Source organism: Paenibacillus lautus NBRC 15380, from assembly GCF_004000945.1.
GTDB lineage: Bacteria > Bacillota > Bacilli > Paenibacillales > Paenibacillaceae > Paenibacillus_AQ > Paenibacillus_AQ lautus.
In genome coordinates, this window is the sequence record NZ_BIMF01000023.1 from 1 (window position 1) to 95744 (window position 95744).

The 95744-nt window shown below is 50.0% G+C and carries 88 protein-coding genes; 23 read left to right on the forward strand and 65 right to left on the reverse strand.

What is annotated here, in order from left to right; all coding sequences use genetic code 11:
- Positions 1-40: 40 nt before the first annotated feature.
- Positions 41-1231: an enoyl-ACP reductase FabV gene (gene fabV, locus PLA01S_RS26885; protein ID WP_100538866.1), complete on the reverse strand. Its 1191-nt coding sequence runs from the start codon at positions 1229-1231 to the stop codon at positions 41-43.
- 224 nt (positions 1232-1455) lie between these two features.
- Positions 1456-2205, reverse strand: coding sequence for an SDR family NAD(P)-dependent oxidoreductase (locus PLA01S_RS26890; RefSeq protein WP_127594838.1), 750 nt, complete (start codon positions 2203-2205; stop codon positions 1456-1458).
- 144 nt (positions 2206-2349) lie between these two features.
- Between PLA01S_RS26890 and PLA01S_RS26895 the strand changes: the two genes are divergently transcribed.
- A complete protein-coding gene (locus tag PLA01S_RS26895) occupies positions 2350-3249 on the forward strand; it encodes a LysR family transcriptional regulator (RefSeq protein WP_127594840.1) in 900 nt (299 codons plus the stop codon).
- Positions 3250-3347: 98 nt separating this feature from the next.
- Here the strand turns inward: PLA01S_RS26895 and PLA01S_RS26900 are convergent, their stop codons facing one another.
- Positions 3348-4112, reverse strand: coding sequence for an exodeoxyribonuclease III (locus PLA01S_RS26900; RefSeq protein WP_127594842.1), 765 nt, complete (start codon positions 4110-4112; stop codon positions 3348-3350).
- Positions 4113-4364: 252 nt separating this feature from the next.
- Between PLA01S_RS26900 and PLA01S_RS32155 the strand changes: the two genes are divergently transcribed.
- Positions 4365-4508, forward strand: a complete 144-nt coding sequence (locus PLA01S_RS32155; RefSeq protein WP_009595787.1) for a hypothetical protein — start codon at positions 4365-4367, stop codon at positions 4506-4508.
- Between the two features lie 149 nt (positions 4509-4657).
- Here PLA01S_RS32155 and PLA01S_RS26905 read toward each other — a convergent pair whose 3' ends face one another.
- The 3 genes from PLA01S_RS26905 to PLA01S_RS26915 all read right to left on the reverse strand — a co-directional run bounded on the left by PLA01S_RS26905 (position 4658) and on the right by PLA01S_RS26915 (position 6524).
- Positions 4658-5032 (reverse strand): VOC family protein, encoded by a 375-nt coding sequence (locus tag PLA01S_RS26905; RefSeq protein ID WP_127594844.1) that lies wholly within the window; start codon positions 5030-5032, stop codon positions 4658-4660.
- Positions 5033-5095: 63 nt separating this feature from the next.
- Positions 5096-5359 (reverse strand): RNA polymerase sigma factor, encoded by a 264-nt coding sequence (locus PLA01S_RS26910; protein ID WP_246059873.1) that lies wholly within the window; start codon positions 5357-5359, stop codon positions 5096-5098.
- A gap of 148 nt (positions 5360-5507) precedes the next feature.
- Positions 5508-6524: an iron-hydroxamate ABC transporter substrate-binding protein gene (locus PLA01S_RS26915; RefSeq protein ID WP_127594847.1), complete on the reverse strand. Its 1017-nt coding sequence runs from the start codon at positions 6522-6524 to the stop codon at positions 5508-5510.
- A gap of 151 nt (positions 6525-6675) precedes the next feature.
- Between PLA01S_RS26915 and PLA01S_RS26920 the strand changes: the two genes are divergently transcribed.
- Positions 6676-7716: a FecCD family ABC transporter permease gene (locus PLA01S_RS26920; RefSeq protein WP_127594967.1), complete on the forward strand. Its 1041-nt coding sequence runs from the start codon at positions 6676-6678 to the stop codon at positions 7714-7716.
- A 2-nt stretch (positions 7717-7718) separates the two neighbouring features.
- Positions 7719-8723, forward strand: coding sequence for a FecCD family ABC transporter permease (locus PLA01S_RS26925; protein ID WP_127594849.1), 1005 nt, complete (start codon positions 7719-7721; stop codon positions 8721-8723).
- A 217-nt stretch (positions 8724-8940) separates the two neighbouring features.
- Here the strand turns inward: PLA01S_RS26925 and PLA01S_RS26930 are convergent, their stop codons facing one another.
- Positions 8941-9990: a 2,3-butanediol dehydrogenase gene (locus PLA01S_RS26930; protein WP_127594851.1), complete on the reverse strand. Its 1050-nt coding sequence runs from the start codon at positions 9988-9990 to the stop codon at positions 8941-8943.
- 326 nt (positions 9991-10316) lie between these two features.
- Between PLA01S_RS26930 and PLA01S_RS26935 the strand changes: the two genes are divergently transcribed.
- Positions 10317-11345, forward strand: coding sequence for a LacI family DNA-binding transcriptional regulator (locus PLA01S_RS26935; RefSeq protein ID WP_127594853.1), 1029 nt, complete (start codon positions 10317-10319; stop codon positions 11343-11345).
- A gap of 154 nt (positions 11346-11499) precedes the next feature.
- Here PLA01S_RS26935 and PLA01S_RS26940 read toward each other — a convergent pair whose 3' ends face one another.
- The 18 genes from PLA01S_RS26940 to PLA01S_RS27025 all read right to left on the reverse strand — a co-directional run bounded on the left by PLA01S_RS26940 (position 11500) and on the right by PLA01S_RS27025 (position 29904).
- Positions 11500-12813, reverse strand: a complete 1314-nt coding sequence (locus tag PLA01S_RS26940) for a 6-phospho-beta-glucosidase (protein ID WP_127594855.1) — start codon at positions 12811-12813, stop codon at positions 11500-11502.
- Entirely contained in the window at positions 12798-13790 is a 993-nt protein-coding gene (locus PLA01S_RS26945; RefSeq protein WP_127594857.1) for an N-acetylglucosamine kinase, read from the reverse strand. The genes PLA01S_RS26940 and PLA01S_RS26945 overlap by 16 nt, the downstream gene beginning before the upstream one ends.
- Before the next feature lie 105 nt (positions 13791-13895).
- Positions 13896-15563 carry an extracellular solute-binding protein gene (locus PLA01S_RS26950; protein WP_127594859.1) on the reverse strand — a complete coding sequence of 556 codons (1668 nt, stop codon included), beginning with the start codon at positions 15561-15563 and terminating at the stop codon, positions 13896-13898.
- Positions 15564-15636: 73 nt separating this feature from the next.
- Positions 15637-16530 (reverse strand): carbohydrate ABC transporter permease, encoded by an 894-nt coding sequence (locus tag PLA01S_RS26955; protein ID WP_127594861.1) that lies wholly within the window; start codon positions 16528-16530, stop codon positions 15637-15639.
- Positions 16531-16552: 22 nt separating this feature from the next.
- Positions 16553-17467: an ABC transporter permease gene (locus PLA01S_RS26960; protein ID WP_371860462.1), complete on the reverse strand. Its 915-nt coding sequence runs from the start codon at positions 17465-17467 to the stop codon at positions 16553-16555.
- A 172-nt stretch (positions 17468-17639) separates the two neighbouring features.
- Entirely contained in the window at positions 17640-18518 is an 879-nt protein-coding gene (locus tag PLA01S_RS26965; protein WP_127594865.1) for an AraC family transcriptional regulator, read from the reverse strand.
- Positions 18519-18743: 225 nt separating this feature from the next.
- On the reverse strand, positions 18744-19514 hold the full coding sequence (gene bglS / locus PLA01S_RS26970) for a beta-glucanase (protein ID WP_127594867.1): 771 nt from the start codon (positions 19512-19514) through the stop codon (positions 18744-18746).
- Positions 19515-19804: 290 nt separating this feature from the next.
- A complete protein-coding gene (locus tag PLA01S_RS26975; RefSeq protein ID WP_127594869.1) occupies positions 19805-20662 on the reverse strand; it encodes an AraC family transcriptional regulator in 858 nt (285 codons plus the stop codon).
- Positions 20663-20857: 195 nt separating this feature from the next.
- Positions 20858-21703 (reverse strand): sulfurtransferase, encoded by an 846-nt coding sequence (locus tag PLA01S_RS26980; protein ID WP_127594871.1) that lies wholly within the window; start codon positions 21701-21703, stop codon positions 20858-20860.
- A 34-nt stretch (positions 21704-21737) separates the two neighbouring features.
- Positions 21738-22511, reverse strand: coding sequence for an ABC transporter ATP-binding protein (locus PLA01S_RS26985; RefSeq protein ID WP_127594873.1), 774 nt, complete (start codon positions 22509-22511; stop codon positions 21738-21740).
- Between the two features lie 21 nt (positions 22512-22532).
- Positions 22533-23549: an ABC transporter substrate-binding protein gene (locus tag PLA01S_RS26990; RefSeq protein WP_127594875.1), complete on the reverse strand. Its 1017-nt coding sequence runs from the start codon at positions 23547-23549 to the stop codon at positions 22533-22535.
- Positions 23550-23589: 40 nt separating this feature from the next.
- Complete coding sequence (locus PLA01S_RS26995) at positions 23590-24366, reverse strand: ABC transporter permease (protein ID WP_127594877.1); 777 nt, start codon at positions 24364-24366, stop codon at positions 23590-23592.
- A 5-nt stretch (positions 24367-24371) separates the two neighbouring features.
- Positions 24372-25712, reverse strand: coding sequence for an LLM class flavin-dependent oxidoreductase (locus PLA01S_RS27000; RefSeq protein WP_127594879.1), 1341 nt, complete (start codon positions 25710-25712; stop codon positions 24372-24374).
- 76 nt (positions 25713-25788) lie between these two features.
- A complete protein-coding gene (locus PLA01S_RS27005; RefSeq protein ID WP_127594882.1) occupies positions 25789-26769 on the reverse strand; it encodes an aldo/keto reductase in 981 nt (326 codons plus the stop codon).
- A 170-nt stretch (positions 26770-26939) separates the two neighbouring features.
- Positions 26940-28256 (reverse strand): LLM class flavin-dependent oxidoreductase, encoded by a 1317-nt coding sequence (locus PLA01S_RS27010; protein WP_127594884.1) that lies wholly within the window; start codon positions 28254-28256, stop codon positions 26940-26942.
- 45 nt (positions 28257-28301) lie between these two features.
- A complete protein-coding gene (locus PLA01S_RS27015; protein WP_127594886.1) occupies positions 28302-28874 on the reverse strand; it encodes a DUF4825 domain-containing protein in 573 nt (190 codons plus the stop codon).
- On the reverse strand, positions 28871-29551 hold the full coding sequence (locus tag PLA01S_RS27020) for a permease prefix domain 1-containing protein (RefSeq protein WP_100538893.1): 681 nt from the start codon (positions 29549-29551) through the stop codon (positions 28871-28873). Before PLA01S_RS27020 ends, PLA01S_RS27015 begins: the two co-directional genes overlap by 4 nt.
- Positions 29548-29904, reverse strand: coding sequence for a PadR family transcriptional regulator (locus PLA01S_RS27025; protein WP_100538894.1), 357 nt, complete (start codon positions 29902-29904; stop codon positions 29548-29550). Before PLA01S_RS27025 ends, PLA01S_RS27020 begins: the two co-directional genes overlap by 4 nt.
- 227 nt (positions 29905-30131) lie before the next feature.
- On the opposite strand from PLA01S_RS27025, the gene PLA01S_RS27030 reads away from it, so the two are divergent.
- The 6 genes from PLA01S_RS27030 to PLA01S_RS33100 all read left to right on the forward strand — a co-directional run bounded on the left by PLA01S_RS27030 (position 30132) and on the right by PLA01S_RS33100 (position 35271).
- Complete coding sequence (locus PLA01S_RS27030) at positions 30132-30659, forward strand: DUF2062 domain-containing protein (RefSeq protein WP_127594888.1); 528 nt, start codon at positions 30132-30134, stop codon at positions 30657-30659.
- Between the two features lie 210 nt (positions 30660-30869).
- Entirely contained in the window at positions 30870-32330 is a 1461-nt protein-coding gene (locus tag PLA01S_RS27035; protein WP_127594890.1) for a spore germination protein, read from the forward strand.
- Entirely contained in the window at positions 32330-33505 is a 1176-nt protein-coding gene (locus PLA01S_RS27040; RefSeq protein ID WP_127594892.1) for a Ger(x)C family spore germination protein, read from the forward strand. The genes PLA01S_RS27035 and PLA01S_RS27040 overlap by 1 nt, the downstream gene beginning before the upstream one ends.
- A gap of 13 nt (positions 33506-33518) precedes the next feature.
- Positions 33519-33722 (forward strand): hypothetical protein, encoded by a 204-nt coding sequence (locus tag PLA01S_RS27045; RefSeq protein ID WP_127594894.1) that lies wholly within the window; start codon positions 33519-33521, stop codon positions 33720-33722.
- Positions 33723-33791: 69 nt separating this feature from the next.
- Positions 33792-34907, forward strand: coding sequence for a GerAB/ArcD/ProY family transporter (locus PLA01S_RS27050; RefSeq protein ID WP_127594896.1), 1116 nt, complete (start codon positions 33792-33794; stop codon positions 34905-34907).
- 280 nt (positions 34908-35187) lie between these two features.
- Complete coding sequence (locus PLA01S_RS33100) at positions 35188-35271, forward strand: putative holin-like toxin (protein ID WP_223260591.1); 84 nt, start codon at positions 35188-35190, stop codon at positions 35269-35271.
- A 169-nt stretch (positions 35272-35440) separates the two neighbouring features.
- On the opposite strand, the gene PLA01S_RS27055 is transcribed toward PLA01S_RS33100, so the two are convergent.
- Complete coding sequence (locus tag PLA01S_RS27055; protein WP_127594898.1) at positions 35441-36301, reverse strand: DUF421 domain-containing protein; 861 nt, start codon at positions 36299-36301, stop codon at positions 35441-35443.
- Between the two features lie 153 nt (positions 36302-36454).
- On the opposite strand from PLA01S_RS27055, the gene PLA01S_RS27060 reads away from it, so the two are divergent.
- From PLA01S_RS27060 to PLA01S_RS27070, 3 genes are all read left to right on the forward strand, one after another.
- On the forward strand, positions 36455-36661 hold the full coding sequence (locus PLA01S_RS27060; protein WP_053491912.1) for a DUF1657 domain-containing protein: 207 nt from the start codon (positions 36455-36457) through the stop codon (positions 36659-36661).
- A gap of 160 nt (positions 36662-36821) precedes the next feature.
- Positions 36822-37784 (forward strand): sugar kinase, encoded by a 963-nt coding sequence (locus PLA01S_RS27065; protein ID WP_127594900.1) that lies wholly within the window; start codon positions 36822-36824, stop codon positions 37782-37784.
- A 67-nt stretch (positions 37785-37851) separates the two neighbouring features.
- Positions 37852-38520, forward strand: coding sequence for a bifunctional 2-keto-4-hydroxyglutarate aldolase/2-keto-3-deoxy-6-phosphogluconate aldolase (locus tag PLA01S_RS27070; RefSeq protein WP_127594902.1), 669 nt, complete (start codon positions 37852-37854; stop codon positions 38518-38520).
- A gap of 94 nt (positions 38521-38614) precedes the next feature.
- Here the strand turns inward: PLA01S_RS27070 and PLA01S_RS27075 are convergent, their stop codons facing one another.
- The 5 genes from PLA01S_RS27075 to PLA01S_RS27095 form a co-directional block, all read right to left on the reverse strand.
- Positions 38615-39220: a YitT family protein gene (locus PLA01S_RS27075; protein WP_127594904.1), complete on the reverse strand. Its 606-nt coding sequence runs from the start codon at positions 39218-39220 to the stop codon at positions 38615-38617.
- A gap of 123 nt (positions 39221-39343) precedes the next feature.
- Positions 39344-40195 carry an MBL fold metallo-hydrolase gene (locus PLA01S_RS27080; RefSeq protein WP_127594906.1) on the reverse strand — a complete coding sequence of 284 codons (852 nt, stop codon included), beginning with the start codon at positions 40193-40195 and terminating at the stop codon, positions 39344-39346.
- 147 nt (positions 40196-40342) lie between these two features.
- Positions 40343-42313 carry a PTS fructose transporter subunit IIABC gene (locus tag PLA01S_RS27085; RefSeq protein ID WP_127594908.1) on the reverse strand — a complete coding sequence of 657 codons (1971 nt, stop codon included), beginning with the start codon at positions 42311-42313 and terminating at the stop codon, positions 40343-40345.
- 82 nt (positions 42314-42395) lie between these two features.
- Positions 42396-43307: a 1-phosphofructokinase gene (gene pfkB / locus PLA01S_RS27090; protein WP_127594969.1), complete on the reverse strand. Its 912-nt coding sequence runs from the start codon at positions 43305-43307 to the stop codon at positions 42396-42398.
- Positions 43307-44056, reverse strand: a complete 750-nt coding sequence (locus PLA01S_RS27095) for a DeoR/GlpR family DNA-binding transcription regulator (RefSeq protein WP_076324436.1) — start codon at positions 44054-44056, stop codon at positions 43307-43309. Before PLA01S_RS27095 ends, pfkB begins: the two co-directional genes overlap by 1 nt.
- Before the next feature lie 269 nt (positions 44057-44325).
- On the opposite strand from PLA01S_RS27095, the gene PLA01S_RS27100 reads away from it, so the two are divergent.
- On the forward strand, positions 44326-45237 hold the full coding sequence (locus tag PLA01S_RS27100) for a J domain-containing protein (protein WP_127594910.1): 912 nt from the start codon (positions 44326-44328) through the stop codon (positions 45235-45237).
- Positions 45238-45324: 87 nt separating this feature from the next.
- On the opposite strand, the gene PLA01S_RS27105 is transcribed toward PLA01S_RS27100, so the two are convergent.
- Positions 45325-46215, reverse strand: coding sequence for a DUF8580 domain-containing lipoprotein (locus tag PLA01S_RS27105; RefSeq protein ID WP_127594912.1), 891 nt, complete (start codon positions 46213-46215; stop codon positions 45325-45327).
- A 173-nt stretch (positions 46216-46388) separates the two neighbouring features.
- Between PLA01S_RS27105 and PLA01S_RS27110 the strand changes: the two genes are divergently transcribed.
- Together PLA01S_RS27110 and PLA01S_RS27115 are read left to right on the forward strand one after the other, a co-directional pair.
- On the forward strand, positions 46389-47246 hold the full coding sequence (locus PLA01S_RS27110; protein ID WP_127594914.1) for a DegV family protein: 858 nt from the start codon (positions 46389-46391) through the stop codon (positions 47244-47246).
- Between the two features lie 240 nt (positions 47247-47486).
- Positions 47487-47990: a hypothetical protein gene (locus PLA01S_RS27115; protein WP_076324440.1), complete on the forward strand. Its 504-nt coding sequence runs from the start codon at positions 47487-47489 to the stop codon at positions 47988-47990.
- 97 nt (positions 47991-48087) lie between these two features.
- Here PLA01S_RS27115 and glpX read toward each other — a convergent pair whose 3' ends face one another.
- From glpX to PLA01S_RS27135, 4 genes are all read right to left on the reverse strand, one after another.
- A complete protein-coding gene (gene glpX, locus PLA01S_RS27120) occupies positions 48088-49065 on the reverse strand; it encodes a class II fructose-bisphosphatase (protein ID WP_127594916.1) in 978 nt (325 codons plus the stop codon).
- A gap of 41 nt (positions 49066-49106) precedes the next feature.
- Positions 49107-49913 carry a pyruvate, water dikinase regulatory protein gene (locus PLA01S_RS27125; RefSeq protein ID WP_100538911.1) on the reverse strand — a complete coding sequence of 269 codons (807 nt, stop codon included), beginning with the start codon at positions 49911-49913 and terminating at the stop codon, positions 49107-49109.
- Positions 49914-49926: 13 nt separating this feature from the next.
- Entirely contained in the window at positions 49927-50589 is a 663-nt protein-coding gene (locus tag PLA01S_RS27130) for a helix-turn-helix transcriptional regulator (RefSeq protein WP_100538912.1), read from the reverse strand.
- A gap of 208 nt (positions 50590-50797) precedes the next feature.
- Positions 50798-50971, reverse strand: a complete 174-nt coding sequence (locus tag PLA01S_RS27135) for a GapA-binding peptide SR1P (RefSeq protein WP_100538913.1) — start codon at positions 50969-50971, stop codon at positions 50798-50800.
- Positions 50972-51305: 334 nt separating this feature from the next.
- Here PLA01S_RS27135 and PLA01S_RS27140 point away from each other — a divergent pair, with 334 nt between their 5' ends.
- Positions 51306-52280 (forward strand): cation diffusion facilitator family transporter, encoded by a 975-nt coding sequence (locus PLA01S_RS27140; RefSeq protein ID WP_127594918.1) that lies wholly within the window; start codon positions 51306-51308, stop codon positions 52278-52280.
- A 65-nt stretch (positions 52281-52345) separates the two neighbouring features.
- On the opposite strand, the gene PLA01S_RS27145 is transcribed toward PLA01S_RS27140, so the two are convergent.
- The gene (locus PLA01S_RS27145; protein WP_127594919.1) at positions 52346-54142 is read right to left on the reverse strand and encodes a S9 family peptidase; all 1797 of its coding nucleotides are present in this window, start codon (positions 54140-54142) and stop codon (positions 52346-52348) included.
- 273 nt (positions 54143-54415) lie between these two features.
- On the opposite strand from PLA01S_RS27145, the gene PLA01S_RS27150 reads away from it, so the two are divergent.
- A complete protein-coding gene (locus PLA01S_RS27150; protein ID WP_127594921.1) occupies positions 54416-55807 on the forward strand; it encodes a SpoVR family protein in 1392 nt (463 codons plus the stop codon).
- A 126-nt stretch (positions 55808-55933) separates the two neighbouring features.
- On the opposite strand, the gene PLA01S_RS32915 is transcribed toward PLA01S_RS27150, so the two are convergent.
- On the reverse strand, positions 55934-56995 hold the full coding sequence (locus PLA01S_RS32915; protein WP_127594923.1) for a globin-coupled sensor protein: 1062 nt from the start codon (positions 56993-56995) through the stop codon (positions 55934-55936).
- Positions 56996-57259: 264 nt separating this feature from the next.
- On the reverse strand, positions 57260-59155 hold the full coding sequence (locus PLA01S_RS27160; RefSeq protein WP_100538918.1) for a PrkA family serine protein kinase: 1896 nt from the start codon (positions 59153-59155) through the stop codon (positions 57260-57262).
- A 265-nt stretch (positions 59156-59420) separates the two neighbouring features.
- Here PLA01S_RS27160 and PLA01S_RS27165 point away from each other — a divergent pair, with 265 nt between their 5' ends.
- A complete protein-coding gene (locus PLA01S_RS27165; RefSeq protein WP_127594925.1) occupies positions 59421-60197 on the forward strand; it encodes a DUF2161 family putative PD-(D/E)XK-type phosphodiesterase in 777 nt (258 codons plus the stop codon).
- A gap of 138 nt (positions 60198-60335) precedes the next feature.
- Here PLA01S_RS27165 and PLA01S_RS27170 read toward each other — a convergent pair whose 3' ends face one another.
- Together PLA01S_RS27170 and PLA01S_RS27175 are read right to left on the reverse strand one after the other, a co-directional pair.
- A complete protein-coding gene (locus PLA01S_RS27170) occupies positions 60336-61550 on the reverse strand; it encodes an aminotransferase-like domain-containing protein (protein ID WP_127594927.1) in 1215 nt (404 codons plus the stop codon).
- Positions 61551-61659: 109 nt separating this feature from the next.
- The gene (locus PLA01S_RS27175) at positions 61660-62316 is read right to left on the reverse strand and encodes a DNA-binding response regulator (RefSeq protein WP_127594929.1); all 657 of its coding nucleotides are present in this window, start codon (positions 62314-62316) and stop codon (positions 61660-61662) included.
- A gap of 381 nt (positions 62317-62697) precedes the next feature.
- On the opposite strand from PLA01S_RS27175, the gene PLA01S_RS27180 reads away from it, so the two are divergent.
- Positions 62698-63105 (forward strand): hypothetical protein, encoded by a 408-nt coding sequence (locus tag PLA01S_RS27180; protein WP_127594971.1) that lies wholly within the window; start codon positions 62698-62700, stop codon positions 63103-63105.
- Entirely contained in the window at positions 63102-64187 is a 1086-nt protein-coding gene (locus PLA01S_RS27185) for a phosphodiester glycosidase family protein (RefSeq protein WP_127594931.1), read from the forward strand. Before PLA01S_RS27180 ends, PLA01S_RS27185 begins: the two co-directional genes overlap by 4 nt.
- A 281-nt stretch (positions 64188-64468) precedes the next feature.
- Here PLA01S_RS27185 and PLA01S_RS27190 read toward each other — a convergent pair whose 3' ends face one another.
- The 8 genes from PLA01S_RS27190 to PLA01S_RS27225 all read right to left on the reverse strand — a co-directional run bounded on the left by PLA01S_RS27190 (position 64469) and on the right by PLA01S_RS27225 (position 73595).
- A complete protein-coding gene (locus tag PLA01S_RS27190; protein ID WP_009595823.1) occupies positions 64469-64723 on the reverse strand; it encodes an AbrB/MazE/SpoVT family DNA-binding domain-containing protein in 255 nt (84 codons plus the stop codon).
- A 195-nt stretch (positions 64724-64918) separates the two neighbouring features.
- Positions 64919-65383, reverse strand: a complete 465-nt coding sequence (trmL, locus tag PLA01S_RS27195) for a tRNA (uridine(34)/cytosine(34)/5-carboxymethylaminomethyluridine(34)-2'-O)-methyltransferase TrmL (RefSeq protein ID WP_100538923.1) — start codon at positions 65381-65383, stop codon at positions 64919-64921.
- A 129-nt stretch (positions 65384-65512) separates the two neighbouring features.
- A complete protein-coding gene (gene serC / locus PLA01S_RS27200; protein WP_127594933.1) occupies positions 65513-66601 on the reverse strand; it encodes a 3-phosphoserine/phosphohydroxythreonine transaminase in 1089 nt (362 codons plus the stop codon).
- A gap of 101 nt (positions 66602-66702) precedes the next feature.
- The gene (locus PLA01S_RS27205) at positions 66703-67587 is read right to left on the reverse strand and encodes a hypothetical protein (RefSeq protein WP_127594935.1); all 885 of its coding nucleotides are present in this window, start codon (positions 67585-67587) and stop codon (positions 66703-66705) included.
- Positions 67588-67665: 78 nt separating this feature from the next.
- Positions 67666-70392 (reverse strand): GH36-type glycosyl hydrolase domain-containing protein, encoded by a 2727-nt coding sequence (locus tag PLA01S_RS27210; protein WP_127594937.1) that lies wholly within the window; start codon positions 70390-70392, stop codon positions 67666-67668.
- Between the two features lie 25 nt (positions 70393-70417).
- On the reverse strand, positions 70418-71254 hold the full coding sequence (locus PLA01S_RS27215; protein WP_127594939.1) for a carbohydrate ABC transporter permease: 837 nt from the start codon (positions 71252-71254) through the stop codon (positions 70418-70420).
- Positions 71254-72147: a carbohydrate ABC transporter permease gene (locus PLA01S_RS27220; RefSeq protein ID WP_127594941.1), complete on the reverse strand. Its 894-nt coding sequence runs from the start codon at positions 72145-72147 to the stop codon at positions 71254-71256. Before PLA01S_RS27220 ends, PLA01S_RS27215 begins: the two co-directional genes overlap by 1 nt.
- Positions 72148-72254: 107 nt before the next feature.
- Positions 72255-73595: an ABC transporter substrate-binding protein gene (locus tag PLA01S_RS27225; RefSeq protein ID WP_127594943.1), complete on the reverse strand. Its 1341-nt coding sequence runs from the start codon at positions 73593-73595 to the stop codon at positions 72255-72257.
- Between the two features lie 575 nt (positions 73596-74170).
- Between PLA01S_RS27225 and PLA01S_RS27230 the strand changes: the two genes are divergently transcribed.
- Positions 74171-75208, forward strand: a complete 1038-nt coding sequence (locus tag PLA01S_RS27230) for a LacI family DNA-binding transcriptional regulator (RefSeq protein ID WP_127594945.1) — start codon at positions 74171-74173, stop codon at positions 75206-75208.
- A 151-nt stretch (positions 75209-75359) separates the two neighbouring features.
- Here the strand turns inward: PLA01S_RS27230 and glnA are convergent, their stop codons facing one another.
- The 16 genes from glnA to PLA01S_RS27310 form a co-directional block, all read right to left on the reverse strand.
- Positions 75360-76784, reverse strand: coding sequence for a type I glutamate--ammonia ligase (glnA, locus tag PLA01S_RS27235; RefSeq protein WP_113057606.1), 1425 nt, complete (start codon positions 76782-76784; stop codon positions 75360-75362).
- Between the two features lie 404 nt (positions 76785-77188).
- Positions 77189-78244, reverse strand: a complete 1056-nt coding sequence (gene aroF, locus PLA01S_RS27240) for a 3-deoxy-7-phosphoheptulonate synthase (RefSeq protein ID WP_127594947.1) — start codon at positions 78242-78244, stop codon at positions 77189-77191.
- A 172-nt stretch (positions 78245-78416) separates the two neighbouring features.
- Positions 78417-80150: a sensor histidine kinase gene (locus PLA01S_RS27245; protein WP_127594973.1), complete on the reverse strand. Its 1734-nt coding sequence runs from the start codon at positions 80148-80150 to the stop codon at positions 78417-78419.
- Between the two features lie 93 nt (positions 80151-80243).
- The gene (locus tag PLA01S_RS27250) at positions 80244-81818 is read right to left on the reverse strand and encodes a response regulator transcription factor (protein WP_127594949.1); all 1575 of its coding nucleotides are present in this window, start codon (positions 81816-81818) and stop codon (positions 80244-80246) included.
- A 71-nt stretch (positions 81819-81889) separates the two neighbouring features.
- A complete protein-coding gene (locus PLA01S_RS27255; protein ID WP_127594951.1) occupies positions 81890-83557 on the reverse strand; it encodes an extracellular solute-binding protein in 1668 nt (555 codons plus the stop codon).
- An 85-nt stretch (positions 83558-83642) separates the two neighbouring features.
- Entirely contained in the window at positions 83643-84539 is an 897-nt protein-coding gene (locus PLA01S_RS27260) for a carbohydrate ABC transporter permease (protein ID WP_127594953.1), read from the reverse strand.
- A gap of 31 nt (positions 84540-84570) precedes the next feature.
- Positions 84571-85527 carry an ABC transporter permease gene (locus PLA01S_RS27265; protein ID WP_127594955.1) on the reverse strand — a complete coding sequence of 319 codons (957 nt, stop codon included), beginning with the start codon at positions 85525-85527 and terminating at the stop codon, positions 84571-84573.
- Between the two features lie 664 nt (positions 85528-86191).
- The gene (locus PLA01S_RS27270) at positions 86192-87142 is read right to left on the reverse strand and encodes a 4-hydroxy-3-methylbut-2-enyl diphosphate reductase (protein ID WP_127594975.1); all 951 of its coding nucleotides are present in this window, start codon (positions 87140-87142) and stop codon (positions 86192-86194) included.
- 52 nt (positions 87143-87194) lie between these two features.
- A complete protein-coding gene (locus tag PLA01S_RS27275; protein ID WP_127594957.1) occupies positions 87195-88652 on the reverse strand; it encodes a sensor histidine kinase in 1458 nt (485 codons plus the stop codon).
- A gap of 1 nt (position 88653) precedes the next feature.
- Entirely contained in the window at positions 88654-89340 is a 687-nt protein-coding gene (locus PLA01S_RS27280; RefSeq protein WP_100538935.1) for a response regulator transcription factor, read from the reverse strand.
- A 129-nt stretch (positions 89341-89469) separates the two neighbouring features.
- Positions 89470-91104 (reverse strand): S1C family serine protease, encoded by a 1635-nt coding sequence (locus PLA01S_RS27285; protein ID WP_127594959.1) that lies wholly within the window; start codon positions 91102-91104, stop codon positions 89470-89472.
- 159 nt (positions 91105-91263) lie between these two features.
- A complete protein-coding gene (locus PLA01S_RS27290) occupies positions 91264-91917 on the reverse strand; it encodes a response regulator (protein ID WP_127594961.1) in 654 nt (217 codons plus the stop codon).
- An 18-nt stretch (positions 91918-91935) separates the two neighbouring features.
- Positions 91936-93018: a sensor histidine kinase gene (locus tag PLA01S_RS27295; RefSeq protein WP_127594963.1), complete on the reverse strand. Its 1083-nt coding sequence runs from the start codon at positions 93016-93018 to the stop codon at positions 91936-91938.
- Positions 93019-93023: 5 nt separating this feature from the next.
- Entirely contained in the window at positions 93024-94136 is a 1113-nt protein-coding gene (gene liaF / locus PLA01S_RS27300) for a cell wall-active antibiotics response protein LiaF (RefSeq protein WP_127594965.1), read from the reverse strand.
- A gap of 195 nt (positions 94137-94331) precedes the next feature.
- Positions 94332-94625 carry a hypothetical protein gene (locus PLA01S_RS27305; protein WP_174819260.1) on the reverse strand — a complete coding sequence of 98 codons (294 nt, stop codon included), beginning with the start codon at positions 94623-94625 and terminating at the stop codon, positions 94332-94334.
- Positions 94626-94756: 131 nt separating this feature from the next.
- Complete coding sequence (locus tag PLA01S_RS27310) at positions 94757-95503, reverse strand: 3D domain-containing protein (protein ID WP_100538940.1); 747 nt, start codon at positions 95501-95503, stop codon at positions 94757-94759.
- Between the last annotated feature and the right edge of the window lie 241 nt (positions 95504-95744).

The following is a 95744-nucleotide window of genomic DNA, read 5'->3' on the forward strand; positions in this document are numbered from 1 at the left end:
AAAGCGAGCCCCGGTCATGTCCGGGACTCGCTTTTACTCGTTAAATGGCTTTCGGATTATCGACCACAGGATTAACATCCGCATCGTAATCCACGCCGTCGGTTTCAAAGCCGAACAGCTGGAAGAACTCGCGGCGGTAACCGGCTAGGTCCGTCAGTTCTTCAATATTTTCGCTCGTAACCTTGCTCCACAATTCGGCCACCTCGGCTTGCACGTCATCACGAAGTTCCCAATCGTCGATACGGATGCGCCCCTTCTCATCCACCGGCGTTTCTTGCCCTTTATAGAGACGATCGGAGAATAGACGATAGATCTGCTCGATGCAGCCCTCGTGCAGCCCCTTCTCCTTCATGACTTTGTACAGCGCCGACACGTACAGCGGAACGACCGGGATCGCCGAGCTGGATTGGGTCACTAACGCTTTGCTGACCGTCACATAAGCGCGTCCGCCTCCGGCAGCAAGCTTCTCGTTCAATTTCAGCGCGGTTGCCTCCAGGTGATCCTTGGCTTGTCCAATGGATCCATCCCGATAAATGGCTTTGGTAATTTCGGAGCCGATATAGGAGAACGCAATCGTGGTCACATTAGGAGCCAATACGCCGCCTTCCGCCAGCTCATTCATCCATAGTTCCCAATCATCGCCGCCCATCACCTCAACGGTGTTCTTTACTTCCTCTTCCGTGGCCGGCTCTATCGTTACCTCTGTCACTTCACCCGTATGGAAATTTACCGTCTTGTTGGTATAGGCTGGTCCGATCGGCTTCAATACGGAGCTGACCGTCTCGCCCGTGTCTGGCAGCGTACGGCGCGCCGAAGCAACACTGTACACCACGAGATCAACCTGTCCCAGCTCTTTGCGGATAAGCTCCACCGTCTTGGCTTTGGTCTCTTGCGTGAAAGCATCTCCCGTCACGCTGAACGACTTTAAGCCTGCGGCCTCCGCTGCCTTCTCGAAAGCGACCGAATTATACCAGCCTGCCGAAGCGGTCCGCTTCTCGGTTGCCTGGCTGGGACGATACACACCTACAGTATTTGCCCGGGAGCCGAAGGCGGCAGCAATTCTGGCCGACAAGCCGTACCCGGTGGAAGCGCCGATGACCAGCACATTGCGCGGCCCCTCGATTCCAGGCTGTTTTAACACATAATCAATCTGCTCCTGCACCTGGGCTTCGCAGCCTACAGGATGGGACGTGGTGCAAATAAATCCGCGTGTTCTAGGTTTAATGATCATATTTATATACCTCTCTTCCAGTACTCGTCGTCTGACACCATATGTATGGTCTTTTAAATTTCCTTTCTATTTTAACTGTTTTTTGTGGAGAGAGGAAATCTTTTGACAGGAAAACCAAGAAAACCTCCCTTCAGAGTTATGGAGGCTTAAGCCTGGCATTCCTTCCAAAGAGAGGTTCTGTATGTTTAATGCTCTATATACGTTGCCATTAAATACCTAACGGATTATTTGAATGAAGCATAGCCTTGGTCAGCCATGACCACGCTGCCTGTAATCGCAGCAGCTTCATCCAGAGACACGAGATACACGGTATCCGCTACAACTTCAGGCTGTGTTAATTCTCCGCCCATGACTTTGGCTTTCATGGAATCCAGCATTCCTGAATCTTTATAGCCTTGGATAATCGGTGTATCCACTGCTCCGGGAGCAACGGCAACGACACGAATGCCATATGGTGCCAGTTCAAGCGCAGCCGATTTGCTCATCATGATGACGGCGCCTTTTGTAGCGTGGTAAGCAAATGTGCCAGGTGAAGCCAGGAATCCGAATACGGATGCTGTATTGATGATAACGCCTTTAATACCAAGCTCTTTCATCTTTCTGCCTGCCGCAATAATACCGTAAGCAACCCCGTGCTGATTCACGTTAATGGTGCGATGATAGAGATCCATATTTTGCTCGAGAACCGGTCCAGCCCCGCCAATACCCGCATTGTTGTGCATGACATCGATGCGGCCGTAAAGCTCAACCGCTTTATCCACAAGCGATTCGACGCTTTCTTGTTTGGAAACATCGACTTGAACGAAAGTGGCTTCGCCGCCTTCTTTTTTGATCATGTCCACCGTCTCTTGACCGGCAGCCTCATTATAATCGGCAACGACGACACGATCGCCTTTTCTTGCAAATTTAAGGGAGACCTGACGACCGATTCCGCTCGCTCCGCCGGTAATTACCGCTACACGTTGTTCTGACATTATCAATGACCTCCTAGGGTAAATTAGCGTTATTCTTTGAACATTGTGTGTCCATGTCCTTGTGTTCATTGTAACGCTGCGTTATATTTAAGTAAATTTAAACCTAATTAATATTACTTAACTATAGATTAAGGATGAGGTCATATGAATCTTGAACAACTGGAATATATCGTGGAGACTGCCAAGACAGGATCGTTAACCAAAGCAGCCCAGAATTGCAACGTTACCCTTTCCGCCGTCAGCCAAGCGGTGTCCAGCCTGGAAGCCGAGTTCGGTTTCTCCTTGTTCACCCGATCGCGGCTTGGTGCCGTTCCCACAGCCGAGGGCCAGCGAATTCTCCAGAAAGCCTATGCCATTTTGGAACAATTTCAGGAGCTGAAATCAGAGGCCGAAGGATATTCCAACCTGCTGAGCGGATCTTTGCGGATTGCTACCGTTCCGGTACCCTTAACGCTGTCCATCGATGCCATTATTCAATTCAAAAAAGACTTTCCCCAAATCAAACTCGAAATCACGGAAAAAGCGACTCTTGATATTATTGAGGATATCAAACAAAATCATGCGGATATCGGTTTGATTTTTGTCGATGATTCCATCATTCATCAACACCGCGGCCTCCATTTCGGCAAGCTGCTGGAGAGCAAATTCGTGGTCGGAGTCAGCCGTCAATCTCCACTCGCCATGCGGCAATCGATCACGCCGGAAGAACTGCGTAAGTACCCCTTGGTTCTTTACAAGGATGACAGTCTGTTCAAACTGATGGATGTATTCGAGGAGCAGTACGGGGAAATGGATCTGCTCTTCTCAACCAACCAGACGAGGGTCATACAGAAGGTCGTCGAAGAGAACGTAGCGGTCACGGTTGGGGTCGATTTGTCCTTCTCCAGCTTCACTCCCATACCTTCGGGAAACATCGTAACGCTTGAGCTGGAGATGCCCCCCGGCCACGCTGCTTCTTCATTCGGATGGGTACAGCCCGGAACCCACCATCTGTCGAAGCCGGCCTCGATCTTTCTGGACAAGCTGAAGCATCAGATTGGGTGAACGAAAGCTTTTGCTTCCAATATAAAAAGCCAACCGGCGTAGGCGAGGCTGTTATCCAGTCCCCTGCTCTTCGGTTGGCTTTTTTTAAAATCTGTATTTTAACGTAATGACTCGCTGAGCGTCAAACTCACCGGGCAGTGATCGCTTCCCATCACATGGCAATCGATCTCGGCATCCTTCAGTTTCTCGGTTAAACGGGCGGACGTCAGAAAATAATCGATACGCCAGCCGATATTCCGCTCCCTTACCTTGGCCATATATGACCACCAGCTGTATACGTCCGTGCGATCCGGGTAGAAATAACGGAAGGAATCGATAAAGCCGGCTGCCAGCAGGTCGGTCATTTTGCCCCGCTCTTCCAGCGTGAAGCCGGAGTTGCCATGATTGGACTTGGCATTTTTCAGGTCGATTTCCTGATGCGCCACATTCAAGTCGCCGCATGCGATCACAGGTTTGCGTTCGTCAAGCTGAAGCAAGTAAGCACGGAACCGTTCCTCCCACTCCAGCCGATAATCCAGCCTGCTCAGGTCACGCTTCGCATTCGGCGTATATACGTTCACAAGATAAAAGTCCTCAAACTCCAGCGTGATCACTCTGCCCTCCGGCTCGCTATCCTCCTCCAGACCATAGCGAACGGATAGTTGGGCGATTTTCGTAAATATCGCCGTTCCGGAATATCCCTTCTTCTCTGCATAATTCCAATATTGTTGATACTCCGGCCCCAAATCAAGCTCAATTTGCCCGGCTTGCAGCTTCGTCTCCTGCACGCAAAATATATCGGCATCCGCCTGTTGAAAATAATCCATAAAGCCCTTCGTTACACAGGCTCGCAATCCGTTGACGTTCCATGACACTAACTTCATTTACGCAACCTCCGTGGTATCCATATCGTATTAGCGTGTTGAATCTATGAATCTTCTAAATTCTATTATGTTATCATGTCACGGCTAATACGAACAAGCAGCTTCGGGCGCGTTCATCATAACTTCATGAACAGAAAGAAGAGGCTTGCGTGCATAATCCCGCGCCAAATCAGGAACAACATAAACGTTCGCAAAGTACGATCATTCGTACGTTCGCAATCGATGAGAATCCCACATAAGGAGGAATACAGCATGACAGGCAGAAACAGCAAACCTAAGAACGACGGTCCTTCCAGCAGCCCTGAACGTTTGGACCAATACGGTGATAAGCTTGCTTCCGAGAATGAGGAAGAGTTTACTTCGGCGGCCGAGGAGCACTGTCGGGATCAGGAATAACGGATTTGATAAGACTGTCGATGCACATTCAATAATCACCGCAGCAAAAACACCCATCCATGCCAAGGTAATGAATGGGTGTTTTTCCTACTCAATCATCTGGGCAAACACGATGCCCGTCAGTTATAACCATTCTGCTTCTCGATTCGTTACTCCGTCACCCCGCAGCGGTTGCCGTCTGGATCCGTCAGGGAAAAGCCTCTGAACCCGCCAAAATCCTCAATTTCAGTCACGTCGGCTCCATTGGCAACCAATCGTTGATGAATTTCACTTACATTCGTGGTATGCAGGTTGAAATATTGCCCCACGCCATAATCATTCCTGGGAAAAACCGGATGCTTCACCTCATAGGACCGCACGAGGCAGAAGGATACCTTCTCATCGTTCATTCGCATGATCACCGCATTCGGTTCATCCGTGTGGATCACTTCAAACCCGAGCATATCCGTATACCATGCCGTTGAGCGTTTCAAATCACTCACCGGTACAAAAATGCCAACGCCGTACAAAAGGATTTTTTTCAAAAAAACTTCCTCCTCTTTGATTTGATTATATAGCATCTGACACATAAGAAACGAAATTTCAGGCTATAACCAAACAGCGTCAAAATATAATGTTTTGTTCCGTAAGTTTCCACACGTTTCCATCCGGATCTTCCACGCGTTGCTTGCGATGCGATATAAGTAGGCATTGGACAGATGTTTTCCACGATCGGTTTCAACCGCTCGCATCACCTTTATCATGACATCCTGAAGCAGATCCTCCGCTTCCCATGGATCCCCTGAGATTCGCATACAGTATCGGTGCAGCTTCGCCTGCACATTGGATAAGTCCGGCATATACTTCGGCATCATCATTCCCACCTCGCTAACTAGTTCTGTGAGTGCCCACGTTTTCCTGCTGAATGTTTGCGACGTCCTTGTTCCATATACGCATCCATACAAAAAACCGCCTCCCCACTAATGTGGGAAGACGGCTGATTGCTCGAGCTGACCGCGTTTATTTCACCAAGCTCTCCAGCACGTCATCAATGATCTGGCTGTTGGCAATCGTACCGGTATACAGCCAGCTTGTATCTTTTCCATATTCATAGATGTTGCCGTTCTTAACGGCCGGAATATTCGCCCAGAGCGGATCCTGGAGCACTTCGGCCCCTTCGCCGTCGCTGTTAATAAAGAACAGATGATCCGCGTCGAGCTCGGCCAATTTCTCCAGGGAAATGGAGGACCAGTTGCCCGTAGCCGCTGCCGAGATTTCCTTCACCACGTCCGGCACCGTAAGTCCCAAGTCGCCGTACATAACGGCTCCGCTGGACAACGTCTCGCTAACGACGAACAATTTACCGCCGACAAGCCAAATCGCTGCAGCAGATTCACCGCCGATCGATTGCTGGATTTTCTCCTTGGCATCCTTTGCCTTCTGCTCGTATTGATCGAGCGCCGCTTGCGCTTCCTCCTCCATGCCAAAGATTTCCCCCACTTTCTTCAGCTCTTCGCGCCAATCGTTATTGACCTCATTGCCGATGACGTAGGTTGGAGCAATCTTCTCGTATTGGCTGTACTTGTTGCCTTCTACCATGGAAGCCGAGTCCATGATCAATAAATCCGGCTGGAAGCTCGCTACCGCTTCAAAGGGAAGATCATGCTCAATCGTAGGCACATCCTTCAATGAGTCCTGCAGATAATCCTGGACGCTTCCGCCTTTGACCGACCACTGCGCGATCGGGGTAATCCCTAACGCCACCAGGTTATCCTCCAAGTAAGAAGCAATCACCCGTTTCGGCTCGGCTGGAATTTTCACCTCATGGCCCATGGCGTCTGTCAGTGTCCGTTCCGTCTTGGCTTCTGTGCTTCCTTCGTCCGGCTTGGCTTCGGTGCCGTTGTTCTGGTCACTTGGCGCTTGGGCCTCCGTTGGCTCGTTCCCGGCTGCTTCCTTGCTATTTCCACAAGCTGCAAGCAGCGTGAAAGCTGCCAAAACTCCTGCGATTATCCATATTTTTTTCTTGAACCGACTCATTGTTACAGATCCCCTTTATGTATATTTTTTCTGCCTAGATCACTAGCAATCTTAGGATGAAGTGATATAATAATAACCATGATAATGAAATTCATTCTCAATTACAATACGTTATTTAAAATTTTTTATCAACATGAAGGTTTAGGTGACTATGCAAGCAAATCAGCCCATGAACAAAACAACCGCAAAATCCATCTACCGCCCCAAGACGGCCGCGGCCGTCATTCTGCTGGGGCTTGGTCTGCTGGCTGCCGCGATGGCATCCTCCATTATCTATGGCGCTTCGAATATTAAATTGTCCACCATATGGGAGGCGTTTGTTCGATTCGATGCCCATTCCACCTCGCACCAGATTATCCAGAGACTGCGCATGCCGAGGGCCTTGGCAGCTGCGCTGATCGGCGGTTCCCTGGCTGTTTCGGGAGCCATCATGCAGGGGATGACAAGGAACGCGCTTGCTTCCCCTTCCATTATGGGAGTCACCGCAGGTGCCACTTTCATGATGTCGATCGGGTTTGCCTTTATGGAATCGCCGTCCATCACCGCGCTCATGCTGCTGTCTTTTGCAGGTGCAGGCCTTGGGGCCGGACTCGTACTTCTGATCGGCTCGTTATCCAAGCGGGGACTGACGCCTGTTAAGCTCGCTCTGGCCGGATCAGCCGTTACCGCGCTTCTGAGCTCGATTTCCTCAGCCATTGCCATCCGCTATAACGTTGCCAAGGATATCAGCTTCTGGTATGCCGGAGGCGTGTCGGGCGTGCAATGGGTGAACGTGAAGCTTCTCATCCCCGTCGCGATTGTCGGGCTGCTGATTGCGCTGGCGCTCAGCAGATCCATTACCGTCATGAGCCTGGGCGAAGAGGTCGCTACCGGGCTTGGCCAAAAAACGGGTGTCGTGAAGTTCCTGGGCACGCTTGTTGTGCTGCTGCTCACGGGCGCAGCGGTAGCTGTGGGCGGAACGATCGGATTCGTGGGGCTTGTCATCCCGCATATCGTTCGCTTCATCGTAGGTCCTGACTATCGGCTGATCATCCCTTGCTCCGCTGTCATGGGAGCACTTCTGCTGGTGTTTGCCGATGTGGGGGCGCGGATGATCAACCCTCCGTTCGAGACGCCAGTCGGCGCAATTACGGCCATGATCGGCGTTCCTTTCTTCCTCTATCTTGCACGTCGGGAAGGGAGGGGGCTGTAACGATGAATACAACGCGAAAAATCATGTCCGTGTCGATGATCCTGCTGCTGGCCATATTAGCTGTGTTTCTGGTCAGCCTGAATATGGGAACGATGAAAATCCCGCTGGCTGAGGTCATTAAAGCATTCAACGGGACAGGATCTGAGCAAAATTATACCGTTCTGATGCACTTTCGTTTACCACGCATGGTCATTGCCATCCTGATCGGTGCAGGAATCGCCGTCTCCGGCGCTATTCTGCAGAGTGTTTCGCGGAACGCGCTGGCAGACCCGGGCATCCTAGGTATTAATTCCGGAGCTGGACTGGCCGTCGTGCTGTATATCTTTTATTTCCAGGGCAGCTCGTTCAGCTCCGGCATATGGTCCGTCTATATTATGCCTTTTGCTGCCCTATTCGGTGCGTTTCTTGCCGCCTTTCTCATATATTCGCTGGCCTGGAAGCAAGGTGTAACGCCGATCCGGCTGGTGCTTGTGGGGATTGGCATCAACGCGGCCTTCGGCGCGCTTATTATCGTGTTCCAGCTCATGATGGACCCTAACAATTTCATGCAGGCTACCATCTGGCTGTCCGGAAGCATTTGGGGCGCAAGCTGGGAATATGTCGTTGCGATCCTTCCGTGGATCCTTCTGCTGATTCCCTGGGCAGTGTACAAATCGCAACATTTGAATGTGCTCAACCTGGGGGACCACACGGCAGCGGGACTTGGGGTCACGGTAGAACGCGAGCGAAGAACGCTGCTGTTCATCTCCGTTGCCCTGGCTGGCGCCTGCGTGGCCGTAGGCGGCGGCATCGCGTTCCTGGGACTGGTTGCACCGCATCTGGCGCGTAAGCTGGTGGGTCCCCGCCATCAGGGAATGCTGCCGGTCTCCGCGTTACTCGGCTCGCTGGTGCTGCTTGTGGCCGATATGATCGGCAAGAACTTGATGGCCCCTTCCGAGATTCCGGTTGGATTAGTCGTTTCATGTCTCGGAGCACCCTACTTTATTTATTTGTTGATCAAGGATTAATTGAATGAGTTTAAAAAAGACGGCGATCACCTCCCGAATCCATTCGGAGGTAATCGCCGTTCTTTTGTGTCATGCGCTAAAGCTTGATTGGCGTACATGAGCGAGTGCTATGCACTGCTCTGATTCAGCTCGGAGGCAACCTTTTTATTCCGCAAAACAAAAAGACCGCGTCCGCGGTCTTTCATAAGTTATGCAACTGCGAAGCACAGCTGCGATATTAGTGAGCGCTCACCAGGATCTTCACCTGGTTCTTCTCTTTGAGCAAGGCCTCAAAGCCCCGGTCAATAACCTCATCCAGTTTGATCCGCTGGGTGACCAGCTTATCCGCCGGGAAGAATCCTTTTTCCATCAGGCTGATGACAGCCGGGAATACATCGCGATAACCGATGATACCGGTAATATTACGTTCCTTCATCACGATGTCATTGGGCACGATGGGAGCGGAGGTTTCGAAAATGCTGACAATCATAATCTGACCGCCGATCTTCGTAGAATTGATCGCTTGATTCAGTACGGGCGGAACACCCGTCACTTCAAATGCGACATCTACCCCGCTGCCGGTCCGGCGATGGAGTTCCTTTACCACATCGTAAGCCTTCGGATCAATGACGATAGCCCCCAATTCCTCGGCCTTTTGTTTACGCTCAGCAGACAGCTCCACGGCGTAAATCTCGGACGCCCCTGCTGCCTTCAATGCTTCAATGACGAGCAGACCGATCGGCCCCGCACCGAATACGACCGCCCGGTCCCCTGCTTTCAGCTGGCTTTGGCGTACGGCATACAAAGCGACTGCCGAAGGCTCTACCAGCGCCCCTTGTTCATACGAGACGCTGTCCGGAATTTTATGCACCATATGCTCATCCGCAGCTACATATTCGGAGAATCCGCCGCCACCGCCGGCAAGGCCGAGAAAGCCCATTTCGTCGCACAGATTGTACTTTCCTTGTCTGCAAGCCGCGCATTTTCCGCACGCAAATACAGGCTCAACAACCACGCGGTCACCGGCCTTGAATTTCGTAACGCCTTCGCCAACCTCTACCACCTGGCCGGAAAATTCATGGCCCATAACCACCGGAGCCTGTTCTCCGGTAAGGGTGTGAGGCGTATTCTCAGGTATAAATATAGGTCCGGCCACGTATTCGTGGAGATCACTGCCACAAATCCCGCACCATTCAACCTTGATTTTCACTTTTCCACTCGTTGCTTGCGGCTCCGCAATTGTCTCCAAACGCAGATCCCTTACTCCATGCCAGCGCAATGCTTGCATTGTCTTCATCTCCTTATGGGTTCGAAAAAATAAAAACAAAATAGGAAACGTTTCCGAGATCAAATATGTCACAGTTTTGACAATCTGTCAAACACGATGGACTAAAATGTATGAACAGTCATGGACAACCGGTGGTCAGGGTTCATCGACTTTTTTAAGGACTAGCAGCAATTTATACGCCAACGTCCGCCACACCTCTTTTCTTTGCCGAGGTGTTCGATGAATCGAAGGTATTCTTAATGTTATAATATAGATATTACTCCTTTAGGATTTCGAATCAGTTCAATAACAGGAAACGTTTCCGATATAGAGAGGACTTTTTGAATATGGTGAATCCCAAAAAAGTGACGATTGAAGATGTCGCCAAACAAGCGGGCGTTGGCATTGCAACCGTGTCCCGAGCCATCAACGACAGCAAGGGGATCAGTCCGAAAACGAAAGCACGGATCATGCAGGTGATCGAAGAAATCGGATTTAGTCCGGATACATCGGCTCAAAGCCTGAAGGTTCGGCAGACGAATCAAATCGCCTTGGCCGTGCCTGACATCCGAAATGCGATCATCCCGGAAATCGCCTGGTCGGTGGAACAGACCGCCAAGCAGCACGGATATCGGGTCGTTCAGATCAATACGGCCGGGAATGCCCGAAACGAGCTTGAAATCGTGAGAGATATCAAGAAGCTGCACGTAGACGGCTTGATTATCATGCCGCTGGCTTATCCGAAAACGCTGAGCGACCTGATCAACAAATCCAGCCTCCCCGTCTCAATCATTAATTACGGGAAACAGCTTGGAGATGAGTATAAAGCCGATATCGTCGGCCTGGCACGCCAGGAGGGCAGGCTTGTCATGGAGCATCTGCTAAAAATCGGACGGACCCGCATTGCCTATGCCGGTGCGCCCAAAGATAAAATCGAAGAGCGGTATTGGGCATATGAGCAGTCGCTGACGCAAGTCGATCCGTCGCTTGTCTATTTCGGGGAGGACTTCTCGTTTGAAACGGGGGTTCGTGCAGCGGACTATTTCCATGGCCTGAAGCATATGCCTGACGCCATCTATGCAGTAAACGATATGGTTGCCATCGGCATCGTCAACCGTTTTAAAGAGCTGAAGGTCCGGGTTCCCGATGACGTGGCCGTCGTCGGCATCGATAACAATGTATGGACCACCGTCACGACGCCTCAGATCAGTTCGGTGTCCATCATGGGCGATGAAGTAGCCCGGCTGGCTACGGAATTGCTGCTCAAGCGGCTTCGCGAGCAAAAGTCCGGCCAATACGAACGCGTACAATTTGAACCGAGGCTCATCGTCAGGGAATCCAGCGTGACCGTGATACGAAACGCAACAACCGACTAGGAGCATATAAAGAGCCTGGAACGCGAAGTTCCAGGCTCTTTCCTGCCGCTTTTTAATTGGAATATTGGACGCTTAATGACTTAAGGTATACGCGGCTTCCCAGGGTCGCTAGAAAAACAATATGCGTTACAATAACCTGCCAGCATTTTGCTTCCTAAGCTTTGACTCCTTGAAAAAATCGCGGCAAAAACGAACGGTTCCGCTCCAGCATCTCATCCAGCATGGCTTCCGCGGCATTAACGGAATCGGTGAGCGGATGAGCGCCCAGAGCAAGCAGCGCCTTCTCCCTGCTGCCCGTGACCGCCGCCTCGATGGCCAGGCTCTCGTAGGTCTTCACGGCTTGGATCAGGCCGATCGCCGCAGCCGGCACTCGCTCGACCGGTACCGGCACCGCGCCGTTCTTCGACACGACGCAGTTCACTTCGATACTGGCATCCGCCGGCAGGAAATCCAGTGTGTCGCCGTTCATGACGTTTAGCGTTTGAATCTCGCCGCTATCCGTATGAATGGCCTTCATCAAATTGACAGCCGCCTCGGAGTAATAAGCGCCGCCCCGCTGCTCAAGCTGCTTCGGCTTCTCCGCAAGTTCCGGCCGCTTGTAAATCTCAAACAGCTCGTCCTCAAGACGCTGGACCGTTTCGGCCCTTGTCTCGCCTCTGGCCGCGGCAGCCTGCTGCTCCTCCAGCATCTCCCGGTGGAGATAATAATATTTTAAATAATAGGACGGAATCGCGCCCATCGCCCGAATCAACGTATCGTTCCAGGCAAGCTGCGGCACGTTGCGAGCTGAGTAGCTCCCTCCCGTTGCCAGCAGCTCCTCCAGCTTCGACACTCCATCGACCTCGATCCGGCTGATCCAGTGCAGATGATTCAATCCGGCAAACTCACAGTAGATTCGCTCGACCGGCACCTCGTAAAGCCCGGACAACCACTTGTAAGCCGCGATGGGGGAGTTGCACAAGCCGATGGAGCGGATGCCGGAGTGCTTCATGATGGCTTCCGTTACCATCCCGGCGGGATTGGTAAAATTCAGCAGCCAGGCATCCGGACATAATGCCTCCATGTCCTTGCAAATATCCAATAGCACAGGTATCGTCCGCAGAGCCTTCATCATGCCGCCGGCTCCTGTCGTTTCCTGCCCGAGCATCCTGTATTTCAGGGGGATCGTTTCGTCCCAGCCTCTGGCCTCCAGCAGTCCGACTCGCATCTGAGTCGATACATAATGGGCATTCCTCAGTGCTTCCTGGCGGTCCAAGGTCAACGTAATGCGGATCGGCAATCCGCTTCGCTCAATCATCCGCTGGGCCAGACCGCCTACAATTTCGAGCTTGCGGCGGCCTTCCGGGATATCCACGAGGACGATGTCCGTCACCGGAAACGACTCATAATGATGGATGAAACCTTCAATCAGCTCGGGGGTATACGAGGATCCGCCCCCGATAACAGCAACCTTCAATCCAGTGCCCATTCCACATTCCTCTCCTTCACGGCAAGCTCATGCTGCAATTGTTCATACACGGCTGTGCCCGGAACCACGCCGTTCTCATCCATTGCGAGCAGGACGGCACCCGCTGCGGGCTCAAGGGCCAAAATGCGCACCCGGCTATTCGGGGCTGCCGCAAGAACCTGAGACTCAATATACGGAACGACGTAATCCCTTTCTCCCCGGGTCAGGACGCTGCCGGCCAGCACGACATCGAAGGCGTCATTGCCCATGCCGAGCTTACGAATTACCGCGCTGGCGACCTTCCCCAGCTCCATGCCTTGCCTTTCCAATATCTCTCTTGCAGCTTCATCGGCGGGTGCGGCTTGAAACAGCAATTTCGCCAGTGTATGCGGCGCCCTTCTGCCCTCGTCCAAAAATCGGTGAAACATCTCTTCCACGCTGCCGAACCTAAGTGCATCCAGCGTTAGCGGCGTCAATGAAGTCGGCTTCTCGCGGCCTTCCCAGGAACGAACGACCGTCCGAAACACCTCGACGGCCAGGTCGGCGCCTCCGCCGAAATCGCCGAACGCATAACCGAATCCTCCGATCTGAACCTCCTCGCCTGCCGCGTTGACGCCATAACCGTTCGTCCCGCTTCCGCATATAAGGACGACGCCGTCCCTCTGTCTTGTGCCGGCTCTCATGGCAATGACGGTATCGCAGGCGATATGGTGTTTCTTGAAGCCCATGGCGCCGATCATGGGCCGCAAGATGCGGAAGTCCGCCTCGCGGTCGGCTCCCGCCAGCCCGAACGACGCGCAAGCGATGTCTTCTCGCCCGAGTCCCGCCTGTCCAAGCGCCTCTTCAACGGCCTGCCTGATGCTTGCTTCCGCACGCGCTGCGCCAAGCTGATGGTTGCCGCAGCCGCCCATTCCCTTTCCAGCGATTCGTCCTGTCCCGTCCGCCACGACGGCCAGCGTCTTGCTTCCTCCGCCGTCGACTCCCAAGTAGTAATTCAAGTATGATCTCTCCTATGATGCCCGGCTCATGAAGCTGTCCTGCCCAGCGAATGCCAGCGCATATTCCGCAAGCCCCTGAAGGAATGGACGGCTTCGCCGTGACGTTTATTTCGATGCTTCCAGCTTCTGCTTATTCTCCTGCCATTTTGCTGTTTTGTACTGTAATAGCTTGTCGTAACCCGCTTTTTGCGCATCTGCCTCTGCCTTATCCAGAAGCGAGAGCACTTCCTGATCCGAAGAGGCCGAGCTGATCGCCTTGGCTCTGGCCTGCTCATAAATTTCGAACACGCGCTGCGCAATTATGCCCTCCTCGGAATCGCCTGCCGGATCCAGGTTGGCGTACTCCGTCGTGTTCATCTGCGTCTTCCAGGTAATCTCCGATTGCCAATACGTTTCAAAGTTCCGCTTCTCCGGCGGCAGCGTGGATTCGAATTTCATCTTGGAATTGTCGACATACACCGTGTTGCCGTTCCACTGGAAGTTCACCGTGGCGTTCATCAACTCATCGCGCCCCTTCGCATCGCTGGTGAATTTATCGGTGAACAGCGGCATGTCCTCTTCGTCCGTCCCGTCCCAGTACAAGCCTTCAGGTCCCCACATGATCGTCCGCTGGCCCTCGGGACCAGTGAACCAATCCAGGAATGCAAAGATAGCTTCCGGATCTTTCGCCGCTTGCGTGATGACGCTGACATTCCAGCCTAGCTGCTTGTAATCGCCCGGGAAAATCTTGTCGCGATCCAATCCTTCCTTGTGTACCGGCCATATCATTATGTAACCGGCATCAGGGTCCTGCGCCTTCAGCAGATTGTTGCCCTTGGAACCGAACTCGGTCGGGCTGGAGGCTACATAAACCGCCACGTTGCCGCTCAGAATCTTCTGCTCGACTTGCTCCAGCTTCTGCGTGAAGGCATCCTGCGTAATGAGTTTCTCGCGGTACAATCGGCTCATGTATTGAAGCAGCTCCCGATAAACGGGATCCGTGAACAGCGACACAAGTTGATCCCCCTGGGGTACAGCGATCATACTGTTGAACGTATACGGGCGGTTTTCAGCAAAAGCAGACACCATGATGTCCACGCCCGCTGCCGATTGGCCAACCTCCAGAGGAACGACATCCGGATACTTTGCCTTCACTTGCTTCAAATAGGCGTACAGATCATCCGGCGTTTCCAGTTTTGGCGATCCAAGCTCCTCGTATATCTTTTTATTGACGAGATAGCCGGCATTGCCGTTCGGCTGCGTTGTATACCAGTTCGGGAATTGATACAGCTTTCCGTCCGGCGAGCGAAGCAGATCGAGCGTGGATTCCCCGGCCCATTTTTTCAGATTTGGGTATTTATCCAGATAATCGTCGAACGGCACCAGCATGCCCTCGGCACGCAGCTTCTCGACCTCCGCGCCCCGTTCCATCCATATGACATCCGGCAGCTCCCCGGACACGATCATCGTACTGAGCTTGTTCTTGGCAACGCCGCCGGAGCTGACCGGAACCACGTTAACCTTCTTGTTCTCCTGGATCCACTTGGTTGCAAGATCCGCGCCCCAATCCGGCATCGTATACCAGTCATAGTGGCCATAGAACGAGAATTCCAGCGGCTTCTCTCCCAGCACAAAGTTATCCTCTCCGGCTGGTTTCTCATTGTTTTGCGAGCTTGGGCCTTCCTTCTCCGGGCTTGCGGCATTCCCTCCCGAACCCGAACATCCCGTTAAAGCCATGACGATGACAAGCGTGACTGACCATGCAGATAGAAGCCTTTTTCCCCTTTTTTTCATTCCAAGTGCTCCCTTCATGATTCATCTATGGTCAAAGCTGCCGCTTCAAACCCTTGGCAAGATGGCTGGTGAATTACTCCTTCAAAGAACCGATTAATACGCCCTTCACAAAATACTTCTGAACGAACGGGTATACGCACAGGATCGGAACGGTTGCCACCATCATGGTCGCCATGGACAAGGACTTGGTCGTTACGGCCTTCATCGCGCTCATCCGGCCCTGTGCCGCGGCATCCATGTTCTGCATCTGTTCCATCATGATATTGGCATTGAGGATCTGCTGAAGCTTCGTCTGTATCGGCAGCAGATCCGTGTTGGATATGTAAATGCTTGGCGCAAACCAATCATTCCAATGATACACGGCCGTGAACAACGACAGCGTCGCAACGACCGGTCCCGATAGCGGAAGCACGATTCGGAAGAATACGCCCCAGTTCGAGGAACCGTCGATATGGGCCGACTCCTCAAGGCCGGGCGGAATGCCCTTAAAGAACGTCCGGAATATAATCATATTCCACACGCTGATGATGCCTGGTACGACCATAACCCAGAACGAGTTCATCAGGCCCAGCTCCCGAATAAGCAAATAATTCGGAATGAGTCCGCCGCTGAAGTACATCGTCACGATGCAGGTGACCATATAAAAATTCCGGCCCATCAACTCGCGTTTGGATATGCCATAAGCGAATATGGCGGTTGCTGCAATGGAGAGAAAAGTACCTGTCACCGTACGGAGCACCGAGATGACGAACCCGTCAATGAGGCGCTCGTCCTTGAACACTACGCGGTAATCCTCCAGCGTAAATTCGCGCGGCCAGAACGTAATGCCGCCCTGCATCGTATCGGTCCCCGAGTTAAACGAGATGACGGCAGCGTTCCAGAATGGGTACAGCGCGATAAATGCCAGCAACGCCAAAGAGCCGTAGATGAACCCAACGAATACCCGATCTCCGTTTGACAGCCTCATATGCATCTCTCCCCTTTCTGCCCTACCATAGGCTGTTCCCCGACCGTCGGGCCCAGTAGTTGGCTCCGGCCAACAACAATACGCTGATGATCGCCTTGAATAGACCCGCCGCCGTAGCGTAGGAGAATCGGCTGTTCTGAATGCCAATCCGGTAGACGTACGTGTCCAGCACGTCGCTGACATCCCGCAATACCGGATTGCCTGCCAGCAGCAAAATGTCCTCAAAACCGGCATTCAGGAAGTTGCCGATCGCGAGAATCGAGAACACAACGATGATCGGCATAATGGACGGAATAGTGATGGAGATGATCTGCTTCAGACGGCTCGCACCGTCAATTGAAGCCGCTTCATACAGTTGGGGATTAATGCCCGCAATGGCCGCCAAATACACAATGGAGGAAAAACCGATCTCCTTCCACACATTCGTTACCGTCAGGATGCTCCAGAAGTACTTCGGCTCCGATAGAAAATTGATCGGTTCATCGATCAGGCTCAGCTTCTGCAGCAGAATGTTCAGACTGCCGTTGTCCGTGGACAGAATGGAGATCGCAAAGCCCGAGACGATGACCCACGACAAGAAGTGAGGCAGATAGCTGATCGTCTGGACGATTCTTTTGAAGGAATGCCTCCCTACTTCATTCAGCATTAACGCAAGCAGGATCGGGGCAGGAAACCCGATACACAGCTTCAGCAGGCTGATGACCAGAGTGTTCCGCATAATGGTCCAGAACTCCGGCGCCCCAAAAAACATCTCAAAATGCTTGAAGCCGACCCACGGGCTGTTCAGAAAGCCCTTGAACAGACTGTAGTCCTGGAACGCCATGAGTACCCCGTACATGGGAATGTAGCTGAAAACCAGAATGAACATCATGGCCGGAAGCACCATCAGCTGTATATCCCATTGCTTCAGAAAGCAGCGCAAGCGGCCTTTCTTCATATGCGTCTCCGTCCTGCTGTCGATCCCGATTTGCGGCATTGGCATCTCCCCCTTTTTATTTTGTGTTAGGTTTGTTGACATATTCTTGAGATGCTTGCCACTTTATTGTATCGCCTGACCAGGCTCATTTCTCTGCTTAAACAAGCAAAAACCAGCACTATTTCACTGGTTTTTAGGAATGTTGCTTTTGTGAAGCCTTCGGCGTCATGCCGATGTGCTTTTTGAACAGACGATTAAAATTGGTCAGCGTGCGGAAGCCGCATTCCAGGGCGACGTCCATCACTTTCATATGGCCCCCTTCCAGCATCGTGACCGCCTGCTCCAGCCGAATGTGGATCAGGTACAAGAGGGGCGGCATGCCGACCGCACGCTTGAATATTTCGCTGAACCTGGAAGGACTGAGATAGACCAGGGAAGCCAACTCCTCCAGCGTCCAGGGGTGGGCGAAATTTTGCTCCATCACCATGATGACTTGACGCATTTTCTCCAGCTGCCGTTCGCTGATGCTGGGTTCGCTTCCGCCTTCCCCTTCGATCCGGCACTGCCGGTTTACGGTGGCCAGGAATTGGAGCAGAAGCGAGTATACTACCGTAGCGTAAGACCGCTGTTCCCCCACATGCTCCTCCTGCAGCTCAAACAGCAGCGAACGCAGCTTCCCCATGGCCGGATGGTCGCGGGGGATCAGGTTCATGTAATGCTTGCCCATCTCGCGGAACGGGCTGAACAGCTCCGGATCGAACCGGAGGTTATGGATAAACCAAGTCGAATCAAATGAAATGACGGTCATGACAAGATCCTTCGTCTCGTAAGCGCAGTGAAGATCATTCGAGTTGATGAGCAGTACATCCCCTTGCTGGAATTCAAATTTTTGCCCGTTGATGATGTAGTAACCCATACCGGATTTAATGTAATTTATCTCCAGCACGTTGTGCCAATGAAGCTTCTGATAGGGGCCGGTCACGCCAATCGTATCGGCGACAAAAATCGGATAATTCTTGGCTAATATTACTTTTTCCTTCGGTATCGCTTCTTCCCGCATGATCGATGGCATGATAAATCCCTCCATAACCGATATTTTCTTGTAAGCGTTGCATCCATACATTTCTTGTAAAAAACTCTACCATCTATATTCCATAGTTGTAAATAAAAAGCTGCCCCAAATGTCATTTCTGACCTGGGGCAGCATGTTGGTGCGATGATTCCAGAACAATAAGCGGATGCTAATCAAAGAAACTCCAACATACCTGATAAAATCATCGGCTGAATACCCGATAAACTAGTTGGCCGGCGTGAATTTGATCCAGTCATAGTACGCGCGTACCGGCGAACCCGGGTAATTGAATGTTCCGGTCCATATCTCAGCCGGTCCCGATCCTGACCACAGATTAACCATGATATGGCCCGGACTCGTCGGAAGCGCCCCGCGGGAGCCATTCTCCGTATGAACCAGTTGGCCGTCTACGTACCACTTGATGGACGAGGGTGACCATTCGAACGCATAATTATGGAAATCGAGCGACGCATCAAACCCTAAATTGATGATGGTGCTGTGCTGGCCTACGCCATTGGTAAAATAATTCGTTTCCATCTTCGTGGTGTCCTTCCCCAGGATTTCAATATCGATTTCGTCATTGGACGTGCCTGTGGCTTGACCGGAATACGTAAAGAGGCTCGTCACCAAGCCCGTTCCCTTAGCCGCTTTGATACGCGCTTCAACCCGGCCATAGCCGTACTTCAGATGTGTCGCATATTCACCGGAAGCGTAGGATTTGCCCGAGCAGCTCGCAGGGCATCCCGCATTGTCAAGCCGTAAAGCCATAATTCCGTTAGAGAACTCCTGGTTTGCCGCCTTCCAGCCCACCCCGAAATCCGGGCCATTCGCCCATCCATCGGAAGTATAAAACAGATTAGGGTTCGTCCCGTTCAGCGGCTCATTAAATGCAACGTCGGCAGCCGACGCTTGAATCGGTACCAACAATCCGCATAACAAGCTGCCAGCCATAAGCATTGTCGTCATTTTCTTTCTGAACACACTTAGCTTTTTCATGAATAACACCTCTTTCTTGAAATGTAATAAACGGAAAAAAGCTCGAAGATCCCGTGCTGCTCATCCCCCTGACCGCTCAATCCCTCCCTTCATCTCATAGCCGTGTGACCACCAAGAATCGTTGATCCATTCTATCCTACATGCAAATCACTTGGAAATCTTAGCCATTTCAAGGATAAAACGACACTATTTAACGGCCCTTGCTGCCTATCCAAGCGAAAAAGACTGCAACAGGTCTCACGCTTCCCTGTCACAGTCTTGTTATGCATACCCTTTCCTACTCAACTAAACTACATTGGCACCGGCACGCGCTGCTGCCGATACGAGGTAGGCGATATGCGGTAATACTTAGCGAATGCTCTCGAAAACGTGTGGAGGTTGGAATATCCCAGCGAAAAAGCAGCCTCCGTCACGGACACATCGGTTTCGGTCAGCAGCACCGCTGCCCGCTCCATCCGCAGCTTCATTAAATAATGACTCGGACTGATGCCATACGCCCGAATAAATTCACAATACAGATGCGTCCGGTGTACGCCAGCATACTCGACAACATCCGTGACCGTGATCCCCTCCATGTAATGGGAATCCATATAATGAACGCTTTGCTCGAGCCAGTTCGATTTACTCCCTCTTTTGACCGTGGCGGCAGCCAGCAGTTCAAACAGCTGATATAACCATTTCTGTCGTCCAAATTCGTTGCCAATGGTATCGTCATCCACACACCCGAATATTTGATTCAACACCGCCTGCAGCTCCCCCTTCATCACGGCAAACATAAAGGGCTGGCCCGGATGTAACCCGATCCGGCTCAATGCACTGTCAGTTAATTCTCCATCCAGGACGACCCACTGCGTACGCAGCGACGGCTCCGAATGGCGATTCGGTTCCCAGTAACTGAACCTCGTATGAGGAAACAGGCAAAAGACGTCCCCTTCCGACAAAGTGACCTCCTCATCCCCGTAAGCCAGTGAGATCTTTCCGCTTAGAACAAAATGCAGCGAATAGTTTTCGGATACTTTGGGGCCCACGTAATAATGGGGTTTCGCCATGCTGCGGCCTGTACGGAGAATCCAGATTCCTCCCTTTCTTTCCATATCCGACGGTATGCAGTACTTCATTTCGGCATACTCAAAGGCAAACTCCTTCACATGATATCCCTCCCTCACAAAAAAAGAATGTTTCCAGCTACCGTGGAACCCTGGCATGTTACGCCTGCCTTCATCAGGTAAAAAAACAACAAAAAGACACAGCCCCATGACTGTGCCTCCAGTGTTCTGGTCGACAAACCTTCCGTATGTTATCTAGATTGATGTTGCCCTGCGTGAGACGCAGGCTCCTCAGCTTTACACGTTCCCAATCGACACCGGATTGTCCTTATAGCTGATCCAGTCGCTCCAGCTGCCTGCATACAGCTTCACCTTACGGTATCCGGCTTCCTGCAAAGCCAGCACGTTCGGGCACGCGGACAGCCCGGAGCCGCAATACACAATCACTTCATCCTCGGGAGATATTCCGGCAAAACGTTCCCGCTGCCGCTCTGCTCCCTTCCATGTCCCGTCCTCATCCATCCCGTCCTTCCAAAAGGCGTGCACCGCTCCCGGAATATGTCCGGCCACCGGATCCAGCGGCGCCGTTTCTCCCGTGAACTGCTTCCAGTCCCTTGAATCGAGCAGGGTCACGCCGGCTGCGCCAAGCTTTGCCCTCACCTCGTTCACATCAGCCAGCCAATCCTCCTGGACACTTGCCTGGAATACACGCGGAGTTACCTCGCTCTTCTTCGATGTAAGCGGATATCCGGCTGACTTCCAGCTTGCGAATCCTCCATCCAATATATATGCCGACCCATGGCCCAGGTATTTCAAAATCCACCATAACCGCGCCCCTTCCGGGCGAAGGTCATCGTCATAGACAACAACGGGCGTACTCGCATCGATCCCGAACTTGCCGAGTCGCCGGGCCAGCTCCTCCAGATGCGGTAAGGGACTCCGGCCGCCGTGCTCGCCTGGAGGATCCATCAGATCCTTTTTCAAATCAACGAATACGGCACCGGGAACATGCTCACGCTGGTAAGCCTCAAAGCCGTAACCCGGATCGCCCGGGCTGAATCGGACATCCGCAATGACAAGCTGACCCGGATTCGACTGCAGCTGTTCCAGCACCCATTCCTTGCTTACGATATTACTTGACATGAGTTCCACGTCCCTTCTGATTTCAAGCCGCTGATTAAATCCTAAATTCCAAATCCGCTTCCGTCTTTACATCATAAATCGCAGAGTAGATGTCGTTCTGAATCTTCAGGAGGCTGGCATCCTCCCGCTTGCGCGGACGCTCATGAGGAACGTCGAAAATATGGTGAATGCGCCCGGGGCGCGGGGACAGCAGGACGACCCGGTCTGCGAGAAAGACGGCTTCGGATACGTCATGGGTCACAAACACCACCGTCTTCTTCTCCTCCTGCCATATGCGGAGCAGATCCTGCTGAAGCTGAAGCCGGGTAAGATGGTCCACCGCGCCGAACGGCTCGTCCATCAGGAGGATGTTCGGACTGCTCACGAGCGCCCTTGCGATCCCTGCGCGCTGCCGCATGCCTCCCGACAGATGATGGGGATATTTCGAGCCGAATCCCTGCAGACCGACCATATTCAGATATTTGTCTACGAGCGTTTGCCGCTCCGTCTTTTTCATGCCGCCCAGCTCCAGCCCGAGACCCACGTTCTGTGAAATCGTCCGCCATGGGTACAGGGATGCATCCTGAAATACAACCCCCGAGCTCCGGGTGGGTCCCTTAACCTTCGCGCCATCCAGCAAAATCTCGCCTTCCGTCGGGAGCTGCAACCCCGCCAGCAGTTCGAGCAGCGTGCTTTTCCCGCAGCCGCTCGGCCCAAGGATGCACAGGAATTCGCCGTCCCGGACCTGCAAATTTATATGTTGAAGCGTGATCGTAGGAAGATCGCCGTCATAGACCTTCGAGACATTTTCAACCGTAAAGCCGGACATAGGAACGCCTCCTGTCACACTTTATTTTTTCGGAATAAACCTGAGGTCCAGGATGTCCTCCACCTTATAGATCTCATCCTGGAAGCCCAGCTCCTTCTGAATCTGCTGGGTATCATTCAACGCGTTGATGTCCACGTCCGGATTGTTCTCCCACAGCACCTCTTCGCGCTCCAGCGCCAGATCCAGCACCACGGGATCGATCTCGATATTGTTCAGATAGTAAGTCTTAAACTCGTCCGGATGGCTCTTCGCATATTCCTGAGATTTGAAATAAGCCCGCAGCAGCTTCTCGACCAATTCCGGTTTCTCTTCCAGAATACCGTCGCGCGCCGCCAGCACCCCGGTGTGGAAGGTCGGCAGGTAATCCCAGCCTGTAGCGATGATATGGCCTTTTCCCTGTTTCTCCGCGAGAGAAGCGAACGGTTCATGAATGATGGTGGCGTCGACCTGTCCGGTTTCCAGACTCGCGTAAGCCGCCTGATGCGTGCTGTTGGCAATGAAGGTCACATCGTCCGGACTCAATCCGTGCTCCTTCAGGATGACCTGCGTATATACCTCCAGGCCGCTGCCGAACACGGCGATGCCCACCTTCTTGCCCTTCAGGTCTTCCACCTTCTGGATCTCCGGCGAGGCGATCAGGTAGAACGGCCCCTTGGTCCGGAACATGGAGGAGACGATTTTGACGGGAGCGCCCTTGCCCGCAGCCACAATCGCCGTCGTCGTGGCCACGTCGACCACGTCAATGTCCTTGCTGGTCAGACCGGCTATCGGATCCTTGGTGGTGATAAATTCGACGTCGAGTCCTTCCTCCTCAAAGAATCCCTTCTCCGCCCCGAAGGACACCGCCAGTCCACTGACCCCGCTAAGCGGCGCGTACCGGATCTTCTCCAGCTTGGCGCCTGCCGCGCTCTCTCCGTCCCCGGCGGACGGTGCCGCTCCCTTGCCGTTATCTTGACCGCTTGCGCAGCCGGCCGTCATGGCGATCAGCCATATCGCCGCAAGCGCTATAAGGTATGGACGTATTCCTCTTCTGTTCATATGGATCTCTCCCCCTGTAAGTGAAGCTTTTTCTGATGAACTATGATGATTTCCATTTCAAAAACACATTGCGTTCCAACAAATCGATGAATGAAATAATAAGTACGGATACCACGGTAACCAGCGCTACGATAGCAAAGGCCTGCGCGGTATTATACAGCGATGTCGCCTTCACGAGAATATTCCCAAGGCCATCCTTCGACGCCAGCATCTCCCCGAACAGAGCCCCGACCAGTCCGGTTGCAGCCGATAAACGCAGACCCGCAAAAATGGTTGGCGAAGCCGATGGCAAAATCACTTTCATGATGGTCTGGTACCGCGTGGCCTCGAAAACTTGGGCGACCTTCAGATGGTTGTCCGCCGTCTGTTTAATTCCGGTCATCGTATTGACCGTGATCGTAAAGAAACAGAACAGGAACACAATCGATATTTTATGCGTGACCCCGATCCCGAGCCAAAGCGCAAGCAGCGGCACAATCGTGACTTTCGGAATCGCCATCAGCGCCGAGAGATACGGCCGGAAGAACTGCTCCGCCCAAGGGATCAGCACCAGAGCCATGCCGACGGCCAAACCGCCAAGGGCGGCAATGCCGTAGCCCGCAACGAATTCGCCCAGGGTGACATACAGATGCTTCCAGATCTCCCCGTCACCGAACAGTTTGAACAGCTCTAGGAATACCTGGGAAGGTGCGGGCAGGTACAGGCTGCTGACGGTTTCCGTACGAACCAGAAGCTCGCAGATGCCCAGTATAATCAGCAGCAAAACCGCCTGCCCCGCCCAGATGCCGCGGAATTTCTTGGCTTTCCTCGTTCCCATCAGGCTCACCCCTTCGCAATCAGATCATAGCGGTTCCCCGGGCGGCTCAGTCCCAAATGCTCCCGGAAGGTGCTGCCTTCATATTCGGTACGGAACAAGCCCCGACGCTGAAGCTCGGGGACAACCAACTCCAGGAACAAATCCAGTCCACCCGGCATATAAGGCGGGCACACATTGAATCCGTCTGCAGCTTCATCCCGGAACCACTCTTCGATGATATCCGCCACCTGCTGCGTGCTGCCGACCACGAGCAGATGCCCGCGGACCGTGACGGTGAAGAAATAGAACAGGTCCCTGATCGTAATATCTTCTCGTCCGTTGGCCCCTCTGGCCAAGCCGGCCCAGTGCAGCGCGGTTTCCGAAGCGGATAGGTCAGGCAGCGGATCCTCCAGCGAATATCCCCTCAGGTCGATTCCGATCTTATCGGACAGCGGTCCCAGGTCGTAATCCGTAACGACCAGCTCATTCAGCTCCGCATATTTGGCCCGTGCTTCTTCCTCCGTCCGGCCCACGATCGGAACCAGCCCGGGGAGGACCTTCAAATCCGAAGCTTCCCTTCCATACTCCGGCAGGCGGCCTTTCACTTCCTTGTAAAATTTCACGGCGACTTCTTTCACGTTCGTTCCGGTGAAGACCATATCGGAATATTGGGCCGCCAGCATTTGGCTGCGCAGGGAGGTTCCTGCCGTGATCAGCGGAAGCTGCCCCTGTATCGGGCGCAGAATGTTCAGCGGACCGGCGACGGAGAAGTGCTCGCCGACATGGTTCAGGGCGTGCACCTTGCTGCCATCTGCGAACATGCCGCTTGCCTTGTCACGCGGAAGGGAGTCATCCTCCCAGGTGTCCCACAGTCCGCTGACAATTTCGATGAATTCCTCGGCATAGTCGTACCGCTTGGCGTTATCCCAATGCTTCTCCCGGCTGAAATTCAGAGCAGCCCGCGTATCGGAGCCTGTTACGACATTCCATGAAGCCCGGCCCCGGCTGAGATGATCCAGCGATGCCGTGAAGCGTGCGATGTTGTAAGGCTCGGCATAGGTGGTGTTCACCGTGCCGATCAAACCGATTTTATCCGTTGCCGCTGCCAGGTAGGACAGCATGGTGAACGGCTCCAGCCGCGTCATTTGGGAAGGGAATAAATGCTGCATATCCGCGCTCGTGGCCAATCGGTCCCCCAGGAAAAAGAAATCGAACTTGGCCTTCTCAAGCTTCTGGGCGACCTCCTTCAGGAACTGGGGATCGTAAGCCCCGTCCGTCTTGCCTTCGGGCAGTCTCCAGCCCGCTGGATGATAGCCTGTCCCGAATAAAAACAATCCAAGATGCAATTGACGACGTTTTGAACTCATGGTTGTGTCACCTTCCTGATCCATATTAGTTATAGTTGATATCGTGCTGTATGGGTATGTCACCTATATATCCGCTTTATCCGCGGAGTTCCTCCGTTAAGCGGTCGATCTCCTGCAGTTCTTCCTCTGTCAGCCGCTCATCCGAATGCTTCAATGTTTCCGCGATATGCTCGGGCTTGGATGCCCCGACAATGGCTGACGTGATGCCCGGGCGGCTGAGCACCCAGTTCAGGGCGAACTGCGGAAGCGTCCATCCCCGCTGCTCGGCCAGCGGCCGGATCCCTTCCACAATGGAGAGCGCATGCCGCTGGTTCAGCAGCAATTGCAATCGCTGTTCACCTGCAGCCAGGCGCGAGTCCGATGGGGGAGCTTCGCCCGCCCGGTACTTCCCGGACAATATGCCCCGGCCGAGCGGGCTGTACACGATAACCCCAACCTCCTCGGACTGGGCAAAGGGAATTAATTCGCGTTCGATATCCCTCGTAATGAGGCTGTATTCCGGCTGCACGCTCTCGAATCGACGAAGGCCATGCAGCGCACTGATGCCATGAGCTTTAGCCAGCTGCCAAGCCGCGTAGTTCGAGCAGCCGATATAGCGGATTTTGCCCTGACGCACAAGATCCGTAAGTGCCTCAAGCGTCTCGTCCAGCGGGGTAAACTCATCAAACCGGTGCACTTGATAAAGATCGATATAATCCGTCTGGAGCCGAGCAAGGCTGTTCTCCAGCGCGCGATAAATATGATAGCGGCTTTGGCCTTGGTCATTGATGCCGGGTCCGATCCGGTTATGCAGCTTCGTAGCCAAGAGAATATCCTGTCTTCGCCCCTTCAGCAGCCTGCCCAAAATTTCTTCCGATTCCCCTAGCTGGTTTACGTTCCCGTTATCCATGCCCGTACCGTACACGTCAGCTGTATCGATCAGATTGATTCCGGAAGCAAGCGCCTGATCCAATACGGCGGCCGAAGCCCTCTCATCGATCCAGCGCCCGAACGCCATCGTCCCGAGACTCACCTCCGACACTTGAACTCCCGTTCTGCCTAGTGCTCTATACTTCATACATTGCAGCCTCCTCGTAAGATTCATAAAAAACAGCCGAAGACACACCTCGGATCACAAGTTGATCCAAGGATGCATCTCCGGCTGTCCGGTAGAATGTGCATCAATTCTATTATTTCCGATGTGTTAAGTAGGATTATAGCACCGTCTAATTTTGTCGTCAATTATTTTTAATGTTGGGTTTCCGGCCGGATGAGACCGAGATGGTCCCGTAACGTTCTGCCTGTATAGTCCTCGCGAAACAGCCCGCGCTGCTGAAGCAGCGGGACTACGCGCTCCACAAACTGTTCGAGCCCGCTCGGAAGCAAAGGGGCCATAATGTTGAATCCGTCGCAAGCCCCGCTTCGAAACCAATCCTCGATCCGATCGGCAATCTGCTGCGGGGTTCCGATCATCGTCATGTGACCTCTGGAGACCGCGTAATGCCTGCCAAGCTCCAGAATGCTCATGCCCGATTTCGCAGCCATATCCATAATCATGATCGCCCGGCTGCTGTTCCCTTCCCTCGGCAGATCAGGCAGCGGACCGTCTACCGGATATCCGGTCAAATCCGCATTTAGCAATTGAGATACATATTTCACCCCTGCTTCCGGCACGATGAGCTCGCTGAACGTCCGGTGATACGCCAAAGCTTCGGCTTCGCTCTCTCCGAGGAAGATCAGCAGGCCCGGCAGTACCTTCACTTCTTCCCCTTCCCGTCCATACTCCTTGAGCAAGTCCTTAAACTCGCGGTAATACCTTATCGCATCTTCTTTACTCTCACAGGCCGTGAACACAACATCGGCTGTTTGGGCTGCCAGTCTTCTTCCCGCTTCCGAGGTTCCAGCTTCAATGATAACGGGCCTGCCTTGCGGAGATCTGGGCATGTTCAACGGACCCTCCACCCTGAAAAACGCTCCTTCATGATGTACCCGATGAATCCGGGTCGTATCCGCAAAGACAGCTCTCTGCCGATCCAACACAAGGGCATCGTCCTCCCAGCTGTCCCAACAACCCGTCACAGCCTGTAGAAAATCCTCCGCCCGTTCATACCGCTTCCCGTGCTCCATTAATACAGCCGAGCCGAAATTGCGTGCCTCTGCATCCTTCGTAGAGGTCACCACATTCCATGCGGCTCTGCCGCCGCTGATATGATCCAGAGTGGAGAGGCGCCTTGCCAAAGCGTAGGGCTCGTTGAATGTGGTAGATGCCGTGCCGGCTAATCCAACATACTCCGTAACGCCAGCCAGACTGCTGAGCATGGTCAGCGCTTCAGGCTGCAGAAAGCTGACATTCGTCTGCAAATCCTCGATCAACGGAATCGAGTTGTTGTCCGCAAGGAATACCATATCGAATTTCCCGCGTTCGGCTGCTTGAGCGCAGCGCTTATAGAAATCGTGATCCACGGCTCCGACCCCCGCCGAATCGGGATGCCGCCAAGCGGCGATATGATGGCCGTAATTCATTAGAAAAGCACCCAAACTTAATTGGCGTTGCTCCGCTCCCATCTGTATACTCCCCTTCGCTTTAACTCTACTGAACGCTTTTTATCTCTATAGATACTTACGTTCAACCAGGTTCTCTACGTAATCACCGACATACTTCATATCATCAAGACGGGATTGAACTTCCTTCTCCCATGTCCCGGCATCCCGTAATGAAGCAAGCGTAACCTGGCTGCCATACCACGACTCCACCTCGTCCCGCCGGATGGTGAAGGCTTGGTCTTCAAAGACGAAGATCAGCTTCTGCAAATTATCAATCATGGCAAAATTCGCAGTGGAATTATAAACCAGCAGCTGCTTCAGCTTCTCCTCTTGCAGATCACCAGCCCTGGCCTGGAATCGGAGCTCGGCCGTCAATTCCTCCGGGTACAGCTGAAATGTGCGCCCGATGTCACGCATCGGAAGCGAAGCATTCAAATTGATCAGGTTCCCGGCATTCCCCATATACGGGCTGGCGAAGCCTAACGAATTCCGGATATCATGAGTTAACGGATCATTCTGCGCCGCTTCATATTGAACGGCCTGTTCGTTGGCCCTGGGCTTGATGAATCCCTCTAATGCAGCCATACCTGCTATTCCGACAAGCAGGAGTGCAACAATCAGCCAATTTTTTCTGCTCATGGTTCATTCACCTCAAGTCGAAGGGTTAGTTTACAAGCTTTTTGGACAAGCAGCGGAATGATGACCGACGTCATCGGGATGGCATATCGCATGACGGTCACGTAGAACGAATAGGGCCCATCGATCCGCAGCTCTCGCCCAAACCATAGATCACTGCCGTATTGAATTACGAAAGTGTACATGGATACAACTACGATAAATATCGACCACAGCCACCATGCCCCTTTGCTCCATTTGGCCAATTTGCCTGCGTTGATGACAGCTGTCTGCTTCTCATACCGTTTCAGATGCCGTGACATGGAAAGATACACCGCTCCGGTTAAGACAACGACGCACAGCAGGAGGGTGTTCACCCCTATACCGCTTGGCAAAAATCGGGCCGGAATGGTGACGATCCACGCCAACAAGGAATAAATAAGCGCGCTCTGAACAAGGTCATACCGGAAACGGTAGCTGTAAACTTTTTGATTATCGTCAATGAGGGCCTCGATATCTTCGATGTTATCGATCGCCAGACTGATGGCCGATTGATATTCCATGCCGTTCTCCATATAATCCGTAACCCGCGCCTCCAAATTGCTGAGAACCTCATTCTTCAGCTCTACCACTTCCTTGGTTTTGCGTTGATTCGCAAATAGACGGTCCACAAAGATCTCTAAGTCATGCCTGTTGGTCATTGATCCGTCAGCTCCTTTCCGTTCCCGATCAGAACATCGATAATCTCGCGCGCAGCCTTCCATTCCTCCTGATTTTGCAGCAAGCGTCCCTGTCCCTCCTGGCTGAGGTTATAATATTTGCGCCTTCCGCCCTGGGTTTCTTCTCCCCAATAGGAACGGATGAATCCCTGCTTCTCCAACCTTCTCAGACTGGAATATAATGTAGGCTCCTTCAGCTCAAATCGATTCCCGCTTCGTAGCGAGATTTCTTTAATGATCTGATAGCCGTAATTATCCCCGTCCGATAACACGCGCAGAATAAAGGTATCAATATTGCCACGTATCAAATCACTGTTATGTAAGGATTCAATCAAATACCCGGACCTCCTTAACGGAATGGAATGGGTATAATATAACGCATATTACTATGCATGTCAAAGTAATATTCCACACATATATTGATCCTTCATCGATTGACGGTTTACAAGCACTACTATATAATTCTTGAAAGTTCTTCCTATTATAAATAGAATCCCCTACATATGATATGGGGTTCCAATCCCTTCATTATTGTATTTAGTACGTGCAGGAGGAGACGGTTTTGCTTCATAAATACATTCGACGACTGAAATACTATATTCTCCGGACTCTCCGCATGCAAAATAGCGATCATCGAATTGCGCTCGGTTTTGCCGTAGGCTTCTTCCCTTGCTGGTATCCAACCTTCGGCATTGATCTGCTGCTGGCTCCGCTGCTCGCTCGTATGGTTCGCGGGAATATCCCCTCCGCCTTCCTTGCAGCTTCGGCAGGCTCCGTCTTGTGGCCAATCCTGTTCTATTTAAACTATAGAATCGGAGTATTTGTGCATCTGTTCACCACATTTCCCAAATCCTTTGAAATCGAAGATGCCCTCACGGTTCCTGTCCCTGAGACGGATTATATCGTTGAGACGGACCATTTCGGCAGATTAGGCGATATGGGCGTCAACTTTCTTGTCGGTGCCCTCATCAACAGTGTCCTGTCTACATTAATACTCTATATTTTGCTGCGCATCTTGCTTTCCGTTTACCGCAGACCCTTGCTTCATAAAATCAAAGAATCCATTCGAAGAGGAAAATTGAAGTCTTAATTAGTAGTCACACAGAAAAGCGCCAGGAACCCCCTTCCTAGGCGCTTATTCATTTTCAGAACCAAGCTGCATAGTCCCTCCCTGCCTTATCCCAACTCCCTACTTTCTCTGGTCAATTTCTCTGGAAAATTCGGTATAAATTGCTAAAAGTACGGCATTCTAAAGAGGATGAGCCTTTACTACATATCGGCAAAGGAGGGGAGAACGAAAGTGAAATCGAAAGCGCAGCACGTACTGCTTGACCCTGTTAAAGAACGGCTTGCGAATTGCGAGGATGTCATCTATCAATCCTTACGTGTCCATGGATCAACGTGCACCGTCATCTACATTGAATCCATTGTGGATATCAGCACCCTGCACGAACATATCGTTAAACCGCTGATTAAGGAAGCCGCGTTGATTCAGCATAATTTTAACGACTTCATTGACCGTATGGATCGTGGAGATATCCTGTCGGTTCCATTTCATCGCTCTTCCTCGGCGGAGTATATTGCCAATATGATTGTCGAAGGCACAGCGGTAGTGGTTGTGGAGCAGTTGGCAGAGGCTTATTTATTTGACATCGCGTTGTATCAGAAACGGGCGGTTTCGGAATCTCAGAATGAGCTCGTGGTGAACGGGCCGCAAGAAGCTTTTATCGAAGACATTGGCACGAATTTGTCGCTGCTCCGGCACAAAATCAAGCATACGGACCTCAAAACCGTGCGTTATCAGATTGGTGACTATTCCAAGACCTCCGTATATATGGTGTATGTCGACGGCTTATGCAAACCCGAAGTTGTCGCTCAAGTAGACCGGCAGTTGAATAGCATATCCATTGATGGCATCTTCGGGATCAGCACCTTGTCCGAGCAGATGAAGGAAGGTGTGAAATCCCCGTTTCCGCAGTTTCAATACACAGAGCGACCGGATTCCGTAGCCGCTTCTCTGCTTGAAGGCAGGGTCGGCATTATGCAGGATGGAACGCCGTCGGCACTGATCGTGCCAGTCACTCTATTTTCCCTGCTGCAGTCGTCCGAGGATTATTATCACAGCTTCTTCTCCTCCAGCTGGATCCGGATTGTCCGGTTCGTGTTCGCCATTATTTCATTACTGATGCCTTCGCTATATGTGGCGATCACGACATTTCAGCCATCCATCATACCCACCGATCTGCTGATCACCATTGCGGCATCGCGTGAGAATATCCCGTTCTCCGCTTTAACGGAGGCACTGATCATGGAACTGACCTTTGAAGCGCTGCGGGAAGCCGGAACCCGGATCCCGAAGCCCGTCGGGCAGACGATATCCATTATCGGCGCCATCGTCATTGGACAGGCCGCGGTGGAAGCGGGAATCGTATCCAACCCAATGGTCATCGTGGTATCGATAACCGGTATCGCTTCTTACATCATTCCGCACTTTGAGCTCGGGCTTGCGTTCCGCTTGCTGCGCTTCCCCATACTCATACTCGGAGGGACGCTGGGTCTAATCGGCGTGTTTGCTGCCGCCTTCCTTGTGTATGGCCATATGGCTTCCCTAAAGTCATTCAAGACGCCTTATCTGCAGCCGGTTGCTCCGCTTATATTATCGGAATGGAAGGATACCTTCCTGCGGGCGCCGTCCATGCTGATGAAGAATAGGCCTAAAACCTATGCATCATCCAACAATATAAGGAGACGAAAGCCATAATGCCTCTACTCAAATGGTTTAACTTGTTCAAATTGGTGCTTCCCCTGACTCTGTTAACGGGTTGCGGTTTCACGATGACCAAGGTTGAAATCAATGAGCAAACCTTTGTATTTGCCATGTATGTAAATAAAGGTCAGCAAAAAGACACCGTGGAAGTTACGATCAGTGCCCCCCTTCCAAATCGGCTTACATCTGGAAGCCAAGCAGGCGCCCAAGGTGGTGGTGACCCGTATGCCATGGTAACCAAGACCTCCAGTACCGTGCAGGATGCCCTGCACCTGATTCAACGGGATCTTTCCAGACGTTTTGACTTCAGTCACACCAAGGTCGTAATCGTTGGCAAAAGCTTCGCGGAGGCGGGATTAGAAGAGCTTACGGACTGGCTTCAGCGAGAACCGACAACCAACCTGAATATTTATTTAATGGTTGCACCCGGAGACGCCAAAAAAGTCGCGGAGCTGACGCCGGTCTTTGAGCAGATGCCCTCGGAGGTACTCACCCGATTTGCAGACCAGCACAACATGATCGTGACGAACCTGAAGGATTGCCTCTATGCCGAATCGGCCAATCAAGGCTATGCCTTGAACTATTTGTCAGCAGGCTTGAAGCCTATGGTGGCCGACCAAGAGAAACTGGAACCCTGGGCAGGGATTCAGGGCACGGCGCTTTTCCGTCATCATAAACTCGTTGCCACACTCCCGATGAAGGAGTCGCTTGCCGTCAGTTGGGGAGTAAACGAGGTAAAAGGTCCTATGTATACTGTTCATTGGAGTAATGGCGAGAAAGCAAGCGTGTTTGTCATCACATCAAGATCCAATAAGTCCGTACGCATGGTTTCGGGTCATCCGGTGTTCACAGTAAAGCTAAGCGGAACGGGCGATGTCATATACAAACCAAAGCAAAGGCAGTTTGATACCCTTCATGTGAAAGAGCTGATCGAGCGTGAGCTCAATGATCAAATCGCCGGTCATTTAAGAAAAGCTCTTCATACATCGCAGCGAGTAGGAGCAGACATCCTGCAGCTTGGCATGCTGGTGGATTGGAACTATCCGGATCATTGGCACAAGGTTCGTGCCAACTGGCCCGATTATTACAAAAACGAAGTGGAGATCCAGGTTGTTACCGACATTAAGATTCGAAACTTCGGATCCATACTCAAAATGAATCCGAAATAAGGAGGTTTTGCCCATGCTCGCTCTTCTGTTCCTCGTGTACTCCTTGGTGGAATGGTATATCGCGAAGAAAAAGGCAAAAGCACCTCGTGAAAAATGGACGGTTCTCCTGCTGATCCTTGCGTTTACCGTCTGGAATTTATTCGCCTTGTTTTCTCACGAGTGGCTGACCCCCAACCATCTGATTATGCTGCTGTTCGGTTGGCTTGATAACCTATAACAAAAACATCTATCGGCGTACTTTCACAGAGGACTATAATCTATGACGGAAAGGATGTACGAACCCAACATGCGCAATACTCCCTGGCAGCTGTTTCGTTTCGGATTTGTCTATCTTAACGCCATACCTACTGGATTTCTGATCAGTCCCCTATTGTGGAACTCTGCTTACTTAGGATGGGCTGCGATTCTGGGCGGCTATGTGATGAGTTTAATCTTCCTGTGGTTTATGGTAAAGCTCGCGCTGTGGGATCCTCAGAAACCCTGGATCGATTTCGGCAGTAAACTTGTCAGCAAATGGATTCATATCCCGGTCGTCGCTTTGGTATTTTTCTGGTCGATCAATTACATAGGGATGGATATCGAAAGCTTCACTTTATTCTTCGACACCAATTACATGCGTGAATCTCCTCAATGGTTCGTGCTCCTGATCGTGGGTTTGGTCGTTATGATTACCGCCAGATGGGGTATGGAGACGATGATTTATATGTCCGACGGGCTGTTTCTCGTCATTGTCATTGCGATCGTGTCCATGAATTTGTTTTTCTTCAAGGAAGCCCATTTTGATATGATGATCGCGCTGGTCAGGCATCACAATTATGAGTCGGCCGTTAAGGACGCCCTGTTCTGTCTTTCATTCTTCGCGGAATGGCTCGTCTTCCTCTTTCTTGCTCCCTATATCCAATTTGATCGAAAATCCTTTCGAAACCTCGCCGCCTCAGGGATATTGGTGACTATAGGCATATTTCTCCAATGGGCTTCAGCTTTACTAAATTTCGGCCCTTATCTAGGGCGGGAGATGCAATATCCACTCGTTGAATTGATGCGCGCAGCCAGTGGCTTCCTCGGCAACTCCGATCCGCTTATCATTGGATTATGGAGCAGTTCGATGTTCTTCCACAGCGCCTTTCTCATCCACGTAAGTGTAAGATGTCTTGCCAAATTGCTTCACCTGAAGCAAATGGATGGGCCGCTGATCGCCATTATTGGGGGAACTGCTATCGTCATTGCATACCAGTATTCGCAAAATCCGATCCTTTTTCTCCAGGACTTTAATTCTTTCGGGATGGCGATCTTCTTTATTCTTATGGAGTTCATCCCTGTTTTCTATTGGATTGTCTCCTTGTTCCGTAAACGCAAACCCAAGCATAAACAAAAACCTAAAGCGAATCATAAATCCGCTTGAATCTGAAACTGTATCGATATCGAATTGAAAAAACGAATAAGAGAGCGGCATTTGCAGCTCCCTTAGCTTCTGGAACAATCACCTTTTATACTGATATTATAGCCTTCTCCTTCGCGAGGTAAGTATGATAAACCTCTGAAGTTAATACTTTCTTATCTTGTCAAAAAATCAACATTTTATGTAAGCGCTTCCTACAAAAAGGTTCTTTTATTGTAAGCAATTGGCATATTATATAGTACAGTAGACCAGCTGGCAAGGGTGGCAGCAGGAGGTGATAGGCATGGGCGTGAATGAAGCTTTGGCTTTAATGATATCGTTCGCCACTCTGGTCGTTTCGATCCTTGCCTTCCATAATAAGAAATAGACCCGTCCCTTGTACAGATGAATCTATTTCTTACGTCTGGTTGCAAGCAAATATCCACCTTGCAGGTGATGATCTGCTGTGCGAGGAGTCGGCGGCAACCGGCTCCTTTTGTAATACACAAAAATATCCTATTCTGATTTTCGCGGAATTATGACTCGGCGGTGGTGAATTAAGTATTCAGGATTGGCTTTACCTCGGCTATAATTTTCTCGATCTGTTTGGAGCTTTCCTCATACATTTTCTTGGCCTTCTTGCTCTTTGTACTGAGACTGAACAACTCCAAATCCGCCTGACATTTCTTCAAATTCGCATAGAGCAGTTTTCGCTCCTCATTTTGCGGAACCTGAATCTGATCATCATACAAATCGACGGTCAGCTGTCCATAAGTGTCTACCTGGGCAAGATATACATCCTTGATCTTGGCGCCCTGCTTGTCCAGTTCTTCTACCAGCCATCCCTGATTGAAGCCCATAACGCGCAGCGGTTCATCCATGACTTTACCATCCATGACCACAACCTGTGCAACTTTTTCCGGCGCTACCTGGATACCAAGATCTTTAGGGGTTAAAGGCAGATTCTCACGCGTCTGCAGCACATTAATCTCTCCGCTTGACTCCATGATGGCAAATTCCACGTCAGCGACCTGAAACACGTCTTTTTTCCGCAGCTGCTCCATTAACTCATCGGCAGACAGTCTTTCTTTCTTTAAATTGTCTTCTAATATCTTGCCATCTTTAATGAGCACGGTCGCCTTAAAATCGATAAAGTCCCTGACATTCTTGTTCTTGATTTGCAGGAATTCAATAATTAATGAACAGGCTACCCACACGCCCAGAGCTACTAATCCCAAATACCAGTTCGCATCAAGATCCAAGGAGATATAGGCCGCCAAGCTGCCGATCGTAATCCCCGTTAAATATTCAAAAAAAGATAGCTGCGAAACCTGCCGCTTGCCCAGCAGTTTTGTCATCAGAAACAACACGACCACAGCACATAAGGTTCTAAGTACAATTTCCAACCATTGGGCCACAATAAAACCTCCTCATTTAACTTGATAATCACTCTATAGATTATTGTCAAATATCCCTTTAGAAATCACACCATTATTTCCCAATCTATGCTTCATGCATGTTCTTCTGCAAAATGCGTACATTATTACGCATGAAAGGAGTGATAAAAACCAATGACCGTAGCATCCGACGTCAAAACATGTCTCTCATCCTTAAAAAGCGCTCAAGCCAGCCTTGAGCAATTTGCACTGTCCACGCAAGATCAAAATGCCAAGGATTTGTTCACGGCTGCAGCACAACAAACACAGCAAGTCGTGGACCAAGTGGCCCAGCGGGTTCAGCAGCTTGAACAGGAAGAGCCTCAGTATAAAGGTTTCTAACCATTTGTTTTTTGTTTGCTCCATAAACATCTAAGGCCCATGCATACCTCCTATCCCTCCTGATAGGAGGTTGTTTATATTGTGTTATTTATTATTGAGTTATCCTCCCCATCAGGGTAAAGTGTTAATAACGGAGACTGAATATAAGGGGGTAGATTCTATGAAGAATGGTAAGCGTCCTATCGATGTCATCACGTTCGGTGAATCGATGGGATTACTATATCCGGAAGGCACACGGGGCATAGGACAAGGAGGAAGCATGGCACAATCCTTCGGTGGTGCCGAAAGCAATCTCGCCATCGGGCTCTCCAGACTTGGCTGCAGCAGCGGATGGTTCGGTCAACTCGGCAACGATCCGATCGGAACCGGTATTTTGAAAACGCTTCGAGGAGAAGGTGTCGACATTTCCGCCGCCAGACAAACGGATGTTGCACCGACCGGTCTTATGCTGCGACAGAACGTTCGCGGTCAATCCTCCGTCTATTACTACCGCAAAGGCTCTGCTGCCAGTCAAATGACCCCGGACCATGTAGACTCCGAATACATAGCCAATGCCCGTATCCTTCATTTTACAGGCATCACCGCAGCTTTAAGCAGCAGCTGCCTGGAGACGATACGGCATGTCATTTCCGTATGCAAAGCGCATGGCGTCCTGATCAGCTTTGACCCTAACCTCAGGCTCAAGCTATGGAATATCGAAGAGGCTCGTCCTGTATTGCTGGAGCTTGCGGAAGCCTGTGATTATTTTCTTCCAGGTTATGATGAATGCAAGCTGCTGTTCGAAACAGAGGACGAGCAGGTGATCCTGGATCGTCTGCGACAGTTTCCCGCCATGTCCGTTATCAAAAGTTTCAATGGGAGCAATGTCATTGTCCACAAGAACCACACCTATTCCCTTCCTTTTGAGCAGGTGGATCAAGTGGTGGATACCGTAGGCGCAGGCGACGGCTTCTGTGCCGGTTTCCTTGCTGGCATCGCCAAAGGCTGGACACCCGAAGAGGCCCTCTCCTTGGGCGGCTTAACCGGATCTCTGGTGATCCAAGCGCCCGGTGATTGGGAAGCACTTCCGACCTGGGAAGAGGTACAACAGCGGCGCGGGAACGCTGCTCATATCGAACGTTAACTCCTGTTCTTTAAACGAGTCATCTTTTCTTTCGAATCCATTCATAGACGAGAAGGAGTGTGTAAACATGAAAAAGCTAAGACTGATCGAACAAATTCATCATGCAGGCGTCGTCGCTGTCCTTCGCGGGGATTCCCCCGAAGAGGTTGTCGAGATTGCCAAACATGCGATTGAAGGCGGTATCAAGGTTATCGAAGTAACCATGACTGTACCGTTCGCTACCGAAGCCATTACGACGCTGGCCAAAATGTACTCCTCCAAAGATCCGCAAGCGGATAACTATGCCATTATCGGCGCAGGCACGGTTCTGGATGCTGAAACAGCCAGAATCACCATTCTTGCCGGTGCCGAGTTTGTGGTCTCGCCCGGCTTCGACCGCGATACCATTTTGCTCAGCAATCGTTACCGCATCCCGGTTATGCCGGGTGCCGTAACCGTTCATGATATCGTCGCCGCTCTTGAGCTTGGCGTCGATGTCATTAAGCTCTTCCCGGGGAATTTGTACTCTCCATCCGTCATTCCATCCCTGAAGGGTCCGCTCCCGCAGGCCAACATCATGCCAACCGGGGGCGTGAATCTGGATAATCTGCATGAATGGATCAAGGCCGGCGCATTTGCGGTCGGGATCGGATCGGACCTAACCAAGGACGCACTGAAGAGCGGCGACTTCAATCTGATTACAGAAAAGGCACGCGCTTATATTAACGCCTTTAAGGAAGCCCAGGCGCAAAGATAAAAAATATGTACTGTTATGATATATGATTTTCTCTAAATATTTTTTAATAAACAGACAAGCCTATCAAGAGTCAATTCTTGATAGGCTTGTCTGTTTATTTAATCCTTCTTTTTTTGAACCAACGCTTTTGAGTGAACATTCCCGTCGTAAACCCGCCTGCTACGATCGTCAGAACAGAATACATGAAGGTGCTTCCCGATAGCAGGATGCCTCCGAACCCGATGATAAACGCATCCATCAGCAAAATAATGACGCCTACATTTAATGGCAAATATTTAGCCAGGAAATGCGCCAACAGGTCCGTTCCGCCCGTGCTTGCATTGTTTCTTAGCATAAATCCAAGTCCGGCTCCGATCAATGCCCCGCCCAGGGGCGCGCTAAGGATGACATTCGGGGAAAAAAATCGCAAAAAAACCTGCTGCAGCGGTGAAAGCAAATCGATGATAAATGAAGATATCAGCATGCCTGACAGACTATTGTAAAAGATTTCGCGATTTAATATCCAGGCTGCGATAAACATGGGAATGCTGCACAAAATGATGACGAATCCGATATGTAGATCAAATACATAGTTAGCAATCAGAGCAATGCCGATAACTCCACCATCCAAAACTTTATGCGGGACAAGAAAAAAATTGGTCCCCATCGCGATCAGAAAACTGCCGATCACGATAATGACATGTTTTCGAAATGACACCATTTCCCACATCTCCATTTATAAGGGCATGTCTCATTTATATGCTTGTCATTTCGAAAAATTGCGGACTTGCTGTCCCGCATTTAAAAAAAATCCCACCGTGATCGATTTGGATGCCTTGCGCTTTTAATCTTTTACATAAATCAAACGCTCGGTCCGTGCCATCACCTTGGTCTTCATATATGGATAGTTCTCATAACAATAATCCACAAAATAGCCCGGCTTCTCTCCGTTCCAAGGGAAAATATCATAGTGCATGGGAATTGTCAGATCGAATCCCGATGCTGCGGCAAGCTCCGCTGCCTCCCGGAAGCCCATATTTCCAACGATACCGTCTTTCCGGCGGAAGGCATCTCCCCCGTTAATCGGCACCATCCCGATATCAATCGCATGCGCTTGTAACCTTTCAACCAAACCAGGATAAACGACAGTATCTCCCGCATGGTAGATTAACACGCCCTGGATATCCACCAAATATCCGACATATCGGTGCCCAAACTGTTCATGCTCATCCAAGGTTTCATGGGCAGCCGGAATCGCCATCAGTCGGAAGCCCTCAAACTGCTGCCATTCATCGCACATCGCCGCGTACAAACGCTCTGGAGCGACACCAGCCTCTCTCATCGCTTCATGACAGAAAGCCGGTGCGACAAAAACTGTCTCCGGATTCTGTTTGGCTATGACCGCAATCGTCCCCAGATCCATATGATCGTCATGCTCATGGGTGATCAGCACCATGCTCGCATTCGTGATATGCTCCGGCTTCAGCGGTGCAGGAAATGCGCGCTTGAATCCCGCTTTGCGTTCCAGATCATCTGACATATAAGGGTCGATATAGATGACAACCTCCCCACCCTTAAGGACAACGCTCTCCTGTCCCAGAAACCATACCGCCGCCATCCCTTCGGCTGTGGACGTGCGGTTGATTTCTTCGATAAGCTGCTCTGGACTTCGACCCTTGCTGTTCTGTTCCATCATCTCTACTATTCTCCTTTCATTTTCTATCACGACTAGATTATAACATGAGGTCATCTGTAGAAATGACCCAACTGACAATGAAAAAAACGAGTCGGAAGTCAGCAAAAATGCTTACCCCAAACTCGCTTTGTCTTGTCTTACATGAATCTATTTACGCTCAAGCGGCTTCTTCCATAGTCCAAGCAGCATGCCTGATATCACCGCGCCAATGAGAACGGCCAGCAAGAACAGAAGCGCATGATTGGCCAGAGCGGCAACAAAGATCCCCCCGTGGGGCGCAGGCACGTTGATGCTCCACAGCTGCGTCAACCCGCCGGCAACCGCAGAGCCGAGGATACAGGATGTCAGCACGCGCAGCGGATCGGCTGCGGCAAACGGGATCGCGCCCTCCGTTATGAAGGAAAGACCCATCACGTAGTTGGTCACGCCGGATTTGCGTTCCTGCTCCGTGAATTTGTGCTTGAAAAACGTCGTTGCCAGCGCAATGGCGAGCGGAGGAACCATCCCGCCGGCCATGACCGCAGCCATCATGGCCCCGTTCGTGTTGCCGCTGGATGTAAAGACGCCGATCGCAAATGCATAAGCCGCTTTATTGAAGGGACCGCCCATGTCAATCGACATCATCCCGCCCAGAATAAGACCGAGAATCACAGCGTTGCCGGTACCCAGATTGTTCAGAATATCAATCAGACCGAGATTGATCCAGCTGAAGAACGGATCGAACAAGTAGAACATGATCGTCCCAGTGACAAGAAGACCGACAACCGGATACAGCAGAATCGGCTTTAAGCCGTCAAGCGCTCTTGGCAGGCCGGCAAACACTTTGCGCAGCAGGATCACCACATAACCCGCCAAGAAACCTGCCGCAAGCCCGCCAAGGAATCCCGAATTTGAATTGAGGGCCATCAGGCCTCCGACCATGCCGGGCATCAATGCCGGGCGATCGCCTATGCTCAGCGCAATGAATCCCGCCAGAACCGGAATCAGGAAGTGGAAGGCGCCGTCTCCTCCGCCAATCGTCTGCAGCAGCTGGAAGAGGGGATGATTTTCTCCTGCGAGCTGCTCGATCAGGAAGGAGATGGCCAGAAGAATGCCGCCCCCTACGACGAATGGCAGCATATGTGAAATACCATTCATCAGATCCTTGTACACTTTCGTGCCTATGCTGCCCTTCTCCGCGCCTTTCGCCTGCGGCTCACCGCCGCCTTCGCTGCGGTAGATCGGCGCATCGCCGCTCATCGCCTTACGAATCAGCTCCTCTGATTTGCGGATACCGTCGCTGACAGGTCGCTGGAGCACAGGCTTTCCGTTAAAGCGGGCCATCTCCACGTTTTTGTCAGCGGCAATGATGACGCCTGCCGCCCTGCGGATATCCTCTTCCGTTAACACGTTTTGCGCACCTTCCGAGCCATTGGTCTCCACCCGGATTTCGACGCCCATCTCCTGAGCTTTCTTCTTCAGGGCGTCTTCAGCCATAAACGTGTGGGCAATGCCGGTCGGGCACGCCGTGACGGCAACCACAAATGCAGTAGAAGTTCCTGCAGAAACATTCCGTTGGTCAGATTCGGGAGCGCCGCCGGACTCCTGACGGTTGTTCTCGGCTTCTTTTTGTGCAGCTTCCCTTTTTTTAGCCGCTTCCCTCTCAGCTTTGGCGGCTTCTTCTACCGCCTGCTTGGAATCGAATAAAGCCGTTACCTCCTCGGGCGTCTTCGCATCCATCAATTGGTCGATGAATTCTGTATCGATCAACAGCCGCGATAACGCTGCAAGGGTACGAAGATGCGTATTTCCCGCTCCCTCCGGGGCAGCGATCATGAAAAACACATACGCCGACTCTCCGTCCAGCGCTTCGAAATCCACGCCCCCACTGCTCTTGGCAAACACGACGGTCGGTTCATTAACCGCTTTCGTCTTCGCATGCGGCATCGCAATGCCGCCCCCGATCCCCGTACTGGATTCGGCTTCACGCTTCAGAATCATTTCTTTGAACAAGACCGGATCGTTGATCCGCCCGCTTGCAGCCAGGCTTGCGATCAGTTCATCAATAGCTGCCTCCTTCGTGACCGCCTTCAGGTCCATGATCATCGTTTCTTGTATCATTAAATCCGTAATTTTCATGCTGGTTCACACTCCCTTGATATCATCGTGATGACAACCACGCCATAGCCGCACCATAACGCGTGATTCGATGTAAAGCGACTTACCACTCCGTGATCATAACCTGCGGAAGAAGTCGCTCAATCGTCTCCCGCACAGCCAAATCGTCCGAGAACGCCGTCGCGCTTCCCGAGGCGACCCCTGTCCGGAATGCCTCGATCGGGTCCTTGCCCATCGCAAGCGTACCGACGAATCCGGCAATCATCGAATCGCCGGCCCCGACGGAATTACGGACTGTACCTGACGGTACGCTCGCGTGATATACCCGATCGGTCGTGATGAACAGCGCACCTTCGCCGGCCATGGAGATAAGGACATGCTGTGCTCCTTGCTCGAGCAGCTTTCGGCCGTACTCCACAAGCTTCTCGCTTGAGTCGATCACGACGCCGAATAATTCGGCCAGTTCGTGATGATTCGGCTTAACGAGGAGCGGCTTCCAGGCTAAAGCCTTCATCAGCGCCTCTCCGGTGGTGTCCATCACGAATTCGGCGCCGCTCTTCCGGCACGCTTCGATAAGACGGCCATAGAAGTCAGGTCCCAGCGAAGGCGGAACGCTGCCGGACAACACAACGATATCCCCTGCTTGAAGCTGCGACAGTCTATGAAGCAGCTCTTTCGTTTCTTCCTCGCAGATGATAGGACCCAGGCCGTTAATCTCGGTCTCTTCGCCATGCTTAAGTTTGACGTTGATGCGGGTATCGTCCGCGATATTTACGAAATCGGTGCGGATTCCTTCCTTGCCCAGCATCTCGTCTATATAACGACCGGTGAATCCGCCCAGGAAACCGATGGCCGTATTATCAGCTCCAAGCTGGTTCAGCACCCGCGATACATTAATTCCTTTACCGCCCGGAAACTTCATGTCCCGGGTCATTCTGTTCAAACCGCCAAGCTCGATATGCTCAACTTCCACGATGTAATCGATGGAAGGATTCAGTGTAACTGTATATATCATCATGATCCCTCAATTATTTTGGTTTTCTGTGAAATGGCCTTCTTCCATGATTCCGGCAAGGGCTCTGTAATCAGCGTCGCTTCGTTCAGATCCAACAATTTGGCGAAGGAAACCTCACCTATTTTGCTTGAATCCGCAAGGACATAACTGGAGGCGGACAGCTGGTGGGCGCGCCGCTTAATCAAGGCTTCTTCCGGATCGGGCGTGGTGTAACCCATCTCTACATCCACACCGTTCGTGCCCAGAAAGCAGCGGTCAAAGCGGAAGTTGTCCATATTTTGCAGCGCGATGCTGCCGATGACGGCTTTGGTATGAATTTTCATCATGCCGCCCAGTAGATAACTTTTGATTCGCTTGCTGACCAGCGCTTCGATATGGGATAAACCGTTCGTAACAACCGTGACATCCTTCGCGTCGATGAACGGTATCATCGCCAGTGTGGTCGTTCCCGCATCGAGGTAAATGCTTTCTCCATCTTCCACCTGTGCTGCCGCTAAACGGGCAACGACATTTTTTTGTTGAATGTTTTTGAACGTTTTTTCCTCAATTCCAGGTTCCTGTATCTTAGGGCTCGGCAGAGCCGCTCCGCCATGAATGCGCTTTAATAATTGACGTTCTTCAAGGTCGATCAAATCACGCCTAACTGTTGATTCCGAAGCTTCAAGGAGTTCAACCAATTCCTGCAACTTCACGACGCCGCGTTCTTGCAAGCGCTCTAAAATGATTCGGTATCTTTCTTCCGTCAGCATAATCGAATCCCCCCCTCAAAGCATATACTACCATAATCATTCCAAAAAACAATCTAAAACTTTCAAAATCATTCATAATCATTCAGGAAAGCTATGAATCATTTACCATATCGCATCATTTCCATTCGGCATTTTTTGCTTGTTCATGACAGTTTACCCATTATCAAGCCGGCAAGTGTCGAAACATCACATAAACGTTTGTAACCTGCCACCTCTACACTATATACTGGTAAATAGGAAACTCTCACAGTATAGAAGAGGTGACATGAATGGACCAATTGAAAGAAGCCTATGAGCGAATGGGTCTGCCGGAGGATGCAACCAAGGAACAGCTCGACGACCGGTATACGCTGCTCATGCGCCAAACCCGCTCACATCAAAGGCGGGAGCCGGACCGGGTGGAGGAGATCGAAGCCGAGTTTGCCGAAATCACCAAAGCCTATAAATTCATCCTTGAAGAAGAGAACCGTAAAGCTTTGGAAGAGATGAATCAGAAACGGTACGGCAAATATAAAAGGTTTGCCGGGACAGCGGAGAAAACCGATCATTTCTTCCGTTATTATAAATTTCATGTGCTCGGCGGAATTGCTCTAGTCGGCGTACTCATTTATATCGTGATTAGCATTTTCAACCATCAGGCCGAGAAAGAACGGCTGGCCAATCTACCCCCGGTTGATCTGGAAGTCATGTTCCTCGGATCTTATATGAATCAGGATGGAGGACAGGACCTCAAGCCGATCGAAGACGCGATTCTGGCGCAATTCCCCGATTGGAAACGCGTAACCGTTAACATTAACTATGTACCGCCTCTGGATTCCAACAATCCGCAGGATGCAGCCATGCTGCAAAAGGCACTGCTTGTCCTGTCCACCGAGCGACCGGACCTGTACATTATGGATCAGACCGCCTTTGATTGGATTGGCAATCAAGGGATGGTACGTCCGCTCGAAGCGGAGGTTGAAGGCGAGCTGAAGGAACTGCTCACACCGGAGATGCTGGTCAAGGGAAAAAATGAGGAAGACGGTTCGGAGCATGTGTATGCCGTGGATATTATGGGCAGCCCGCTTGGCGAAGAACTGCCTGTCCTTAAGAAAGAAATGTTTGCGGGCATCCGTGAGGGTACGGAACGGGACGCAAATGCATTGCGCTTTATTAAGCAATATTTGGAGACGTCCAAGTAACAATGAATGCGCCCATCGAATATGAATAACAAAACAGCCTCGCTGTCTAGCCATATGGCCAAACAGCGGAGGCTGTTTTTATATGCATTATTGATTAACGATCGAGCTCAAAGATGTAAAGGCATGCGTGGCAAATCCCTCGGAAGGTTCACGGTGAGGGTTATTTACACGGAAAATATAACCCTGTCCGTCAATCTCATCCACAATGTACATCTTGGTCAGGCTCTCGCCTTCGCCTATCATATATACGGACGCATCCTCCATGCCCTTATGCTTCTCATGGTCGTCAGCTTCACGAACTTTACCTGTCTCGGCAAGCTCTTTCTCCGCTTCCAGCTTGAGTTCATCCCCGTTATAATCCGAAGGCAGCTTCGTAATCTCGACATAATAATCTGGATCCACATTCATGGTCAGCTTGTTGGTCTTTGCATCAAAGGAAAAGATATCAAATATATAGAGCGCGTAGCCGTCACCCTGGGCCAGTTTAGCTGTTTTGGTCTCTTTCATGCCCTCCAGCTCAAGTTCAAAATCTTTGGTTGCAGGCAGCTGCGCGTTCTCTGAATCCGTGCCACCGCCTCCCTCTTCCACCGTCAGCTTGGTGAGGATCAGCTGTTTCAATTCTTCTTCGCCCTCAATGGGCTGCTCCCAATACTCATACGAGACGGACTCATCTCCCTGAAGCTTGGATATGACTTGGTCCATACCTTCGCCCAGCCGGAACGCGGTAGGGCCATCTGCTGTTTCAATTTCAACGGAATTGTTATCGATTTGACCTACATAGGTACCGGTTCCCTGCTTGATCTCGACCTTCGGCTCTTCGACGGGTTCAGCCGGTTCCTTGACATCATCCTCTACCGGATTCGGATCAACTGGCGGCTGAGAAGTCGGGTCTTCGCCGCCGCATGCCGTAATTGCCATGAGCAGCATAGCTGCGGCAGCTGCTGCGATGATTTTGCTCAAATGCTTTCGCTTTGCCATAAAACCACCTCCATTATAATTAACGGGAAACCTATGGAATATGTTGCACAATCACCGCCTTTTTGGAGTATGCTCACAGCACTCGCCCCAAAACGACAAGAGCATTCCCTTTTCTCATCAAACAAGGTATTCTAGTAGTACAAGATTCAATTAGTTGATAAAGGGAGATGTTCATGTCTGGTAAAATTAGAATTTTTGCTGACAGTACTTGCGACTTACCACCTTCATGGATAGAAGAATATAATATCGGCATCGTTCCGCTCTACGTCGTATTCGGAGAACAATCCTTTCGCGACGGAGTCGACATTACGCCGGAACAGCTATACGCCAAAGTCGATCAGATCGGCAGCCTTCCCAAAACAGCGGCACCTTCTCCGTCCGACTTCATTGCGGCCTTCACGCCTTCTATTGAGCAAGGCGAGGATATCCTGTTCCTTAGCATTTCGTCAGAGCTTTCTTCCACATACCAAAATGCGTTGATAGCCGCAGGGGAGCTGCCCGAGGGCCGGGTTACCGTGTTTGATTCACGCAATCTTTCCTCTGGTATCGGACTGCTTGTTATGAAGGCTGTTTACGCGGCCAATGAAGGTTCATCCATACCGCAAATTGTGGAGCTATTAAGCCGTACCGTAAATGAAGTGGAATGCGAATTCGTTGTCGATACGCTGGATTACTTGTATAAAGGCGGACGCTGTTCCGGCATGCAAAACATCATTGGCAGCCTGCTGAAAATCCGTCCGGTTATCAAAGTTGTGGACGGCGGTATGATTCCCGCTTACAAGGTACGCGGCAAAAAAGAGAAGGCACTGGAGCAAATGATCCAGAATGCGCTGACTCAAGTGGATAAGATGGACAATGATTTGATCGTTGTTGTACATACCATGGCCGAAGAGGAAGCCCGCTTCCTGCAGAAGGAGCTGCAGGAGAAAACAGGCGCACGGCAGGTTAGCATTTCTACGGCGGGCTGCGTCATTTGCAGCCACTGCGGTCCTCAAACCGTCGGACTCATGTATACCAAGAAGCCTTCATAATATCCTTCTTTCGAAAAAGACAGTCCTGCCATGTAACGTTCTGCCGCAGGACTGTTTTTCTGTACTCAAGCCTGCCCACCGGGCGCTTAGGACCTTATTACACGGGCTGACTATTGGCTAAACATGTCATCCTAGACTAAAGTCTAGGTGAAACATTCCCCGAAGGACCGAGGACATCCCCATCCATTGCATGGTATTCTTGGATTAATCAATCTACAAAAGGAAAGGAACGAAGTTTGTATGACGAAACGTACAATCTTGGCACCGCTGCTCATCCTGCTCGGCGCATACTTGCTCTTAAACCAAGGCGGATCGGTAGGCGCCGGTTCCATCTTCGCCACATTCTGGCCTACCTTGTTCGTGATCCCGTTAGGCCTGTTTTTTCACTGGATGTACTTCTCGCTGGTTGGACGACAGGGCATCGGACTGTTGATACCGGGCGGCATTCTGCTCACAGCCGGTATTGTCAGCCAAATCGCTTCCTTGTTCGACTCATGGGGTTCAATGTGGCCCGGCTTTATCCTGGCCGTTGCAGCAGGGCTGTTCGAGTTTTACTGGTTCGGATCGCGTAACAAGTGGCTGCTCATCCCGATTAACATTCTGACCGTATTGTCGCTGCTGTTCTTCGTGGTATTCTCTATCGGACCCGTGCTGAATTACCTGTCCGTCGTGCAGCCTGTTATTGCCGTGCTGCTTGTGCTTGGCGGAGCTTGGCTGATGCTCGGACGGAAGAGACACGGTTAAGCATCCGCTGCGCCAAACCGTTAACAACGCATAAAGGCACTCCAAAGGTTGGCTAACCTTTGGAGTGCCTTTATGTTATAGATGCCCTGCATATGCATCAAGAAGATGCAGCGGCAGCCAAGGTTTCACTGCTTTGAAACAGATGATGAACGCTGCGGATATAACGGACAGTTCTAGTGCCGGAGTACATCATGACGGAATGCGTTTCGGCCCGCTGACCCGGCATATACTTCACGCCGCGCAGGAAATCGCCAGCCGTCACGCCGGTTGCCACGAATAATACGCCTTCGCGGCCTACCATATCCTCCATCGTCAGCAGCTGCTCGGGATGCTCCAACCCCATGTCCTGGCATCTGATGAAATCCTCCGGTGTCTCCGGTATAAGCCGTCCCTGGATTTCTCCGCCCAGGCATTTCAAAGCGGCGGCGGCGAGAACGCCTTCCGGAGCTCCTCCAGAGCCCACATAGAGATCGACCTCACTGTCCGTGCAGGTCTCGATCGCACCCATGACATCCCCGTGGCTCAGCAGCTTGATCCTTACCCCGGACTCTCGCAAAGCCTTAATCATCGCGCTGTGTCGCTCACGATCGAGAATGGATACCGTCATCTCCGACAGCGGTTTTGATAAGATCTCCGATGCTTTTCGAAGGGTTACTTCAATCGGATCATTCAAACTCAGCTGACCCGCAAGCTCGGGTCCAACCGCGAGCTTATGCATGTAGATATCGGGCGCATGCAGAAGGGTGCCTCGGGGAGCTGCGGCTATTACGGACAACGCGTTGTTCAGCCCGTTTGCCACCGTTTCCGTTCCTTCGAGCGGATCCACCGCCACGTCCATCTTCGGACCTTGGCGGTTCCCAACGCGCTCTCCAATATAGAGCATGGGCGCTTCATCCATCTCGCCTTCCCCTATGACAACGACCCCATCCATCGCTGCGGAATCAAAATGCTTGCGCATGGCAACCGTCGCGGCTTCATCAGCACTGTTCTTGTCACCTCTTCCTGTCCACCGGGCGGATTGCAGCGCCGCTTCCTCCGTCACTCTTACAAGCTCCAATGCTAATGAACTCTCCATGAATGAATCCCTCCTTCTGCTTTTTTCCTTACCGGTGCAGCTTATTTCAGATAATTCATAATCAGTCCTGCGGATTCCTCAATCGCCTTATCCGTGACGTCAATGACCGGACATCCGAGCTCCGCATACAGCGACAGGGCATAATCCAACTCCTCCTGTATCCGCTCAAGGGCTGCATACTGCACCTGATGCGGCAGTCCCATGACCTTTAAGCGCTCGCTGCGGATTTTGAGCAGATGCTCCGGCTCAATCGTAAGTCCGATAATTGTGCCGTTCGTTACTTCTCTAAGCTGCGATGGGGGCGACATCTCCGGCACAATCGGAAAATTGACCGTTTTGTAGCCTTTATGAGCGAGGAACATCGATAGCGGCGTCTTGGAAATTCGGGATACGCCCAGCAATATGATGTCCGCCTTCAAAATGGCGCTAACGTCCTTGCCATCGTCATATTGGACAGCGAATTCCATCGCGTCGACCCTCCGGAAATAGCTGTCGTCCAAGCGGTGCAGCAGTCCCGGCAGTCGTTTGGGATAGTCGTTGAACGTATCGGCAAATGCCTGCATCATCGGCCCCATAATATCCACCGTACGAATGTTGAGCCGCACAGCTTCCTCCCGCATGACCTCGCGAAGCTCCGGCTGCACAAGCGTGTAGGCCACAAAGCCTCCGCGCCGCGCCACCTCCTCCATCAATTCGGTCAATTCATCCTCGTCGCGAACGTTCATATAACGTTTAATCTCTGTATTCGGAAGCTCGAACTGGCGTAATGTAGCTTGCACAACCGCTTCAGCCGTCTCCCCAATGGAGTCCGAACAGATTGCAATGAAATGAGTTAATGCCTGATTCATCCGATTCCTCCCATTATTCCTCGGCTACCATGTCGAGCAGCATTTTGATAATATTCGTTTTTGTAATCCGACCCACAACCTTCCAGTGTTCCCCCGGCTTCCCCGTGGTGGATGGAACAACAACCGGCAGGCTATCGATTTGATGATTGATGATTTTTCGTGCGGCATCCAGTACCGTATCTTCCGGCTGCACCGTTGTCACGTTAGCCCGGCGGGTCATGATCAGGCTTACCGGCATGGAGGATGCCGTCGGGTTCCCAAGCGTTACCTTAAGCAGATCCTTGCGGGACACAATCCCGGCCAGATGGCCGTCGGCATCGGTAACGATTAGATTCCCCACGTTCTCCAGAAACAAGGATACAACGGCTTCATGGATCGTCGTGGTCTCACGCACAATAACCGGAACACCGTGCAGATCGCCAACCTTCATTTTGAGAAGGCGAAACTTCTCCTCCCGGTCGCGCGTACCCCGCTTTCCCAGAAAGTACCCCACCTTGGGCTTGGCATCAATATAATCCAGAACCACCAGTTTGGATAAATCGGTACGAAGGGTGGCTCGGCTGACATTCAGCATCTCCGCAATCTGATCTCCTGTAATGGGTGCATGTTTTTTTACGATATCGACGATATCCTGCTGCCTTGTCGTCAGTTCGATAGTGATCCCTCCTGCGTGCATTTCCTCTACTTGCCGATATAATACGTCATATATAATATATATGCAACATATTTTCGTTCAAAAATGCATAATTAGGTATCAATCATTTTTTTAACCCCTATCAGAAAAGGTTATAAATCCACATAAATCCACTAAAAAAAGCATGCTTCAGGAGGATTCCTCCCGATAAGCATGCTTTGTTTACATTCGATCTAACCATCACCGCCGTTTAATCTTGAGGGTCTGTGCCTTTGCACTCCCCTTTTCCGCAATACCCATAAATGATCTTCACTCCGTCGGTTGGAATCGTATCCACCATTTCATCACATCTGGAGCATATAATCAGGCCCCATTCCTCGTTCGCCTTGCCTTTCGCTGCCTCCGGACTTGTTAACGCTTTCATAACATTTCCTCCTCATGTTTTTTCACTTTGCTGCAAGGCAGTTTACGCTTTGTTATCAAAGGGGGTAACTCGATTCTCCACATCATGCCAAAGACCGCTAACCAACCGTTTCGTTTCCCACATCCCTTTATTTTGCACTATATTCTTAATGTATTGGGTAAGAAATGAAGATATGAGTAAATCATGATTAATGTAACAAAAAACATGTTAAGTAATATGTATGTCATCATGTTTCCTGTGAGGATAAGGGGATGGGGATACCCTTAATTTGGCATGATATGATAATATATACTTCAGATTTATAGAAATCGACATTATAGACGGAGGGTTTGGATTGAAGAACACATGGCAGCTCATTAAGAAAGGAAATACCTCATCCGCCATTGCGGCACTGGGCAACACGGGATTGGCCATAATCAAGGGGATTGCGGCGTCTGTCAGCGGCAGCGGTACGATGTTTGCATCCGCCATGCACTCGGTGGCCGATGCCGTAAACCAGGGGTTTGTATTCGTAGGCAGCGTGCTGGCCGAGCGGAAGCCGACCAAGAAGTTCCCCACCGGATTCGGCAGGGTCATTAATCTGGTCTGCATGGTCGCGGTGATCGTGGTTACCATCATGGCCTACGAAACGATACTGAAAGGCTTCAAGCTGTTAAAACATCCGGAAGAAGCCACGAATTTCTGGCTTAATTTCATTGTGCTGGCCATTGCCGTTATCATTGATGGCTCCATTCTGATGAAAGCCATGAAAGAGATTATGAAGGAAACCCACGTTCAAGCATCCGGCCTTGCCCTGCTGCCAGCGGCTTTCAAAAATGCCGGCCGCGCTGCCCCGCCTACACGGCTTGTGTTCTATGAAGACATCGTCGCTACGCTGGGCGCCCTCTTTGCTCTGGTTGCCATTATATTCGCACATTTCTTCAACTTCCTCATCCTGGATGGAATCGCCACGATCCTCATCGGCTGTCTGATGGTAGGCGTCGCCTTTAAGGTTGGATATGACAATATGGTCGGCTTAATCGGCGTCGCCGCTCCGAATGAAGTGGAAGAGAAGATCTCCCAGATCATTCTCGGCGATCCGGATGTCCGCGATATCAATCGTCTTCGCATCCTGCAGGAAGGACGGAACTATCATGTGGAGGCCTACATTGAGCTGAAGAAAGGGATGACCCTGGCCGAGGCAGGCCATTCCAAAATGAGAATCAATGCCCTGCTGACCCAGGATCCAAACATCTCGGATGTGACCTTGGGCATCCTGGAGGACGATGGAATCAAGCTTTGGAATCCGAGCGAGAATCTGGATAACTAAACGGGAAAGAGGCATGCCTCAGAGTCCGATGGACCTTTAGGTACGCCTCTTTTTTCATACGACTCTTACTGATTGCGCTTCAGGAATTCGACCATCCGCGCATAAGCGATTTTTTCGTTGGCCTTCTTCGTAATGCCATGTCCCTCGTCTTCAAACACGAGATACTCTACGTCACGGCCCTTCGCCCTCAAGGCTTCCACGATTTGGTCAGATTCCTCTTTGACGACACGCGGATCGTTAGCCCCCTGGATGATCAGCATCGGGTTCACCATCTCATCCAGGTATGTAATCGGCGAATCCTTGATAAAGCGATCTTTATCCCGTTCCGGATCGCCTATCCAGCGCTCCATAATCGGCTTCCAGTGCTCCGGTACCGAATTGTAGAAGGTAAACAGGTTGCTGACGCCAACAATATCAATGGCCGCTTTGAAATACTCCGGATTACGCCCTGCCAGCAGCAGGGTCATATAACCGCCGTAACTTCCGCCTATCACGAAAAGCTTCTCACGGCTCGAGATGCCTTGCTCAAACAGCCAATCCATGCCAGCCAAGCAGTCCTTGCGCGGTCCCTCGCCCCAATCCTGCTCCACCAATTTCACGAAGGAGCTGCCGTAACCCGTGCTTCCCCGGAAGTTCGGGCAGAAGATGTGATACCCTTTGGCCAGGATATACTGGAACATGGAGCGGAACTGCTTGCGCTCCGAGGCTTGCGGGCCGCCATGCGGCCAAAATACCGTATAACCGTTCGCCACGTGATCTTTGGCGCGGAACAGGAGCGCTTCAATCTCCATGCCGTCAAAAGATGGATACGTCACAACCTCCGGTGTCACCATGTCCTCGTCGGTTAATCCTGTCAGGACGTTTTTTGTGATCATGCTCCATGAGCCGCCTGCGAAACGGTAAATGTTAAGCGGCTTCACCGCACCGCGGGCGAGCATGTACAGATTGCCGGACTTTGTCACGTTCAACTGCTCCACGATGTCCGATGGGAGAGGAATGGCAGTTAACTCACCACTGTCGAGCGAATAGGCATACAGTCGATCCTCCACCCCTTTTTCCGTGACAATGTAGAGGGTCCGTGAATCCTTATGGTAGCGCAGGTGCTGAATGCTCTCCCGGTCGATGCGGCACAGCGGTTCAAACTTCTGCTGAGGAATGTCGTAAGTGGCTACATATGAAAATTCCGATTCATAATCCGTTGCGAAGATGACCTGGTCATTGCCGGCAAACAGCACATCCCCCGAAATATGCACCTGTTCCGGCGACGGCGTCAAGCACAGCGGCTCTTCGCCCTCTCGCTTCACGTAACTAACATAGTAGGTGTTGGCATACACTTTCGTATACGCGATGGTTCTCTCGTCGGGGCTCACAGCACACATCTCGGTCGACGTCACCTCGCCTTCATGCAGCAAATGATCCTCCTTGGTGTCCAGATGATATACCCGCGAATTCAGGAAGGACGGATTCCCCTTCGACGTGACGTAATACAGTCGCTTGCCGTCCTCTGACAGATGCACAAAATAATGTTTGTCATCCGTATTAGCACCTTCGAACAGAGGCATCGGCTCGCCACCATTCCAGGGCAGCGCATGAAACTGATAATTCTCATTCCCGTCACGGTCAAACGCCGTTAAGATATGTCGCCCTTCCGGGTCCAGCTTGATAAAGCTTGCGATCTGGTCATTGTATGTAAGCGGATAAGGGTAAGACGTCTGCCCTTCTAACTCCATGGCCCATAAATTGAATTTTCCGTTTAGACTGCTGCTGAATACAAGCCGTGACTCGTCTGGACTGATTCCGAAGCTACGAATGCCATAAGTTTGAAAAAATTGCTCCACATCGGGTTTAGGAAATTCGATCATTCATTTGCCTCCCTGACCTCATCTTATTATCCATCGGTAAATAAATGGAGAAGTTTGCCAAACCGCTGGATTATTCCCATTATAACGCAAAGCATCCTGAGGGTCACCGTTACATGGTCGGGCAGCTTGCTAAGTCTGCAGACCGAGAGGATGTACAATTTTTGACAGAGGCCTGTATATATTCCCGGCGTCCCCTCGTCTGCCCGCATATCTGCAGCAAGATCCCATATAAATGATAAGAACCATGTTTTTAATGACGAAGGGGGGATTCTCGTGCACCAAGACGAGATCGCGGAACTGGAACGTTCCATTGCGGAGATTACCGAGATCGCTACAGGCTTTGGCCTTGATTTTTACCCTATGCGATATGAGATCTGCCCGGCAGACATCATATACACCTTCGGCGCCTACGGCATGCCTACCCGGTTCAGCCACTGGAGCTTCGGAAAAACCTTCAATAAAATGAAGATGCAGTACGACTTCGGCCTTAGCAAGATCTACGAGCTCGTGATCAACTCCAATCCGTGTTATGCGTTTCTCCTGGACGGCAACTCCCTGATTCAGAATAAACTCATTGTCGCCCATGTCCTTGCACACTGCGATTTCTTTAAAAACAACGCCCGCTTCTCCGTCTCCAACCGCAATATGGTCGAGAGCATGTCGGCTACTGCCGAGCGCATCTCCCGCTATGAAATTGAGCATGGCACGGAGGCGGTTGAGCAATTTATCGACGCGGTGTTGGCGATTCAAGAGCATGTGGATCCGCATATCGTGAGGCCCGATAAACTGGATAAGCAGCGGTACACCGCACGGCGGATGCAGGAGCAGAAGGAGGAAGCCAAGCGGCAAAAGCCTCCCGGCCGGTACGACGATTTATGGGATATGGACGAAGACGGCGAAGACAAAGCCGACAAATCGCCAGCAGCACCCAAACGCTTCCCGCCCGAGCCGGAGAAAGATATCATGTGGTTTATTCAGGAGCACTCCGACATTCTGGAGGATTGGCAGCGGGACATTATGAGCATGCTGCGGGAGGAGATGCTGTACTTCTGGCCGCAGATGGAAACCAAAATCATGAACGAAGGCTGGGCTTCGTACTGGCATCAGCGTATTCTGCGGGAGATGGACCTGACCAGCGAGGAAACGGTGGAATTCGCCAAGCTTAATGCCTCGGTTGTGCAGCCGTCGCGCCACAGCCTGAACCCCTACTACCTTGGGCTGAAAATCTTCGAGGATATCGAACGCCGCTGGGATCGGGATAAAATGTTTGATGTCCGTGAATATGACTCTGATATCTCCTTCCTGCGCAATTATTTGACAAAGGAATTGGTGGAGGATCTGGACCTCTATGTCTTTGAGAAAAAAGGACCGGAGTGGAAAATCACCGACAAGGCGTGGGAAAATATCCGCGATCAGCTGGTCGTCTCCCGCGTAAACGGCGGCTCGCCGTTTCTCGTGGTGACCGATGGCGATCATCTCCGCTCCGGCGAGCTGATGATCAAGCATCTGTACGAGGGCATTGAGCTTGACCTGAAATATATGGAGCGCACCATTCCCTATGTTTACCGGCTCTGGGGCAAACCCGTGCATCTGCACAGCATGATCGAGGGCAAACCGATCCTGTTCTCCTATGACGGCAAGAAGCTGCATCGGCGATTTATTTAACCACGCTTGAAGGACAATATGGCGCCATATAACAGCAGCACCCGCGAAGGGTAAGTTTCCTCTTTCGCGGGTGCTGCTGTTCGTTTACATATGGGCACACATCATCTGTTCACTCTCGGATCCCTGTTATACACTTACCTTCTCGGATACGTTTCCCTCCAGGACATCGTGCTTCTGAACATCATATTCATGTTGAAGTGATTCCAAATCATCGGCCAGCTTTTCCATCATTTTCACAAAAGCAGCCAATTCCTGCGAGCTTGCCGCCTGATTACGTGCGTTCATGGACGTTTTTTCCGATTCCTGTTCTACAAGACCCAGCTTGCGAATAATGCCGCTAACCTTGTCCTGAATCTCATCCATCGCCTTCTTGGAGTTGGTGGCCAGCTTTCGAACTTCACCGGCAACCACCTCGAAGCCTCTGCCTAACTCCCCGGCATGAGCAGCCTCAATCGCCGCATTCAGACCGAGCAAGTGGCTCTGATCCGAGATTTCCCTGATCAAGCTGCCCATCTGCTCAATATGTAGAATTTCCTCGCCCAGCTCGGAAGTCAGCGAATGCGCTTTATCCTGGGCTTCTGCTGTTTTGATTGCATTGTCTGCCATTAAGGCTGCGCTTTGATCCAGCTCCACGATCATGGCAGTCAATTCTTGAACTGCATTTGTAATCGCTTCCAACATTCGTTGTTGATCCGATACCAAATGGTTTATCTTCTCTTTCTCTTTCATTTCGTAAGCTTCCAGGACGAGCTGGGAGTCCAAATTAAACATCTTGCTCAGCGCATGCACCACTTGGATCCACTGATCCGGTACGATTTGCTTCAGTAAATCGGTGGCAATGTCCAGATAAACCATGTAACTTCCAAGATAATAATCTGTTTTCAGGCCGATTCTGGAGTGAACTTGTCCGATCTTAATCCGTTCGGCAATATAAGCATCGTCCACTCTCCCTCCCGCAAGCGACATCCAGTATACCCGCTGGGTCTCCTTAAGCCGCTCCACGGTCGAGGTACGCTCGATGATCTGCATCAGGTGCGGCTGCGTCCCGATCTGCGCGTAAAACCGGTTAACAACCTCTTCAACTACCTTCGCAAACACGTCACGATGATTGGCCAGCAGCTCCAACCCTTGTTCATCCAATCCGATATACTCCAACTGTTGGCGTCTTTTCGGGGAAACATCAATCATTTCGAAAAATCCACTCCTAAATAGCGTGATCCATATCACAGGTTCAAGTACTTAGGGTCCATTATAGACTATATTTACCATCCAGACATAATGCTAAAGTCCTAATTGTGTGTATATTTGCACCGACAAACCGGGCCATTTCATCCCAAAACATGAGAAACCACCCTAATTGAACTGCACCTCCAATGTTAGATGGTGTCTAACAATTGGGGTGGTTCAAATTCACAGGTGGTTTCTCATGGCATTCCATTCTTCTATTCGTTATTACCGATTCAACAGACTGCCCACATAACGCAGCAGCTCGTTCGCGCATACCGGGCAGTACCCATGCTCCTCGATCAGTCTGGAGCTAACCTCGTTGATCCGTTTCAACTGCACGGCATCCGGCGTTTTGGTCGAGGTCGTAATCTTGACGATATCCTTCAGGTCGGTGAACAGCTTCTTCTCAATCGCCTCGCGCAGGCGCTCATGATTGTTATACTCGAACTTTTTGCCCTTCCGGGAATAAGCCGAGATGCGGATCATGATTTCCTCCCGGAAAGCCTTCTTTGCGTTTTCCGAGACACCGATCTGCTCCTCGATCGAACGCATCAATCTTTCGTCCGGATCCATCTCCTCATCGGTTAACGGATCGCGGATTTTCGTCCAGTTGCAGAATGCCTCGATGTTATCCAAATAATTCTCGAACAGCGTTTTGGCCGACTCCTCAAAGGAATACACAAAGGCTTTCTGGACTTCCTTCTTCGCCAGATCATCATACTCCTTGCGTGCGGCAGCGATAAAATTCAGATAACGCTCCCGCTCTTCCTTGGCAATCGAAGCGTGCTGATCCAGCCCATCCTTAATCGCCCGCAGCATATCCAGCGCGTTAATGCACTGAAGATCCTGCTTAATCAAAGCACTGGATATCCGGTTAATGACATATCGCGGATCAATCCCGGACATGCCTTCTTCCAGATATTCATTCTGCATTTCTTTCAGGTCCGCTTCTTTATATCCTTCGACTTCCACACCGTCGTACATGCGCATCTTCTTGATCAGATCCATCCCTTGCTTCTTCGTTTCCTTCAGACGCGTCAAAACGGAGAATATCGCGGCAGAACGAAGCGCGTGCGGCGCGATATGGATATGCTTCATATCACTTTGGCCGATCAGCTTCGAGTAGATCTTCTCCTCGTCGCTGACTCTCAGATTATACGGAATCGGCATGACAATCATCCGGGATTGCAGCGCCTCATTTTTCTTATTGGCGATAAATGCTTTATACTCGGATTCGTTGGTGTGGGCAACGATCAGTTCATCCGCGCTAATCAGCGCAAACCGGCCCGCTTTAAAATTCCCTTCCTGGGTCAGGGAGAGCAAATTCCACAGAAATTTTTCGTCGCATTTCAGCATCTCCTGGAACTCCATCAAACCACGGTTGGCTTTGTTTAACTCGCCGTCAAAGCGGTAGGCCCGCGGATCCGACTCCGAGCCGTATTCCGTGATGGTGGAGAAATCGATGCTGCCGGTCAAATCGGCAATATCCTGCGACTTGGGATCCGATGGACTGAACGTACCGATGCCGACCCGGTTCTCCTCGGAAATTAATATCCGCTCGACTTCAACCTTTTCGATATCTCCGCCGTATTCGGTCTTTAAGCGAAGCTGGCAGGCCGGGCACAAATTCCCCTCGATTCGGACGCCGAGCTCCTTCTCGATTTCCGGTCTGAGCTCCAGCGGAATCAAATGCAGCGGCTCTTCCTGCATCGGGCAGCCGGCGATCGCGTATACCGCTCCCCGGTCGGTACGGGAATGCTTCTCCAGGCCGCGCTTCAGCAGCGTGACCAGCGTGGATTTCCCGCCGCTGACGGGCCCCATAAGCAGCAGTATGCGCTTGCGTACATCCAGTCTGCGGGCCGCGGAATGGAAATATTCCTCAACGAGTTTCTCAACAGCTCGGTCGAGACCGAAGATTTCCTGTTCAAAAAACTTATATTTTTTCTGGCCCCCGCTCTCTTCGAAACCGTAGGATTCGATCATGTCATATACACGGGCATGTGCCGTCATGGCTGGAGAGGGATCCTTCTTAAGTATTTCAATGTATTCCCTGAATGTGCCGCTCCACGCCAAACGGTCGCCTTCTGCCCGATACGATGCTATGCGTTCGAAAATATCCATTTCGCTACCTCCTATGAGTCTGTTTATGGGGATTGGCTTCCATTCCACAGCGTCATTAGAAAACATTCCATTTTCGAAAAAGTGTATTACATACCTATGCGACTTACTTGGAATAGTTGACCTTATTTTCGAAGTCATGCGCATGCAATTTTATCTAACCACCGGTCCATTCTACACTCGGGTACGTCACGCGAGCCGTCCCCATGCTATACTGAAATTACATTAACTTGACATTAAGCATCTTTCGAATAAAAGGAGAGTCATCATGGCGATAAAGCATGAAGCCGAGCTGTACGCTCCCCTGAAGGCCTTTTTTGAATTGAACGGTTATGAAGTGAAAGGCGAAGTGCGCCATTGTGATCTTGTCGGCATGAAAGAGGGCGCCGATGAACCGCTGATTGTGGAACTGAAAAAAACATTCAATCTGGCTCTTTTGCTCCAGGGCATCGAACGTTTGAAGCTGACCCCGTACGTTTACCTTGCCGTCGAGAAGAGCCGGGCGAAGAAAGGAGCCGTCAATCAGCGCTGGTCGGAGCTGACGGGGCTCTGCGGACGTTTGGGACTTGGACTCATTACGGTCACCTTTTACAAAACCAAAGCGCCCTTCGTCGAGGTGCTCTGTGAGCCGGAGATGGCCGTGCAGAAGGGACGGACCGCCATCAGGCGCAAGGAACGCCTGTTGTATGAATTTCGTGAGCGCAGCGGCGATTACAACACGGGCGGGGTGACGAGGGCCAAGCTGGTTACCGCTTATCGCGAGAAGACGCTGCGCGTTGCTGCTGCCATGAATGCGGCGGAAGCGGAGCAGCTGGGCTCGCGCGAACTCCCGGAGGGTCATGAGCTGCAAGAAGGAACTGCCCCTGCGGTGCTCACCGGCATTTCTCCGGCGGCTGTGCGGGATCGAAGCGGCGTGGGATCGGCGGCTGACATTCTGCAGCGCAATTACTACGGCTGGTTCCGTCGGGTGAGCCGCGGACGCTACGTGCTGACGCCGGCCGGCGTACAGGCCCTGGCAGATTATGCTTCCGTAGTGAAATCATAGATTTTATACGCAGACCCTCAAACAAGCAAACATTCGCCCATGAAAAAAAGCTGCTGATTCTATTCCGAACCTGAAATCAGGCTCAATCAGCAGCTTTGCTATGTTATACACGATTTCGCTAAAAGAAACGTTCCATGTCTAATTCCGGGCTGTAAATTCCATCACGGCTTCGCTGATGAGATTCATGCCGAGCAGCAGCTCATCCCGCCCCGGATGCGTAAAATTCAGCCGGATACACTCACGGGTGCGATCTGCTGCCGAGCACATCGAGCCTGGCAGGAATGCGGCTCCTTTTAATAGAGCGGCTCTTAAGAGGCTATCCCCATTCAAGCCCGGAGGCAGCTGTACCCAGAGAAACATCCCCCCGGGAGGCACCGCATACTTCGAATCCTTCCATGCGCTGCGTTTCAGCAGCTCCACCATCAGCTTGAGCCTCGTTGCGTATTCCCGATTGAGCATGGCGATATGATCTTCCAGCTTAAAATGCTTCGATTCCAGCAGATGATGCAGCATCCGCTGGTTCAGCATGCTGGATTGCCAGTCGGCCATCTGCTTCACAGCCGTCATCATCTCAATCAAGCGCCGGTTCCCGGCAGCCCATCCCGTACGCAGCGCCGGCGCTACGGTTTTACTGAACGAGCCAACATACAGAACATGTCCTCCCTGCGGCTCCTCAAGTGAGAAGATGGAAGGAATTCGGGGCTTCGGATTCTTGGCGTCCGCAAAATAAAGATCGCCGTAAGAATCATCCTCCACGATAAGAAGTCCATGTGAGATACACAGCTCCAGCACCTGCTTGCGCCGTTCCAAACTCCACATCACGCCTGTGGGATTGGTAAAATTGGGCGCAGCCATCAGCAGCTTCGGCTTATGCTGCCGGATCATGGCCTCAAGATGCTCCGGCAGCATCCCGTCTTGATCTCCCTCCACAGGCACGATGACGGCACCTTGGAGACGCAGCACCTGGAGCAGTCCCGGTGAGGTTGGATTCTCCACCAGCACCGGATCGCCTGGGTCCACATACACCCGGACCAGCAAATCGATGGCCTGCTGGGTGCCCGTTGTCAGCAGAATATGCTGGGGCTGAACGCTCAGGCCTTTACGCCTGGAAAAGTCCTCGCTCAGCCACTCGCGCAGCGGTCCATAGCCTTCTGCCTCACCGTACTGCAGGGCGAGCGGGTCCTCGGAGAGCACCGATGTCGCCGCTTCTGCCAGTGAATGCAAAGGAAATAACTCTTCGGCCGGCAGCTCTTCTGCCAAGGAAATAAAAGAATCCCGCTTCGCAAGTTCCCTGATATCGCGCAGCGGGGATGACAAAAGGGTCTGTGCACGGGAAGCAAAGGAATACTGCATGGAAGTCCCTCCTCTAACCGTTATCAAAACCTCGGTTTTGTATTCAGGAGCCTCTTAACAACCTCTAAAAGGTATTCCTGATATGTATATATTATACCTTAATCCTGCATTAGGCATATATTTGCCTGCCTTGGCGGGTATACAGCGCATACTTCTCGATCGCCTGCGCACGGGTGGATACCCCGAGCTTCACATAAATTTTGCGGAGGTAATTGTCAATCGAGCGGCGGCTTACCTGAATTTCCATGGCGATTTTGTCGTATGTAATGCCCTGGACGATCCGTTCCATTATAAAAGCCTCCGTCTCGGAGAGCTGGAGTCCGCCTTCGTTCATTGCAGAGGCCGTTAACGGCCAGATGCCTTGCCTTACCCAGTCGAGCGGCAGCGAGGCAACGCCTTCCCGGAGTCCGGTAATCATATGTATGAGCTGAAATGTGGATGCCTGCTTGGACAATAGGCCGCTAGCACCGCGGCTGACCAAGGATTGCAGCAAAGAAAGGCCATCATTGTCGGTCATAATGACGACATGGGTCTTCGGGGACAGCTGCTTCATCTGCTCCAACACGGCTTCCGAGGTATGTTCCGACAAATGATAATCCAATAGTACCAAGTCAGGAAGCAAATCTCCGACCATTCGAAGCCCTTCTGAATCCGAGGATGTCATTCCCTCCACGAGCAGATCCTGCTGCTCTTCCAAAATCAATTTTGTTCCCAGCATGCTTGTAGGTTGACTGCCGACGATAACTACCCGCCAAACCTGATTCATTTTCTAATAGACCTCCTGTATCAACAATCTTGAATCTCTAGTATCTCTATTAAGTAAGCGCCGTCAATTTCTTACATATCCGGTATTGCGAATCCTCGTTGTTTGCAGATATGGATAGACGCAATTCGGAGCCGTTATTCGTATAGAAAAAAGGTTAATTAATCCTATAGGCGCAGGGCCTTTGACGGTATACATGGCGAATGTCTTATATGTATCCTATTTGATAATCAAATCTATACAGATTGTATCCCACTCTATCTTTCTAGGCAATCTATTTTTCATAAAAACAAGTGCTATTGGTTCGTCTTTGCGAAAGTAATTCTGACATGTTAGAATGAAATTTGGAAAAAATGATAGTTTTTGAGGGGTGATGAAATGCCAATGCTGGAGCAGGAACACAATACCCCCTATAAATCCCGTGAGGAAATGCAGCAAAAGGGGCCATCCACCAAATGGTTCTGGGTATTTTGGATTGTTCTCATCGGGCTGGGTACCACCGCAGCCTACCTATATAGCAATCACTTGAAGGAGCAAGTCGTGGTGCAGCTGCAGCAGGATACGCGCCAGGAGATGGCGTCATTCAAAGCAGAGTACGACCAAAGGTTTAACGAGCTGGTTCAGGAAATGGACGAAATGCAGAGCAAGGTTCAGTCGTTTAATGAGCTGCTGACCTTTACCAAGGATCAGGCTAGCGGCAAAACAGACAACAGCAACAAGCTGTACAGTCAACTAAGCCAAGTTGAGAAACAGCTGAAAGAGCTGGAACGCAAGATGGAGCTGCTGAAGTGAGAAAACTGAAGTATATCCGTCCCAAGCAGTTAAACCGTACGTTTATGCTGGCCATTGCACCTTTTATCGGAGTGCTGCTGTGTATGTGGTTAATCACGGAACCGCCGCGTCTGTCGCACGAAACCGCGGAGTACATACCATCCGGCAGCATATCGGAACAGTCGGCCGTTATTAAACAGGATTTGGATCAAGCTGCCGTCTCTGCGGAGCAGACGATAACCTCCATTGAAAAAACGGCCAAGCTCTATCGGCAGACAACCGCCACGGTAGGAGCCATTCTGCAAACAGCGGAATCGCAAGCCGCGCGCCCGGAGCAAATCTATAATCGCCGGATCACAACCAAACTGGGCGTCCCTATTGAAACGGTCAACAGTGACCGGATTCGAATTGAGTTGTACAAGATCAATCCCGGCACCTATCACGGATATGCGATGAAGGTCAAACTGAAGGACCCTTCCGCGATGAAAATGTCGCTTGGGAGCGAAAGCGGCAGACCCGGGTCCGTCGAAACCACCATGCGTGCCGTAAGCCGGCATGGTGCGGTTGCGGGAATTAATGCCGGTGGATACGCTGACGGGAACGGGGGCAGACATCCGCTGAGCACGACCTATTATGATGGCAAGTACGTCTCGGGGTTTCAACCGAGCTTTAAGGATCTTGCCTTTGTCGGCATGAGCAAATCCGGCAAGCTGATCGGTGGCAAGTTCTACAGCCAGAGCGAGCTTGACCGGCTTGATCCTATGTTCGGTGCTACCTTTGTACCCGTGCTGCTCAAAAACGGCAGCAAAACGACAATACCCGAGAAATGGAGAACAACTCCCGGCCGGGCACCGCGTACCGTCATCGGCAATTACAAGGACGATCAGCTGCTCATCCTGGTTACCGAAGGATATGATGAGAAGGGCAAATCGGGAGCCACGCTGCAGGAGCTGCAGAACAAGCTTAAAAAGCTGGGCGTGATCGACGCTTATAATCTGGATGGCGGCGGGTCCGCATCCCTAATCCTAAACGGCCGCGTCGTGAACAAACCGTCGGACGGAAGTCTGCGCCCGGTACCTACGCACTTCTTATTTTTCAAATGATAGAATCGGCCCTCATATTCTCGTTTATTTTTTGGCTCAAGGTGGTTATAATAAGGTTAGCTTAGCAGGAGGTGGCAAGAATGTCGTTCTCATTAACATTTTGGATCGTCATGCTCGTATTCGCCCTTTATATGGTTGGCATTTGGACCGCGGCATACAATGATGATAAAACCAAAGGCCTGTAAGGCGTCTCCCTCGTATATCGGGGGAGTTTTATTTTTTTGAGGGACAAAAAAGGCACCGCTCATTAGCGATGCGCAAAAAGTAATTCGTGTGAGGTACTAGGCATGTTTTGGAAGCTGCTGCATTTCGGACATGCATTGTGAACAGATATAGCGTTCTTTAAACTCGCTTACTCCGTCCATAGAACCACAGAAGACGCATTTCGGACGATAGCGCTCCAATATAATATGGTCCCCCTGTACAAGAATTTCTACGGGATCCCCCTCGTTCATTTGATATCTCTTGCGTAGAGACTTAGGCAGAACGATTCTTCCCAGCTGATCAACTTTACGAACAACACCAGCAGGTTTCATAACGATTGTACACCTCTTTCATTTTCAACAAGTGATTTCTGACACCACAGTTCAGAACTGATAACAAGGGCCTAGTATAATAGTTCGATAAAAAGTTGTCGAATCCTGCTGGAAATTAAGAATTTCTTAGTTTTTTTCAATATCAACTAGGTATACTGGATGATTTTCCCGAAAAAACTCAATGTTTTGCAAAATTTATTCCATACCCGGGAAATCTAATTGACGTAATGCTTCATACACCATAATCGCTGCGGAGTTGGACAGATTCAACGAACGCACCTTATCCGTCATCGGCATGCGAATACAATGCTCGCTATTCGCGGCTAGCAGCTCCGGAGGCAGTCCCTTGGTTTCTTTGCCAAACACCAAAAAATCTCCGTCTTGATATTCGATATCCATATAACGCTTGGTTGCCTTCGTTGTGGCGTAGAAATAGCGTCCTTCGGGATAGAGTGCCTGCAGCTCCTCAAAGGAATCATGATATTCAATATGTACGGCATACCAGTAATCCAGCCCGGCCCGTTTCAAGGTTTTGTCATCGGTATTAAAGCCGAGCGGACGGACCAGGTGCAGATGTGTGCCCGTTGCGGCGCAAGTTCTGGCGATATTGCCCGTATTGGCTGGAATTTCCGGTTCGACTAGTACGATGTGTAATGCCATGTTGATAAGTCCACCTTTTCATCTGTTTTATTTTTATTATAACCGATTCCCTCCCGATTTCCCGGGATATCCAGAAATAACCTTCCGCCAAACCGGCGGAAGGTTATCATTGTGTAATCTTGTATAATATTAGCTGTGACTATTCTTAAACTGCTGCATGAATTCTACCAGCGCCTGAGCGCTCTCATACGGAACGGCGTTATAGACCGAAGCCCGCAAACCGCCGACGCTGCGATGACCCTTCAAGCCGACAAAGCCTGCTTGTTCCGAAGCCTTCACGAATTCCTTCTCCAGCTCCTCAGAGGCAAGACGGAACGTAATGTTCATATCGGAACGCACCGCTGCATTCACGCATCCGCGGTAGAAGCCTTCGCTGTTATCGATGGCATCATAGATGAGCGCGGCTTTCTTGCGATTCATCTCTTGAACGCCTTGCAGTCCGCCCTTCTCCTCAATCCACTTCAGCACTTCGTTGATCATATAGATGCCAAAAGACGGCGGCGTATTGTACAGCGAGTTATTTTTCAAATACGTATTGTAACGGAGCATAGTCGGCAGATGTTTAGGAGAATCTGTAATCATATCCTCTCTGACGATCACAACGGCAACGCCGGACGGCCCCAAGTTCTTCTGGGCACCCGCATAGACCATCGCGAATTGGTTCAAATCGAACGGACGGCTGAGGATATCGCTCGACATATCACAGATAAGCGGCACCGAACCGGTATCCGGGAATTCCTTAAACTGCGTGCCTTCGATCGTTTCATTGGAAGTAAGATGGAGGTAAGCTGCATGATCCGACAGCTTGATGTCTTCAAGACTAGGCAGAGCCATGTACTTGCTCTCCTCAGAAGAGGCTGCCACATGAGTTTCGCCGATCAGCTTGGCTTCTTTAATCGCCTTGTCAGACCAGCTTCCCGTCATTACATAGTTCGCAACCTGGTCTTGTCCCAAGAAGTTCATCGGAATCATCGCAAATTGTGTGCTTGCACCGCCTTGAATGAACAACACCTTGTAGCCGGATGGATTTCCCAGCAGGGACAGCAGGCGCGCCTGCGCTTCGTTATGAACGGCTTCATATACAGCACCGCGATGAGACATTTCCATGATTGACATGCCGGTATCCCCGTAATTGACGAATTCGGCCTGGGCGCGCTCCAACACTTCAAGCGGCAATGCGGCAGGTCCTGCGTTAAAATTGTATGCTCTCTTGCTCAAAAGACTCTCCACCCTTTCTCTACTATGAATGCTAATTAACGCTAATCATAGCAACAATCCCATAGACCTTCAAGTGTAATTATTCACATTAAATTCTCCGGCTACCAGCAAAAGAATTGGTACTTTCTGCTCCAGGATCTCTTTTCTCCGGGAGCCAGACTTAATCGAATAAACACTTCTGGCGAAATAACGTGGCCGGTCCCCCACAGGGCCATATGCGCCACCGTAAAATCGCTGATCTCCCTCACTCCCGCCCTGCTGGCGCTGTGCGTTAGCTCCCAGGAATAAGGATAATCGCTGCCGTTAAAGCCTTGCATTCTCCCATAGAAGGGCTTGTGGGGTCTCTCATTCCAGCATACCTCGCAATCATGAACAGACAGCAGGCCCGAGGTATAATCCGATTCGACCTCCGTAAAACGGACAGGGACGGGCAGCTTGAGCATATACTCGGGTCCTACCGATTCCTTATTAATCCCTATGAAATTATGAATGTACTCCTCCGTATCTATCCTTTGGCTCCCTTCATTAAAGAGCTCATAATCTATCGTCAATGCCGTGTCCTGAATCGAGATTTTTTTAACGAGCTTTGCCGCATACCCCTTGACGTTCCTAGGATGAATCGTATAGGTGATACTCACGTCATCCGAAGTGATATCCACATCGAAGGGTTCCACCGGATACGTATACTGAAAGTGATACGGGTCCTTGCTGACCCGTTGAAGAAGGCCCACCCCTAATTTAGGAAACCATGCTCCTACTTCGGCCTCTGCATACCCCATACCTTCATGCAGTCCAAACTCGTTGCACAACCCGGACCCACCCTGAGGGTTAAACCCATCCGCAAACTCATGAACACAGAATGTGTGACCGCTCTCGGTCAATTTGGCCTGGGTAATGAAACCGGTCCGGTCAAAACGCGTGCCTTGGTAACGACCGACTTCCGCTATATCGACTTCCAATTGTCCGTTTGCTAATTGATGTCCCAAAAAAATCGCTCCATTCATGATGAAGAAGCCCCGACCGACTTGCCTGCCAGGGCTTCCGAAATGTTGTATGCTCGCGTGTCAGGCAAGCTCGACACGAATCCGTTGACACTCGTCATCGGATAACGCGGACAGCAAGCTGCGATCCAATTCGGCAGCCCCCGGTTTCTGACTGCGCAGCTGAATCTTCTCGCCGTTCAGCGTAAACGATTGAATCGTATAGCTTCCGTAATCCAATCGCATCGGATTGCTGTATACAATCTGAAGCTGTTTACCCGCAAACCGCGTATGCACAACGGCAGTACCATCGGCACCGAATTGTGAAGGCCTGAGCTTCGGCTCCAAGAGCAGATGTCCCAGATTTCCTTTAACGCCAAAGACCTCGGTCAGCATGGTAAGCAAAAGCCAGCTTGCCGATCCGGTAAGATAGGGATACATTCCTCTTCCCTTCTCGTTGATGTACTCGGGAATTCCCGGATACATGCGGCTGCGTTCAAAGTCATTGCTCAAATCGTAAATCGATTGTAATACCTCGTATCCCTCTCGGACGAAACCTCTCTTATAAAGAGCGTTAGCGTACATGACGCTCATATGGCTGAACATGGCTCCATTCTCTTTATGTCCGAACGCGAAACCGAATGCCCGCCCCAGATTTTGCTGAATCTCGCCAAAGTTCGAATTCAGACGATAGCCGATGCTCGGATCTTTTAAATACCGATCAACCGACTTCGTAATTTGTCCTACCTGTTCATCGTCCGCAATTCCGCCCATCACAGCAAAGACCTGGCCTGTGAGCGTCATGCGCACGCCAAGGGGAAAATCGCCTTCCACACGCGCTCCATCATTATTGTAATAACCGTTAAACCACGAGTACCCTTCTTGACTCGTAATCCATTCTTTGCTGCGCAAATGCCGGATGATCCAGTCCGCTTTCCATTTCAAATCCTTCACAACTTCCGCAACGCTAAACTTTCGTTTGTTTCCGGTGACGGAGACTTTAACGGCCTGATAATACTGATCAAGCAGCTCCAGCTTCTCCTGCACATCGTCATAGGAGACGGGTGCCGTTACCGAATCGAGCAGCACGGCCATTTCCTCCGCAATTTCAAGAAACTCCACGCCTTCCTTGTCCTGCCATGCCAGCAGCAGATCGCCAAGCTGCATCAAATTGCTTGCATAAAACGCAGTAAAGGCTACGCTCTCGCCTCTGTCCGGGGCAAGATCGAGACCATCATTCCAGTCTGCTCCCTCAAGCTTGATGTTATTGTGTTCACCTACATTAAAGAACGGAACCAGATTCTGCAGCAGCATGTGCTCCAGTATCGTACCTTCGTATACCTCACCGTTCACGGTTAAGAGCTGATTCCCATGCTCAGGCAGCCATCCGCTATCCTTCTCCTTGCACCGACTAACAAATACGTCGCGGAAATAGGTCTGAGGCTGCTTCAGGAAATCCAAATCCCCGCTCTGATCCATATAAAGCAGCGTGGTCATGAATGGCCATGCACCGTGATCCATCCATACGCGCGGTATGTTGTTCCGGTCAGCGATAAACTCACCGGGCTTCGTTCCGATAATCGTGGCATTGCTTCCGTCCATCCGGACACCCGCGTAATTATTGAGCAGCAGATACCGAACCTCGGACGGTTCCATGATCATCAATGCCAGGCAATCCTGCCATAGGTCACGCCATCCACGCCCTCCGCGGCCATAGTCATGGTAAGGAAGAAATGAGTTGCCATATAGGCGCCTCAATATCGGCTGCAAGGTTACCCATTTCATCCACAAGTCCTGCTGCTGATCTCCGGTCTGGAAGGATACCGTATTCAGTTTGTCATTCCAATAGGCTTCATTCTGAGCAAGCAGCTCATCAAAGCGATTCTCCGATAAATACGTTTCGGACAGCCTTTCAGTGTCTGCGCGATCCTCTGAAATAACCATTGCCATGACAAAAACCTTGGATTCACCCGGCAGCAATTGAACCTGCGCAAACCGCAGACCTCCTATAGCCTCGTACCCTTCTACGGAGTCTCCTGCCTGTGCGCCTGCTGGCTTATTGGCAATGACAGCTTCAGGCCAATCGAGCGCGCCGCCTTCCCCGATATATTCCTCGAGCACCGGAAAATAACCGATCGGTTCCGCACCGTCCGCTTCCGCACCCAGCACACTATAGGATACGTGATTGATACGGTGACCCCGCTCGTCAAATGAGAGAGCAGGCTGCACTTCAATCCCTTTACGATGGACAAAGATCCGGTGAAGCAGGGATGTTACGTGACGATGGTCCCTCAGGTCGTCTGCCGAACGGCCATACAGCGGGATCGCCGCGGTAGGGGTCAGTTTCAGCGTCTGCTCGCCTACGTTGGTCAGTTTCACTTTCATTAATTCGATTTTGTCATCCGTTACCGGAACGAAGCTGGTTACTTCCGCTTGCAGTCCGGCCTCCCCGTTCATCCGCGTTAACTTATGCCATAAAAACCCGGCTTCCAATTGACTTTCTTCTTCCTCGTTCATGAACCGGTTTGCGTTCTGCTTGGCAGAATTGCCGGTTACGGACCATGCGCCATGCCCGTCAACGTGAACCCAAAAGTTACGTGCGGACTTGGAATTATGCAGATCCTCCACCGATACGGGCGACATGAAAAACGTATTATGACTGCTGGTCATTTCACCGTGAAGATTCGGCGTGACAGCTGACATCATGCCGGCCTCATTCACTAAAGGAAAATATAAATAGTTATGATGTCCGGGATCACTTAACTTAAAGACACCCTGGCTCCCCTCAAACTTCCATCCTGTTGATTTCATATCGCGATCTCTTCCCCTCTATGCCTTAGGATTTGACGGCTCCTGCGAGAGCACCATCCACCAGATATTTCTGTATGAACGTGTACAGAATGATCAATGGCGCAGCTACGATCGTAATTCCGCATGCCAGCAGCGGCCAGTTATTCCCGTACTGCCCCCTGAATTCCTTCAGACCGAACGTAATAGGATAGTTGGACGGACTCGGGAGATACATGATTGGTCCGACAAAATCATTCCAGATTCCGATCGCGGTAAGAATGACACCCGTTGCGATAACAGGCTTCATCAGCGGCAGAATGATCTGGAACAGGTAACGGATATATCCGGAACCATCCATCCCTGCGGCCTCATCCAAATCGCGGCTGATCGACTTGATGTAGCCGACAAACATCATGAACACAACGCCTGTTCCCGTCGTTTTCAGCAATATATAACCAAGCTTGGTATCATAGCCGAAGAACGAAACGCTCTCCTTGAAGGACAGCATGAGTTTATACTGGGCAACCATCGGATTCGGAAGAAACTGGGACAGCAAAAAGAACATATAAATAAATCCGCTCCACATCACATATCCGCGCGCGACCGGAAACGCCGCAAACAGCGACACGATGATGGTCAATACCGTCGCCGTTACCGTATAAATCAAGCTGTTCGTGAAATAGCCAGCGAAATTGCCTTCAGACCATGCTTGCGTGTAATTGCTCCATTCGATGTTCTGAACGATCCCGATCGGGTTGAGCAAATATTCGTTGAAGGATTTCAGCGATACATTGAATACGAGCAGAAGCGGAACAACGTAGAGAATCAGCAGCAAACCTATGACACCATAAGAAAGGATTTGCGTGGTTTTGGAATTTTGCATCAATATTCCACCTCTCTCTTCCGCGTCTGTCTGACGGCCACCACAACAAAGAGGAGAATAATCAGGAACTGTATGACGGATAGAGCCGAAGGAAGGCCCATTTCCAAACTTCCCCGGAACGTTTCTTTGTACACGTCATACGCCATCGTCCTTGTATTGAAGCGACCGTCTGTAGTCGCCAAAATGATATCAAAGGTAGACATTGCGCCAATGATGGATAACAGCATATTCACCGTGAAGGACGGTGCGATCAGGGGGAAGGTAATATGACGGAAGGATTGCCACTTGTTGGTGCCGTCAATATGACCCGCCTCGTATAAATCTTTCGGGACGGATTGGAGCCCGGCCAGAAAGATCAGCATGGAGTAGCCCATGTACATCCAAATCTGGACGAAAATAATATAGCCGAAGGCGTGAGTGAAGCTCCCAAAGAACATGTCCTGATAGCCGAAGAGGGCATCGTAGAGGCGATTGACCGGTCCGTTTAACGGATCGAACATCATCCCCCAGATCAGAGCGACGACAGCTACGCCCAGTACAACCGGCAGGAAGAATACCGCACGATAGAAGTAATCGCCTTTTAGGCGCTGGTTAATGATGACGGCGATAAAAAGAGCGACCCCGTTCTGCACGATCGTAACAACGAACATAAAGATCAGGGTGTTTACGATGGAATGCCACCGCTCCCCTGAGTTCCCCGAGAAAAATAATTCCTTATAATTATCAAGCCCGACAAATTGGTACGTGCTGCCCGGGAGGTTCTTGACATCGGTAAAGGAATAGACGACCGTCAGGATCGATGGTCCAAAATAAAACACGATATACAACGCCATCGGTATCAGCAGCAGCAATAAGGGTATGAATCGGTTAAATCCTTTTCCAAATGGATACATCTCTCTCACCTCGCAAATCCCTTTTCAATGAATGTCGGGGCCTGCTGCACAGACCCCGACTACAGTATGGTTCATTCTATATAGGTCTCTTTATAATAGAAGAATCTTTATTTTGGAGCGGCAGCTTCCCATTCTTTTTGTTGAATGTCAGCCAGTTCTTTTGCTGTTTTGTACGGGCCGCCCGGTGCCAGGAATTCCGTATGCACGCCTTCTGCAGCCAGATGCTCGCCAATATTTTGACGGTTAATCATCATGATTTCGTACGCCAATTCGAACTCTCCGAGATATGGAGTCAGTTCATTGTCAATAAATTCACTTTCCGTCTGAATGTTATCCTGTGTCGGGATGAAACCGGCAGCTTTCACGAATGTCGTGTAATTTTCCGGCTCGGAGAAGAATTCAAGCCATTTTAGGGCTCCTTCTTTGTTCGGTCCTTTCTCCGCAGCATACCAGGTTACGTCATACTTGCCGACAAAGGAGGCATTCTTGGCTGCATCTTCCGTAGCCGGTAGCGGGAAGTAACCGAATTTCAGCTCCGGATTTGCTGCTGCGACGGTTGGAGCATCCCAAGAACCATCAGCCAGCATGGCTGCTTTTCCTGTAGCAAAATAGGAAGGTGCCGTTGCATAATCAATTCCCATGAATCCGTCAATCATGTAATTGTCTTGAAGCGTCTTCATTTTTTCCAATACTTCGATTGCCTCTTCATCGTTGTAAGCCGTCTCGCCTTTCCACACGCCCTCAATCCATTTCTGCTGATCTCCGCCCCCCAGAATTTTGGCTTGCAGAGCAAATACAGGAAGTTTCAATGGCCATACGTCTTTACCTGCAACAACAATCGGGGTAATGCCTTTGGCTTTCAGATCATCATTCAGCTTGATGAACTCCGACCACGTTTTCGGCACGCTCAATCCATTCTGTTCGAAGATTTCCTTATTGTAGAACAGGCCCGACATCGCAACCTTGCCCGTTGGAATAGCATACACTTTATCGTTATAAGTTCCGGCTTTTTCGATATCGTTAGCGTTATAATTCTTAATGAAGGCTTGATCGGATAAATCCGCGATCAATCCCGTATCAATCCATTGCTGCCAATCCGGTACTTTCGCTCCCGGTGTCCATTCCTGCGGAGAGAGCCTCATACCCGATAAATCAGCCAAAACGTCGACGTCATTCGCGGTAATCCTTGCTCTCTGCGCCTGCTTGTATTCGTCATCCGGACCTGTAGTGGTATACTCAATCGTATACTCTGGATATTTTTCTTCAAACTTCTTGTTGATCTCTTCAACCGCTTTATTGATGTTATCTTGTTTCCAGTGTAAAATTTTGATGACCTTTTTATCACCTTTCGCAGGTGTACCCTTATCGGTTGAATCGCTGCTTCCGCAAGCCGCTAGCGAGAAAGTCAGAGCACCTGCCAAAAGTATTGCTGATAATTTCTTAATCATTTCGTTACCCCCTGAAATTAAAGTGCAATTCATTATGAAACCGGATTCATCATTCCGCTTTTTCTCGCCCAGTACCATCTTGATGTTACGAAACATTTATTATAAATTTTCGTAATTTAACGAAATATACCGAAAGCGGTTTCGCAAGGCCTATTATTACTCATTATTTTTTGTTTGTCAAAGCTTTTTTTCTCTTTCCCACAATATTTTGTTATTGAACGCGATTCAGCCTTATCCCTTTCTATTACAAGCATCATAGCTACTCTCTTCATTGACTTACCTGGTTAAAGCAGATACACTAATTTACGAAACAGTTTCGAATTTGTGCTGTATACGTCGCAACCAGATTGGTTAATACTTATCACAATGGTAGGCTCTATCGATATGTTTTCCGTTATCACTCCATTGAATCATATAAAAACTTATACCTAAACAACATATTTTGAGCAGGAAACACGTATAAAACTGCTCTTTTTCTCCTTAACCTTGCACATACAGACAATTGGCAATCATGATTAACGAAAACTTACGAAAATTATGAAGTGACATCATAAACAGAATAAGGGGCGTTTCGCATGGCGTTAAACATCAAAACAATCGCTAAGATGGCCGGGGTATCCGTATCCACCGTCTCCAAGATTATCAACAACTATAGTGATGTATCCGAGGAGACCAAAGCACGCGTGTTGGAAATTATGAAAGAGACGGGATACACCCCTTCCAATTCTGCGAAAACATTAGCAACCAAGAAATCTAATTTAATCGGCATCATATTTGCGGGAAAGCTGAATGTCGATTTTACCCATCCCTTTTTTGTTGAGGTTCTGAATTCCTTTAAGAAGCAAATGGGGGTACTCGGTTACGATCTACTGTTTTTTTCGAATGAGAAATTCCAAGGGGATGACGCCGACTACCTTGGCCGATGTCGCCATTATCAGGTGGATGGCTGTGTCATTATATCCGGCGAGGAAATCGAGCCCTCGATTAAAGAGCTTGATGAGAGCGACATTCCGTGTATCGGGGTCGATATTGAACTGTTCGGCGAAATGTCGGGGCATATAATGTCCGATAATTATAAAATGTCCTCGAAGGTCGTGGAGCATTTCTATCTTCAAGGCTTCAGAGACTTGGGGTTCATCGGAGGCAGCAAGGAGTCTGAAATCTCCAACATGCGTGAGGCCGGTTATCGTAACGCCATGGACAGCTTCGGCCTTCCGGCCCGTACGGAATGGTTCCTGAACGGTGAAGACTTTCATGAAGCCAGCGGATATAAAGCCATGACACGGCTGATCCAGGCGGGGTCTCTTCCCCGTGCAATCTTTGCAGCCTCCGATCAGATTGCGATTGGAGCCATCCAAGCGCTTCAGGAACAAGGCCTGAATGTCCCTGACGATGTATCGATCATCGGTTGTGACGATATTGAGGCGTGCAAATACACAACACCCAAACTAACGACGATTCGGCAAAATAAAGAGAAAATCGGCCGCCTGGCAGCGCTCATGCTCTACGACCTTATCCATAAACAATCACCCGTCAGCTCCTTTGTCGTAGAGCCTGAACTCATCGTTCGTGAATCTTGCGGAAGCAATACGCACCACTATGGATACTTTTGAGAGCAAAGTTATAGTGACGTGGATGCTTCTACCAAGAGAACCCCTCTTTATCTCACTTGGTATGGTTATCCTCACCTAAGCCTAGTTAGTCTTTATATGTGTAACAAAAAAAGCCTAGGGCATCATGCCCTAGGCTTTTTAACGTTGTTTATTACAGGTCGTAATACAGGGAGTACTCGTGCGGATGAACGCGGATATTAACCGCCTTGGCTTCGGCACGCTTGAACTCAATGAAGTTCTCGAGGAATTCTTGCGTAAATACGCCGCCTTCTGTCAAGAACTCATAGTCTGCTTGAAGTGCATCCAAAGCTTCATCCAGGGAACCCGGTACGCTGCGGATTTCTTTCTTCTCGGCGTCGGACAATTCATAGATGTTTTTATCGAATGGTCCATAACCGAGTGCGGTAGGATCGATTTTACGCTTGATACCGTCCAAGCCTGCCATCAGCATAGCGGAGAATGCAAGGTAAGGGTTCGCCGTGGAATCCGGTGTACGGAACTCGATGCGGCAGCCTTTAGGCGTAACAGCTGCAACCGGAATCCGCACTGCGGCAGAACGGTTGCCTTTGGAGAATACGAGGTTAACCGGTGCTTCATAGCCTGGTACCAGACGTTTGAAGGAGTTGGTGCTCGGATTCGTCAAAGCGATTAATGCAGGCGCATGGTACAGAATACCGCCGATGTAGTGGATCGCTGTTTCGCTCAGGTTAGCATAAGCGCCTTTTTCGTAGAACAATGGGGTGTCACCATCGAAAATGGATTGGTGAACGTGCATGCCGCTTCCGTTATCCCCGAACAATGGCTTCGGCATGAACGTAGCCGTTTTGCCATATTGGCGTGCTGTGTTATGCACGATATATTTATAGATCAACAAATTGTCAGCTGTTTTTTTCAATGTATCGAAACGGAAATTGATTTCTGCTTGGCCGGCAGTTGCTACTTCGTGGTGGTGACGCTCAACGCGAAGTCCTGCTTCATCAAGCAAACGGCACATTTCGCTGCGGATATCTTGCTGAGTATCCACAGGTGCTACAGGAACATATCCGCCCTTAACGCCAACTTTGAAACCAAGGTTGCCGCCTTCTTCCTTGCGGTTCGTATTCCAATGTGCTTCCTCGGAGTCTACGAAATAGCTGGAGCTGTTCATGGAGCTTTCATAGCGAACTTCATCAAACAGGAAGAACTCGGATTCCGGTGCGAAAAATGCTGCTGTTCCGATACCGGCCTCTTGAAGGTATTGCTCGGCACGAGCCGCGATACCGCGCGGGTCACGCTCGTAAGCATCCCCTTCCGGAGTATAGATGTTGCTCATAATGTTAAGCGTAGGATGTGCTGTAAACGGATCAATATAGCAAGACTCCGGATCAGGCATCATAACCATATCCGATTCTTCAATGCCGCGGAATCCTGGAATAGAAGATCCATCGAACGCTACCCCATTCACGAATGTTTCTTCATCTACTTCTGAAGCCGGCAAGCTAATATGATGAACCCGTCCCGACAAGTCTACAAAACGAAAATCAACCCACTCAATATTGTTCTCTTTAATGGTTTGCAATACTTTCTCTACCGACATGTCTCTTCCTCCCAATTTCCGAACATTAAGACTTAAACAGCTTAACAATGTTCATAATCTTTCGATTTCTTTTCGTCATTATATGCCGGGAGATAACCTGACGTCAATACCTATGTAAGGTATTTTTGAAAACAATGTTAAGTTATATGACATGGAAAACCAGTTAATGTAAACTCAGAAAAAAGACACCTGCAAGCTTTTTGCAAGTGTCTTCTATATTAGAATTAAGGAACTGACGAACCATAACGATGTGCTGAACGCTATCCCTGAGTATACAACCACTTATAAGAAAAACGTCTATCGACGTACTTTCTCAGTAGACAGACCGCATTCAGCGGAAGTTTTTCTTGCGAGATAAGCATGGTTGGCCACCGTTGTTTTTCTTCCTTATCTCTAACCAGAAGCTATACGCGCGCAAATTCAGAAGCAGGTGCTTTGGCAGTCGCAAAGCTTTTGCCTACCAATGGGGCCAGCTGCTCCAAGTCTTTAAGCAATGCGGCGAACTGATCCGGGAACAAGGATTGCACCCCGTCGCCTGTCATGGAATTATCCGGATCCGTGTGCATCTCAATAATAAGACCGTCTGCCCCAGCCGCCACGGATGCCTTGGACATCGGCTCGACAAGCTCGCGTCGTCCCGTTCCGTGACTCGGATCAGAAATGACCGGAAGGTGACTCAACCCTTGTAAAACAGGGATGGCAGATAAATCCAGCGTATTGCGGGTGTAAGTTTCGAATGTTCGGATTCCGCGTTCACAGAGCATGACATTCGGATTGCCGCCGGCAAGAATGTATTCCGCTGCATTCAGGAATTCATCATAGGTTGAACTGAAACCTCTTTTCAGCAGAACCGGCTTACCGCAGGTGCCTAGTTTCCGAAGCAGATCGAAATTTTGCATATTCCGGGTACCCACTTGCAGAATATCGGCGTATTCCGCGCAAATATCCACGTATTCAGGCGTCATAACCTCCGTAATCGTCAATAGGCCATGTTTTTGCCCGGCTTCCGCCATCATGATTAAACCTTCGACGCCAACACCCTGGAAGCTGTATGGACCCGTGCGAGGCTTAAACGCGCCACCTCTAAGCACTTGTCCGCCTGCTGCCTTAACCAGCTGTGCAATCTCGTCAATCTGCTGCGCCGATTCCACGGCGCACGGGCCACCCATAACGACCAGATTGCCGCCGCCAATCTTGGTGCCTTTAATATCAATGACGGTATCATCCGGATGAAAATCACGACTCGCAAGCTTGTAGGACTTGGAGATTTTAACTACATTCTCTACGCCCTTCATTTGGCGGAGATGCTCCGCAAGCTTCGGGTTCACGCTGCCGATCAGCCCGATCACGGTACGATCCGCCCCCTTGGATACATGAGCCTGGAGCCCTTCCTTCTTAATCTCGCTTACAATATGCTGAACTTGTTCCTCTGATATTTGATTGGATGTAATAACGATCATAATATAAAACCTTCTTTCTGAATATATTCCATTTAATGTGTGATAGCCACTTTCGCGCTTGTTCGCTTTTAAGCTTTTATGCTTTTAACCGATAAAGTAAATATACAGAAAATATCTCCCCTCGTCAAGCCCATTCTTCAAGCCTTCACGATCGGGAGATATAGACCACCTGTTACATCCATGTTTTGCTGCGTCCTTCCGCTACGGTTCGCTTCACGAGGGGGATCACAATTCTTACCGTCGTCCCAATACCGGCACGGCTGAATAATGTAACCCCATATTCGCTGCCATAGTGAAGTTTGATTCGTTGATCCACATTCCGAATGCCATATCCGGCATTGGTTAGATCCTGTCCGCCTGTATTGTCCAGAACTCTGCCGGGCGGGAACCCGACGCCATTATCGATAATTTTAAATTCCAGAACATCTTCCAGCACTCTGGCGGTAATTCGAACATGTATATAATCCCCGGTCCAGGCATGCTCCAGCACATTCTCGATAAACGGCTGCAAAATCAATTTCACAGTTTCATACCGGACCACTTCCGGCTCAAAATCATAAGTAACCTGCATCCGTTCGTCGTATTTAATCTTTTGAATGTCTACATATGCCTGAGCCTGTTCCAATTCATTCTTCACAGATATGATATTCCGGCCATCATTAAGAGACAGGCGATAAAACTTCGCTAAATCCATCACCATGCGCTGCAGCTTATCCAGCATCCCAAACCGCGCCAGACGGCTAATGGAGGACAGGGTGTTATATAGGAAATGCGGATTAATCTGCGCATGCAGCGACTCCAGTTCCGCTTGTTTTTTCTGAAGGTCGGCCAGATACACCTCATTAATCAGCTTGCCGATATTGCTGCCCATATCATTCAGGGCAGAAGCGATATGTGTAAACTCATCATTTCCCTTGAACTGAGCCCGTTTATGAAATGCACCTTCCTGAAAGGAATCCAGAACAGAGACGATTTTGGATACGCGTAAGCTGAAATACTTGGATATCACGATGCTGACTATAAAAAATATAGCAATGCAAATGAGGCAAATAAGCAGGGTGAGGTTCCGGATTTTCACCGTATCTTTCTCCACGATTTCTGCAGGAACGACAGCGATAAGATTCCAGCCGAGCACGGGAATCGGCTTACGAATAAGCAAATCACCATTATTGCGCAGCTCGTTCTCCTTAAACACGGTTGTCTGTACCCCGCCTGAAGAAAGAATAACTCTGCCTTGCGAATCCGATAAATATAACGCTGTCCCATCACCAATTTTGTTATAATCCATGCTTTCGAACATATCTTCTAGACTGACATTGATTCGCACGAATCCAATCTCCTGCAGCTGTATAGAACTGATGTCTATCAGCCTGCGCAAAAGTGAAATACGACCGTTGCCCGCATCATTTTCAACCTGCTTCCATTCCAGCGTCGATCCATAGTTTTCCTCTTGGGGATAGAGCTTGTACCAGGTCTTATCCACAAGACGCTCATACTGATATATATCAAATAAACGCGTGTTGGACTCAAGCGGATCAGAGTAACTATAATTATTATAAATTTCCCTTAACTCTTCATTCCGTAAATAAATAGACAGCCAAATCTTGGAGTTCGCTGTGTTAATCGCCGTTTCCAGCTTCGGAATCAGGACATTGACCATCGTATCGTAGCTTACCCATGTACTTTCTGAATAACGCAGTCGGTTATTAAAGGAGGAATCAAAGTAGAGCATGTCGGAAACGCGGACGATGTCTTCCATTTTATACGAAATGTTATCACTCATTTGGTGCAGGGTGCCCTGAATGTTATTATACGTTTGTTCTCTAATCGATTTGATAAATACCTGGTTCGCGATATTTCCTACAAGCAATACCGGTATTATGATGAATACACAGTAAGAAATCATTAATTTGAAGCCAAATGGTATCTTGACCCGGATACGCTCGAATTTCCCCGCCAAACCTAATCACAACCTCATTACAAGCGGTATAGTAGTATGTTAAGAGTGTTTACGCCTATACTCCAATGGTGTCATTCCATACATCTCTTTGAATTGACGACTAAAATAGGGCAAATACTGGTAACCTGTTTGAGAAGCCACTTCATATATTTTAAGTTTCGTGCTGACTAATAGATCTCTGGCTCGCTCCATACGAAGCTTGATGACATAATCACTAAAATTATAACCGGTTTCTTCCTTAAACAGAACACCTAGATAGTTTGGAGAAAAGGAAAAACGGTTCGCCATATCCCGGAGCGTAATATTCTCGTGAACCCGCTCTCGTATATTATCAATAATCTCCTCAACAAGGCGTCCATTCTTGGACGATTTACGAAATTTCAATTGCTCCGATATCTCAAAGACTTTCATTCTCAACCACGAGAAAATATCGTCCATCGTTTCAAATTGCAAGAGTACATCGAGGTTTTTCAGTTCGATTCCCAGCATCCTAAACAGGTCTTCATGCATCGTATGCAAATGCGCGTCCAACTTCAATATAATGTATACTCCAAGATTCCGAACCGTAAATTTGGAGCGAATATTGGATGCTAGCAGTTGTATGGCTTCGATTTCATCGTGGATTTTGACGATCTCATAATTCGTCATAGCGGTAAATAAAGAGTCCAGCCTGATATCGAGACTTTTGGCGTCTTCCCGGTCCTCCGTCGGCACTTCGTTATAAAGTATCCATTTCCCTTTTCCACGAAACATTTTATAGTCAAGGGCACCCTCTGCCATAACGTAGGACGGATGAAGTTCTTCAAGCCGATTCGCAGTCCCTCCCTCACCTACGGTCACGGTAAGGGGATACTCTTGGCCTAGCGCCGTCAGTAAGGACTGAATCTCTTCCTTGCCTTTTGTCATTTCCATGAGTACTGCCATCCGCTGATCTGTCACCTTGCATATATGCCTGAATCCGCAACTCTCCAGTTGCTTATGCAAACTCGTGAAGTACTGCTCATTTAATCCACTCGGATTCTCGAGCTCGTAATGATTGCTCCGCCAGGAGCTGACATCATCCACTTCAAGTAATATCACTCGCACGGGCCAGTTCATCTCATGAAGTTGGTATTCCCGCTTAATAACACCCAGCATGGCACCGTCATAAGGCTTCTGGAGAATTTGCAGCAGATACTGATTTTTGAGAATCGGTACCATCAGTTGATAAGCCCGTTCTGTTTCCTTGCGGTCATGGAGCCTGTCCAGCTCAATCCGAACTTTGGTCAACTCTTCAATCAACTCTTGGTCCTCCATGGGCTTCAGCACGTAATTACAAGCGTTTAATGCGATTGCCTGTTTAACATAACTGAAATCCTGGTAACCACTCACGAAAATAACCTGTAATTCATCATGTATCTTCAGCGCTTTTTGCGCTAATTCAATACCAGTCATATTGGGCATGCGTACATCCGTCACAAGAATGTCAATATCCTCTCGTTGTAGGACTTCCCATGCTGCAAATCCATTATTGACCGAATCAACCACGGTCATTCCAAGACTCTCCCATGGAATAAAGCTCCTCATGCCCTCTAGGTCCAATATTTCATCGTCAGCCAGCAGCACTTTATAGATGGGTATCCTCTCCCCTAAATTTCGATAAGGGTATGCTGCAGATGCAGCATACCCTTTCGGTTTACGTTATTCTACTTTTGACCCTTCATTTGAGCCAAGTTTTCTTGCCATTTCGTTGTTTTGAATGCAAGAAGCTTATCATATCCAGCTGCTTGAGCATCCGCTTCTGCTTTGTCCAAGACAGCCAGTACTTCTGCATCGTCCTTCGCAAACAGCGCCTTCGCTCTAGCTTCTGTGTAGATATCTTCTACACGCTGACGGATAATACCTTCTTCGCTTTCTGGGGCCGGATCAAGATTGATGAATTCCGTTGCATTTGCTTGAGTTTTCCAAGTTATTTCATACTGCCAACGAGTAGACCAGTTACGCTCTTCTTCTGGCAATGTGCTTTCGTATTTCGCTTTTGCTGTATCAATAAATACCGTGTTTCCGTTCCACTGGAGGTTTGTTGTTTCCGCTTGCAACTTACCAAGACCCGCAGCATCCGTAACATATTTCTCAGTAAACTTAGGCGTTATACCATCTTCTTCATATCCATCCCAATATCCGCCTTCCGGTCCCCACATTAACAGTGTTTGACCTTCAGGACCTGTATACCAGTCCAGGAAAGCAAAGATCGCTTCAGGATTTTTTGCAGCTTTCGTAATAACGCTTACGTTCCAACCCAGTTGAGTATAGGTTCCCGGGAAGATTTTATTCTTGTCCAGACCTTCCTTATGAATCGGCCAGATCATGAAATAACCGGCTTCCGGATCTTTTGCAACGAGTTCCGCATGTGCGTTCATTGCATTTTCAGTCGGGCTGGAAGCTGCATATACAGCAACGCGGCCTGTCATTACTTTTTCCTTGATTTGGTCAGCGGTTTGAGTCAATGCATCTTGAGAAATCAGTTTATCACGGAATAACTTCGCTGCATATTGCATCGATTCGCGATATGTTGGATCCGTAAAGATCGAAGTCAATTTATCTCCGTTAGGCACACCACGAATGGTAATCCAACGTGTCATTGCATCCTCTTTGAAAGCAGAGTACAACACATCAATCCCTTGTCCTTCAATACCTGGTTCATAAGGAACGACAGAGTTTCCGTATTTCGCCTTGACAGCTTCCAGGTATTTAGTCAAATCGTCCGTTGTTTCCAGCTTAGGCTCGCCAAGCTCTTTATAAATTTTACTATTGACTACATAACCTGCATTACCGTTCGGTTGGCTGGTGTACCAGTTAGGGAATTGATACAGCTTGCCGTCCGGGGAACGAAGCATGTTGATTCCTGCCTCGCCCAACCATTCCTTCAAGTTCGGATATTTATCCAAGTAGTCATCGTAAGGCACGAGCATGCCGTTTTCTCTCAATTTTTCAACATCCGATCCCCGCTCCAGCCAAATAACATCAGGAAGCTCGTCGGAAGCAATCATCGTGTTGAATTTTTGTTGAGCATTACCTTGGGAGTTGACCGCTTTTACATCGACTTTTTTATTCTCTTTAATCCACTTCGTTGCGGCATCTTCTCCCCATGTAGGCATGGTGTACCAGTCATAGTGACCATAAAAGCTAAAATCAAGCGGTTGCTCACCCAGTACAAACTTTTCTGATGCTGCTTCAGTTGGCGGCGTGGTGGTTCCATTGTCGCTAGGAGTCGGGTTAGCTGTCTTAGTACCACCGCTGCATGCTGACAGCATTAAAGCCGCTGCTAACAACGCAGTAACCGATGTGGCCAAAGATTTTTTTCTGAGCCTCATTCTCTAAATTCCCCTTTCATATTTCCCCTTGATATTTATGTCTAAAGCTAAGCTTCAAACAACAGGATTGCTTGCCATACATGTGCTACTCTTTCAACGATCCCACCAGTACTCCCTTAACAAAATGCTTCTGTACAAAAGGGTATACCATGATGATCGGAACCGTAGCGACAATCATTGTGGCCATGGACAAAGATTTCGTGGTCACACTCTGCATTCGAGATAAAGCGGCCTGCGATGCCGAGTCCAAATTACTCATCTGCTCAGACATAATGTTGGAATTCAGTATTTGACGCAATATAGTCTGAATGGGCAGCAGTTCTTCTTTATTGATGTAAATACTCGGTAAGAACCATTCATTCCAATGGGATACTGCCGTGAACAAAGACAATGTTGCAATAACCGGACCGGATAGCGGCAGGATAATTTTAAAGAAGATCCCCCAATTGCCCGCCCCGTCAATTTTTGCCGACTCTTCCAAGCCATTAGGCAACCCTGCAAAGAAGGTACGGAATATAATCATGTTCCATACACTTACCAAACCAGGAATGATGAATACCCAGAACGAATCCATCAAGCCCAGACCACGAATCAGCATGAAGCTTGGTATTAAACCACCACCGAAATACATGGTGACTATACACATAATCATGTAATATTTACGACCCATCAGTTCGCGTTTGGTCATGCCATAAGCGAAGATGGAGGTCACTAGAATCGAAGTTATGGTTCCCACGATCGTACGGGCTACCGATATTCCGAAGCCATTCAGCAGGCGTTTATCCTGAAATACGATACCGTAGTTTTCCAAAGTAAAATCCCTCGGCCAAAATGTGACTCCCCCAAGCGATGTATCGGCTCCTGAGTTAAAGGAAACCACAAGAGCGTTCCAAAAAGGATAAAACGTCACAAAAGCCAAAAATGCTAGAAAGATATAAATCATGATCATCATGAAACGATCACCGAATCCTAAACGCACCAAGTCTAACCGCTCCCTTCATCACCATGTTCGTTTACCATAGACTGTTACCTGATCTGCGTGCAATCACGTTAGCAATTGTCAGAAGCATCACGCTGATTACCGCTTTGAACAAGCCTACAGCCGTTGCATAGGAGAACCTGGAGTTTTCAATACCGATCCGGTAAACATAAGTATCAATTACGTCGGATACCTCTCTTAACACAGGGTTCTTAGCCAAGAGCAAAATATCCTCGAAACCTGCAGTGAGCAGATTACCTATTGCAAGAATCATAAAGATGATAACAACAGGCATGATGGATGGTAACGTAATCGTGAATATCTGTCTAAATTTGCTTGCACCATCCATATCCGCCGCTTCGTACATATGAGGATCCACTCCCGCAACTGCGGCCAAGTAAACGATGGAGGAGAATCCGATTTCTTTCCAAACTCCTGTGGTTACCAGGATCGCCCAGAAGTATTCAGGAATGGATAGGAAATTAATCGGTTCTTTAATCAAATTCATTTTTTCCATCAGTATGTTTATGCTTCCGTTATCGGTAGAAAGCAAGGAAACCACAAACCCTGATACGATAACCCAGGATAAGAAATGGGGTAAATAACTGACGGTCTGCACCAATCTCTTGAAGAACAGATGTCGAACTTCATTCAGCATCAACGCAAGCAGGATCGGAGCTGGAAAGCCAATCAAAAACTTGAGTAAGCTGATAACGATGGTGTTTCGCATCACGTTCATAAACTCTGGAGACTCAAAGAACATCCGGAAATGCTTCATCCCTACCCAAGGACTGTCTCCCATGCCTTTGAAGATATTAAAATCCTGAAACGCCATCAGAATACCGTACATCGGTATATAACTGAAAATAAAAATAAGTACGAGAGCGGGAAGTACCATTAACTGAATATCCCACTGTTTAAAAAAGCGAATGAATCCATTGTCTCTCTTCCGTTTTGGAACAGTTTCCTGTTCTACGGATATTTGCGCCATGTCCAACCCCCCGTGTGTTCTATGCCATGAAGTTTACCTGATGTCTAACATTGTAGAATAAATGATCCAATATAAACATTTGCCTATTCAACGAAAAATGATATTATTCAATTGAAAAATGAAACGCTTACAGGGCATGGGATATTTACGGTGTTATGAGAGTCCTAAAAAGGAAGCTTTAACAGGCCAGGTTGTCTAACTATCACCCTTCCGATATTTAATCGGAGGCATAGAAAATCCCCTTGCGTCAATAGTGTCAGGTTCATTTCACATGAACGGTTGTTCCACCATACACCACAAGGGGAGAGTTTCAATTAGCTCTATTTGGCTGAGAAATTCATAGTATCATCAACGTTTAGCTGAACGCTGCTGTGCTGGTATGTTATAAACCATTTTCTGTAATGTCAATGGACCGGAACCCCTAATATATCATAGGTGATCATGAAAAATATACGCTTCTGCCCTTGTTCGAAAAAAGGAACTGCTTCTCTACTAAATTCACAGTAAAAATGATATTAATCAATGAATAACAGTGGCGTATATAATTCCAAGCAAGAGGCCCTGTGGTATAACGATGACTGGTTAATACTAAGGAAGCACCGATATCAACAAAAAAAATACAACCGTCACGACCAAATCGCGACGGTTGTATTCAGAAAATCTCTTATGACTTGCTCTTCACCCGTACAGGTGGAAGCAATTTATTCATATTCACCGTACGCTTGATCTCCCAAGTGTCCGGCTGATCATGTTCATACTGTTCCAGATAGGCAATGACTTCTTTGGTAATCGGAGTCGGTGTTGATGCCCCTGATGTCACAGCCACTTTGCCTACGCCTTCAAGCCATTCGCGTTTGAGTTCCGTCACATCGCCAATGCGATGAGCCGGTACGCCGGCTATCTCTTCGGATACCTGGGCAAGACGATTGGAGTTATTGCTGCGCGGGTCGCCAACCACGATGACCAAGTCCGCCTGGCCGGCTTGCTCGGCTACCGCTTCCTGCCGGACTTGCGTTGCAAGACAAATTTCATTGTGAATCTCCGCCCCAGGGAATTTATCGAGCAGACTCTTCATGATATGCTTGATATCCCATTGACTCATCGTCGTCTGGTTCGTAATGATGATTCGGGATGATTTTACCTGAAGCTGTTCAATCTCTTCTTCCTTCTCGATCAGATGCACGTGATCCGGAGCGATCCCGATCGCGCCTTCCGGCTCGGGATGTCCCTTCTTCCCGATATAAATGATCTCATACCCGTCCGCTGCCTTTTCCCGGATCAAATCATGGGTTTTCGTAACATCAGGACAAGTTGCGTCGAGCGTGGTCAACCCTTTATCTCTCGCAAGCTTGCGTACTTCGGGAGAGACCCCGTGTGCGGTAAAAATAACGGTGCCGCTCTCCACCTGACTCAGGATTTCCATCCGATTCGGACCGTCCAGGGTAATGATACCTTCATCCTCAAAGGATTGCGTGACATGACTGTTATGCACAATCATGCCCAATATATAAATAGGCCGAGGAAGATCCAGATTCTGGGCCGCCTGACGTGCCAAGACCATAGCGTCAACGACACCGTAACAGTAACCTCTCGGTGATATTTTCAAGACTTCGATGATCTTCACCTGCTTTCCGTTGTAATACGTAAAGTATCCAGTCTATTATAACCTATTCCAGAGGAGGAGCAAAGACGACGGGCAGCCAGACGATAAAGGTGCTGCCTTCCCCTCTTCGGGTAACAACCTCGACGGAGCCCTTGTGCTCATCAATAATCCATTTGGCGATGGATAAGCCAAGACCGGTCCCGCTCGTCACGCCTCTGGACTGGTCCGCACGATAGAAACGCTCGAATATAAACGGAACTTCATCCTTATCCATGCCGATCCCCGTATCCGAAATTCGCAGACCAACCTGCCCCTTATACAGGACGACATCCAGGCTGACTTCTCCCTCCGGCGTATACTTGAACGCATTCTCGATAAAGATGAACAGCATCTGCTGCAAGTAGTCCTTATTTCCTTCTACATAAACACCGTTCAGGACAGACAGCTCTCCGACATGCCACTCAGCGGTTTTCTCGAGGAAATGAGCACGCCGTGCGACCTCTTCAACCAAAGGCTGCAGAGGGACCGGATCCAATTCAAAGGTCTGGCCGGTATCGGCCCGCGCCAGAGACAGCATGTCGTTCACCAGTCTGCTCATCCGCTTCGCTTCGTCGGAAATATCGCCCACCGCTTCAACCGAGATCTGCTTAATCGTTTCTTCGTCCATATTCGCTCTCTCGCCAGGAGCTTCCGTCCACATCTTATGGAGAAGATCCACATTCCCCCGGATGGTGGTCAGCGGCGTTCGGAGTTCATGCGAAGCATCCGATACAAACCGGCGCTGTGCCGCATAGGCATCCTCAAGCTCTTTGTAAAAGCTCTCCGTCCTCTCGAGCATCCCGTTAAACGTCCCGATTAACTGACCGATCTCGTCCTCTGGCCCATCGTATTCGATTCGTACGCTGAGGTCAGTCCCCTTCTGAATCTGCTCGGCCGCCTCCGTGACCTTGCCGATCGGTTTCATGGATTTTCGTGCCAGGAACAAGCCTAATGTTGAGGCAATGACAAGTGTTGCTGCGGATCCCATGATGAGGATGGACTGGAGTCGATCTAAGGTTTGCTCGATGGTTCGCGTACTTACTCCGATCTGAAGCCATCCGAATAATTTCCTTGAGTTCGTTTCAACGACCGGGGATTCGTATACAATGAAGGATGCCCCATTAAAAGAAAACCGTTTAAACTCTCCGGGTTTGGTCATACTTAATGCTCTGTCTACAGTCGGATTCTCAAATTGCAAACCACTGAACTCCATATTCCCAGATCTCCAGATGGACCCATTATAGAAAGTATACAGCTGAACGTATAAATCAGCTGCCTCCATATTAAGCGCGGAGGAACGATCCGGTAGAAGTGCAACAGACGAAGATGTGTAACCAATCTTATTTGCTTCCTGTACTAATCGCTGCTTTAACTCCTCATACGTATACAAATGGACAAAGCCATACACCGCCGAGCTGAAAATCAGCAGTGTCACAAATAAAATGCCGGTATACCATGCTGTCAGTCTTAACCGAATGGACATGCTAATTATCTCCTCTTAAAATATAGCCGGCTCCGCGGATCGTCTGGATCAGCCGTTTACCTCCATGTTCCTCGGTCTTCTGCCGGAGCATGGCGATATAAACCTCCAGCACGTTGGACTCCCCGCTGTAGTCATAGCCCCATATTTTATCCATTATTAAATCGCGGGACAGCACCCGCTTCGGATTTTGCATAAACAGATGCAGCAGCTCAAATTCCTTCGCGGTGAGCTCCAGTCTCTGCCCGCTGCGAATAACTTCCCTTGCATCCGTATCCATCACGAGATCCTCGAAGGTCAGTCGGTGGTTAGAGGAATCATCACCGGTTTTACGGCGCAGCAAGGCCCGTACGCGGGCAAGCAGCTCCTCCAGCGCGAAGGGCTTGACCAGATAATCATCCGCTCCGGTATCCAGTCCCTTTACCCGATTCTCCACTTCATCCTTCGCGGTCAGCATCAGCACAGGTACTGTGCTTCCGCCTTCCCGGAGTCTGCGCAACGCTTCAAATCCATCGACTTGAGGCATCATCACATCCAGAACGACAACATCCGGCTCCTCACTCAATATCACCTTCAAGCCTTCCGCTCCGTTGGATGCGGTCAGGACGTCATAGCCCTCAAACGCAAGTCCCCTGCGCAGCATGGAAATTATTTTCTCATCATCATCTACAATTAATATCCGGGATCGCATAGCGGCATCTCCTCTATCTTCTAGCGTTAAATTTAGTACGACGTTACAATCCCATTATATCGGTCGCCTTAAGGACAAGACAAGCGGAAGGGAACGGTCCCTTCCGCTTGTTGTCACGCCTATCCAGGGTTACGGTTGCTGTTGTTGTTGGGATAGATCAAACTTATTACGGTCCCCAATCGTCAGCGGCAGATCAATCTTCTTGCCGTTACGAACCACATTCAGCGTAATTTTGTCTCCGACTTTCTTCGATTGTATGAATTCAGTCAGATCCTTCGAGGTCGGATATTTCGTCCCGTCCACGCCTACAATGATGTCGTATTGACGCAGGTCTGCTTCATAAGCCGGCGAACGGAATACAACGCTGTCAACGTAAGAGCCTTCCGTTACGTCGGTACCCAGGGATTGAGCAATTTGCGGAGTGACCGTTCCCAGATTTGCCCCGATAAACGGAACCGGTTCTTTCGGCACTTCTTGATTATTCTTCAGGTATTCCACAACTTCCTTGATTGTGCTGGACGGAATCGCAAATCCGATCCCTTGCGCTTCCGCGCTGACGGCTACGTTCATCCCGATAACTTCGCCCTTCAGATTGAGAAGCGGTCCACCGGAGTTACCTGGATTAATCGAAGCATCGGTTTGCAGAAGATGCTCGTAATTACGCTCAGCTTCGCCGTTCGTTCCTTGAATATCGATCTCCCGTTCCTTCGAGCTAAGTACGCCTGCGGTTACCGTGTGTTCAAAACCGTGCGGGTTACCGATGGCAACAAGCCATTCACCAACCTTCAGCGAGTCAGAGTCACCTAGCTGTACTGATGGGAAATCGGCCCCTTCGATTTTGAGTACGGCCAAATCGAGCTCATAGCTGGAACCGAGCAGCTTCGCTTCATACGGCTTTTTGGTACCCTGTACCGTCACTTGGATCACATCGGCGCCATGGATCACATGCTCATTCGTCAAAATGTATCCAGACTTCTCAAAGATGAAACCCGAGCCGATGCCGGAAGGCTGAAGCTGGGATTCCTGACCTCCGTTGTTGCTGCTTCCACCGTTTCCGCTGTTTCCGCCATTTCCTCCCTGACTCGATTGACCCCCGCCGAAGAAGTACCAGAACGGATCATTCATGTTCGGATTCGTGCTTTGGCGATTGCTGCTGTTCACAAGCGTCTCGATCAGCACGACGGCTGGACTTGCCTGGTCCACAACCGCCGATACATCGCCCGGATTCGAAGGAATCATGGCCGATGCCGTAGTAGCTCCGCCGTTATCATCGACTTTCGCTGAGGTTTCTTGGGCTGGCTCTGATGAATACGCCGCATCAGGCGTAAACAGGTTCGTGCGGTCAGCGGCAAACATCAGGCTCGAAATGACAAGGACACCAGCCAAGAAGGACAGCAGCACCGTCTTCACGGAATTTTTAGGCTTCTGGCTGTAATTCCATTCTTTGTTTCTTTTCATCGAATCCATAGACCCGCCGCCACCCTGGCTTCCGGAGGAATGTGACTGCGAGAAACCGGAGGATGGAATCGGTTTGATAGGCTGCGGAGCGGTAACTTCCACTTCCTGCGATTCCCGACTCTGATATGGCTGCTCTGTCTGCTGATCATCGCGTTCGCTTGGTATGGACTGAAACGGTCCGTAAGAATAGTAATAAGACGAATTCTTCGTGGATGCTTCCTCACGTCTCGGTGCTTCATTGTTATTCGACTCGTTGTTCATTCCCTCATCATCCGGATACCCGTAGCGCTTTCTTTGGTCGTCCATAGGTCTACCTCCTATTTTAAATCACTTGCTTCCAAGTGGTTTCATTGATTAACTGTTCTTATTGTGTACTATAAACCTTAATAGTACCTTAAAAACAATTAAAAGGCAGATAAAAAGAAAGCTAAGGCCGCGTCAAAGGAATCTGATCCGAAAGAGTCGCTATATTTTTACCCATCCCTTACGGTGGGCATAAATCGCCAATTGCGTGCGGTCTTCCAGCTCACACTTCATCAGCAGATTGCTGACATGGGTTTTGACCGTTTTAATGCTGATATGCAGCTCTTCGCCGATCTCTTTGTTGCTCTTGCCTTCGGCAATGAGCAGCAGCACTTCTTTTTCGCGCTCGGTAAGCCCGGAATCGTCGCCGTTCACCATATGTCGGCGGATCCCCCGGGTGAGTGCTTCCGACACGTCTTTGGTCATGACCGGCATGCCCCTGAACGCTCCCTGAAGGGCGTAAATGAGCTCGTCGGCCGAAACGGTCTTCAATACATAACTGACAGCCCCCGCCTCAATGCACTCAACCACAAGCTCGTCTTCGAGAAAGCTGGTCAGAATCACGATCCTCTGGTCCGGGAACTCGGACATGACCGCACGCGTGGTCTCCGCCCCGTTCATCACCGGCATCATCAGATCCATAAGAATGAGATCCGGCCGGTCTGCCTCATCCCCATTTCTTAGCATATCAACGACCTCTTGGCCATTTGCCGCCTCTCCGATCACTTCAAATCCCGGATCCAGCGACAAATACGTTTTTAATCCCATACGAACCATATCATGATCATCCGCCAGCAATATCCGAATCGTACCCATAATGATGTTGTCCCCTCTCTATTCCACTGGCTCAGCCAGCACTTCCTCATCCTTGCCCTCTTCCGCAGCCGGTCCCTGATTGCCCTCGGCCTCAAACAACGGAATATTCACGCGAACGGTCGTCCCTGCGCCCTTTTTGCTTATAATATCGACCTGTCCACCAAGCTTTTCGGCCCGCTCACGCATCGTGGACAGCCCGTATGAACCCTGCTTGCCTGCCACCTCGTCAAACCCAACCCCGTCGTCGCTGATGCTTAAAATCACGCGTTTCTGATCCTCACGAAGCGACATGCTGACAAGGCCTGCACCGGCATGTTTCACAATATTAGCTACCGCTTCCTGTATGATCAGGAACAGCTGATGCTCAATCGCATCCGATACCCCGCCGTAGAGTTCGACATCCTTCATGCCCTTCAGGCCATTTTGGCGACAGTAATCCGGGAACCATCGTTCAAGTGCCTCCTCTAGGGTTCTTCCTTCCAGTTCAACAGGCCGAAGCTGTGCAATCAGCGCCCGCATCTGCTTCTGTGCCACGTGAGACATCTCAATCAACTGACCGAGCACTTTATCGCCCTGCTCCGGGTTTCGCTTCAGAACCGCTGGAAGCGATGAAGCCGACATATGAATCGCGAACAGCTGCTGACTGACCGTATCATGCAGATCCCTTGCCATCCGGCGTCGTTCCTCAAGCACTGCGGCTTCCGCGGCAATCTCTTTCTCAATGACATCCTGCTCACCCAGGCGCTGCAGCAGCTTCATCTTCTTCTCCAGCGCTTCTGTCATTCCGTTAAACTCATCGTATACTCTGGCAAAAGAGCCGTCTTCCATGGCCGGCAGCCGTACATTCAGATTTCCTTTGGCAACCTGCAGCATGTTCAGATGGAGCAGGTCCAGCGGTCGCTGAATGCGCTGTCCCGCGATATATCCCGCAATCCCCGTAAACAGAAGTACACCGACCGTGTAATACACCCACAGCCGGTTATCTTCAATATGTATGTAGCCGGATTGGTTTGCTGTATACAGGAAAACAGCAACCCCGGCTCCAATCAACAGAAAGTAAAACAGTATCACCCATTTGGTATTTTTCAATATCCCCATCATAACGGTTATCCTACCCTATTCACTTTGACATCACCGATAAATACGCTAACGGTGATTCGAATTTTCTTACCCGCTTCCCTGTAATGCGGGCTTTCCAGACCGGCATTACTCATAAAGCCGCTGCGGCTCTCCTCCAGCACCTTCATATCGCCAATGAAGGAGTTGGTCGTGACATGAATGCCGACATCCGAATCATTCGGAACGAATACCTTTACATCCCCGATAAACGCCGAGATGTTGATTTTCGTTTCTCCGTAAGGGATCTGGGCTTTGGTCAGATCCAGCACCGTATCACCGATGAACTGCGAGATATTTGTCGGCTTCAGCTGAAAATAATCTTTTCCCATATGCACGTCCCCGATAAAAGAGGACTTGTTCACCGCATCATGGCTATGCCAAGATTGATGATGATGATGGTGCCCGTGCTGTTCATCCTTATAATCCGATCCGTCGCTGTAGCTTCTGCCGTTATCGTCAAAATCAACATGAACCCTGAACCGGCTGCGATCCTGACGGTCCTGGCGCTGGCGTTCATGATGCTGCCCCTGCCAGCGGTAACCCTTACCCGGCTCATGATAATCCGGTGATTCAAGTTCAGGATCGGGCAAGGTATTCTCAGTCTTGTCAGCCTTGTCTGTCTTACCAAATCTCCGTTCAAATTCTTCATCCAGAGAAGAATCAAGCGGACGCGCTTCAGGCGGATCAGGAATGTTGTAATCGTCGCGCCGATGCGAGCTGAAGTCATCCGGACTTGGCGGCGATGGCGGTGGCGTATGATCCTTCGGTTTGAAAATAACCTGCAATCCAAACCCAATCAGGATAATCGGAATCGCATACTTGATCAGATCGCCGAATGAGAAGTCAATCAAATTCAGGTTTTTTCCAAGAAAGTACGATCCGATAATGATCGGCACAACGGAGCCCCATAGTGCTCCTCCACGGGCATAAATTAAGCTTTGCAGCCCGAACCAGATGATGAACACCGGCCAAAAGGTCTTGAATATATAACCAAGATCCACATGTATCATATCGAGCTGATTTAGAAGAAACACCACACCAATACCGATGAGCAGCAAACCGTTGCTAAGCTGGCTCCATCCTTTTCTACTCATGGTCATCCCCTTGCCTTCCAGTTCTATTTTTTCTTAACTACAGTGTACAACATATTGCAATGAACAGGTTAGCGGCGGTGGAATGAAGTTGATCTCGGTCTTGAGACTGAGTCCATGGATAAAAATGGGAATCACGCCATAATAAAAGACCCCCGCTATAGCGGAGGTCTTATTTCACGAACGGACGCTGACATCTAAACCTTAACGGTTAGCGGAATGGTCCCCTGGTGTGTTCAGCTCGCCAAACTCAGCATCAAACTTCTCGTTCGGCTTTTTGTAGTTCTCCTGAACTTTCGAATTCCCTTTTGGATTGCTGGCGATGCTGGTATCTTCAGCAAACTCAGCATTAAACTTTTCATTCGGTGTTTTGAAGTTCTCTTGAACTTTGGAATTCCCTTTTGGGTTGCTGGCTATGCTGGTGTCTTCAGCAAACTCAGCGTTAAACTTTTCATTCGGTGTTTTAAAGTTTTCTTGTACTTTGTTCTTTTTAGCCACAGTATTCACCTCCCTGTTCATATGCAATACCATCATCCTCTTCAGGGGTTTGGCCCCCGAAAAGTAGTATGTGATGAACAGGGAGGCATTATTCTTAAATGTTTACTGCCAATCTATGCGCCAAAATCACCCTAAATGGCTTCCTCCAGAACGGATGAAGGCAGGAAACGATAGGTTTCGATCGCGGTATCCAGGGTTCTCAGCATTTCCTCCGTGCATTTGCCGCTTCCGGTTTTAATGACCTGTACCTCGACGTCCTTCTTCCCCCACTCCTTGAACACTTGTTTGGTTGTGGAGAAATAAAGATCGATTTTTTGCCCTTTGATCGCTGATCCGATATCCGCTACGATTCCATAACCATAACCCGGTATATAGAGAATACTGCCAAGCGGAAATACATCCGGATCCGCGGCAATCGTAGATAGCGTATTTCGATCCCGTTTAACCTTCACCCCGGAGTAGGTGATTCCATATTGAGGATGTCCCGGCTTCTTCCCGGTCGATTCATAACCTGCCGTATACCCCGTAGCGGTTACCTTCACCGTATGCAGCACCTGGTCCTCCCTGGGCGCAAGCACAGGCATGGATTCCCGTTTCTTTCCAGGCTGGCTGGCCTTTGGCCCCGTATCCGGAACTTCCAGGTATCTATTCATATCGCTAAAACCTACTACACGAAGCGCATAGAAGCGAGACATTTCCACGTAATCGGAGCCTTGAATTTCCCCGGCCGGATCATATACATTTCTGAAGTCCGTCGAACCATAGGATTCGCTTAGAATCAGATTGTGGGCTTCTACTATTGAAGAACCTGCACTAAACAAGACGGCTGATAAAATAAAACCAGCAAAAAACCTCTGCCATTTTTTCCATTGGATCATGTGAGTACCTCCCCCTTACTAGCGAGGGTTCCCACTTCCCAAATAGAATATACGTGATGGCAGAGGTTTGCATGTTCCCTTGTTACTTAAGCTTTATAGAGGTTGTTCAAAAAGTCCGCTTTTGATAAGAAATCCTCTATCGAGGCCACTTCAAGGATGAGCGACCGCGATGAATAGGTAGGTTTTCTTGCGATATAGAATTTCATCAGTTCCACTGATAACTCATAAATTCTATATCTAA

What these genes read in the sequence shown, in the direction of transcription:
- bglS (WP_127594867.1), bottom strand. Translation starts at nt 19,514, where the DNA reads ATGAAAAAGCTAAGTGTGTTCAGAAAGAAAATGACGACAATGCTTATG.
- PLA01S_RS27075 (WP_127594904.1), bottom strand. Translation starts at nt 39,220, where the DNA reads ATGGTGTCATTTCGAAAACATGTCATTATCGTGATCGGCAGTTTTCTG.
- PLA01S_RS27245 (WP_127594973.1), bottom strand. Translation starts at nt 80,150, where the DNA reads ATGATTTCTTACTGTGTATTCATCATAATACCGGTATTGCTTGTAGGA.
- PLA01S_RS27115 (WP_076324440.1), top strand. Translation starts at nt 47,487, where the DNA reads ATGACGAAACGTACAATCTTGGCACCGCTGCTCATCCTGCTCGGCGCA.
- PLA01S_RS27160 (WP_100538918.1), bottom strand. Translation starts at nt 59,155, where the DNA reads ATGGATATTTTCGAACGCATAGCATCGTATCGGGCAGAAGGCGACCGT.
- PLA01S_RS27130 (WP_100538912.1), bottom strand. Translation starts at nt 50,589, where the DNA reads ATGCACGCAGGAGGGATCACTATCGAACTGACGACAAGGCAGCAGGAT.
- PLA01S_RS27085 (WP_127594908.1), bottom strand. Translation starts at nt 42,313, where the DNA reads ATGAAAATTACGGATTTAATGATACAAGAAACGATGATCATGGACCTG.
- PLA01S_RS26930 (WP_127594851.1), bottom strand. Translation starts at nt 9,990, where the DNA reads ATGCAAGCATTGCGCTGGCATGGAGTAAGGGATCTGCGTTTGGAGACA.
- PLA01S_RS27220 (WP_127594941.1), bottom strand. Translation starts at nt 72,147, where the DNA reads ATGTATCCATTTGGAAAAGGATTTAACCGATTCATACCCTTATTGCTG.
- PLA01S_RS26980 (WP_127594871.1), bottom strand. Translation starts at nt 21,703, where the DNA reads ATGTCAAGTAATATCGTAAGCAAGGAATGGGTGCTGGAACAGCTGCAG.
- PLA01S_RS26950 (WP_127594859.1), bottom strand. Translation starts at nt 15,563, where the DNA reads ATGAAAAAAAGGGGAAAAAGGCTTCTATCTGCATGGTCAGTCACGCTT.
- PLA01S_RS26960 (WP_371860462.1), bottom strand. Translation starts at nt 17,467, where the DNA reads ATGAAGAAAGGCCGCTTGCGCTGCTTTCTGAAGCAATGGGATATACAG.
- PLA01S_RS26895 (WP_127594840.1), top strand. Translation starts at nt 2,350, where the DNA reads ATGAATCTTGAACAACTGGAATATATCGTGGAGACTGCCAAGACAGGA.
- PLA01S_RS27065 (WP_127594900.1), top strand. Translation starts at nt 36,822, where the DNA reads ATGAAGAATGGTAAGCGTCCTATCGATGTCATCACGTTCGGTGAATCG.
- PLA01S_RS27070 (WP_127594902.1), top strand. Translation starts at nt 37,852, where the DNA reads ATGAAAAAGCTAAGACTGATCGAACAAATTCATCATGCAGGCGTCGTC.
- PLA01S_RS27125 (WP_100538911.1), bottom strand. Translation starts at nt 49,913, where the DNA reads ATGAATCAGGCATTAACTCATTTCATTGCAATCTGTTCGGACTCCATT.
- PLA01S_RS27095 (WP_076324436.1), bottom strand. Translation starts at nt 44,056, where the DNA reads ATGCTGACGGAAGAAAGATACCGAATCATTTTAGAGCGCTTGCAAGAA.
- PLA01S_RS26940 (WP_127594855.1), bottom strand. Translation starts at nt 12,813, where the DNA reads ATGGGCACTGGATTGAAGGTTGCTGTTATCGGGGGCGGATCCTCGTAT.
- PLA01S_RS27190 (WP_009595823.1), bottom strand. Translation starts at nt 64,723, where the DNA reads ATGAAACCTGCTGGTGTTGTTCGTAAAGTTGATCAGCTGGGAAGAATC.
- PLA01S_RS27215 (WP_127594939.1), bottom strand. Translation starts at nt 71,254, where the DNA reads ATGCAAAATTCCAAAACCACGCAAATCCTTTCTTATGGTGTCATAGGT.
- liaF (WP_127594965.1), bottom strand. Translation starts at nt 94,136, where the DNA reads ATGACCATGAGTAGAAAAGGATGGAGCCAGCTTAGCAACGGTTTGCTG.
- PLA01S_RS27180 (WP_127594971.1), top strand. Translation starts at nt 62,698, where the DNA reads ATGCTGGAGCAGGAACACAATACCCCCTATAAATCCCGTGAGGAAATG.
- PLA01S_RS27015 (WP_127594886.1), bottom strand. Translation starts at nt 28,874, where the DNA reads ATGAGCAGAAAAAATTGGCTGATTGTTGCACTCCTGCTTGTCGGAATA.
- PLA01S_RS27020 (WP_100538893.1), bottom strand. Translation starts at nt 29,551, where the DNA reads ATGACCAACAGGCATGACTTAGAGATCTTTGTGGACCGTCTATTTGCG.
- PLA01S_RS26900 (WP_127594842.1), bottom strand. Translation starts at nt 4,112, where the DNA reads ATGAAGTTAGTGTCATGGAACGTCAACGGATTGCGAGCCTGTGTAACG.
- PLA01S_RS27275 (WP_127594957.1), bottom strand. Translation starts at nt 88,652, where the DNA reads ATGTCCATTCGGTTAAGACTGACAGCATGGTATACCGGCATTTTATTT.
- PLA01S_RS26955 (WP_127594861.1), bottom strand. Translation starts at nt 16,530, where the DNA reads ATGAGGCTGTCAAACGGAGATCGGGTATTCGTTGGGTTCATCTACGGC.
- PLA01S_RS27045 (WP_127594894.1), top strand. Translation starts at nt 33,519, where the DNA reads ATGCTCGCTCTTCTGTTCCTCGTGTACTCCTTGGTGGAATGGTATATC.
- PLA01S_RS26910 (WP_246059873.1), bottom strand. Translation starts at nt 5,359, where the DNA reads ATGCCGAAGTATATGCCGGACTTATCCAATGTGCAGGCGAAGCTGCAC.
- PLA01S_RS27280 (WP_100538935.1), bottom strand. Translation starts at nt 89,340, where the DNA reads ATGCGATCCCGGATATTAATTGTAGATGATGATGAGAAAATAATTTCC.
- PLA01S_RS27170 (WP_127594927.1), bottom strand. Translation starts at nt 61,550, where the DNA reads ATGCAGTATTCCTTTGCTTCCCGTGCACAGACCCTTTTGTCATCCCCG.
- PLA01S_RS27225 (WP_127594943.1), bottom strand. Translation starts at nt 73,595, where the DNA reads ATGATTAAGAAATTATCAGCAATACTTTTGGCAGGTGCTCTGACTTTC.
- PLA01S_RS27040 (WP_127594892.1), top strand. Translation starts at nt 32,330, where the DNA reads ATGCCTCTACTCAAATGGTTTAACTTGTTCAAATTGGTGCTTCCCCTG.
- PLA01S_RS27110 (WP_127594914.1), top strand. Translation starts at nt 46,389, where the DNA reads ATGTCTGGTAAAATTAGAATTTTTGCTGACAGTACTTGCGACTTACCA.
- PLA01S_RS27165 (WP_127594925.1), top strand. Translation starts at nt 59,421, where the DNA reads ATGGCGATAAAGCATGAAGCCGAGCTGTACGCTCCCCTGAAGGCCTTT.
- trmL (WP_100538923.1), bottom strand. Translation starts at nt 65,383, where the DNA reads ATGGCATTACACATCGTACTAGTCGAACCGGAAATTCCAGCCAATACG.
- glpX (WP_127594916.1), bottom strand. Translation starts at nt 49,065, where the DNA reads ATGGAGAGTTCATTAGCATTGGAGCTTGTAAGAGTGACGGAGGAAGCG.
- PLA01S_RS26890 (WP_127594838.1), bottom strand. Translation starts at nt 2,205, where the DNA reads ATGTCAGAACAACGTGTAGCGGTAATTACCGGCGGAGCGAGCGGAATC.
- PLA01S_RS27295 (WP_127594963.1), bottom strand. Translation starts at nt 93,018, where the DNA reads ATGATGGGGATATTGAAAAATACCAAATGGGTGATACTGTTTTACTTT.
- PLA01S_RS26935 (WP_127594853.1), top strand. Translation starts at nt 10,317, where the DNA reads ATGGTGAATCCCAAAAAAGTGACGATTGAAGATGTCGCCAAACAAGCG.
- PLA01S_RS27265 (WP_127594955.1), bottom strand. Translation starts at nt 85,527, where the DNA reads ATGGCGCAAATATCCGTAGAACAGGAAACTGTTCCAAAACGGAAGAGA.
- PLA01S_RS26920 (WP_127594967.1), top strand. Translation starts at nt 6,676, where the DNA reads ATGCAAGCAAATCAGCCCATGAACAAAACAACCGCAAAATCCATCTAC.
- PLA01S_RS27230 (WP_127594945.1), top strand. Translation starts at nt 74,171, where the DNA reads ATGGCGTTAAACATCAAAACAATCGCTAAGATGGCCGGGGTATCCGTA.
- PLA01S_RS32915 (WP_127594923.1), bottom strand. Translation starts at nt 56,995, where the DNA reads ATGATTGATGTTTCCCCGAAAAGACGCCAACAGTTGGAGTATATCGGA.
- PLA01S_RS26995 (WP_127594877.1), bottom strand. Translation starts at nt 24,366, where the DNA reads ATGGGAACGAGGAAAGCCAAGAAATTCCGCGGCATCTGGGCGGGGCAG.
- PLA01S_RS27255 (WP_127594951.1), bottom strand. Translation starts at nt 83,557, where the DNA reads ATGAGGCTCAGAAAAAAATCTTTGGCCACATCGGTTACTGCGTTGTTA.
- PLA01S_RS27100 (WP_127594910.1), top strand. Translation starts at nt 44,326, where the DNA reads ATGGACCAATTGAAAGAAGCCTATGAGCGAATGGGTCTGCCGGAGGAT.
- aroF (WP_127594947.1), bottom strand. Translation starts at nt 78,244, where the DNA reads ATGATCGTTATTACATCCAATCAAATATCAGAGGAACAAGTTCAGCAT.
- PLA01S_RS27000 (WP_127594879.1), bottom strand. Translation starts at nt 25,712, where the DNA reads ATGAGTTCAAAACGTCGTCAATTGCATCTTGGATTGTTTTTATTCGGG.
- pfkB (WP_127594969.1), bottom strand. Translation starts at nt 43,307, where the DNA reads ATGATATATACAGTTACACTGAATCCTTCCATCGATTACATCGTGGAA.
- PLA01S_RS26985 (WP_127594873.1), bottom strand. Translation starts at nt 22,511, where the DNA reads ATGTCCGGCTTTACGGTTGAAAATGTCTCGAAGGTCTATGACGGCGAT.
- PLA01S_RS27050 (WP_127594896.1), top strand. Translation starts at nt 33,792, where the DNA reads ATGCGCAATACTCCCTGGCAGCTGTTTCGTTTCGGATTTGTCTATCTT.
- PLA01S_RS27135 (WP_100538913.1), bottom strand. Translation starts at nt 50,971, where the DNA reads ATGAAAGCGTTAACAAGTCCGGAGGCAGCGAAAGGCAAGGCGAACGAG.
- fabV (WP_100538866.1), bottom strand. Translation starts at nt 1,231, where the DNA reads ATGATCATTAAACCTAGAACACGCGGATTTATTTGCACCACGTCCCAT.
- PLA01S_RS27105 (WP_127594912.1), bottom strand. Translation starts at nt 46,215, where the DNA reads ATGGCAAAGCGAAAGCATTTGAGCAAAATCATCGCAGCAGCTGCCGCA.
- glnA (WP_113057606.1), bottom strand. Translation starts at nt 76,784, where the DNA reads ATGTCGGTAGAGAAAGTATTGCAAACCATTAAAGAGAACAATATTGAG.
- PLA01S_RS27005 (WP_127594882.1), bottom strand. Translation starts at nt 26,769, where the DNA reads ATGAAGTATAGAGCACTAGGCAGAACGGGAGTTCAAGTGTCGGAGGTG.
- PLA01S_RS33100 (WP_223260591.1), top strand. Translation starts at nt 35,188, where the DNA reads ATGGGCGTGAATGAAGCTTTGGCTTTAATGATATCGTTCGCCACTCTG.
- PLA01S_RS26915 (WP_127594847.1), bottom strand. Translation starts at nt 6,524, where the DNA reads ATGAGTCGGTTCAAGAAAAAAATATGGATAATCGCAGGAGTTTTGGCA.
- PLA01S_RS26965 (WP_127594865.1), bottom strand. Translation starts at nt 18,518, where the DNA reads ATGCCATCGATCATGCGGGAAGAAGCGATACCGAAGGAAAAAGTAATA.
- PLA01S_RS26990 (WP_127594875.1), bottom strand. Translation starts at nt 23,549, where the DNA reads ATGAACAGAAGAGGAATACGTCCATACCTTATAGCGCTTGCGGCGATA.
- PLA01S_RS27285 (WP_127594959.1), bottom strand. Translation starts at nt 91,104, where the DNA reads ATGGACGACCAAAGAAAGCGCTACGGGTATCCGGATGATGAGGGAATG.
- PLA01S_RS32155 (WP_009595787.1), top strand. Translation starts at nt 4,365, where the DNA reads ATGACAGGCAGAAACAGCAAACCTAAGAACGACGGTCCTTCCAGCAGC.
- PLA01S_RS26925 (WP_127594849.1), top strand. Translation starts at nt 7,719, where the DNA reads ATGAATACAACGCGAAAAATCATGTCCGTGTCGATGATCCTGCTGCTG.
- PLA01S_RS27175 (WP_127594929.1), bottom strand. Translation starts at nt 62,316, where the DNA reads ATGAATCAGGTTTGGCGGGTAGTTATCGTCGGCAGTCAACCTACAAGC.
- PLA01S_RS27290 (WP_127594961.1), bottom strand. Translation starts at nt 91,917, where the DNA reads ATGGGTACGATTCGGATATTGCTGGCGGATGATCATGATATGGTTCGT.
- PLA01S_RS27010 (WP_127594884.1), bottom strand. Translation starts at nt 28,256, where the DNA reads ATGGGAGCGGAGCAACGCCAATTAAGTTTGGGTGCTTTTCTAATGAAT.
- PLA01S_RS27080 (WP_127594906.1), bottom strand. Translation starts at nt 40,195, where the DNA reads ATGATGGAACAGAACAGCAAGGGTCGAAGTCCAGAGCAGCTTATCGAA.
- PLA01S_RS27145 (WP_127594919.1), bottom strand. Translation starts at nt 54,142, where the DNA reads ATGATCGAATTTCCTAAACCCGATGTGGAGCAATTTTTTCAAACTTAT.
- PLA01S_RS27060 (WP_053491912.1), top strand. Translation starts at nt 36,455, where the DNA reads ATGACCGTAGCATCCGACGTCAAAACATGTCTCTCATCCTTAAAAAGC.
- PLA01S_RS27310 (WP_100538940.1), bottom strand. Translation starts at nt 95,503, where the DNA reads ATGATCCAATGGAAAAAATGGCAGAGGTTTTTTGCTGGTTTTATTTTA.
- PLA01S_RS27210 (WP_127594937.1), bottom strand. Translation starts at nt 70,392, where the DNA reads ATGAAATCAACAGGATGGAAGTTTGAGGGGAGCCAGGGTGTCTTTAAG.